The following is a 110,015-nucleotide window of genomic DNA, read 5'->3' on the forward strand; positions in this document are numbered from 1 at the left end:
ATGGCGCCAGATGCCGAGATGCTGATGGTAGAGCCGCTGGTCTTCGGCCGCATTGCGATGGGCGAGACGCTGACCGATATCCGCCTAAACGATCGGATCGAGATACGGTTCCAAGGGAAAAAAGTGTTCCTTGACGCGATCCAGTTCTCGGGTGATTGGCACAAACATCTGTCCAAACCGCATATTGCAAACGGCGCGGGCGCGATGGCGTTGATCGTTTTTGTATCGGAGTCAGCCGAAGGCCATCTGAATGCCATTCGTCAGATGCTGCCCGACACCGCAGGTGCGACTATGATCCGCAATGACCTGTTGGTTGCTCGTGTTCTTGCCGAAAACAGCTTTGCCCTCCGTGGCACATTGATGCCGATCTTGCGACGGTTGAACAAAGACACGCTACCTCGATGCTGGATGCTTTGACATGAACCTGACCCCTCGCGAAAAAGACAAACTGTTGGTCGCCATGGCCGCCGAAGTCGCCCGCAAACGCCTGGACCGCGGCGTCAAACTGAACCACCCCGAGGCGATCGCCCTGATCACCGATGCCGTGGTCGAAGGTGCACGCGATGGGCGTTCAGTTGCTGACATAATGCAAGCCGGGGCCGAGGTGATCACCCGAGAGCAATGCATGGAAGGTGTGCCCGAAATGATCCACGAAGTTCAGGTCGAAGCCACCTTTCCAGATGGCACCAAGCTGGTGACCGTCCACAACCCCATTCGCTGAAAAAGGAAACCAATATGACACGCATGCTTTTCCCCGCCCTGATCTTCGCTGGCCCGGCAGCCGCCCATAATGGAACGCATATCCACGCGCACGGCACCGATTATGCGGCGATGGGGGTTGGGCTGGCGGTTGTTGCGCTGGCTGCTGTCGCGCTGATCACAAAGCTGAACAAATGATCCCCGGGGAGCTGTTCCCGGCTGATGGTGAAATTACCCTGAACCCCGACACTGATGCGATCACTTTGATGGTCGCCAACACCGGCGACCGCCCGGTTCAAGTAGGCTCACACTACCATTTCGCCGAAACCAACCCGGCGCTCGACTTTGACCGAACTGCCGCGCGTGGCCTGCGCCTGGACATTGCGCCAGGCACCGCTGTGCGGTTCGAACCGGGGCAGGCCCGCGAAGTTTCGCTGATCCCGATCAGTGGTGCGCGCAGGGTCTACGGCTTCAATCAAAAGGTCATGGGGGCACTCTGATGCCAACAAAAATCAAGCGCTCAGACTACGCCGCGATGTTCGGTCCCACCACCGGGGATAAGCTGCGGCTGGCCGACACCGATCTTGTGATCGAGGTCGAACGTGATCTGGCCAGCTATGGCGAAGAGGTCAAGTTTGGTGGCGGAAAGGTAATCCGCGACGGGATGGGGCAATCTCAGACCACGCGCGCCGAAGGCGCTGTGGATACGGTCATCACCAATGCTCTGATCGTTGATCACTCGGGCATCTACAAGGCCGACGTTGGCCTGAAAGACGGGCGGATCGCCAAGATCGGCAAGGCGGGAAACCCCGATACACAACCCGGTGTCGACATCGTCATAGGACCCGGAACCGAGGCCATTGCTGGCGAGGGTCGTATCTTAACAGCAGGTGGGTTCGACAGTCATATTCACTTCATCTGCCCGCAACAGATCGAAGATGCGCTGCATTCCGGCCTGACCACCATGCTTGGCGGTGGCACCGGGCCGGCACATGGCACTTTGGCGACCACTTGCACCCCCGGTCCGTGGCATATCGGGCGGATGTTGCAGGCGGCGGATGCTTTCCCGATGAATCTGGCCTTTGCGGGTAAGGGCAACGCTTCGCTACCTGCCGCGCTAGAAGAACAGGTTAAGGCCGGGGCCTGTGCGCTGAAGCTGCACGAGGATTGGGGCACCACCCCCGCTGCCATCGACTGTTGCCTGTCGGTGGCCGACGCGATGGATGTTCAGGTGATGATCCACACCGATACGCTGAACGAATCCGGCTTTGTCGAAAACACTGTGGCGGCCATGAAAGGCCGTACAATCCACGCCTTCCACACCGAGGGTGCAGGTGGTGGCCACGCCCCAGATATCATCAAGATCTGTGGCGAGAACCATGTGTTGCCGTCCTCGACCAACCCGACGCGACCCTTCACGGTGAACACAGTCGAAGAGCATCTGGACATGCTGATGGTCTGTCATCACCTCGACAAGTCCATCCCCGAGGACGTGGCCTTTGCCGAGAGCCGCATCCGGCGCGAAACCATCGCGGCCGAGGACATCCTGCATGACATGGGCGCCTTCAGCATCATCGCTTCTGACAGTCAGGCCATGGGGCGCGTAGGCGAAGTTCTGATCCGCACCTGGCAAACCGCTGACAAAATGAAAAAACAGCGCGGACGTCTACCCGAAGAAACCGGTGAGAACGACAACTTTCGCGTCCGCCGCTATATTGCCAAATACACGATCAACCCTGCTATTGCCCATGGGCTCAGCCACGAGATCGGGAGCATCGAGGAAGGCAAACGCGCCGACCTCGTCCTTTGGAACCCGGCCTTTTTCGGGGTGAAGCCCGAGATGGTTCTGCTGGGCGGCACCATAGCCTGCGCGCAAATGGGCGATCCCAACGCGTCGATCCCTACACCGCAGCCGGTTTATAGTCGGCCGATGTTTGGCGCTTACGGACGGTCAGTGGAAAACTCGGCGATCACATTTGTCTCGCAGGCGGCCCATGCGGATGGGATCGGTGATACACTGGGATTGGCAAAGCAAACCGTCGCCGTCCAAAACACACGAGAAATTGGCAAGCAGGATCTTCTGCTGAACAACGCGACACCGCATGTCGAGGTCGACCCGGAAACCTACGAGGTGCGTGCGGATGGCGAATTGCTGACTTGCCAACCCGCCGAAACGCTGCCGATGGCGCAACGATATTTTTTATTCTGATCAAAAAATGTGCTGCGTTGCGGCGCGTGCAAGGCAGCAATGACCAAATACGCACTTCTAAGTGAGGCCAATATGACAGATATAAAAACCCATGGGAGGACCAACGTTTACGAGGGTCCAAATGGCACACTCAGCAACACATACAAACACGCGCTTTTCGCTGGCCGGTTTAATCGTATCCATCGGGTCGTCAATTTACTCGGCCCTGATCAGCGTAGCCGAAGCTCAATCTCGCGTCCGGCAAGTCGAATTCCTGCAATCGCTCAGCGACGAAGAGTTGAAAAACCGCGGTCTGACGCGCGAACGGATCGTGCACCGAGTGTTCTCGGACTCAATCTGGCTCTGAATATTCCCGCTGCAGAGGAGGTGATGGTATGACCGCCCTGCTCTGCACTGCGCGCCAGTATTCGGATCACACGCATGGCGATCCGGCAGACTGTCTCTCGTTGACCTACGACAACCGTTTTTTGCGGCGTAAGGTTCTTACCTGCGAAAGCGGCGAACAGATTCTCATCGATCTCGCGCAAACGACCTCACTGAACCACGGTGGCGCGTTGGTTTTGGACGACGGTCGCGAAGTGGAAATACAGGCAGCACCGGAAGTGTTGCTGGAGGTAAAAGCACCGGACCTGACACGTATCGCCTGGCATATCGGCAATCGGCACACGCCTTGTCAGATTGAAAAGACTCGCCTGTTGATCCAAGTCGATCACGTCATCCGTGATATGCTTCTTAAAATCGGAGCAAAAGTGCGAGAGGTGAATGAACCATTCACCCCCGAAGGCGGGGCCTATGGCCACGGCAGGACCCATGGCCACACCCACTGACGCCGACATCCTGACGCTGACACAATGGTTGTCCCCTGCCTATCCTGTTGGGGGGTTTGCCTACTCTCACGGGCTTGAAGCTGCGATTGACGGGGGAACTGTCGCGAATTCTCGGGATACTGAAGCCTGGATTTCAGATGTGCTGGAACATGGCTCTGGGTGGAATGATGCCGTGTTCGTTGTGGCGGCCTTCAACGCGCATGACAAAGAAGAACTGATCAACGTCGATATCGCGGCGCGCGCCTTTTGTGCGACATCCGAAAGGCTCATGGAAACCGAATTGCTGGGACAGGCCTTCGGAAATGTCACCAAAGGTGTCTGGGAATTGGACCTTGGGCAATTCACCTACCCCGTCTCAATTGGACGGGCTGCAAGACTTCAAAACCTTCCCTTGCTGCTGACGACCAAGATGTTTCTGCAAGCATTCGCAAGCAACCTTGTCGCCTGTGCGACGCGCCTTGTACCACTGGGACAGACCGATGCGCAGCGGTTGATCCGCCAGCTGACACCGTTGTGCGCCCAGATTGCTGAAAGGGCAAAAAAGGCGAGCCTGGATGAGTTAAGCTCTACCGCGTTCTTGGGGGACATTGCGGCCATGAAGCACGAAACACAATATTCGAGGATTTTCCGCACATGACCAGTATGAACGGCCCGCTTCGCGTAGGTATTGGAGGCCCAGTAGGAGCCGGAAAAACCACTTTGACCGCCGCCTTGTCTGAAGCGCTGCGCGATGTCTGTTCGGTGGGAGTTATTACTAACGACATATATACGCAGGAAGATGCCGAAGCGCTGATGCGCATGCAGGTCCTGCCGCGGGACAGGATCATCGGCGTCGAAACTGGCGGTTGCCCGCATACAGCAATTCGCGAAGACGCCTCGATCAATTTGGCCGCCGTCGCCGAGATGCAGACACGTCATCCGGATCTCGATATTGTTTTGATTGAAAGCGGAGGCGACAATCTATCAGCCACATTCAGCCCGGAACTGGCGGATCTGACCATCTACGTGATCGATGTCGCTGCAGGCGAAGAAATACCCAGGAAAGGCGGGCCGGCGATTACGAAATCAGACATCCTTGTAATCAACAAGACCGACCTTGCACCGCATGTTGGCGCTTCGCTGCAGGTTATGGAACGTGATGCGAAAATGATGCGTAAAGGAAGGCCCTTCTTGTTTTCGTCACTTCGTCACAGAAGCGGGGTCGACGCAATTGTGGATCTGCTTGTGAAAGGCGGAGGTTTAAGAATTTCGGAAGCGAATTAGTCCCAGAGACGAAGAAGCCAAGGCATCGATGCCCAAAGCCGTATGGAGAAGCCGAACACACGAACGTCATTTTCGCATTTGTCTGGATTTAATATTTTGGTTTTGATTACTGGCTGACTGAAAAAGAAATTCACCACCATATTATAGACAAAATTCATAAGCAAAACGCTTTCCTTGACCCGCTTGTTGCGTATACCAGCTATCAGTAACCAGCCCATCAAATGGCAAGTATTCGCAACCATAGTATGACTGGCAGCGCCATAGCAAACCAAACGTCGCTGAAACGGTGTTGTGCGAAGCGATCTAAGGTTGAGTGATGGCCGTTCTGTCAAACGAGAATTCTGGCATTGTCGCACCGCTGGATCACCACAATCGTCACACAAATCCTACTTTCCTAATAAAATACGCCGACGATACATGCCACCACCGCATCCCGCTTCACAGGGTTATGATTTCCGGTGCCATGAACGTATTGGGCAGGAATGTAGACAGGAACGGAATATAGGTAACGATGATCAGTACGGCGAACAGCATGGCCGGGAACGGAAGGGCTGCTTTGACTACGCTCATCATCGGCATTCCGGCAACGCCCGAGGTAAAAAAGAGATTCAACCCGATCGGAGGCGTGATTATCCCGATCTCCATTTTGACCAGCATGATGACGCCCAGATGGATTGGATCGATACCCAGCTCGATCGCAATCGGGAACACCAGTGGTGCCTCGATGACCAAGAGGCCCGAGGGTTCCATGAGCTGACCACCGTTCAACAGGATTAAGTTGACGAGACCCAAGTAGTCATCAGAGTAGCCTGAGCATCTAATATCCGCTGGGAACCAGCGCTACGTCTGCTTGAGAGCGAAAAGCTGATCGTTGATTATTCAGGCCGACCGAGAAAACTCAAAAAATCATCACAACCACCTTATGTTTTTCGTATACGCCTCAAGGGCATTCTAAAAGGGCTAGAAAACTCTTGGTTCGGCCAATGGCGGCCGTTCATCTTGCCAGATAGTGCTGCGGTGCAGCGCCACCGAAACCGCCATTCGCTGCGCGAGCGAGATCAAAGCGCTTCCCATGGTCGGTTGTGCGGATAAATCTGCCACTCACAGTAGCTTTTGTGAATTGGAAACAAACTCTAAATACATTCGTACATTCGAGTCTGACAGGTGGTAGACTTTACGACGTAGAGATCCCCCTAGCAACGAAGATGCGAGAAGGGTTGCTTCAAGTTTTTTTGCGCAACAATATAACGGCTCTGGAACATCGAGGCTTGATCGGAAGTATACAGGATATTGAAGCCTGCGCGCTCAATTTTCCTATCAAGCATCGACATAGACACGAAATTCACAAATGGGGCTTTCCCAAAAAACTGCATGATAGGTATCGCGACACGACTGATCATCGCATACTTGAACCCACCATTCTCAGGCGCGCACACCGTTTTGGATATGAAAACACCACCGGATTTTGTCAATTTGGCAATATGCTCTAGCGCTTGATCCAAATCAGGCAGGAGATGAAGCAGGTTATGCGCCAGAACCGCATCGTAACCACCTTCAACAGGATCGTGCTCGAGAACTTCGGCCACCTTGAAAGTGACATTCTCCAATCCTTCTTTAGCACGCTTCTCGTTGGCAATCTCGATCATGCCCGGAGCGAGATCCGAGGCTGTGATATGGTTGACATGCGGTGCAAGCAACAGCGCGGTTGAACCCGTCCCGCAACCGATTTCCAGTACACTGTCTTCTGCTTTTAGGTGCGACTTCGTACGTTCGAGTGTGTTCAGATACCCTTCCATGTTCCGGATTGGGTCCGCCGCATACTTTCGCGAGATTCTGCTCCAGAACGCGGCATCTTTGGACAAAGCAGCCATTTTATTACTCTCTTTCAAGTTTGTTGTCGCATCCCATACATCCATACGCACATTTATTAAATTGCCATAATTCGTAGAAGTGTTATGCATAAATGCATGAACTGGAATGCCATCAATTTCGACTGGAATCAGGTACGGACCTTTCTTGCGACAGCTGAGGAAGGCTCGTTTTCCGCAGCGGCGCGCGTTCTCGAGCAAACTCAACCTACTGTCGGTCGTCAGGTTGCGGCGCTGGAATTGGCGCTTGGGATCACCCTGTTCGAAAGAGTTGGTAAATCGCTTAGTTTAACGACCGCTGGCGCCGAGCTTTTGTTGCATGTCAGAGAAATGGCGGATGTCGCGCACAGGATCTCCCTTACTGCTACAAGCCAGTCGCAAACTGTCGAAGGGCAAGTCAGGATCACCGCGTCAGATGTGATGTCTGCCTATCAGCTGCCGCCTATACTGAAAAAGATCCGACTTGCAGCACCGCGTCTTGAGATCGACGTCGTAGCTGCCAATGACTTACGAGACATACAGAGACGTGAGGCTGATATCGCCATCCGACATGTACGCCCGACGCAACCAGATCTGACCGCAAAGCTTGTCGCCGAGGCGACGGCACATTTTTACGCAGCACCTGCGTACCTTGATCAGTTGGGAAGGCCGAAAAATGAAAACGAGCTCGCGAAGTTGGATTTCGTGGGGTTTGGTGACATTGACATGATGATCGGCTTTCTCGATCCGGCGGGCATTAAGGTCACTCGAAAGAGTTTCCGGATTGGCTCGCAAAGCGGAATTGTATCCTGGGAGCTGGTGCGCCAAGGGTTTGGCATCAGTGTAATGTCGGATGACGTGGCTGCCTTGACACCAGGTGTGGAGCGCGTGCTACCCGACCGAGAGCCGTTTAAGTTCCCGATTTGGCTGGCGACGCACTCGGAATTACATACTGCGCGAAGGATCAGGTTGGTGTTTGATCAACTTGCAGATCAACTGAGCACAGGGGCCATTAGGTAGTCCGGGAGTTCACCCTATGTCACAGGTCCAACCAACGCTTCACTTGCTTTGTGGTAAAGTCGCCTCAGGAAAATCAGGTCTGGCGGCGAGACTTGCGAATAGCGGCGGGGCGGTGCTCATTTCAGAAGATGAATGGCTTAGCGTCCTATTCGGCGACCAGATGAACTCCCTGCAGGATTATGTAAATTGCGCTTTGAAATTGCGGCCGGTCATGGAGCGGCACATCGCATCGTTGCTGATGGCCGGGGTTTCTGTCATTCTCGACTTTCCGGCGAACACAATTGAAAACAGAGCCTGGATGCGCAAGCTGCTGGAAGAAACTGCGGCGACGCACCAGCTTCACTTTTTAGACTTGCCGGATGAGGTTTGTCTGCGCCGGCTGCACAAGCGCAACAGTGAAGGTGCGCATGCCTTTGCAGCAACGGAAGCTCAATATTGGCGTTTAGCGAGGTATTTCGAGGCACCATCACCCGAAGAAGGTTTTAATGTCATAACTCACAATCGGTAGCGCCAGCCATTCAGTATTTCGCGGAGTCACTCAGATATTTTGGCCACCCACTCTGTATCGGTGAATGGCCAAATGCACTCAGGCAGCTTTCACTGTGTCTCAAATCCGAAGTTTACGCGACGACATGAGGTGCATGCCAGCTTTCGTTAGCCGCCCTTTGCTCGCGGCCCACAAACACATCAGTCCAAGTACCATCTCTATCCCAAGAGCAGAAAGGATGCTGTCCGATGGTCGTCCATCAAGCATAATGCTGACCACGCGCCCCGCGGCAAAGGCGAAGAACACGGCGGCTCCAAGCCAAGCTGATGTCTGGGCCATCTTTTGGTATAGCGCTCCCGACAGGATGATCAGGCCAAGTGCAGCCAGATTGGCAGCAGGTGCGCGCAATTCGCTCATCAAGTTCGGCTGCGGCGAAATATCAATGCCGTAGCTGGAGTAAAAGGCCAGTGGGGCCAGCGTGATGATCAGCCCCAGGGTGGCTGCAACAAGACCCGCCAACCCCAGGACAAGCCTGCGTTTTACGTCAAACGTCATGATTGTGTTCCTTTGTCGTCAGACCGACTCATGCAGCTTGTGTCCAAGCGCCAGACTTTGCGGCTTCATCAGCAAAATCAGAGAAATCGCGCGGAGCTCTCCCCAAGGCACGTTGAACACCGTCCGCAGTGTTCGCATTGCGACCATCAAGTGTTTCCCTCGCTATGTCAGTAATCACGTCAGCAATCATCTCTCCGCTCGCGTTGATGATTTCCGCATGGAAGTCTTCAAACGAAATCGGCACATATTGCACGGTTCTGCCCATTGCGCGTGAAAGTTCGGCAGCCATTTCGGCAAATGTCATGAGACGCGGCCCTGTAACTTCATACAGCTCGCCAGTGTGTCCTTCCTCGGTCAAGGCGGCGACGGCAACGTCGGCAATGTCGTCCACGTCGATAATCGGTTCACGCACGTCACCTGCGGGCATGGGCAACACACCGGCCATTACCGGCTCCAGCAATGCACCTTCAGAGTAGTTTTGCGCAAACCACGCCGCACGGACGATCGTAAAGGGCACACCGGAGTTCCGAACAACCCCTTCGGCACGTTCGGCATGAAATTCTCCGCGACCTGTTAACAGCACAAGTCGCTGCAGTCCTTTTTCTCGAGCCAATGCCGAAAAGGCCGCAACTTGCTCGACCGCGCCCGGAAAGGCGATGTCAGGAAAATAGGAAATATAGGCGGCAGAAACACCGTCCAGGATTGCGGGCCATGTCTGCGGTTTTTCCCAATCAAATGGGGTTTTGCTATTCCGCGATCCACGCCGAACTGCATGGCCCCTGTCTTCAAGGCGCGTCACGATACGTGATCCGGTTTTACCTGTTGCGCCAAGTACCAGAATGGTTTGCTGTGTCATCGGTCATCTCCGTAAAATCAGTCGATGACCCCAAAATAGGTAAGCACGAAGGACGAAGAAGTCTGCATTGTCCTGACTTTTTATCCATTCATCCAAAAATTGTGGACAATTGGGGAGATATCGAACAGTCTGGTGCAGTGAGCCAGATCAACCCCCATATTCCCGACCCCCATGCAATGGCGCAGCCAATCGGTGATCCGCTCGGGGAAATTCTTCATCTTCTGAAACTGACGGGTACATTCTATTGCCAGTCGCGCATGTCTGCGCCTTGGGGCGTTTCTATACCGGGTTTCCCCGAAATACTGAGCTTTGCGGTCATTACGCACGGGCGTTGCTTTATGAGGGTCGGAGAAGATGTGCCGTTTGAAGTCGAGAAAGGCGACTTGGTTCTGATGACAAATGGCGCGCCAGTTGGGTTCTCCAGCTCAAAAGACACCCCACTTTTGAAACTGGAAGAACTGCCCATACGCAAGGTGACCGAGCTCTACGAAACACTAGAGCACGGCGGCGGTGGAGCCGAGACCGGAATCATGTACGGGCTCGTCAGGATAGATCACGCGGCCAGCGGCATGTTGATGGCCTTGCTTCCCGACGTGCTGAAAATCGATCCGTGGGAAGAGGATGCAGGGAGCTGGCTACAAGCAACTTTGCAATTCATTGCAAGAGAGGCGCGTGAATTACGACCGGGCGGTGAAACAGTGATTACACGCTTGGCCGATGTGGTTGTCATCGAGGCTATTCGCCGATGGTTGAACAGTGCGCCCGACGCCAATCGAGGTTGGCTGAAAGCCGCCAGAGACCAACAGATTGGCCGCACCATTGTTTCCATTCATCGCGCACCCGCAGCAAACTGGACAGTCGAGTCTCTTGCACAGGTTGCAGGTATGTCCAGATCGGCATTTTCCGCACGGTTTACCGAGCTCGTCGGTGTGCCGGCAATACAATACCTCGCAACTTGGCGAATGCATCTGGCGCGGGAACGATTAATTGCTACCGATCAACCAATCTCGCAAATCGTGGCTGAGATAGGGTACCTATCTGAACCTTCTTTTAACAAAGCATTCAAACGGGTTTTTAACATGCCTCCAGGGAAAGTCCGCAGACTACAATACCAGGTGCAAGGCGGCAATTAGACGAAGACAGAAACGTGTTGTAGCAAGGTTGGTAGCTTTGTGCTTAAGGAGATCAGCTTCAGGCTCGAAGCCGACCTGCGGCAATTTATCTCGCGTACCATATAGCGATGTAACTCCTGCACTCCGCCGTCTTTTGACATTCTTCTTTCAATGGTGCGCTTTGCTTACGCAAAGGAAAAGAGATTGAGTTCACTTTTTTGCGCGCCATGAAACAAGTACATATGGAAAGGGCACCGTCAAAACAGGCAAGGCAAGCAAGCCCGGCCTATAGAATGGTTCGGTTTAAAAGCGGCAAACATCGCAATTGCGGTCTATTCCAAAGGGGTTAAACCCACCTGCGATCAGAAGTCTGTATGTCCCCTACGGCAAGCTCGTGAACTACGTCGGTGGGCGCAGCAACGGCTGCACAACCTGGTCGCAATCCGCTTCAAAAGAGATTTTGGAGCTTGTCGAAGGAAACCCGACCACGCTCTATATCTACCCGGAATCAAAAGACATTAACGCGGTTGCCAAAGCGGTGGAGCAAGGAAAATCGCTTTCGCGCGCGGGCGTCTACTGGAACGCAGCATGTCTGAAGGCGATTGACGCACCCAAGTTTTGGCCGAAAAGAACTTTGCAACCGATCATCAATCAATGGCGGGCGGCCCTGCCCAAGCAGCCGCCGCTAGAACTGCCAATTTGCCAGTAGCGGTAGGTGCACTTTTTTAGGTGCACTTTTTTTTGCATAGAAAACACCTGCGGGACCTTCTTGTTTCGTAGTTTGGCCTTTGGTGTCTGGACAAGAGTTGGGGAGGAAACATGTCTCGCAGCATTATGGAGGGCAAGGCCGAGAGATTTGACGTTGACGCCGTAGCGCTCGTGGAAAGGGATGATAGCCAACAGTTCCCTTAACCGAAAATACACTCGCCTTGCTCGTCAATCACCTGTTTCGCCTTGGTGATGCTAAAGCTCTCGGCCTGATCCCGGCTTTCGAAGACATCCGCCCGGATCAGCGCATAGGTCTTACGATCTCCGTTGATGATTTTTTCGATACGGGCCGACAGGCGATACTTTCCGCCCTCGGCAATCAAAACGGGGAAGATGTCGAACCCTTTGTACGAGACCGGTTGCAGCTCCGACTTTTCACCGCCACCAAAGAGTTTTGAGAAGATTGACATTACGCGGTTCCTTTCTACTTGGGAAATTTGACCCCTATGAATTTCGACTACATCCCAGAAAGCCCAGCATTAGTGTTCAATAGAAACTGGCGGAAAATCGGGCTGCTTGCCGCCCCAATCCCGCGGGCGTTTTCTCCGACAGCCGCAGCTTCTACAACCGGAGGAATCAAACCGCGTTTATCTTGGTTGACTAGGTAACGACGAACCCGTGAGACCAACTCCTCCCGTATTTCAGATGGGAATGCGCCGTCGATAAAAATTGCCTCAAAGTCGATGACCGCGCAAATAGACAGCGCAGCTTTGGCCAGTTCCTGCGCGGTGGTACCGATCCATGGTTCGACATAGCGAGAAATGCTGCTCCAGTCCTGCGGCTTTTTCCACAAAATTCCCGGATCAACACCCGCTTCTATCAACCTGTCCTCGAGCAGGAACAGCGATGCAGTGTCAATCAGTTGCTGGCTTTCACCCAAAGGACCCGTCGTTCGCATGGCACCCAAGGCACCGGCATTGCCTTGGTTGCCCTCAAATACGGTGCCATTCAATGCAACGCCTCCGCCAATCATTGAGCCTATGAAGAAATAAAAATAGTCTCGATACTCAGCCCCGCGGCCATAGAGGTGCTCCGCGTGACACGCGGCAGTAGCATCATTGACCACAAAGACCGGCAGTTCGCTGAACTTGGCCACCTCGGAAAAGAAGTTCACGTTTCTCCAGGACCTGAATTTCTGAGCCGCAAGCCCAGAAAGGTCGTGCCACTTCCATAGCTCGAACGGTGTTCCGATTCCAATCCCGCATACACGGTCCCGAAGTTTCTGGGGTTCATTGGCCAGAAGCTCTTCCAATCCTACCTCCAGAAACCCGAACACTGCTTCGGGTAGCGGGTAGTCATAAGTCGTCGAGAGCTGTTGGCGTGGCTTACCGGTGAAGTCGATCAAAAGAAGATCGGCGCTGCGGCGACCGATCTTCATTCCCACCGACAGAATGCCTTCGGGATTGAGCTCCATGGGGATCGAAGGTTTCCCAACTTTGCCCTTCAACGGCGTCCCACGTTTGAGAATCTCGTCCTTTTCGAGCTTACGCAGAATGATCGACACAGTCTGGGGTGACAGGCCCGTCAGCCTCGCGACGTCCGCCCCGGCAGCAGGTCCATGCCGTTGTAAAACCGTCAGAATGAGGCGTTCGTTATGATCACGAACACCGCTTTGGCTTACCCCGCCGGTTAGTATTTTCAACGCCTCTCTTTCCATAACCTTAAACATAAACACCTTGTTTTCTTATGAAAAGATACGTGGGCAAATTAATAAATAAACTTTATTTATTTATTGACACAGAGGCTAGAATCACGGTTTCTTGAACGGGACCTTCATTGGAGGATGGAGGCCCGCCTTGTCGCTATTCCGCGCGGGGCCACAACAATTTTCTGGGAGGACAACATGAGAAATCTACTCAAGCTCGCCGCATCCGCGACTGCGCTGACTTTGGCCGCTGCATCCGCGCAAGCGGCTGGTGAAACCGTCTGCCTGATTACCAAGACCGACACCAACCCCTTTTTCGTTAAGATGAAGGAAGGCGCAACCGCCAAGGCAGAAGAGCTGGGCATGACGCTCAAGGCGTTTGCCGGCAAGGTTGATGGCGACCATGAAACTCAGGTTCAGGCCATTGAAACCTGCATTCTCGATGGCGCAAAAGGCATTCTGCTGACAGCATCCGACACCAGCTCAATCGTTCCTGCGGTCAAACAGGCGCGGGATGCGGGGGTTTTGGTCATTGCGCTGGACACGCCGCTTAGCCCGATTGACTCGGCGGACGCGACATTCGCGACGGACAACTACAAGGCCGGCCTTCTGATCGGTCAATGGGCTAAGGCCAAAATGGGCGACGCCGCAGCCGATGCCAAGATCGCGACGCTGGATCTGAACGTCAGTCAGCCGACAGTGGACGTTCTGCGCAATCAGGGTTTCCTCGACGGATTCGGCGTGGACTTGGCGGACCCGAACGTCATCGGTGACGAAACCGATGCGCGTCTGGTTGGCAGTGACGTGACCGACGGTAATGAAGAAGGCGGGCGCCGCGCGATGGAAAACCTTCTGGCTAAGGATTCATCCATCAACGTTGTTCACACGATCAACGAACCGGCTGCTGCGGGCGCATATGAGGCGCTGAAATCCATCGGGCGTGAAAACGACGTACTGATCGTTTCGGTCGACGGGGGGTGCCCCGGCGTCCAAAACGTCGAAGCCGGTGTGATCGGAGCGACAAGCCAACAGTACCCGCTGTTGATGGCGTCGCTTGGCGTTGAGGCCGTGAAAAAATGGGCCGAAGAGGGCGTGAAGCCGGAAAACACACCCGGCAAAGACTTCTATGACACGGGCGTGGCGCTCATCACCGACCAGCCGGTTGATGGGGTCGAGTCGCTATCTGTCGCAGAAGGCCTGGATCTCTGCTGGGGCTAAAGCCAGCCCTACAAGGTGAGGCGCGCCGCAGCGCCTCATCAATCCTTTCACCAGCAAACCTAAACTTCCTGTAAACTGATTTCGTGGACGCGATGCCAGCCACGAAAAGGGGGAGAGATGTCTGAAGCAAACCAAAACGCCCAGGAATTCGAAACCGCCGCCAACGCGTCAGAAACCGTGGCGGAATTTGAAGATCACCGGCGTGGTGTTCTGGGGAAGTTGCAGCATCTTCTCCATGTCAACCCTTCCTTTGTGCCATTGATCGTTCTGGTCGGCGCCATCGTAATTTTCGGCCTGCTGCTGGGGTCCAAATTCTTCTCACCCTTTGCGATGACGCTGATCCTGCAGCAGGTTCAGATCGTGGGCATCGTGGCCGCAGCGCAAAGCCTTGTCATTCTGACCGCCGGCATCGACTTGAGCGTCGGTGCGATCATGGTGTTTTCATCCGTCATCATGGGTCAGTTCACCTTCCGCTACGGTATCCCCGTGCCCATTGCTGTGATGTGCGGGCTGGCAATGGGAACGCTGATCGGGGCTCTTAATGGCTGGCTGGTCAGTCGCGTAAAGCTGCCGCCCTTTATTGTCACGCTCGGCATGTGGCAGATCGTTCTGGCGACAAACTTCCTGTATTCCGCAAACGAAACAATTCGCAGCCAGGATATCGAGGCCAACGCCCCGTTCCTGCAATTCTTTGGCACCAAATTCAGCATCGGTGGCGCGACCTTTACGGTCGGCGTGATATTCATGCTCGTACTGATTTTCGTGTTGGCTTACGCGCTCAAACACACGGCCTGGGGCCGGCATGTCTATGCAGTGGGGGATGACCCTGAGGCGGCTGAACTATCCGGTGTGAACGTGCACAGAACGCTGATGTCAGTTTATATGTTATCCGGTTTGATCTGTGCCTTTGCGGGCTGGGCCTTGATCGGGCGCATCGGGTCGGTTTCACCTACATCCGGTCAATTAGCCAATATCGAAAGCATCACCGCGGTTGTGATCGGGGGCATCTCTTTGTTTGGCGGGCGGGGATCCATCCTGGGATCGCTGTTTGGCGCGCTGATTGTTGGCGTGTTCACTTTGGGGCTTAGGCTTCTGGGCGCAGACGCACAATGGACCTTCTTACTTATCGGACTTCTCATTATCGCTGCAGTTGCCGTCGACCAGTGGATTAGAAAGGTATCGGGCTAATGTCAGACTCAACTCCAGTCGTCCAAGGCCGCGGGATCGTAAAGCGCTATGGCCACGTTACCGCCATCGACCATTCCGACTTTGAACTGCGCCAGGGGGAAATCCTGGCAGTGATCGGAGATAACGGCGCGGGCAAATCATCCATCGTGAAGGCGATCTGCGGCGCCACAATCCCGGATGAAGGGGAGATTCTGATCGAGGGCAAAAAGGTTAACTTCACCTCTCCGATCGATGCGCGGAATATGGGGATTGAGATTGTCTATCAGCAGCTCGCCATGTCTCCTGCCCTTTCGATTGCGGACAACATGTTCATGGGGCGCGAAATCCGCAAGCAGGGGTTCATGGGTAAATACATGCGTAAGCTTGACCGTCCAGCGATGGAGAAGTTTGCCCGTGAAAAACTGACCGAGCTTGGGCTGATGACTGTACAGTCGATCAATCAGGCGGTTGAGACTCTCTCTGGTGGCCAACGCCAAGGTGTTGCCGTTGCTCGTGCCGCTGCCTTTGCAACCAAGTTTATCATCATGGACGAACCGACGGCTGCTTTGGGCGTCAAGGAAAGCCGCAAGGTGCTTGAACTGATCCAGGACGTGCGTGCGCGTGGCATTCCGATCATCCTGATCAGCCACAACATGCCTCATGTTTTTGAGGTTGCCGACCGCATTCATGTGCATCGGTTGGGCAAAAGGCTCTGCACAATTGATCCCAAGGATTACACGATGTCCGATGCAGTCGCCTTCATGACCGGTGCCAAGGAACCCCCAAAAGAGGACGCAGCGTGATCGAGCAGGACGTACAGCGCGTTTGCGACCTGATCTCCTCCCGGCGGCAAGTTGGAGTCCGGACGATTATCGCAATCGCCGGCCCCCCCGCATCCGGAAAGTCGACCTTAGCGGAAGCCGTTGTGCAGTCGCTGAACACTCAACAGAGCTCGGCGGTTCCGTCAGCCACACTTGTACCAATGGATGGTTACCATTTGGACAACTGCGTGCTGGAAACGCGTGGATTGCTGGCGAGAAAAGGCGCGCCAGAGACTTTCGATGGGGTCGGGTTTTGCGCTGCAATCAGAGAGCTTCAATTTACGCGCCACGAGTCCTTTCATCCCAAATTCGATCGCACAATGGACCTCGCTATTGCCAACGCCATTGCGGTTCACCCGGCAACTCCGGTCGTCGTCGTTGAGGGTAACTATCTTCTGATGGACAGCGACCCGTGGAGAAACCTAACGGATGTCTATGCTGCAACGGTTTTTGTCAGCCCAACTTTGGAAGAGCTTGAAAACAGGCTGCAAAACCGCTGGATCAGCCATGGATTTGACCCGCAAACCGCGCTGCAACGCGCAATAGCGAACGATCTGCCAAATGCAGAACTCGTCATCAGCGCTAGTCGAAATGCCGACCTAAGATTAAACCAGAACTACACCGAATTCGGGACGCACCACGCGTTCTGAACTTACGCCCTGGACCCCGCCATCCGTCGATGCAGCTCCTCTGGGTGAATTCACGTGCAACCAAAATTAGTTCACACACATGAGGAAAACTCATGAAGTTTTTTGCGGATACTGCAGAAGTAAGCGAAATCAAAGACCTGATAGACTTGGGACTTCTTGACGGCGTCACCACCGATCCAGGTCTGATTGCGAGATCCGGCCGCGATTTATGAGAAATCATTGCAAAAATTTGCACTCTGACGCATATGTCGGTCTCTGCAGAAATCGCGGCATTGGATACAGCTGGAATGATCGCCGAAGGAGAGCGTCTTGCATCGATTGCAGACAATGCCGTTGTCGCACTTCCGCTGACCCCGGATAACCTCAAAGCATGCGTCCATTTCAAAAGGAATAGCATCAGAACGAACATCACGCTCTGTTTTTCACCAAAACAGGCTCTTTTAGCAGCAAAGGCCGGCGCGACCTATGTTTCTCCGTTTTTTTGGCAAATTGGATGATACTAATTTTGGACGGAGCTGATGCGATTTGGGAAGCAGGCATAGAATCCGTGGCTGCAGAAATCGAAAAGACCCGGACCTTCTTTGATTTAGCAAAGCGCTTCGGTGGCCTCGACACCGCTCTTCGCCGAGCCACGGCCAACGGACACGGAAGTGGTGGAAACAATCCTTCAGAAATGCTCGATGATTCGCCTATTGCGAAGGAATTAGTGATTTTTTGGGGAGCCGTTGCAAGATCCCAGGAAAGAAGTTGAAAAGCACGATCCCGTCTCATCACGCTTGCAAATGATCATCGAGAGGTTGGTCATGGCTTTGAAAACGGGCTTTGCTTGGTGCCTAAAAAAGGCCAACCTAATTGTCGATACTGCGATCAAATGGGCAATCCCGGCAGGCGGTACGGGTTATCTAGCGCTACAACCTGAAAATCTCGAAGCGGTGATAGAAGTGGCGAAGCGACTCCTCGGCTTCCTTTGACAACAGCAGGCGTTGTCCTTCCATATTCTACCGTGTCTGCTCCCCGTCAGTTCACAATCTAATCGCATTCCACTAATAGCCTTCACCGATTATCACACAGCGAAATAACAAAAAAAATGAAGGGGCTATCGCCAGTAGAACGACTTTGGATGCCAAATGACAAAACCTTTGATTCTAGGTCATTCAATTTTCAGTAACCGCATAGGTTTTGCCGTTTGCGAATAAAAGCTTTTCCTCTCAGCTATCGATCCCGCTACCACACTCCTATTCAGGCTGAGAATAAAATAGTCTGGACCCCAGCGACTGGCAGCGCGGCGAGCAAAGCAGTCAATTTATGTAAGACCGGAAAAACATGGCGCTTGAAGAACCTTTCACAGACCTCAAAATAAGAACTCGGCGGACCGGCTTTTACAAAGGGTATTGCCTTCCGATTGCGCTGGTAAGCAAACTCTCGGTTTCTCTACTCGTTCTCTGGGCGCTGGTTTGGCCACTATCAGCCAATGATACACTGCGATCTTGGAAGTCAGGAATTCTGTCCGAGTTCAATACATTCTACAATCTTTCCGTTGGATTGTTTGTACTTTTCCTTTTCCTTATCGCGCTCATTCCTTCAACCGGCCGAATGAGGCTGGGTTTAGAAGATGAGAAACCGGAATTTTCTAACTTCTCTTGGTTTTCGATGATGTTTGGGGCGGGTCTGGGCGTGGGCCTAATGGTCTATGCAACCGCTGAACCACTTGGCCTTTGGGAAACCAATCCACTGACTATTTCCGGGGAAGTCACGCCCAAAAGCGAAGACGCGATTGAAGGAGCCTACCGCTATACTTTTTTGCACACCGGATTTCACGCCTGGGCAATATACGTCGTCACCGGCCTTAGCCTTGCCTACTACGCATCTACCAGAGGCATGCCGCTGACAATCCGCACCGCACTGACCCCGTTGCTTGGAGAATATTCAAATGGTGTTGCAGGCCATGTGATCGATATACTCGGAGTCGTTGCGACAATACTCGGCGTAGCGGTAACGATCGGTTATGGCGTTTCTCAATTGGTGGATGGTGCGTTTCTAATTACCGGAGCGAATTGGCTTGTGGAGAAAGAAGTAACCAATATGATCCCGTCAACCGCCGGCCTAATAACGGCGTTGATCGTTGTTATGATTATGTCGACACTCTCTGCCGTCTCTGGCGTCGGGCGTGGTGTCAAATACTTGTCAAATATTAATCTTCTCTTTTCACTGGTATTGCTGGTGGTATTCATTGCTTATGGCTCATTCGTGTTTGCGGCGACGACCTATGCTACAGCGCTGGTTGACTATATCAAAAATTTTGTCCCTCTGAGCTTCCAAGCTTTTCGACCGATTTCCGAAGTCGAGTTTGCCTCAGTATTGCCTGCAGAAGCGGCACCCTTTGTCGGCGAACTCTTTGCGGGTGCAACTGATCCATGGGGAACAAAAGCAACCTTTCTTGAGGGTTTGAGCAACGAAACAGCCGGTCTTTCTGATGCGACCAAGACTGCAGTTTATAACGCGGGTACAAGCGGAAGGTTGTTTGGATGGCAGGCCGGATGGACTACATTTTATTGGGCATGGTGGATCGCGTTTTCGCCCTTTGTCGGACTTTTCTTAGCGCGTATCTCAAGAGGGCGGACTGTGCGCGAATTTATACTTGGTGCGGTCATTACCCCGTCCCTGGTTTGTTTCGCATGGATGGCCATTCTGGGCGGGGCCGCCATCGATTTGGAACTGAATGGAGATGCCAATGGATCAATCATTGCGGCATCAACGACGGCAACACTGTTCGTCACCTTGGGGGAAATGATATCGGGTGACCTGCTCGCGGTAGTGAGTGTCATGTGTATTCTGTTAACCATGACCTTCCTTGTCACATCCGCCGACTCTGGCATCCTTGTGATGAACACGATCATGTCCGGCGGGTCTGAAGACACGGGCCTGTTTCATCGTATCCTCTGGGGTGTTCTTCTAACCCTTGTAATTGGAACTCTGCTGGTCGCGGGCGGCGGTGGATTAGAGGCATTGACCAATTCGATGATCATCGGGGCACTGCCGTTCAGTGTTGTTTTACTGCTTATGTGCGTCTCTTTGGCCAAAGCAATGATCAACGACTTGCGTCGATTTCACCATGAGACACAGACGGATTCGTGATTGACCGAAGTTAGTTCCTAGTCACTTAAGTCACCTGCACCCGCGGATCGACTATTGCTAAAGTGTTTTGGAAATATCGACTGCAGCACAAACAGGCAGATCTTCAAGGCCTCCGAGGGTTTGAAGATATCCGAATGCAAATGGTAGTCGTTCCAAAGCCCTTCCAACAAAGCAACCAACGCGTTTGTTGCAAGTTTGACGTCTATGTCCTCGTACTCGCCTTCGTCCTTTATTTGTTCCAACAGCTCCAGGATCATCGCGCGGAAACCTTTGTCTCGCGAGTCGATGAAAGGAAAAACGTTTGGGTTTGAGAGCGCTTCAGCCCGAAAGGAAAACCAGATCGAAACGTCCCGCGCATTAAGGACCAAGGGGTCGAAATCTGCCTTAATGATAGAGATTAGCTTGTCTGACGGGTCTAACTCTGGATTGATTGCAATGGCCTTCCACTGCCCCGCGTAGCGGACTGACAGTTCCTCAGCCACCGCAAGCAGCAGCTTTTCCTTGGAGCCAAAGTGTAGGTTTATCATCCCTTGCGACAATCCCGACAACTCTTGGATTCTTGCCGCGGTTGTGCCGCGAATTCCGTATTTATAGATGGCGTCTGCAGCCGATTGGATCAACTGATTTCGGTTCTGCAACCTGCTGAGTTCCCGTGCGTTTGCTGGAGTATCGGGCTCGAGAGTAATTTTACTTGTCCTTTGCTGGGGTGCGCTTTCTTGATCTTTTCGCATTTAACAGAGCGGAGGTTCAAGGATTGACATTGAATGAATGCTTGTTCATTTTGTGATATATATTACATCACGGTGGCCTATGACCCTATCGAACTCCGACTTTCAATCCATACGCAATTGGGACAACGAGAACTTTCTGCACCCGTGGGAGGGCATGGCACATCTGGGCCAAAACGAACGGACCTTTGCCGAAAGCGGTCTTGGCGTTCACGTCGTGACAGAGGACGGAAAGCGCCTGATAGACGGCCCTGCTGGTATGTGGTGCATTCAATTGGGCTATGGAAACACCGAGATTGCCGACGCGATGGCGCAGCAGGCGAAAGAGATGGCGTATTTTTCGCCGTTCAATAATGCCAACTCGGCTCCGGCCCGGTTGGCACATGAAATTGCCCAGAGAACCCCGGGTGACCTGAACCACGTGTTCTTTACAACAGGAGGTTCAACGGCCGTGGATAGCGCTCTGCGGTTTGTGCAATTTCGCAATAACCTGCTGGGAAAACCTGAAAAGAAAATCGTGATATCGCGGCAGAAAGCTTATCACGGATCGACGTATCTGGCGGCCTCGGTGTCCGGAAAAGAGCGTGACAAAGGTTGGCTGGACCAGGCAAGTCAGCTGACGCGCTTCCTGCCGAATGTTAATCCGTATACTCGTCGCTCCGATCAGACGGTTGACGACTTTCTGGACGAAAAAATAGCGGATCTGGAAAACATGATCTTACAGACCGGCGCAGACAAGGTCGCTGCTTTCATCGCTGAACCGATCTTGTGCTCTGGTGGCGTCATTGTGCCTCCACAAGGATATCATCAGCGCTGTCTGGAAATCTGCCAGAAATACGATGTCCTGTATATTTCAGACGAGGTCGTGACCGGATTTGGGAGGCTTGGACACTGGTTTGCTTCTGAAGACGTCTTTGGAATTCAACCCGACATCATCACTTGCGCCAAAGGCATGACGTCCGGGTACATACCTATGGGGGCGTGCATCATCTCTGATCGGCTGATTGCAGATGTGAGCGGAGACCACGGGCGGAACGCTACTTTTTCAAACGGCTTCACCTATTCGGGCCATCCAGTGAGCGCGGCAGCGGGATTGAAAACTATTGAAATCATGGAGCGCGACCGCATTCTGGAACATGTCCGCGCAATCACTCCGCTTTTTGAAGAGCGCCTACAGGCTCTGGCCGACTTGCCACTGGTCGGCGATGCCCGCGGTGTGGGGCTGGTTGGATGCGTTGAATGCGTTGCGGACGCCGAAGCTAACAATTTATTGGATCTAGATAAGTCGGTTGGCGCTATGATTGATCACCATTGCCAGGAAAACGGGCTGATCCTGCGGCCCATCATCAACATGTGTGTGTTCTCCCCTCCGCTGATCATCACGGAGGGCGAGTTGAACGAGATGTTTGACATCCTTGAAAAAGGAATCCGGCTGGCAACCGACGACCTGACGCGCCAAGGCGTATTCAGAACATAGGAGCAACCGCGAAGCCTGCCCTACCTGCAGCAGCGCTTATCCAGCGCGCATTGCATCACGGGGCAATTTGATCGGGAACTTGGACCGAACCTCTTCGTCCGCCTTGCTACCAAAGTAATTCGGGTAGTGATTGGACAGAATGTCATCCACTACGGATCGGCTACGCTCGAACATGTCCTGACGACCCGCTTTCTCCCAAGTATCAGTCAGCTCGCGGTCCATCAGTGTCGGGTAGACATACTCGGTTTCCATGTACTGCAATGTCTGAGTATTACCGAGGAAATGTCCGGGATTGATCGCGCATTCATGGATGACGTCGACTGAAAGCGTTTCATCACTCACCTCAATCCCGCGAAGCGTCCGTGAGATCATGCCCGCAGCTTCGTTGTCGATGACCATCGACTCAAAGCTACAGCCCATCAGGCTGCCGAGCATTCCGCCAAACTCGCAGAGCCGGTTGGCACCGGCATGAGCCGCCAAAGCGAATGTCAGAGCTTTTTCTAGACCATATTGCGCATCGGGGATTTTGGAATCCGTCATACCACATCCGACGCTGGTCGGCAGGTTGTAGAAATTGCCCATTTGGATAGCTGCCGCGGATATCAACGCCTGCTCACCACTGCCGCCTGTAAACGATCCAGTGCGCAGATCGGTAATAAACGGCCAAGCTGCAAAGACAACGGGGGTGCCCGGGTTAATCAGGTTGGCAATGGCGACGCAAGATAGAGTCTCGGCGACGGCTTGCGCCAAAGTCCCGGCCAGAGGCGCAGGCGACGTCGCCCCAGCTTGCGGTGGAACAGCCAAATCGCAGACAAGCCCCATCTTCGCTGTATCAATCAGGATCTCCAAATTTTCCCGCCCGAACCGGAGCGGGGACACTATGGGACAACCGCCAAAAATGACCGAGGGTTTCTCGAAGAATTTGCCCTCCCCGCCTGATGCCAGATCGAACAGATGAATCGCGTCCTGAATGTGCTCTCGAGTACGGAACGTCAGGCAAGATGGTTTTTCGCTACCCGCCAGAATGGCGTAGAGCATGCTCATGTCATGCTCGTAGTCCTGCGGCACATCCGTTGCCAGAACCGTATCACCGGTCATGTGGATGTTGTCGAGCCGGTCAACCAATCGGGTAAAGTCGTAAATGTCCTTGAGTGTTGATGGCCGGAAACTGCGAGTCTCCGCGTCGAAAGTTGTCACAGCAGTACCGGAGTTTGCGTAATACACCTTGTCCTTGGTGCAGTGCATGTCGTCCTTACCGGCTCGCGAGCCGCGTGCGTGGACATAGAACTCGCTGGCAGCCTTCGCCAAAAGGTCTTCCATCAACGCGCGAGGGAAGCACAACCTACCATGCTCGTTCACCATCGCCCCTTTGGGCAGCACGAGATCAAGAACTTCCTGCGTTGGATCACCGACACCCGTACGCTCCAGAATGCCAAGAGCGGCTTCATGAATGCGCGACATGTCAGCGTCTGAAAGGGGCTTGTACCGCCCACCCGAAATGCCCGGCCAGATTGCTTGCGAGGCGACGTTGCTGGTTCGCACAGCTGCACGTGCTTCACGCCCACCCCCGCGCCGTCTTGATCTGCGCTTCGTCAACTCTGTCATAGTATTTCTCCGAATTCTGAGCGTGTCAGATCATGCTGAAGTAATTGCGATAAAACCCGGGGATGCTCCACTCCATCTCGGACAACGGCCCTGGGACGAAATGGTGCGAGTTCACGCCTTCCTGATTGTGTCGTATGATCCGCTCGTCATCGAGCGACGTGACATGCCAAAGCCACGTCAGAGTATCCTTGTCATAGTCGCGACCCTCTTCAGCGCCTCCGCGTACGTACCAAACGATCTGAATATCCGTTTCCTGCAGCGCGCGAGGGACGAAGCGATACCCGACCATGTGATCTGCATAGACGAGGAAGTAGTTCAGTGTGCCGATCCCCAGATCAGTTGCTCCGCCATCGTGGGATTTCAGTTCGCCCAAAGGCGGCGCCAGAGGCGCTCCATCCTTGCTGCCGGTCACATAGCCGGGGAACAAAGGGTAGCGCCGCCAATAAACATCTGCGCCCGGCGCGTCCGCATTTTCTCCTGTCAGATCAAGTTCCTCGGTGGGCACTCCGGCTTCTTTCATCCGTTCATTCAATGCCCCGCTAAACTCCAGAACCTGGGCTGGATCTTTCAGGGAATGGCTACGCGAATAGTCCTGATGGGACGGCGCGCAGTGATAGCATTCCAAGTAGTTCTCAAGGGCCAGTTTCCAGTTCGCCGGAACCGGGTATGATGCCTCGTGCGCGACTTTCAGGTTTTCAAAATCGAACGGCTTCGAAAGCGGGGCCAGCCTTTCCAGGGCAGCATCCAGCGGCGGAGCATCTTCTGTGGCGCAGACAAAGATCAGGCTCTGAAAAATCTTCACCTGAACAGGGAACAACCCGTACTGGCTAGGGTCAAAGTCCTGTCCCATCGATCGCCCGTTTCGTAGCTTGCCGTTCAGGTCAAAAGTCCATGCATGATAAGGGCATATGAAGTTGCGCACCTTGCCTTGCTGTTCAATGCAAACCCGCGATCCTCGGTGGCGACATACGTTCAAATGCGCTCGCACCTCGCCCTCACGATCCCGAACGACAATGATGGACTCGGGCCCATAGTCGAACAGGAAATAGTCGCCCGGTTCAACGACCTGACTAACGTGGCCGACCCAGATCCAGTTACGGTTCCAGAACGCGTCGATATCGTTCTCGTATACTGCTTGAGACGTATAGAAGTGTCGAGGCAAGGCGAACCCCTCCCGTTGCGCGTCCATCAAGTCGCGCATTACTTGCAAGTCATCTTTTGGCATTGCGCACCTCATGCAGATTCAAGGGAAACGATTTCCCGGCGGAAGAATTCACGGTCGATGTCGTCCGCGTTACGTTCGAAATTTCGAGCAGCCATGTGACCCGAGTATACAGCGTCCGCGATCAAGCCCGGGTTCGCGGCATCTCCGATTAATTCCAACGTACGCAGCGGACTTTCATTCAACCCGCAAAGCTTGTCGTAAAGGGCGGTTTCTCGCATTCGTTGCGTCACCAGAACGACGGAGCCGCATTCAATGAAATTCTCTCGCCCCGTGTAGACGCACTGCAATGTCGCCTGACCTGGCGCGACATCGACCAAAGTCTGGGACAGATTTAGGTGAACGCCTTTTTCCAACAGACTGCGTTGCACTTTAGTCTGCTCCAACGTCAATTCGGTAAACGGCGAAACTATTGAGGCCGGCGTCACAAAGAAAACCTCTCGCCCGGCCTGAGCCAAATGATCCGCCAAGACTCCACCGAGATAGGCTTGATCATCATCGTAGACCAAAATGGGGCCGTCCTGCAGCATGACCCCGGCCATAACATCATCCGGAGTGAAAACCTGAGAACCTGAATCGATTGACACACCGTGGAATGCAGATTTTCCGCGCCCGTCTCGTCGCCATTTTGCGCCCGTTGCAACAAAGACGTTCGTAATACCCAGTTCGACGACCTCACTGGCTGACAGTCGGCTGTCGGTGAACAGATGAACGTTCCCGCGTTGTTGCAGGTCGTAAATTCTGTGATCTGTCACGCGCTTCCAGGCGGATAGCCCGATCAGGCTAGCTTCCTGCAACACGCGGCCGCCAAGCTCTTGCTTTGCTTCCGCCAGAGTTACCTCGTAGCCCCGACGCGCCAATTGCATGGCGCATTCAAGCCCGGCTGGTCCACTGCCGACAACGAGCGCAGCTTCCTCTTCTACCCGACGCTCAATGATCTCAGGATGCCATTTCCTCCGCCACTCTTCGCCCATAGTCGGGTTTTGTGTGCAGCGTATGGGGACGCCGAGAGAATCGGATGAAACACAGATGTTACAACCAATGCATTCGCGGATTTCTTCGATGCGACCTTCCTTGATCTTGTTGGGCAGAAACGGATCAGCGATGGATGGTCGCGCCGCGCCGATAAAATCAAGGATACCCTTCCTGACCAGTGACGCCATCAAGTCCGGAGACGTTAGACGCCCGACGCCGACAACAGGCTTAGAGGTCACTTGTTTCACAAATTCGATATATGAGGTTTGAAAGCCGTCGCGGGGCTCGAACCGGGTCGTCGCAGAATCGTTGCTCCAATCCGCTACGTTAACATCCCAAAGGTCTGGAAGCTCGGCCAGCAATTCGACTACAGCACGGCCTTCTTCCTGCGCTTGCATGCCGTCTGACCCAAGCATTTCATCAACCGCAAACCGCAAGGCAATGGCGCAATTGTCTCCAACCTCCTCCTTGGTTTCTTCCAGAAGCTCGTAGGTCAGTCGCACCCGGTTCTCCAACGAACCTCCATATTCATCCGTCCGATCATTGAACTGTGGCAGCAGAAAATGATGAGGCAATGTCATGTGATGCCCGGCATAGACATACACAATGTCGAACCCGGCTTCGCGCGAGCGACGAGCCGCAGCGCGATGCCACTTGCGGAACTCACGAATATCCGACTTGTCCATGGCTCTGGCCTGTTTCGGGTATGGGGTCTGCAGGACAAGTTCTGATGGGGCCAGCAAGGGCGCACGGGTCAGGTGGTTTTGGGCATGGTGACCGTTATGCGCCAATTGGATTGCCGCAAGCGAGCCCTTCTCATGAATTGAGTCGGTTATTAGACGCAGTGCTGGAATATCCTGATCGTCCCAAATTCGGTTTTCAGAATAAGGAGACAAATCCGAAGTCGGATGAATCTCAGCCTCCTGAGTGGATACAACCGCCCAACCGCCCTCGGCTTTCATCGCCCGCATGGCAGCTTCGGCCTGAGGTCGCAAATGACCCAAACCATTGCAGTGGGGCACTTGGTAGAACCGGTTACGAGCCGTTACTGGCCCGATCTGAACCGGTTCGAAGAGAACAGAATATCCGTCAGCGCCTGACATTACCGCGCTTCCTCCAAGAAAATCGGAATTAGTTTCGTGGGAATGGAAGGTTTCCTACGTCCCCACCATTCCCGGCTGTGTTGTAAGAGTGCCTTTAGAAGCCAGCTTTGATGCGCTCGAATTCCTTCAACATCTTGGCCTCCAACTCGGGGTTAACAGCGTCAAAGAACAGGCTGCCTTCAAAGAAGCTGTCCACATCCGAGAACCCGTAGGTTTCGATCAGTTCCGGGTCAGCTTGGGCAAACGCGTCCTCGTTGGCGTGTGCGTATCCCCAGCTTTCGATGATGTATTTACCGCTTGCGGCAGAGCTGAGCGCGTTCAGCATGTCATAGACTTGCTCATCCGACTGTTTTGCAGATTTCAGATGCACATAACCGCAGACCCAAGTTGCGATACCTTTGTCCACATCACGCATCATGGCCGCTGGCGTTTCGTTCCAGATCAGGTTCAGTTCCGATTGGTTCCATCCCCAACCCAACGTGACCTCACCGCTGGCAATTGCCTGATCCAGTTGGCCGGCGTCAGACCAATAAAAGCGTACGTTCGGATGAATCGCGCGCAGATAATCTGCAGCTTTCTGGAATTCCTCGTCGCTCATGTCGGTATAGCTGGAGGCGCCGGTTGCCAGTGCCGCCATTGCAAAGGCACTGGAGGCGGCGTCTGGAATGGCAACTTTACCCTGATAGGCGGGATCGGCAAGTAATTGCAGTGAAACATCGTCCGCCGAAATCATATCGGTGCGATAGATCAGGCCGGTGTTGCCCCATTCGAAAGGCACCATGTAGGTCTGCCCGTCAATCGTGATGCCGTCGACCTCTTTGATCTTGGGCATCAACTTGTCCCAGTTCTCTAGCTTGTTGGTGTCGATCGGCTTGAGCATATCCGCCGCCACCCATTTTCTCAGAGCGTCCGTGCAGGGATGAGCCAAATCGGCTTCAAACCCGGACTGAAGCTTGGTAAACGCCTCTTCCACGCTGCCGAAATAAGTATAGCTGGGCGCGCCGCCGTACTTTTCGACATAGTCGCCGTAGAAGCCCTGATCCTCGTATCCGGACCAGTCAAAAACGGTCAGATCAGCGGCATTTGCTAGCGCTTGGCTGGCGGTAAAGATGCCAACTACTGCTGCCGTAAGTGATGCTGTTTTACTCATTTGTCTCCTCCCAAAGACTAGCGTTTGCCCAAGTCGATCACCGAGGCGCTTTGAACGCCAAGCCAGACGGTGTCGCCGCGGTTGTGATCGACTGTGTGAAAATAGTTTGGCACTGCGACGGCGATGCTTTCTTTCAGACGATCGACGCGCACATAGTAGTGGACGCTCTCACCATAGAAGGCGACGTCCGAGACCTCGCCTTGAACAAGAGCATCGTACCCATCCGGTTTTTCCGCACTGATTTCCAATTGCTCAGGCCGAACGCCGACAAGAAGTTCTTTGTCATGCAACTGAACATTTGGGTTCACTCCGATCGTCATCTGCCCAAAGCCCTGAACGTTGACTTCCAGCGCTTCAGGGTTCTCTGCCGTTACCTCGGCATCGAGAAAGTTCATTCCGCCGATGAAAGAGGCCACTTCCCGGTTACAAGGTTGGGAATACAGAACCTCAGGCTTATCCACTTGCTTGAGCTGTCCAGCGAACATGACGCCGATCCGATCGGACATGGTCATCGCCTCGTATTGATCATGCGTGACCATCACGAAGGTAATTCCAAGCTTCTGCTGCAGACGGCGCATTTCCAACTGCATCGCTTCGCGCAGATTTTTGTCCAGCGCTGATAAAGGCTCATCCAGCAGCAAAACCTTCGGTCGCATGACAAGCGCACGAGCGAGCGCCACACGTTGCCGCTGACCACCGGATAACTCATTGGCCTTGCGGTCCTGCAATCCGCCAAGCTCAACCATCTCAAGCGCCTCGGCCACGCGTTCTTTGATTTCCTTCCGCGCGAGCTTTGTCTTGCGTAATCCAAAACCAACATTGTCGCCGACATTCAGGTGCGGAAAGATCGCGTAGCTTTGGAACACCATATTGGTGGGGCGCTTGTTGGCAGGCACCTCTCCCATCGTTCGACCATCGATTCGGATCTCGCCTTCTTCGTGATCTTGAAAACCTGCAATAATGCGCAACGCTGTTGTCTTACCGCAGCCCGAAGGCCCAAGCAGCGAAAAGAACTCACCCTCTTTCAAGGTCAGGTTCAGATCAGACACAGCCACAAAGGAACCAAAGCGTTTTTCGACGCCCTGAATTTCGATGATGTTCTGTTCGCTCATCTTACTCGTTTCCTTTGGCTTCAATCAGAGGATTGGATGGAACGGCGGCGGAAGTATTCGGCAATCAACAGCAGCAGGACTGAAGACAGTAAAAGCAGCGACCCCAGCGCCAACGTGTTGGGCAATTTTGCCGGAAAGCGGATCTGGCTCCAGATATAGACCGGCAATGTCGGGCTGTTCCCGGATAGGAAAAAGGCCAGGACAAATTCATCAAACGACACGGTGAACGTCACCAGCAGGCTGGCGATGATGCCGGGCGCGACGATTGGCAAGGTAACACGCCGAAACGTACCCACGACGCTTTCACCAAGGTCGAACGCGGCCTCCTCCAAAGACTGGTCGAAATCGTCAAATGCAGATTTCATGATCGACACGGAGAAGGGCAGTGCCACGAACACATGCCCAAGGATCACCGTTGTCAGCGATGGCTTCAAACCGATACTGATGAACAGAACCAGCATCGAGCTGGCGACAATGATACCGGGCACGACCAGCGGGAGCATGACCAGACCTTCGGAGAACTCCCGTCCTTTGAAACGGTACCGGACATAGGCGCGCGCGGCGAACAGGCCCAGAGACGTCGCCATCAAGGCAGTCACACTGCCGACGATCAGCGAATTGACCATCGCCTGCAGCAACGTGTCTTGCTGACCCAACTGCGCGTACCACTTCAACGTGAACCCCTTTAGCGGGAAAGCCACGATGGTTCCGTCATTAAATGAAAACAGCGGCAAGAGCAGAACTGGCAGGTACAGAAACACCAGATAGGCGATCGCGTAAACAAGCAACCATGGGATACGAATAGCCTTGGTCATCTGATCCTCCGCCCCAGTGCGGTGACGACCACCACAAACAGGATTGCGACGCAACCGACCGAAAGCATTGCAAGCAGGGACAGGGTTGCACCCAATGGCCAATTATTGGCCGCGCCAAACTGAACCTGGATCAAATTGGCCACCATTTTTCCCTGCGAACCGCCGACCAGGGCTGGCGTGACATAGTCGCCAACCGTGGGGATGAATATGATCAAGCAAGCGGCGATGATCCCTGGCGCCGTCAGGGGCAAAGTTACGCGCACAAACCGTTCCAACTTGCTGCACCCTAAATCGGTTGCGGCCTCCAAGAGGCTGCGGTCGATCTTTTGCAGCGACACATAAATCGGCAGGATCGCAAACGGCGCCCAGGCATGTGCAAGTGTAAGGACAACGGCGAATTCATTGTAGAGCAGGAATGTAAGCGGCTCCTCTATCAGCCCCAGCGAAATCAATGCTGAGTTCATCACCCCATTGAAGCCAAGGATCAATTTCCAGCTGAACACCCGCAGCAGGTAGCTGCTCCAAAACGGGATGGTAATCAGCAATAGCCAGAGGGTTTTTTTCTGCGTCCGAAATGCGATGAAGTAGGCAATCGGATAGGCCAGACCGACCGTCGCCAATGTCACTGCCCCCGCAATCGCGACCGACCGGACCATCAGATGTCGAACCAGCGGGTCGGTAAACGCCTCTTGGTAATTCGCCCAGGTCAGTGTGCGGTCAATCTCGACATAGGTCTGGGTCCAAAAGCTGTAGGCGACAAGAATGCAAAGTGGAACAGCCACGAGCAGGCCGACATAGAGCGTCGCAGGCGCGCTCAGTGCCAGGCCCTTGCCCGTTTCACTTCGTAGTACTCCGGCCATGCTTCCCTGCTGAGCTTCGTTTTCGGTGGCACGACAATGTCGATCACAAAATGGACAATTGTCCATTTAAATCTGGAATTTTTGGACTAGCTGTGTCAACTGATAATTTCGCAACTGGGGATGGCCAATTTCACACTGGCCATTAGAAGACACCGCAAGAGACTGAAAACAAACAGAGCCGCCTGATCCAATGACTGGAAGACGACAAGAAATACGCGAGCGAAACCGCCTTTCCCTGATCGAGGCAGTACTCGACTCGGTTGCAGAAAAAGGGATTTCCGAGACTTCCGTCAGCGAAATCATTCAACGCGCCGAACTGTCCCGCGGCATGATTCACCTTCATTTTGGCGGTAAAGACAATTTGGTTGACGAAGCGGCCCGCTATTCATCCGAACAATACTACAATGGAATTTATGACCTGTTGGAAACGACTGGGCAAACCGGACAAGAACATATTGAGATGATTGTTCGGGGCGACTTGAGTGAAGCCATTCTCAATAAGAAAAATGTTTCCATTTGGTACGCGTTTCGAGGCGAGGCCCGAAACAGAGCGGCAATCGCTGCGTTTTCAGATACCCGCGACGCTAAGCTTCGTAATCTGGTTTTCAACGCTTTCGCTCGAATTGCGAAAGAAGCTGGAACCGAACACCCTAATCAAGTTGCTAGGGATGCTACGCACGGCACACTCGCAATGCTGGAAGGCATGTGGACAGATTACCTACTCCACCCGGATTCATTCGATCGCGACGAAGCAATGAGAATTGTTTTTCGATTTCTGCACGCAATGTTCCCGAAACACTTTGACCTACAAGGGGCCCTTTTGTTTGAGTAAAACTTGCGACAAGCTTTCTTTCTGGCCACTTTAGAAGTGGATAGTATAAGTCTTTCAACCAGCGAGATGGATACATGGAAGTGACACATAATGTTCATTCGAACAGGCTGTAACATTCAGCAAAAAAGCCGCGTACGATCTTCCGGCCGTGGCCTTGACGTTGACCTAACTGCCATCACCAACAGCGGTCTCAGGAACACGGTCGTCTCGAACCAACTAACGTGGCGGTTAGCCAAATTGAGTTTCTGAGAAGGTTCATGGCACAAAACGACGAAATTCTTGCTGCGTCTGAAGAAATTTGTTCGGCGCTGAATAGCGTGTTCAACAAGAATCCGAGACCAATGAGCAGCGTATGGTTACTTAGCCATGGCGTTACAGCGATGCGCCCCAATGGTAGGAGCGAAGTGGGCTTGGATGCTATTTGGATTGCATAGAAGAATGCCGCAGAATTTTTTGAATGTGGGATGGTTGAAATGAAGGAACGCATCATCTTCACATTTGGTCACTTTGTTTATGAAGTTGGGTTAGAAAAAGGGACTTTCCTCCCTTGAAGCAAACGGGTCGAAGTCGCACACAGAGCCACAAACGTATTTCGCCGTATTGGGGGCAGTTGGACGATTGCCCATCACCACACAGACAAATCAGATGGCGCCATCAAAGTTTTTGAGAGCTTGTAAACTTGACTCTAATAGACTTTCGGTGATTGGAAGAGCCAAGACAACTCACCGCCTTTTGTCAAATGACTGGTCAGGTTGTCCGACCAAACAGTTCAGCACCCATGGATAGCTTGTAGTGACATAGTATCCATACTCACCATCCACAATCATGCCATTGCACTCATCCAGGTCGCCAGCCCCGGTGAACTCGTAGTCGTCGATGTATGTCCCGTCCGGAGTGCCACCCGGCCCTTTAGGCGGAGCGGGTCTCGGCGTGGTTTTAAGTTCATAGCCAGAGATCGCCGGTCTAATTTTGCCATCGCTGTCTTTGAATATCGTCCCGTAGATCGGAAAGCCGTCAGCTGCGAAGCCAATAACTGGTGACGGCTTATCAAGGTCGTGATCCAAAAACAGAGCATTTGGATTGGAATGGTAATGATACCTTCCGTCGGGCTGGGCGTGGGCATTGTGAAGATCCACACCAAAATACTGATCGTAGGACGGGGGATCGAGCAGCCAAGGATCCGTGTCTCGACACCCCGCCAAAACGTTGCCATTCTTGTCTGCTCGCGGCCCGCTTGGGCGATAACACCCGGCCGAGAGCAAATCGACCGGCACGCCATTCAACAAAATGGCATCATAACTCCGTTGCGACAGTGCAGTTTGTTTGGGGGCTTTTTCTGGATTTCTGGGAACCCGAAAAGTGCCTGACAATTCCTTTACATCGTTGGCGAAGTTGGCTGTAGGCCCGTTGAAATCATGGTTAGGAATGCCATTGGTCTTAAGAGTACACTGCTGACTATCTGCCGAGATTTCGAGTTCGGAGTTAAAATGTTGCTGGCGGGTGACGTCTTCCACTGAAGCGGAATACACGCCAGCATAGTCCGCGCAATCTGCTGATCGGTTGCTGAGCAAGAGATTGGTAATGTCCCGAGCTGCGTTTTGCGCATGAGCCTGAACCGCCGTAAATCCTGTCAGAAGCGCACTGAATGTCAGAACTTTCAATCGCATGGCTCAAACTCCTTGGGCTTTCGTAAACTCCAAAAAAATGTTGGTCGAAGAAAGTAGTCATTGGTCATCCTACCTTCAGAAAGCGACGCGGTCTCCGCCTTTCAAGTCCAGAATTTCCCTTGCTTCATCAGGGGTCGCGACCTGACTGCCCAAATCTTCTACAATACGTCGGATTTTAACGACTTGCTGAGCGTTGCATTCGGCCAGTTTTCCACGAGAGATAAATAGACTGTCTTCAAGACCGACCCGAAGGTTACCACCCATCTGGCTTGCCGTCGTGGCAAGGGACATCTGTGCTCCACCTGCTCCCAAGACCGACCACCGATAGTCGTCACCGAACAGCCGGTCGGCAGTACGTTTCATGAAGATCAGATTGTCGACTTCGGGTCCAATGCCCCCGAGAATGCCAAAGATGAACTGAATGAAAATGGGTGCCTTAAACAGCCCGATATCCATGCAGAATTTCAGGTTATACAAGTGGCCCACATCGTAGCATTCATGTTCGAACTTGATGTCGTGCGGCGCAAGCGTTTCCGCCGCCTCGCGAATGTCCCGGAACGTATTGCGAAAGATGTTCTGATCGGAGTTCGCGACATAGTCCTTCTCCCAATCAAACTTCCAATCGTCATCGCCATATCGGTGAGCCAGCGGATGAAACGAGAAGTTCATCGAACCCATATTCATCGAGCACATCTCGGGGCTGAAAGTCTTGGCCGGGTTGATCCGGTCTTGAATGGATAATGTCAGCGATCCACCGGTCGATAGGTTCACAACCGCGTCGGAGGCCTGTTTTATGCGCGGCAGGAATGGCGCAAAGTCATTAGGTTCAACCGATGGCGACCCGTCCTCAGGGTTTCGGGCATGCAGGTGTAGGATCGACGCACCGGCCACGGCGGCTTCGATCGCCTGCCTCGCGATGTCATCATAAGTGTATGGCAGCGCCTCTGACATGGTGGGCGTGTGGATTGCTCCTGTTACAGCGCATGTGATGATCGTTTTTTTCTGACGAGCCATGGATTCAGTTTTCCTTGGATTGCCCGATGCGCTTTACGCGATAGCCCAGCGGGAAAAGTTGCAGATCATAGCGGCTACGGATCGCGCCCCAGATGCCTTTTGGTGCCTTGAGCATGACGACAATTGCGACCACGCCGAGAACGATCAGGTAAGTTATTCCTAGGTCGGCCAGCGTTTCGCGCAGCGCAAAGAAGACGAGTGTGCCGATGATCGGTCCTTCGATGGTACCGATGCCGCCGATCACTACGATGAAGATGACGAAGGCAGTCCAATCATTGACGCTGAACGCCGCATCCGGCGATATGCGCAGCTTTTGCAAGAAGATCAGCGCGCCGATCATCGCCGTGAATGCCGACGTGACGACGTACACTATGAACTTCGTTCGCCAGATATCGATGCCAAGGCTACCGGCGGCCAGTTCGTTGTCCCGAATTGCCGTCAACGCCAAACCTTGGCGCGAACGCAGGAAGAGATACACGGCGGTTACAACCAGCACGGCGGCCCCGAGTGCCAGCCAATAGCTCAGCGCCTCACGCATCGCGCGCCCGGACGCCAGTGATTTCACGATGGCAACGGGCAGCGAAGATCCTGACCCTCCACCAAGCGCTGAGATTTGCGCGAAGCTCAGCCGGAAGACTTCAGCGATGACCCAGGTGCCTATTGCAAAATATGCCCCCCGAAGCCTGAAGATCAGGACGGCGACCGGGATCGAGATCAACGCTCCCAGGACCCCTGCGGCTGCGATAGCAACCAATGGATGCAAACCGCCCAGCATCGTCAGTGCAAACAGCATATAGCCGCCGATGCCGACATAGGCCTGCTGACCGACCGACACGAGACCAGCGTAACCCGCCATGAGGTTCCAAAGGGTGGCGAGGGATAGGTAGAGGAAAAGTTCACCCATCAGGCGCATGTCCGCGCGACCTGCCCACCAAGGGGCTGCAATTAAAACAAGCAAGCTGATCGCGGCCAGGATCGCAGCAACGCGGGCTGGTTTCGAAGAACGGGAAACCGAATATTCTTGCAGATTCATCCGGAAACCCTCGGGAACAGGCCGTTCGGACGAACGGCAAGAATGACAAGGAAAGCAATATGGCCGGCCAGCACTTGCCAGCCCGGATCAATCTTGGCTCCGATGGTTTGCGCGACACCAAGAATGACGCCACCAATGAGCGTGCCCCAAAGGTTGCCAAGCCCACCGATAATGACAGCCTCAAAGCCAAAAATCAGGCGACCGCCTCCGATGGACGGGTCAAAGCTTGTCCGAATGCCAAGCAGAATACCGGCGATTGCTGTCACGCCGAGGGCCAGCGCCATGGCCAGTCCAAAGATGTGCCGACGATTGAGGCCCATAAGCTGTGCGATGTCTTGGTTATCGGACACAGCTCGAAATGCACGACCAAGTGCGGTGTGATAGAAAGTCCATTGCAGCCCCCAGATCACCGCAACAGCGATCCCGAAGGTCAAGAGCGGCAGGATGCCAAGCGTCAACCCTCCAACTGCGACGCTGGCAGTTTCGAGTGCACCAGCATCAAGGTCTTGCGGATCAGCGGTGTAGACCTCCAGCAACCCGTTCTGGATAATTACACTAAGCCCAAAGGTCACAAGCAGCGGTGGAAGAATATCGTCGCCCAGAGTTTGGTTCAGCAGGCCGCGTTGAAGGGCATAACCGATTGCCGCCATAGCGGGAACAACGATCACCAATGCGGCCATCGGATGCATCCCCGTCGCGGTCGTCACGGTCAGCCCTAGGTACGCGGCCAGCACAATCAAATCGCCATGAGCAATATTGACGAGCCGCATGACTCCAAAAATCAACGACAGACCTGCGGCAAACAGCGCGTATAGCCCACCCAGCAAAGTTCCCTGCACGATAGCGTTCAGCCATTCCATATTATTCGATCCCGAAATACGCGCGCGAAATGTCTTCGCGCGAAACGGTGTCGGACGCACTTTCTAGCGAAACGCGCCCCTCTTGCAGACAGTAGACCCGGCTTGAAACCGACAGTGCCTTGGTTATGTCCTGTTCGACGATGATTGCGCTCATGCCCTCGCCGATGATGCCGGGCAGCGCTTCGTAGATGTCTTTGATGATGATCGGGGCCAGCCCGAGGCTGATTTCGTCGAAGAGGAGCAGATCGGGATTGGCCATCAACGCGCGCCCGATGGCGACCATCTGCTGCTGACCTCCGGAAAGCGATGTTGAGGCCTGATCTTTGCGCTCATCCAGGATTGGAAACAGGTCGTAGACAGCTTGCAGATCCCAGGGCCCTTTGCGCCCAACCTGAGCACCGATCATTAGGTTTTCTTTGACCGATAAAGACGGAAACAGCTGACGACCTTCGGGCACCATCGCCAGACCTAATTCGGCGACTTCATCTGCGCGAAGGCAGCTGATGTCCCTGCCCCTGTATTGGATCTGCTCCGGTTGGTTCGCAAGCAACCCGGTGATGGAACGCATCAGGGTTGTCTTGCCTGCACCGTTCGCACCGATGATGGCCAGAACCTCGCCCTCGCCGACGTCCAGATCGACCTCATAAAGCGCTTGGAAATCACCATAGTAAGAATTCAAACCGCGTGTCTGGAGGATCGGATCAGGCATCAGCTTCGATCCCCAGATAGATTTCTTTGACTTCGGCGCTTTCCATGATTGCCTGCGGCTCTCCCTCGGCGATCTTCTTGCCAAAGTCGATAACGATCAGGCGGTCAACAACGGCCAGCAGCGCATGAACGACATGTTCGATCCAAATGATGGTAACGCCAGAGGCATGGATATCTTTGATGGTCTGAACCAGTGACTTGCACTCGGCTTCGGTCAAACCACCTGCAATCTCATCGAGCAACAGCAGTTTGGGCTTGGCACACAAAGCACGTGTCAGTTCCAGGCGTTTCCGTTCCAGCAATGTCAAGCTTCCGGCAAGAACGTTTGCCTTGGGCAGCAGCTCTGTCTGGTCCAGAACTTCCAGACAAAACCGTTCTGCCTGATGCCCACGCATGCCAGCTGATTGCGTGGCGGCGATCATCGCGTTCTCAAAAACGGTCATTCCCGAAAATGGCTGCGGGACCTGAAAAGAACGTGCAATACCAGCATGGCTGCGCTTTGCCGCGCTCCATTTCGTAACGTTCTGCCCACTGAATTCTATCACCCCGGAATTTGATTTGAGCGTCCCAGTGATCAGATTGAACATCGAGGTTTTGCCGGCACCATTGGGGCCGATTACCCCAAGCGCTTCGCCTTGTTGGACTTCATAGCTCATAGCATCGGCGACAGTGACTGCGCCAAATGCCTTGCTCAGGTCCTGGAGTTTCAAGATCGTCGTCATGCGTCTCTCGGATAGAGGGTTCGGCATCAAGTTTGGTGCCGAATTCCTGGTCAACCCAGCAGTTTCATGTCTGCTGTCACCGGCACTTCGGGCGCGGTGCTGTTTGCTACGATTTGCAGCTCATAGGCGTCTCCGGACTTCTGCCACTGGCCACCGACCAACGGAGTTTTGGTGACGTTGTTCATCGGCCCATCACCCCAGTTCACCGGCCCCACAATTGTGTTCAGGTTGGTGGATGTGATTGCCGAAATGATCGAAGACGGGTCTTCCAGATCATCAGCCCGTTTGATGACGTCCGCGACGACCTCGAACAGAGCGTGTTTAAAGCCAAGGGGTTGAGTCCAAGGACGGCCCGACTTTGCCGTATAACCTTCGGCAAGGTCCTTCGCAGAAATACCTGTGAGTGAGGACGAGAACGGATGATGCGGTGACCACCAGACCTCGGTCGATAGCCCGTCACCACGGTCACCCAGCGACTCAATGACGGATGGGAACAGAAGTGCCTTGCCAATGGTCACGACCTTGGGGTTGAAGCCTTGCTGGGCGGCCTGGCTCCAGAACGTTGCGAAATCGGGGGGGATCATGTTGCCAGTGACGATTTCGCAGCCAGCAGCCTTGAACGCTGCGATCTGGTTTGAGAAGTCATCGGACAGAGGCTGATAGCGACCGGGATCGGTGAGCGAGTATCCGGCGGCGGCGAGCGGTTTAGGCAGGCCCAGTTCCGCATCGCCCCAAGCATTACCGTCGGCATCGTTGGGGAAAAGACCACCAACTGTCTTGTTCACGCCAGTTTTGTCCCACATATCAAGGAATGCGGCGATCACATCCTCAAGGCCCCAGAAGAAGTGATAGGTGGTTTCAAAACCCTCACCGGGAACGCCGTTGCGACCAAAGAAATACGGCTGCCACGGACAGTCGGTAGTGATGCAGGGAACTTCGTTGATCTCTGCCTGGTCGGCGACAGGGTTCACTGTGTCCGGAGTTGACGCCGCCACGATGATATCAACTTCATCACCTAGGATCAGGTCTGCGGCGACTTCTGCTGCTCGGTTCGGGTTGGACTGGCTGTCTTTCGAGATGATCTCGACATTCCAAGTTTTTCCGTTGTTGTCCAACCCGGCTGAGAACACTTGTTGGATGGCCTGAAGCACGTATTCATCAGCCTCGGCAAAACCAGCCAGCGGTCCGGTGCGCGGGCTGACATTGCCGACACGCAAGGTCGGGTTCGCAGCATAAGCACGCGTCGCCCTCAGGATTGCCGGTGCCGCAATTGCTGCCGTTGCCCCGGCGATGAAACTACGCCTGGTGGCCGTTTTGAATGTCCTTGTCATTGCGTCCTCCCTTCACCGGCCTCCCGCCAGTGTTTGATTGATCTAACAAAGTCTTTTCGAGATTTTTCAGATGTTTCGCGACACGTTGGCGAACCTGATCTGCCTCGCCCTCGGCCCATGTCCTGAACCCTTCGCCGGATTTCATGCCCAGCTTGCCCGCTTCGACAAGCGACTTAAGATAGGATGAAGGGCCCCTTTGTGCCTCAAGATCGTGCAGCACGTTTTCGTGGATATCGAGCGTCAGGTCAGTGCCGACCAGATCCGCGTTCTCCAGCGGACCAAGAACAGCAAGCCTGCGCCCGAAGCTGGACTTGATCACGGTATCGACGGCTTCGGCGTCACAAATACCGTTTTCCACCAGACTGACCGCTTCGCGCCACAACGCATGTTGAAGGCGATTGCCGATAAAGCCGGGCACATCTTTTTCGACCATAACCGGCGTTTTCCCGGCATCTTTCAGCAGATCGAACATCGTCTGTGCGATCTCAGGGTCTGTCCACTGGGTCTTGATGACCTCGACCAAAGGGATCATGTGCGGCGGGTTCCACCAATGGGTTCCCAATGCTCGGTTTTTCAGCCGCAAACCGGACATGATCTGGGTGATTGGCATGACCGAGGTATTCGACGCGAGTATGCAAGTTTCTGGTGCATGCGCCTCGATCTCTGCAAAGATCGCTTGCTTGAGCTCGAGCTTTTCGGGTGCGGCTTCGAACACAGCGTCAGCGTTTCGAACCGCACCTTCCGTAGTCGCAAAGATCTCAATCATCTTGAGGGTTTTTGTGATAGTGACCTCGTCATCCCCCATCGCGGCCATGCTGGCGCGAATGCGATCTGGCACGGTGGCCCGCGCCTCCTCAACGGGATCCGTGATGGCGACGTACTGGCCCGCTTTCGCCAAAGTCAGGGCAATGCCGTGCCCCATAAGGCCCGCGCCAATCACCGCTATTTGCTGCTTCTTGCGCACCATCCGTTAACCCGCCGTATATCCGCCGTCGGCATGAAGGATATGCCCGGTGTAAAAATCAGATGCACGCGACGCGAGAAACAGCAGAGGCCCCGCAAGGTCTTCCGGCTCACCTAGCCGCCCCTTGGGAACACGGGTCAGGAAGCCATCGCGCACTGCCTTCGCTTCGTCGGTGTCTTCGAACATCCAAGCCGTCAAAGGCGAACGGAATACCGTCGGCGCGATCGCGTTGACGGTAATCCCTGTTGGACCCAGCTCACATCCCAAGGCTTTGGTTATCCCGTTCACGGCGGCCTTTGACGCGCAATACGCCGTGTATCCGGCAGGGTGTCCAAGGGTGCTGCGCGCGGAACTGACGAATATGATCTTGCCATATTCGCTTTGCTTCATGTGCGCTGCCGCTGCGCGCGCCAACAGCCAGCTTTGGTTCACGTTGGCGTCCATCACTGCACCAAAGGTTTCCGGCGCCATGTCATTGATCAGAGCAACTTTGTTCATACCGGACGCGACAACGAGAATGTCGAGCTTGCCAAAGGTGTTGACGGCCTCATCAACCAATGCGTCACACGATGCTTCATCGGTCGGTCGGGTATTGATGGTCACGACCGTTGCACCAAGTGCCTCGCACTCTTTGGCAATGCTATCGAGCGCCTCATGGTTTCCCGCCGCCAAAAGAAGGTTGCAACCAGCCCCGGCCAAGACGCGTGCCGCAACCATTCCAAATGCGCCCGAAGCTCCGGTGATCAATGCGACGTTGTCTCTGACGTCAAACATCTTGAGTGGATCAGACATTTTTTTCGTCCTTAGCTTTCTGGCGGATACGGAATGACAACCAGCATTTTGCAGGTGTGGTTGGCACGGTTTTCAATTTTACGCACTTCGCCCGGTGCGATCGTGCAGCTGTCCATGGGTCCAAGACTGGTTTCTGTGCCGTCAACGATAACGGTCATTTCACCCTCCAGAACGATGTAGACTTTCTCAAAAGGCGTAGAGTCCGGCCCTGCGCCACCGCCCGGAAGGAACTGACTGAAGCCGACCCACTGATTTGTCGGCCCGCCTTCTTCAAACCCCTGCAAGCGAAGCCCGTGACATCCGAAGTGGCTCGGTGCTTCGTAAGGTTGGGCGTCCTGAAACCGCTTCAGATGCATGTCCGTCTCCGCTCAGTTGCAATGGCGGCCGCCGGCGAACCGGCGACCGGTCCGTGAGTGTTCAGAAATCTTCGCCAGCCTCGATGCGGTAGGATTGGTTCTTATCGATCATCGCCACCAGTCGGATAATGCAGCCATCGCCGCGGTCCCAATTCCACGGAAAGAACGCGAAGGTACACCGCTTGCCGGTCACCGCATCCAGATCCCCACCGACATTTTCGATGCCGAGAATGCCTTTGGAAAACAGCATATTGTGAACCGGTTCCCACTCAGGGAAATCAACCTCCCATGGCGTGCCGCCTGACCACTCAAGATACTCTTTTTCGAGGTGTGGCATGATCGGACCGTTTCGCTGCGGACCGATGGCAGTTGCCAGCGGGTGATCGTTCGCCTGGGTATCGTGGCCAACGACTTTCACACCTTTCTCGATCATCCACTCGGCAGCAGAAGGAACGAGACCCGGGCAATAAGCAAAATAGTCACCGTCTTCGTACTGCTTATGCCAACCGGTGTTGATGATCAGAACGTCGCCCTTGCGGATTGAGTGCCCGCAAGCCTTCTCCAGATCATCTCCCGTGATTTGCTCCCACTTCTTCTTGGGAACCGAGACTACCAATCCCGAACCGAAGAAATGCGGCAGCGGCACCTCGTCGATGAACGGCGTTCCCTGAACAACATGGGCCGGTGCATCAATATGAGTGGTAACGTGCATCGTCGTCGTAATCGTCTGAGACAACACGCCTGACTTGGCCATGTAGTGCTTTCGGTCGATCTGGACGTCCTTGAAATACGGCCAGTTGGGGCACTGAAACCCGTATCTGTGGCTCAGGTTATAAAACTCAAGCCCCATGTCGTTGTCGGTGTTTGCCTGAAACTCAATGCCACGGATTTCGACCATTGGGCACATCTCCTTTGTTCGCCGACAACGCGGCGGTGTTCGCTTTTCAATTGTCTGGGTGGCCTCCCCACCTGTCCCGTATGATGATGCATACGCACCGCATTATGGTCAACATAAAAACTCACTATACGGTTGACTTGCACCGCATTGTGATACAACACTAAAAAATCGCTAGGTATCCAGAGCTACGATACCAAGGCAGGATGAGGTAGGTTAAATGTCTGAAAAAGCGGATAAAGGTGGCATTCAGGTTATTTCCAGAGCGGCCTCGATTTTGCGTGTTCTGAAAGAAAACCAATCCGGAATGAGCTTGGGAAAAATCGCCGAGCGTGTTGACCTGCCCCGCTCTACGGTACAGAGAATCACAAGCGCTCTTGCCGAGGAAAACCTTGTCATAGCGGATGCAAATGGGGGTGGTTTGAGGCTCGGTCCCGAACTAAGCGCTCTCGCGGGCGCGGCGCAGTACAGCATCGTCGAACACTGCCGTCTGCTTTTGACGGAACTGACCCAAAAGACCGGGGAAACCACAGACCTAGCCGTCATGCGCGGTATCGGCATGGTTTTCTTAGATCAGGTCCCAGGCGTCTATCGATTGACGACCGTTTCGCAAGTAGGCGAGGTTTTTCCGCTGACCACCACTGCAAATGGGAAAGCTTGTCTCGCTCAACTCGATGAAGGAGATGCGACAAAGCTTATTCAGAACGAATGGGAACGGAACGGTATCCAAAGGAATTTGGATGAGTTCCTTTCCGAACTGAATACAGTCCGCGAACAGGGCCTTGCCTATGATTTGGACGAGCATTCTGCTGGTGTATCGGCTATCGGGTTTTCTTTTGTCGACTGGGTGGGAGACCTGCACGCGATCTCAATTCCAGTACCAACGACGCGATTTGCACGGCAAAGAGCAACCATCGAACAAGCGCTAATTGAGACGTCCACAAACATTCATCAAACCTTCCAATAAGCTTGTGAAGCTGACTTGAGGCAGGTTGGGTCTCACGACCGATCTTGTCTGGCAGCCCGCGCTTCCAACGGAAAAAGTTCATACGTTGCAACCAACGGATTGCGGCTAGTTCCGCATGGTCGCGTAGGTTGAAATTCGTCTTGAATCGCAAGTATTGCAACCATTGGATATTTTGTGCCACCATAACGAACCATGAACATAGCAGAGCGGGTGTTATGTGAAGCGATCTCTGGTTGAGTGGTCCGTCCACAGCCTACCGGCCCAATCACCTAACACCACATTGAGCGGCTTTTTCCCGCCCCATTGATCTTGTTCGCTCAGTCCGATATTCAGACCGGCTGCGTTTTCGGCCGTCTATCCGAGCCCAGCCCAAAACCAACGAGCCAACCGATGGAGGGTGCCATGTAGTTCAGAAACTGCATGAAAGGCCAATGACATGGCCCATTACAAACGCAAACGTCCCCGTACCGTACTTGGGAACGGGGACTCACGCCTAGGTCTGAGCCATCGTCTCGGAAAAGACCCGGATGATGTCCGATGGCTTGGCAATTGGCCACGCTTTCACGACATCACCTGTCAAACGCGTCCGACGAGACACAAATCCAAGGCTCTTGCGTTCGGCATCCTGAAAGGCGCTGATCCTGACGACCTAGTCTGGCCCGATGGGCGCAAAGACGCTGCCTTCCCCATCGGGCAACCCTATTAGACAACACCGCGTCCCCGGCTACGCCTGCGGGCCGCACCACTATTGTCGAATAGCATTGCCTCGCCCCCATCCGCGTTCGCCACGTGGCAGATCAGCAGGAACAGGCGCCTTCGGCGTCTGATCTGCAAATCAACCCCAATTTTCCCAAAAGGAAGTCAGGATCAATGAAATCTGTCTAAGTGCTGGATGAAGGAAGTGAGGCGAAAATGGCAAGGTTCTCTCGCTGGTGGCAGAACTATGTGTCGCCTTACAAAAAGTGTCGGGCGACACATAGTTTTGCCATTCAGAGAGGCCTAAGCCATTGATTTTGGGTCATTCGATTTTCGATGGGCGCACAGGTTTTACCATTTGCGACTCAAAGGCTTTCCATCACGTTGGAGCAGTCGAGCAAAAGCTAGACTGAATCTTTATCGCCTTCTTCGGCGCAGATCGTAGGTAAATCTATCAAAATCTCGGCAAGTTCTTGTCTGTTAAGCCTCAGCCGTCCTGCCGATATCGCTTCGATACATCCCGCCAATTCGAGTGCAACTGTGAGAATTGTGGGCCGTAGCCAGCGAATTGAACTTCAACGACAACGTTTGGCTTCGTACTGCAAATCCCTCAAGAAAGTAGCCTTCTCGTCGTCCCATTCCTGCGAAGTGCAGTTTTGAAGGTCATTCAACTTGGACCAAAGGTCGGTTTGCCCGAGTATCGCAGCAGAGCCACATAGTTTATGCGCCGCTTGCCTGTGTGTGTCATTTAACTCATTGGAATTATTGAGACTGTCAATAAGACCAACAACTTCGTTGTTCAATTCCCTGCAGGCTTCACGGAATTTGTCCTCTCCAAATCGAATCCTGAAGTCATTGTCTGGCTCCATAACCTCAACCCTTTGCACCTTCAGAACTTTAGACAGTTCTGACTGTAAAGCCGCCAATGGAACGGGTTTCACCAGCAACCCCTGAAATTCTGCTGCTCGTATGACTTCGTGATCTTTTGGGGCTGCGTGAGCCGTAACTGCTATCGCTGGCAAATTGCCCCACTCGATATTCAGTTCGCGAACTTTTCCGAGTGTTTCGATACCATCGATACCCGGCATGCTGATATCCAACAAAAGTACATCAAATCGCGCGGACCCAAGACGTTCTAAGGCGGCGTAACCACTTTCAGCCTCAGCAACCGAAAAGCCAAGATCTTCAAGCATATCGGTCAAGATCATTCGATTGATTTCATTGTCGTCTACCACCAGCGCTTTCAAACCCTGATAAAGCTCTGCCTGTAGCGCGTCTGTGGAATCCGGTTCGCTCATGACATCAGATCTTGAGGTTGGCAGAGGCAGTCGCATTGTAAACAGACTGCCTTCTCCAAGCACACTATCCGCCGTGATGTCGCCACCCATCGCCTCGACCAATCTTTTGGTAATAGCCAGCCCTAATCCCGTTCCGCTCGTCTCACGTGCAAAGGCGGTATCGATCGTGACAAATTCGTCGAAGATAACGTCCAGATATTCAGATGATATCCCGACCCCGGTATCTGCAATCCGAAACTCAATCAGATCATCATGATGAAGTCGTTCGACTTCGATCGTGACTGATCCATCCCGCGTAAATTCGATTGCGTTACCTAACAGGTTCACCAAGCATTGCTGCAGCGCAGTCCTGTATCCAAGAACGTCGATAAGCTCTTCAGAGAGAACATCGACCTTCAAGTCGTTGCCACGCGCATCTGCATTCGCCGACAGACTGTCGGCAACTTCGTGGACAACCTCCATAACGTCAAAACTTGATCTGTCACGCAAGGCATTGCCTGAACCCAGTCTGGAAAAATCCAAAACATCAGTCACATGAGACAGCAGCAACTTACCCGACACCTCAATAGAACGAAGATACCGCTTTTGTCTGTCCGTCAGATTGCTCTGATCAATCAATGCCGCAGAGCCGAGTATTCCGTTCAACGGAGTACGCATTTCATGGCTCATCACTGTCAACAGATCGGATTTGGCCTGTTCACTTTCCCGCGCCTTGTCTCTTGCAGTGCGCAAGTCTTCCTCGGCTTTGAGTTCCTCAGTTATATCCCGAAGGAATGAGACAAAGACTTGCTCTCCATCCGTTTCAGCTAGCGATATGGACAGCTCCACGGGAAAAGTTTCCTGCGATTTGCGCAAACCCTCTAACCTGACGCGCCCAGCGCCGATTACCTTTTGCTCGCCGGTCTCGAGAAATCGTGTCATGCCTTTTCGGTGCAGGGCGCGCAGGTGTTCTGGAACGATAAGTTCAGCCATATCAGCACCGATTGCCTCGGCCTGACGGTACCCAAAGACATCTTCGGCGGCACCGTTGAATTCAAGAATTCTTCCAGAAGTATCGACCACCAACACCGCATCCAGTGACGAGGTAATGGCCGCTTCAAATCGGTTGCGAGCCGACTGGCTTTGCCGGGCAAACAACTGCCCTTGCCGGAATAATTTGATGAGAACTGCAAAAGCTAAAAGTAGTGCAACGAAAAGTACAACAAGTAATGATGCCATTCGGGTTAGTGTGCTGGCCAACTCAGCACGTCGGGTTGCGTTTTCCTGGGCAAATCCCTGAATACCGCCCAGCGCAATCTCGCGCACTTCAGGTCGCAGTGTTTGAATCTGCGCCCGCAGATCAGGAAGTGCTGCGCGCAGCTGGTCATCCGGACCATCGATCAATGGTGTCAGCCGGGATAGAAAATCTTCAGTGGCTTGCAGGGCTGGTTGCGCGGCGGCACCCCCTCGCAGAAATGAAAACAGCTCGCTACTAAACAGCGTATCCGCTCGGCTAAAAAAGATATCGAAACGGTTGCGTACAGCGGACAAGTCACCATTGGAACGTGATGAAGCGTCAATGACCGAGACTTCGAACCTAAGCAGCTCGACTTCGAGCTGAGACATCAGCCAGCTGACGTTGTCTGTTTTTGCGGTCGAGAGTGCGTCGAGATCTGATTTCACCTCGCGCCCAAGGGAAAGCACGATAGCCAGACTCACAACCAGCAATCCTACAAAGGCAAAAATGGGCCATCTCTTCATGCTCATTAAAGGCGCTTTAGTGTCGATGGCCTTCTCCTCGGTACTTACTGTGCTACGACTTCCAATCGATTGAGTTGCCAAATGCTGCGGGCATAAATTTCTTCGGACTGATAGGCCTCGTTAGCATCGTAAGGGTAAATTATCCACAAAGGTCCTTTGTCGCGTACTGACATCGCCTTGCCATCGCGCAAGTAGGCAACGATCGGGCCACCATCTGTTGCATCACTGGTGGGAATGGTGACGGCGTAGTCATTCAAAGCCACCGCTCGTATGATCCCCTGCTCTGCCTGGACATGGTCCAGAAGCACATCAAGGGAAACTCCTTCAAAGCTCTGCGTACCCTCTGTCCAGATCGTTGTTGTATCGATTGACTTACTGGGCAATGCCTCAAGGGCTTTCCTGTCGAACGTCCAAGTGTTCTTGTTTCCATTGAGACCGACATCGCCCGAGACCGTAAGAAGTACTTCATTCGCATATGCCGCACTCGCAAATGAAATGGCGAGTGCGGCGCAAAGTGATTTTAGAGTTTTGAGCATGCGAGATTGTGTCCGTGAGTAGGTGAACCTTTGTCAAAACGCTTTTGACACAGCCCCGCGAAACGTTCTTAGACGCAATAGAATAGCTCGCTATACTTTAGGATAGTTCAGCGCACCAAAGGTCACACCATCAGCCTAATTTGCGAACTTTCGACGTCCCAAACCATGCAATCAAAGTTGTCGCTGAGTGCGATAATGAGGCTTTGGCAGCCAGCGTCAAAGAGTAATAGATTAGGAAAACAACATGAATTTGCAAAGTTCGTCAAATAGTAACCCTTTTGGTGGTTCAACTATTCCGGGTGCGATAAAATCGGATCAAAGCATTTGTTCAAGGTCACCGATATCGATGCGAATTCTATTGGCTGATGATCACGGTTTGGTCCGTGACACGATCTCATCCTACCTCGAAACCGAGGGGCGCGCGGCAGTTGTTGCCGTACCCGATTACATGGCTGCGATGAAATTGCTGTCATCCGAAGATCCATTCGACCTTGTCCTGTTAGACTTTGATATGCCGGGTATGAACGGGATCGAAGGGCTTTCAGACGCAATTCGTCAATTCCCTGAACAGGCTTTTGCGATATTGAGCGGGACCGCACCAAACAAGATCGCACAGGAAGCGGTCGAAATGGGCGCCGTTGGTTTCTTGCCCAAAACCATGGGCGCCAAATCTCTGGTCAACGCGGTGCGATTTATGATCGCCGGCGAAACCTTCGTCCCGGCCAGCGTTCTAAGTTTGGATGGCGATGTTAAAGAAAGCGACTTTTCCCGTCAGCTCAGCCAGCGGGAAAAACAGGTTCTACGCGGATTGTGCCGTGGGCAGTCCAACAAGGAAATCGCGCGAGAGCTGGATCTTCAGGAGGTGACGATCAAGCTGCATGTTCGGACCCTTTGCAAGAAACTGAATGCAAAAAACCGGACCCAGGCCGCTCTGATCGCTCGGGATGCAGGGTTCGAGTGACCCGGGTCCGCAGGGGGGGGGGGGACTTCAGAATAGAAAGTGATCGTAGAGTTGGTCGAAATCCGACGCTACGCCTTCAAGGATTAATGTCGTATCCGGTGACAAAGTTACGTAGACATCGGTCCCGCCCACGATTTCCGCGTTGGCATCAAACCAGTCAGACGTATCAGCTCCGCCACTATCGATGTTGAGCGCGCGCAGATCGAGTAAATCGCCATCACTGAGCGAAAAGTCAGTGATCGTATCGGTCGACCCATCCAGATCCTCATCGCGGAAAATGAACCTGTCTGCATCAGCGCCACCGGTGGCTTGATCATCTCCTGCACCAAGGTAAAGCCGATCTTTCCCTGAACCTCCGTCCAGAACGTCGTCACCGCTGGAGCCATTCAGATAATCGTTGCCAGCGCCCCCAATCAACTCGTCATCGTCAGAACCACCCTTCAGCGTGTCGGAGCCCTCACCGCCAGCTAATGTGTCGTTTCCGGATCCGCCATCCAGAGTATCCGCGCCGAGACCGCCTATCGCGGTATCATCACCTGAGCCCCCAGAGAGGCTGTCGTCGCCCGCACCGCCATCTAGGTCATCGTTGCCAGATCCTCCGGACAGCGTGTCTTTTCCGTCGTCCCCGGAAAGAAAATCATCACCGGATCCACCTGACAAATTATCATTGCCATCGCCACCGTTCAGGACATCCGCGCCAGACCCGCCATCGAGTTGGTCATCGCCTGTGCCACCGAACATCTCATCATTGCCCGAGCCACCGTCCATAACGTCTTGGCCGTCTTCACCTCGCAAACTGTCAGCTTCGGATCCACCGCGGAGTGTGTCATCGCCCTGACCACCGATGAGAATGTCAAAGCCTGAACCTCCATCCAAAATGTCGTTGCCGATCCCACCATCCAGCATGTCGTGCCCAGCCGAGCCCATCAGGTGATCGTCGCCCTGCCCGCCGAACAACGAGTCATCGTCTTCTGTAAGAACATTGCCAAACTGGTCGTACCGCACACCGTCTTCGTCATATTGCGAGACAATGCCGCTGGCGGCACCGACGCCCGCTCCACCGTGCAGCAGATCGTTGCCGTCATCCCCTTCGAGCACGTCCCCTGAACTACCACCCGTCAGGGTGTCAGTGCCAATCCCACCGTATAGGGCATCGCTACCTGCATTGCCCGAAAGGTCATCATCGTAGCTCAACGCGCCTTCGGTGGTCGCAACAAGTGTCAGATCCTTAACCAAAACGCTTGCATCCAAATCGACGGGCGCAAACGGACTGGTTGCTGTCGGGTCGGCGGCACCATCATTCGAATACGATTTCGGCGCCTCTTCGATAAGGTGCAAACTAGCCTCGCCGGTCACATCATCCACGATGACCTGGAAAATCGCGCCTGTTGCAGGTGTCGAGTCATCCATGTCGTGGTCGTCTGAGTTGCCACCGACAAACAGGTTTCCGTCTACGTCAATGATTGCAGCTCCAAACGTCATTTGCGGGACCCCATTCAGGACTTCGCCGTTAATCACTGTCGATGTGACTGAAACCGTTCGAAACTCTGGTTCGCCCGAAGAGATATCAACGATCAGCATAACCGTAGCTGCACCTTCGGAACTTGGGCGAGAGACACCGTAGAACGACTGTGAGGCCGCGTCGAACGCAACATCGTAGACTTTGAAATCCACAAGATCGGATGGCAACTTGTATACTGTGGTTACCGGATTTCCATCCGTATCAAACTGATCAACATCGATGACTGCGATACGATCCATACTGGATTGAAACGACCAAAGGTTGCCCTGATCATCAAAATCCCCGGTCCAAGACCGATATGGTGTGCTGCCAACACGGTAACTGTTTCCTTCGGCGTCCAGCATCACCAAATCAGAGCGGCTAACCACCTGCCCCAATGAATCCACTCCGTCACCTACTGCGATGGCATACAGAAGGTCGTCTTCCGTATTGTAACCCATCGAGTTCACATTGACCGTGCCCTCGACGCCCGCCATTTCATAGGCTTGGGTTTCGATATCAAACACATGCAGTGTTCCATTTAGAACCTGATAGAGATTTGATTGCCCATCGGCGAATGCGGAAACCGTCACGGTTTGTCCACCAATCTCGACATCCTTATCATAGTGAAACGCAGGACCGGACGTATCAATTGTTGGACCGTTGCCTGACACATCAATCGATCTGATCGTAATGGTCGAGCTGTCATCGTCAGCTGTGAATTGAACGGAATGAGATCCGAAGGCACCGCTTTGAGAAGAAAACTCTGCGACCACCTCACCATCGACCAGAACTTCGACGGCAGCCCCGGAACGACCTGCAGCAAAATTTGTCGCGAGATCCAGGTTCAGTTCATAGACCCCGCCCGCTTCGGTCGTAATCTGCTGCTCCATCTGTTGGTGGCCGTTTGCAAGATCAATCAATCCCCATTCGCCGTTCTCGGCGTAGTCGGAAAAACTGACAGCACCTTCTGTGCCGTCCAGCAAGTTTGCCTCGGCATAGTCACCGTGCAACACATCATCGCCAGCTTGCCCTTGGATCTCATCGTTTCCGGCAAGCCCTATCAGGGTCTCCTGCTCACTTCCGCCAACAAGTTGATCGGACAAACCCGTTCCTGAAATTACATTTGAAGATACCGCAGGCATCATTTCACCTCTTACTTTCAGCTATTTGGAGTAAAAATTTACCAACCGATGCCGTCGATCCGACGGTTCACCGGGTTCTCGGGAAACAAGCGCACCACATCCACGACCGGCATCTCCGGTTTACTGGAAACGGCGTTCTGATAAGCGGGGTTGCGATGGCAGACGATGACGGCCTCGGCCTGTTCCATTACGTCTTCTATGCTGTCGCATAGCATCGATTTGATGGATTCCGCGAGACTTCGAATGCCAGAGCCCGCGTGATGCATGTAGGCTTGCAACCCACTCAGAGGGGTTTCTTTTGTCACCGCCGGATCATGCAGGACCAACTCCACCCCCTCGGCATGGAGCTCGGCCATGACTTCCAGAATAGGGCTTTCGCGCAGATCGTCGGTGCCGGGTTTGAAAGCCAGCCCCAGTACCCCAACGCGCTTGGCCCCCGTTTTGCGAAGCATCTCGGTCGCTTGATCGATCTGCTCTCGGTTTGAGCGGTCAAGGTTGCCGATCATGGGCAGTTCGACACCCAGTTCTTCGGCTATATGTGTAACCGCCCGCACTTCTTTCGGCAGGCATGAGCCGCCATAGGCAAAGCCCGGCTTCAGATAGTAAGGTGAGAGGTTCAGCTTTGTATCTTGGGTAAAGACATCCATGACCGCGTGGCTGTCCACGCCCAGCGGCTTGCACAAGCGGCCGACTTCGTTGGCAAAGCAAACCTTGGTCGCGTGCCATACATTGTCGACATATTTGATAGTCTCAGCCACTTCGACTGTTGTCAAAATGGGATTTGGATCAACCGGTGCGAAGATGCGCTTCATGACTTCCGCCGTGCGAAAATCGTTGGTGCCAAGCACTGTTTTCGGAGGGTTATGGAAGTCATCTATGGCGACGCCTTCCCGTAGAAACTCAGGATTGAAGCACACCCCAAAGTCCTGGCCCATCTTCTTTTCTGAAAGCCTTTCGAGGATCGGAACCATCACATTCATCGTGGTTCCGGGCGGGATCGAGCACCGCATGGCAAAGATGTGGAAACCATCTTTTTGGCGAAGGCCGACCGCCATCGAGCGCGCAGCCTGTTCGATATAACTATAGTCGCAGCCCCCATCCGGGGCGGTTGGAGTTCCGACCGATACAAAGGTAACGTCGGTTTCGCGTACAGCTGCGCTCAGATCGTCGGTTGCAGAGATCAGCCCTTTTTGAACGCCTTGCTTGAGAGTTGAACCAAGATTTTCTTCGTGGATCGGGCTCACTCCGCGCGCGATCTGGCTCACTTTGTCAGGGTCGATGTCAACACCTACGACCCGATGCCCAAGTGAGGCCAAACAGGCGGTTGAGACAGCGCCGACATAGCCCAGCCCGACAACACTGATCCGGGGTTTTTGCGAAGACGTCGGTATGACAATTTCGGCGTCTTTCTGAGTAATTTTTCTGAGTTCCATAGATTTACCTCCGATTTAAATCCAAGGTAACGCGCTGATAATTTTGAGAAATGTATCGGCAGACTATCTGGAATGCGCAAATGACGCCGGATATATACGAATGGTCATCAAACCCATACGACAGAATAAACCCGCGTGAAAATCCACGCGGGCCAGTCTTCAGGAGGGTGGTGCAAGTGAATCTAAGCTACAGCGACACGGTCATAGATATCCTCGTATCTCACAATGTCGTCTTCGCCTAAGTAACAACCGGATTGAACTTCGATCAGATGCAAAGGCAGTTTCCCCGGGTTCTCCAACCGATGGACAGCACCCAGCGGGATGTAGGTCGATTCATTCTCGGAAAGCAGGCTGACTCTGTCACCAACCGTCACGGTTGCCGAACCACTGACGACAACCCAGTGTTCGGCTCGGTGCATATGGCTTTGCAGGGACAGCTTGGCACCAGGCAGAACCATGATCCGTTTGACCTGAAACCGAGGACCCAGCGACAGGGTTTCGTAGTAACCCCAGGGACGATGGCACCGACGGAACATCTCGGCCTGGTCGGAGCCTTCGTTGCGCAACGCTTCCACTACCTTGCCGACTTCAGCACTGTGCGACATGTCCGCGACCAGAATTCCATCGTCGGTCGCGACTGCAACGATGTCCTTCAAGCCTAGTCCGACCAACTTGATATCCGGGTTTTCCGACCTCAGCAGGCTGTCGCGGCAATCAATGGCTGTCGAATTTCCAGAAGTGACATTCGCCCCCTCATCTCCCTGACCCTGATCCTTCACCGATTTCCAGCTGCCCAGATCGGACCACCCGCAGTCCAATTCAAACGCCACGACACCGTTTTCGATATGCTCCATTACCGCATGATCAAACGAGAGGCTCGGGCAGCGGGAAAAGGCGTTTTGATCCATTCGGTAGAAACCCAGATCCTTTAGACCAAGAGCCAACGCAGCCTCGACCGGTGCAGACATGTCAGGGGCAAAAGCTTCAAATGCCTTTAGAACGGTATCAACTCGGAACATGAACATCCCGGCATTCCACAGCCAGTCACCGCTGTCCAACATGCCCTTGGCGGTTTCGGCATCGGGCTTTTCCGCAAACGCAGAAATCAGCAGAGATCCTTGGTAACCGCCTGCAACCCGTAGGTACCCGAAACCCGTCGCGGCATGATCGGGTTTGATCCCAAAGGTGACGATCTTACCGCGTTTGGCTGTTTTTTCAGCGCGCACCATAGTCCGGCGAAATGCCGGCACGTCATCGATTGCGTGATCGCTGGGCAGGACAAGCAGGATCGTTTCCGGCTCTTCTTTGTACCGCAAAGCAGCTGCCAGAACTGCAGCGGCGGTATTGCGGCCAACAGGTTCCACGATCAGTTCAGACTTTTCGGCATCAACATCTGCCAATTGTTGTTGAGCAATGAACCTGTAGTCTTCGCCCGTCACGATCAGTGGTGCCGAAAATCCAGGCTCGGCCACACGTTCAACTGTTTTCTGAAACAGGCTGTTGTCGCCATCCAGTTCGACGAACTGCTTTGGGTAACTCTTACGAGAGACGGGCCAGAGACGGGTGCCGGAACCACCAGCAAGGATAATTGGCTGAATCATGTGAAACCTCATCATTACAAGTCTGATTCCAGATTATCGGCCCCCGCTCTTATTGCTGTGTGTCATAGGCTTAAGCTCACTATCGAAAGGATAGGTCTATTAGCCGAACTGCATCTCGATCAGACCGACATAGGTCAGGATGGCGGTTAAAAACGTCAGGATAGCGGTGACCATCTGGAACTTGGCAAATCCGCTTTTTAGTGTCTCGGCAAAGCCCGATCCACCGCCAGAGCTTTGGTTGCCTCTGTTCGACCATTTCTGTTTGGATAGGTGAAAGATCATGTAGATCTTGACCGTCGCGTTGATCACTTGATTGAGATACAGGATGAACGGCCAACTCATATCCGCGCGCCTGCTGTATCCGAACAGGAACAGACACAGCACGATCCGAGAAAACAACACCCAGATGATGCAGTTCCAGAAGTAACCCGGCGCAATCAGGCTGCCGACAACGGCCATGACCGGACTGACCATCATAGTCCACATGGCGATCCGTTGATCAACGACACACCACCAGATGAAAAACGGCATTGCAGTCGGCCCAAGTGCGATTGCGCGACTTCCGTTCCGCAGCATGTTGCCCGACCAACGGCGGAAATTCTGGACCATCCGCATGAGGCCATTTTCCTTGATGACCTCAATTGTGTAGACCGTCGCATCCGGCACATAGGTCATTTTCGCACCCACGCTCAGCAGGCGATACCAGGTTGATTTGTCATCCCCGGACAGAAACCGGAAATTACCCCAAAGCCAGTGATGCAGGTGATCCGCCTCGATCGTGCGAATGAATTTTTCGTCCAGAATATGGCGCGCGCGAAACACGCTCATTCTCCCCGTCAACGTCAACACACGACCCGACAAAGCATGGCTTTGCATCGCAAGGCGACGCTGGGCGAACCGCATGTCCAGCCATTTTGCGATCCAGGCCGGGCCATAGCATATGACCTCTTCATCTGTGGTCAGCGCCTGTAATTCTGGATCGCTTGCAAACATTGGCAGGGTTTTACGTAGAACATCCCCGCCAAACAGGGCGTCGCCGTCCATAAAGATCACCAAATCATCAGGCGAAGCACCGGATCGACAGATCGCCCGCAGGATCAGACCAATCGCCATTCGCTTGCCCGGCTGGTTCTGACGGATGAATACAAGCGTCGCCAGATCATCCGGGATATCCTGCGCATAGGTTTCGACAAAGTCGCGAATGACCTGCTCATCATATGCACTGCCTGTACCGATATAGATCGTCGTCGGAATCCGTTCGCGGCGGATTTGTCCGAGGATGGACCCCACAACACGTTTGGTGATGGAGGGTTCCTCAAAATAGGTCGTCATCTGAATATGAAGGCGTTTGGGGCGCCAGCCCGCATCCCAAATTGCATCCGCCCGGCGCCGCATGCCCGGCCATTTGCCTTTCGCATAAATCTGAGCCCTTAACGCATGGGTAAACCACCAACCAAATCGCCAGAACCCAAGTGTTCCAAGGACCATCGTGACGTGCAAAACACTCGGGTTGAAGAACCGGTTCGGTACATTCGCCAACAGCCAGAGCAGCCCCATAAACAAGAGCAAAAACAAGGTGAACTGCGGTAGTGACCACTTGCAAAAATAGTTGGGAACATTTGTTTGCAGCTCCCTTAACCGCCAAGCCAGATCCTTGTCGAACTCATATTCAGTCATCGGATCGGCCCACACGTGGGTCCATGGACTTTATCCAGGTACGGAAGTGTGTCCCCAACTGTCGCTTTGCTTCCAGATTTACCGGGGCTCCCAACCGTAATTGGCTCTTTGTTTGTTTCGAGGACAGGCCAATTGCGCGAACCGTAACAATGATTCCGAATTCTCCGGGTCGTTCAGGATTGTCCCCTGCGCGCACGTCCCAGACCTCACCGGGAATGGTGATCTTCTTTCCCTTCTCATTGAAGCCGATCGTTGCGGGCATGCCGATGTAAATCGTTTCAGCAAACCGTTCCGACACCCACCCGATCGTCATACGAGGCTCAGCCGTTTCAAAGACCAACTCGTTTGCCGTACCACCGAACGGCTGCCCCTTCCGAACGATGAAGTCCTGAACAATCCCGTCTGTTGCTGCGCGAACGTGATTGTTTTCAATTTTCTGTTGCTGAGCTTCTTTTGTTGCTTCCAACGCCTTTACCGCGGAGGCGCGATTGCGTTCTTCGGCTTCCAGCAAGTTTGTTACGATCAATACTGGATCGACCGACTGCGCCAGCTCAGGGTTGCGTTCACGAAGGCTAAGCCATTGGCGCCGTAGATCGTCAAACCCGCCGTCCTGCACAAACTCTACATAGAAGCGCATGGCTGCCGCGACGCGTTCGGATAATACCTCCGAGTTTGATAGGGACCGAAGTTCTTTCAAAGCCTCGGAGATTTTGACATCCTCGGTGCGGGCAAGCGCCAGTTCCGCCTCGGTGCGTTTGAGCGCCGCCACAGCTTCCGCATCGTCCATCAAGAATAGAAGATCACCCTCGCGCACCTCCTGCCCAGCCGTGACTTCAATGTGTTCGATATAGCCGTTGGCTGAAGGGAAAGAAGAGATCATTGGGGCCAACACGCGCCCGTGTTGGATGTCAATTCGGTCCAAATTGGTGAAAATGTTGTTTCCAATAACGCCAATCACCGCTGCTGCGATCAGCAGATAGGTCGTCACATTGAGTACAACACGCAAAGATCGTGGAAGAAATCTCGCAGGTTTCCGGGATTGTTCGCCTTCCGTTTCCTCCATCGGCACCAAGTCAACCGGAGTGTCGAGACTGGTTATCACATCTGCGCTGCTTGCCATTCGCCCAGACAACAGAGAGCGATAAAACAGAGCCAACGTCTCGCGTTGCCGACCGCTTAGACCTTCCAGCTGCACTGTGGAATTGGGACCTGGCTTCGACAAACGTACCGGGAAGCGGATATCTACGCCTTGAAACGGAACGCTAAGTGTCGCGGTTTTGGGGCATTCAGGCGCGTCGTCCGGCCATTCCAGCCCCGCAAGCGACCAGCGTTCAATCGCGACCACCGCGCCAGAGGGGGTTTCCACGACCAGCGGTGCTTTGACCTTCCAATCCAGGTCCGACCCCGGTGTTTCGTGCAATATACGCAATGTCGCCTCAGAAACTGTTGACAGGACTGAGGTAGCAACAAATCACAGCTTCTGACGGACACGCGGACGCATATTTGTACGCAAATAAGATCGCTTCCGATACGAAAGTATATCAGGAAAATCTTCCTGGACCGCGCCAGAGCCTCTTATTGTGTTCTCGAACTTCTGCATTTGCGCTTTAGTTCAGAGGCGCGAGAATACAGCCTTGAGTTGAAACGCTTCACAGCAACAAACCGCAATCACCCTTGAGGCGGTTTTATGTGAAGCGATCTCTGGTTGAGTAACGGCCGTTCAGTGGAACAAGTACGAAAGGCTGCCTCGCGGACTTTGCGGCCATCCGCATTTTCACTCCAAACGACCATAGCCAGCCCGAAAGCGGCCCGAGACCGCGACCAATACACGATCCGGCCTGAAGCGATTGTGTCTTTGATTGTGGCTGCGTTCATCCAGGCAAGCATTAGTATTTCGCCAGTTTCCCCATCCTAAGCGATAGCTGAGATTAAGCCACGCTCGTCGAAGGTCAGGCTGTCAACGTCAAATTCGATCGCTTTCATTCTCTTTCAGAGATGCACAGCGGGCGCGCTTCGTCTCTCTAAGCGTCGTCCATGTCGAAGACGGGGTCCAGAACGAGAACCAAACGCGTTTCTCCTGAGCCTTCGATGGGTGGTGAGCGGTGCAGTAAACTAGAAGCAGGGTTTTCCGGCCAACGTGTTCCACGCATGACCATCGGAGCCCCAGTAGCAACCGTGAATACCTTTTGCGGCTCCTTGCCATCGGTCGATACACCGTATTGCGTGCCAGTGCCCCGATAGGTGCAGATCAAACGCGCCATGATCGCATCAATGTGGAACTTTCGGCATGCGTTCGTGTTGACGACACCAAGGCGCAAACGCAGGTAAGGCGACTGCATGATTTCCGCGAACCGTATCGACAGGTCAGCGATGTCTTCTACTAGCCACGTGCGTTCAGCGCATTTATCCATTCCTGCGATATCGCAAATATGTTGAACGGCCTCTCCTACCGCCTCTCCGCGCAGAACCGTCCGGGTTGCTGGTAACTGATCCGGGCGCAGCTCATCAATCCAGTCCTGAAACCCTTGGGGCGGTTGTCGGCGCCAGATCGAGGCGGCGCATCCCGGTTTGCGGATCGCCGCCAAATCGTCAGGCTTATCCGCAATGCCAACACCAATTGCGGCATCCCTGATTTCCGTTTGTGTGAAGGTCACGCCGCTTCTCCTTCACGCCGCCAGCCGGGGAACGGGTCGGGAAGGTCCAATGGCAATGCACCGGGGCCGGCAGCTACGCCTTCAGGGACCAGGCATGCGTCAAGCCGTTCTTTCAAACCGGGCCAGTCGATGCCAGAGCCAATGAATACGATCTCTTGCCGACGGTCGCCCCACGGCTCGGACCAATGCGCCTGCATGTATTCCCGTGCGCTTTTGTGGTCCGGCCAGCGTTCCTTGGGTACCGAAGCCCACCATGTGCCCAATGGCTTGACGGAAGACAATGCGCCCGCCATCGAGAATTCGGCAACCCAATTGGGGCGCGTCGCCAGCCAGAAATGTCCTTTCGCGCGGATGACGCCGGGCAAATCCCCATTCAGTACTTTCAGAATCTTCTCAGGCTCAAACGGTTGCCGTGCGCGGTAGACATAGCTGGCAACACCGTATTCCTCGGCTTCGGGCACGTGGTCGGCAAAGCCATAAAGCTCCTTCGCCCACATCGGGTGCTCATGTGCTTTTTCGAAGTCAAACATGCCCGTATCGAGGATCGCCTCGGTAGCCACGTCAGAGTGATTGGTTTCAATGATACGGGCATCCGCGTTCAGGCTGCGAATGATCTTGCGCGCCGCGTCTGTACGTTCCGGGCCTGCATCGGCCACTTTGTTGAGGATTACGACATCAGCAAACTCAATCTGCTCTACCAGCAGGTTGACCAGGGACCGGTCATCTTCCTCACCCAGGGTTTCCCCCCGATCCTTAAGGAAATCGTGGCTGGAATAGTCTTGCAGCAGATTTACGGCATCGACGACTGTCACCATCGTGTCCAATCGAGACACATCAGACAGGCTCTCGCCTAGCTCATCCCGAAAATCGAAGGTTGCAGCAACAGGTAGAGGTTCTGAGATACCGGTGGACTCAATCAATAGGTAGTCAAAGCGGCCACCTTCTGCCAGACGGCGCACCTCTTGCAAAAGGTCATCGCGAAGTGTGCAGCAGATACAACCGTTTGACATTTCGACCAAAGTCTCATCGGTACGCGACAGTTCTGTGTCCGCGCGCACAAGATCGGCGTCGATGTTGACCTCGGACATGTCGTTGACAATGACGGCCACACGACGACCTTCACGATTGTTCAAAACACGATTGAGCAATGTGGTTTTGCCGGCACCAAGAAATCCGGACAGGACGGTTACGGGTAGTCGAGTATCAGTCATTGCCTTGCAACTCCGTCGAGTGTTGGGTTTGTGTAGGTTGAGTTTTGCGCAACAGATCAAGGCTGCGCTGGATCTCTGACCGCTCCAAATTGCGGCCGATCAATACGATGCGGGTGCGCCGGTCTTCGCCTGTCCAGTTCTTCAACGGGACTGGCGGGTCGAAAATGTGCTGGACACCATGGAACGCAAACGGCGTGTCGATACCATCAAGAAACAAGATGCCTTTTACGCGTAGGATGTCCTGGCCCTTGTAGGCGATCAGGGTGTCGAACCACCTGTCGAACACGTCATCGTCCAGCGCCTCGTCCAAAACAATCGAAATAGATGCTATGTCAGTGTCATGACGACGAAACTCGGACGTCGTCACCGGACTCATCGCCGAACTTGGTTTTAGACCGGAGAGATTTCCCAAGGGATCGTCAGCGACCTTGGGCGTCGTCCACGAAAGGGCATCCTGTTGCCGTGCGTCTTCCCGCAAGCTCGTCAGGTTCCAAAGACTCTTCGGTGCGAACTCACGATCTGAAGGGCGAATGATGTCGGCCGTCGGGTTCAGAGCGCGCAGTCTCTCGGTAACGGCTGCCGTAGAGGCTTCTGAAACGAGGTCTGTTTTGCTCAAGACAATCAGATCGGCCATCGCAACCTGAGACACGGCCTCGAATTGGGCATCCAAAGTCGCAGGCCCATTTACCGCATCCACAACTGTGACAACACCGTCCATTCGAGTACTTCGACCGAGGTATGAATCTACCAGCAGCGTTTGAAGAATCGGACCCGGATCAGCCAGCCCTGTCGTTTCAATCACCACGCGATCAAAATTGAGGATGCCTTCGTCTTTCCGCGCAAGTAGCTTGACGAACGTGTCTGAAAGATCACCGCGGATGGAACAGCACAAGCAGCCTGAAGACATCAACATGACATCGCCGTCCACTGTTTCAATCAGGTCATGGTCCAGACCTGCCTCACCAAATTCATTTACAATGACGGCAATGGGTCCTGAAGATGAGTCCGAAAGCACCTGATTGAGCAAAGTTGTTTTACCCGCACCCAAAAATCCAGTGAGCAAAGTCACCGGGACGCGCAGTTCGTCAGTGGAGTCAGGCTGGGATTTTGAGGCGTGGGTCATAAACATCGCATGCTCATTTATGTAATAACATAACATCACTAAGGAAAAACAATCGAACTGTCCAGATAGGTCAAAGCCAAACTTGAACTAGCCAGCGTGATAAGAGCACCACCGGCAATGTGAACACCCGCCGAGAACCGCCGCATCGCACGACTGTCGAGGGAAAGCGCTGCAAGTCGACGGGCAGTCACACCCGAAGCGGAGACCATAAGATTAAACGCCGCAGTGCCGAGGCCCATTGTGATTACTGCAAGGCAGCCGACGACAAAAATGTCGATCCGCGACGCGATCACGAATAAGAAAAGGACACCGGGTCGCGGCCGTATCGCAATACTGGCGACACACTAAATTGGGTACACTTCGAGAAGCAGGGGTCGGATCACAACCACCGGTCGCATACCGTGCCCTCGATTTCTTAACAGAGAACGGTTTTGTGCATAGGATCGAACGTTTGAACGCGTTTGTCGCCTGCGCGCATCCAGGTGAAAACCATTCAACCGCCTTTATGATATGCCGTATCTGTGAAGCTGTGGTGCAGACAAACTCCACACCCGCAAAAGGTGCTACAGGAGAAGCCGCACGCTGTCGGGTTTCGCATCGAAAAAACCGTCGTGGAAGCCGAAGGCATCTGCCCTGACTGCGTTCAAAAAAATAGATTTGTGAGACTGGTTGAAACATCGTGCTCAACCGCGTAGTCGAGCGCAACTTCAATTTGAATCAAGGTCTTGGTAGGGCCGAACACCGAAATTTGTAAAGTCCGCTTTCTGCGCCTATTGCAGTCATTCGTGCATCGCGCAGCATCGGTAAGTAATGGCTCGCCGCAGTCATTCTCAGCGGTGGGCATCCATTGGAAGTAAAGAGCGAATGGTAGTCATTGCTGTTTCAAGTTGCACGTTCGGGTAAGACCCAAGCGACGGTGGTATGAATGCCGGCAATTCACTCCACCGCTATTTCAGCACCCAGTGCGATATTGAGAATATATTGCGTTGGGAGGTCTGTTTCTTCCAATGCAACTAGGGTTTCAAATTGTTGGTGAAGGACGCTTGGCTCCCAATTTCGTGTTGCCGCCGCAATTTGGAGAGCGAACTCGCGATCGCGTTCTAAAACCGAAGATAATATCTGGGCGATTTCAGGTCTTAAGTTTTCAAGAAATGAGCCAGCGCCGGTCAAAGCTCGGATCAGCGAGCTTTTTTCTTCTGCTGACTTGCGTGGATCTTGAAGTGCGAGATCAATCGCGTTGATCGCTTGCATTTCTTCCGCTTCAACTCCAGCAAGTGCCCAGTCGTACAAATTCAAACCTCCGGATTTCAGGGATTTGATGTAGCGCGACCGCACAACAGAACGTGCATGTGAGTCAGTTTGTAATCCAAGCAATCGAATTGTCACAGGCCTGTAAGCAAAGCGATTTAAGTCGTTCAGCTCACTCAAAATCCGGCTTGTTGAAAAACTGCCTCCGATTGCACGAACGAGCTTATATGGCGCACGGTCTACTTCGACTAATGCTACGTTATGCAGAGCCGTATCAGCATGCCATAAATACTCGGCAAAGAACAAAACCCGCTCAGGGTTGTCGGTTTCTCCGTGAGCCCAAAACCGACCGATTGTTTGAAGCCTCTCGAGAAAAGTATTTCTATCTCGATTCATAGTGAAAATGCGTCGCCACCCCCATGAAATGCCACGCCCAGCTTTATCGTTGTATTTGGGTCCGTAGGTCAGCAGAACAGTTGTTGTCGGATCAGAACGAAACTCTCGCCGCGTGACGCTATCAACCAAGAAGGGTATCTCCGGTAAGGATTCGAACTCTTTACTACTCCCCTTAACGAAGCGATGAGCTGAGAACTTGAACGGGTTTTCTGGTGACGGCCGTGCAAACACAATCACTTTTGCAGACAGTATATGATCAGCAATAGAGGTTTCAGGCAACTCAATACAAACCGTGCAGGCCTGCATGGCACGAGGCACCGTGAGAGCGATGATGCATACTATTATTACAAGCAATCTCTGCAAAGTCGGGCTCATATATATTTTTTTGGCACCAGAAAAGTAGTTGCCAATTCCAAAGTAACAAAAAGACCACCAGTTGCCTACAACCACACAGGTCGCGCAGGGCTGAAGTGGTAGCTGACCGAAATCAATGCTGCGGTAGTAATATTCGCACATCAAATTGGATGTCGGCTCCTTACCCAAAGCCAAAACTTTGCAAAGTCAGCTTTCTGCGCATTGCTGTGATTGGAGCGTCGCGCAGCATCGATCAATTTGGGCTCGGTGCAGACATCCGACTAGTTTTGTCGAATGACTACTTTGTGTCGGTTACCAGCCCCTGCCCAATCAATGGATCTGCTTCTGCAGCGTCTTGTCTGTTCGGATCAATTCATTGATGGTCTTGCGCAGTTCCTCAGCTTCTCTGGACCTTTGTCCATGTCTCCAGGACGGATGGTCAGGTCCTGATGCATGCCCGCCGCCTGCACCATGAACTCGGCAAACACGCCAGCCTCGAACCGCTGGAGCTTTGCATCGCTTGCCGGTGGACTTTGCCGTTGCTGTGCACCTGGGCGCATCATTGAGTCTTTTCGTAGGGTCCATGAGGTTGCCGTCACTTTTTGTCATCCGACCGCCCCCCGTTTTGGACGTTGCCGACAATGGCCTGCCCACCTTCTTTGACCTCGACGCGCTCGACACGGACGGTCTGATCCGCCTTGGATCGATACCTCTTCAGGGTTTCGACCTGGCTTGTGAAAGTTCGCGCCAGCTTATTGAGCGCTCGTTCCGCCGAATCTTGCTGCGGGAGAGTTTTTACGTGGTTCAGTCGGCGCGCCATCATCATCGTGGCCTGATGGATCGCGCCCATCTGGATCGCCAGCATGGCTTCAATCTCGTCTTGCGGTCTGACCCCGGCAACAACGGACATCACAAAGTTCGATGCGGTCTCAGAAACCGAGCTGTCCTGTTGTCCGAGAATTGCGACTTGGTCCATTACGCCTTCGAAGAACCGGTAATCAACCGTACCCAGCTCATGCATCGCCAAGGCACAGGCTGCCGTTGGATCTTTTCCTTTGTGCCCAACCGTGAGCCGTCGTGTGTCTTCATCAAAATCCAACTTGATGTCCGGGGATTGAACGCGTGATCTCTTCCGTTCCTTCAAATCCGCAATCGCATTGGTTTCTGCTTCGGTAAGCTCGGAGTTCTTTGTCAGCAGATCTTTGCCATTGTCTTTCGGTGTCTTGCTCATGTCCGCCTCGCGTAACAGGGAGTGGTTAGTATTAGTGTTCCGTTTCAGAACCGAAGGACCGACGAGAAACCGGCCTGACGGGTTCTGATTTGGAACCATGAGAGATCTTTGGGTTCTCAAACGGAACCACAGAGGATGCTGACGGGTCCGTCTCAGAACCGCGTTTTGTTTTTTGGGGCTGCCAGAACCGCCAATCGTTGGTGGCTGATTTCTTGCCGGAACGGGTCTGCGTCGTCTTGGTAGTCAGCCGCCATTCATGCGCGCGCCGGTGGTACCAGTTGCCTTCACGCTCAAGCACAAGGAAGCCTTTGTCCTGAAGTTCTTCGAAAGCCCGCTGAACAGTGGCCTTACCTAGGCCAAGAATGTCTGCCGCTTCGTTCATCGACAGAAACAGCTTGCCGTTGTTACCACCGTTGAAGCGGGTGTGAAGCTCCAGCCAGAGCTTCACGGCAGGTCCGGACAGAGCCCGCCACGCCGGAGATTTGATCATGGCATAGGGCAGAGGAACGTATTGGCCCTCATCCGACCGCTTGCCATTGGGAGACCGGCGCCTACTCATCGCGACACCTCCGCTGGAAATGCTCGGGCAAACCATCCAGTTCGAGTATGTCACAGCCGATATGCGCCCGGACGAGCCGGGTTAGGCCGGATTTGAAAGCACAGTACCCGAGCGTGTCCCAGGCCGCTCCCCCGGTCGGAAATTGGGGTCTCTGGCGCTGAAACAACCATTGGATACCGTCCCGACAAACTGCGACGCGGTAAACAGCATGGCGAAAGAGCTCGCCATGGTAGGTCTCAGCGGTTTCTCGATGATCAGTCTTGGAAAGGGGGGCGTCTTCCAGCCCACTTTCATAGCTTTGATCGCGCGATTTGGAAAAGGACATATCAGCCATGCTCGATCCGTCCTTTCCGTACGATCACCCGTTCGACCGAGTGGCTCAGTGGCGACCAGTAGTACCGGCGCTCGTTTTGGCTTGCCGGCGCGGGGCATCCTGTGGCATCAACTTGACTTGCTAGGGTGGCAGCCGATGTCACTGGAAAAGCCCCATCTCCGCGCTTGGAGTTGGGGTTTTTCATTATGCAGCCTCGTTGTTGGGATCGGTGCGCCGGGCCGCCAGCCAGGAGTTCAGATCGGTGCCGTGATAGGCGATCCGCCGACCGATGCGGATAAAGGCCGGACCACACATGCGGTGGCGCCATTGAGCCAGCTTCTCGCGGTTTCCCAGCAATTGCATTTCTGGGTCTTCTGGGAAATAGACCCGGTTGTCATTGAAGACGTTTGCCATCGTTGAAATCCTCTTGGATCTGTTGCGATGGTCTTTCGATAACACTAGGCCTTTAGTACTTTAAAACGATCTAATTTCCCAAAAATACTCAACAATTTTGATCACCATTTTGGTAGTAACAACCTCAGTTTTGATCTGAATTTTGACGCATGGCGCGACGAAGGGTCGATTCCGAATATCGGTTTCCGGTTTTTTCTTCTACCCCTCGAACAATCTGCTTTATCGTCAAACCTTCAATGCTTTCTCCAAAAACTATCCGCAAGTCACTCAGAGCTTTTTCTATTAAACGTGGACGGCCAGGCCCAACAGATTTTGAAGGGGCGTTACCCTTTAATAAATCTTGGCGCCAATATTCATCCCACGATGACTCTATAAAGCTATCCGGCACGCATAACGCCCAACCTGAAAAGGGTCTAAGAATCTGAGCAACAGTCTTCAGGTCAATAACTTCCATGTAGTTGAGCTCGTCTAAGAGATCGAAGACATGCAAGGATATTGTGTAGGTATTCCGTGTATGAAAAAGCGGCACCGAGATAAACTCGTGCTGTAGACCAAGGTCAAGCGACGCACTCCAATAGGAGTCGGAGCATCGTAACGCGTCGGCAATAAAATCCTCTTTAGGCAACGAAAATAGTCTTCTAGCTTTACCCAATCCTTCGATATCCGGGCTTAATAACTTCGCTCCCTCTTCATGTAGCGCTAAGTCGTGTATTGTTAGACCATCATGACGCAAACATCTAAAATCTATCTTTAAGCAAGTTCCGTCCGGTCCACAGATGTGCATATTGTCAGAAATACAGCTAAAGAACTTCACCTCAAGCCAGTCACTGGCCGTAACACTGAGCGCGTAGTCTGGGTCACTGGCAGGGAATTGAAGACCGATTTCATAGCATTTGTTGAAACTCGCAGCCGGGATTTTGTCCCACAACCTGCATATTGGTGTAAAGCTAGGAATACTAAACATCACCACCTCTAATATGTAGAGACTTCGTAACGGTTACACGTGACCAAAGCTCCATTAGTTCACGCCTCTTTTCCAGCAAATCCGACCGCGCATAGGCCCGCTCCACATCCGATCCAACCTGATGGGCCAAAGCCGCCTCCGCCAGTTCGCGCGGCGCGTTTGAAGCTTCCGCCGCCCAATCCCGAAACGAACTGCGGAAGCCATGCACGGTGACGCCATTCTGCCGCATCCGGCGCAGCAGCATCAGCATGGACATATTAGACAAGGGCTGATGCCGCTTTTGCCCCTCGAACACATAGTCAGAGGCCAGCGCGCGCAGCGGCTCCAGAATGGCCAGCATTTCTTCGGTGAGAGGCACGCGATGGACCTGCCCGCCTTTCATGCGTTCCGCTGGAATGGTCCACAGGTGCGCATCGACATCAACCTCGGGCCATTTCATCTCCAGCACCTCTGAGGTTCGGCAGGCGGTCAGAATGGTGAACTGTAACGCCTTGGCTGCCATGGCTGAACGGATCTGCAACTCGGCATAGAACGCTGGCACCTCCTGCCACGGCATTGCGTCATGGTGCTGGACCTTGGCTTTGACGGTGGGCAGCACTTTACCTTCGCGGATAGCGGTCACCGGGTTCTCGCCTGAGCGGAAACCCTTGGATTTTGCCACGTCGAGCACCGTCTTGATCCGCTGAGACAGTCGCTTTGCGGTTTCGTGTTTCTCGGTCCAGATGGGGGCCAGGCACATCAGCACTTCGGGCTGATCAATGCTGTCGACTGGCATGCGCCCGATCTTTGGGAACGCATAGTCGCGCAAAGTGTTGAGCCATTGCTGGCCGTGCTTGGCATTTTTCCATGTCGGCAAACGGTCGATATGAACCTGACGGCTGAGTTCTTCGAAGGTCGGGATTTCGCGTTGGGCATTGAAGCGCGGGTTCAAACCGGCCTTCGCCATTCGCCTGTATTCGAGCGCTCTTTCTCGGGCATGGTTCAAAGTGACGACATCCGCGCCACCCAACCCGAAATCCGTGCGCAGTGGTGCCCCCTTTCGGTTCTTCTGCCCTTTGACCGTTACGCGCACGATCCAGCGGCGTGCACCCGATGGATCAACAACAAGGTACAAGCCAGAACCGTCGCCATGCCGACCCGGACCAAGATTCTCTACCAGCTTCTTTGTCAGCTTCCCGCTGAGCGCAGCCATGAAAATACCACAAAATATACCACTCAATGAAAGTATAGTGGTGAAATCGGGTAAAATCCAATGGAACGCACTAGTGAGACTACAGCCATAAAACACAAAGGTTTTAGCAGCCTAGCGTGGTCCATCAAAATTCAGGTAAATTACCAAGTGGCGGACCGAGGAGGATTCGAACCCCCGACCCCTTGATTCGTAGTCAAGTACTCTATCCAGCTGAGCTATCGGTCCGCGTTGGTGAGGCGGTATTTAGACCTGAGGCCGAGGGCGCGCAAGTCGATTCTTCAAAAAAACTTCAAAAAGTCATATCACCGCGTGGAAGCCTTATTTCAAAGGTGGTTCCATCTGGCCCTGTGTCTTTCAGAAACAGATCTCCGCCGTGGCCCCGCACCAGTTCTTGCGAAATCGCCAACCCAAGTCCCGAGCCCCCTTTGCGAACACCACCCTGAAATGGTGTAAACAGATTCTCTCGTGCCTTTGGGGGCAGGCCTGGACCTGTGTCGCTGATTTCGATGCACCAGTCGGTATCAAGTTCGGATGCCGACACGGTTACACGACCCGCCTTGCCCGACGTCAGAAGCGCCTGGCGGGCATTGCGCACGAGGTTCATGATAACCCTGAAAATCTGTTCTGGGTCGGCACGGATAACAAGATCTTCGGGTACGTCGTTCACAATCTCAACGCAGGCATCGGCAATGGCGAGTTGCTCGCTGGCGACAACATCTGCGGTAACGTCCCGCAAGCGCACCATGGTCAGGGTTGGGGCTGGTTCTTCGGCGCGTCCGAACGCCAAGGTGCTTTCGCACAAAGAAACCGCCCGCGTGATCGAATTGACAAGTTTGGGTGCCATTCGCGCCACCAGGGGGTCATTGCTGGCCTCAATTCGATCGGTAAACAGCTGAGCAGACGTCAGAATGTTGCGCAGATCGTGGCTGACCTTAGCCACCGCCCCGCCCAACTGGGCCAGACGTTCACGTTGTTTCAGGGCCTGGGTCAGATCGGTTTGAAGCATCTGCAGGGCCTCTTCGGCCTCGCGCAGTTCGGTCACCTTGGAATTGGGGGAGATGATGCCGCGCGCATCCTCAGGTGCGCTGGCATAGCGCTGCATGTAGCCCACAACGCTTTTGATCGGACGCACCAGTACCACGCGCACAGCCAGAAACAGGAACGAGGCCGTTATGATTGAGATCACAAAGGACAGCCCAAGGATGCGGAGACCATAATCCGTCATGGCCATACGCAAAGGCTCACTGTCCATTGTCACCTCGATCAACAGTCCTGCGTCTTTGACCGGCGCGCCGATCACACGAATGACCTCGTTTTCGGGGGTAAACAGCCTCGAGACCGCATCACGGATCAGCACCCAAGCGCTGGCATTACGCAAATCAAAGGTCTTGGTGATCTGGGTCGGGATCGGTGAAGACAGCATGAGCTGACGCACCTCGTCGCGGCGCAATACGACGTTATAGACCCCCGCATTTGACAGCAATTCCGCTTCAAGCTCATCAGCCAGCATATCGTCGGCCAACAAAGCAAGCGAGGCGATCTGGGCGCGTTCCAGCCGGTTCAGCAGAAAATCTTCACGGAAGCGCGCGATCGAGGGCACAAAGATCAGTACTTCGGCCAACATGACGAAGACCGTCGTCAGGATCAGAAATCGGCCCGACAGCGAGTTCACTTTGCGCACCTCCTTGGGTCAGGGAATCCAGCGCTGGACGAACCTGACCACTCTTTTAACCATTTGATTCTCAAACAGCCTTGGAGAGAAATAGGCCCCTGCCACACGTTTGTTAAGCTCTCCGACCGTTGGGTAAGGCGAAACCATCGCTGCGATCTGACCCATCTTGAGATTATTGGCCAGCGCCAGCGACCACAAGTTGATCAATTCTCCGGCCTGATATCCGACGATTGTCGCGCCCACTGGTCGGCCCTTTACGACCATCACCTTGATGAACCCCTTGGTCTTGCGCTCGGAAACTGCGCGGTCATTGTGGTGATAGTCGAACCGGGCAACCTCCACCGCGTCGCCATGCTGTTCACGGACTTGTGCCTCGGTCAGGCCGACCTGTGCCAGTTCGGGATCTGTATAGGTGGCCCATGGGATATGAGCGGTCTTCGCTTTCGACGGAAGCCCCAATAAGGCAGAGCGGATGATGATCCCCGCATGATATCCGGCGACATGGGTAAATTGCAGCCCACCTGCAACATCACCAATGGCATAGACCTTGCGATTGCTCGTGCGTAAAGAGTCGTCCACCTTGATGCCTGCCCGCGTGCTGTCGATCCCGGCAGCGCCGAGGTTCAGACGGTCGATATTGGCCTTGCGTCCGACGGCCAGCAACAGATGAGAGCCCGCGTAGACCTCATCATTCTCAGTGACCACCTCAATGGTGCCTGCATTTTCTCGGATCTGGGACACCATGGCGTTTTCATGGATTTCGACACCTTCAGTCCGAAGACTATTCAGCACGACGGCTGCAGCTTCAGGGTCGTCTTTGCCCAGCGCACTAAGGCCCTCGATCACGGTCACTTTGCAGCCCAGCCGGATATGCGCCTGCGCCATTTCCATGCCGATGGGACCTCCGCCGATGATCAGCAGGTGCTCGGGCTTATCGCGCAGGTCGAATATGGTCTCGTTGGTGTAATACGGTACTTGATCCAGCCCGGGCAGCGGCGGCACCAAGGGCGATGAACCTGTGGCCACCACGACGCGACGGGCGGTGATCAGGTGATCTCCGGCCTGTACCTGCGTGGGTGAGATGAAGCGACCGTACTCCCGGATTACCTTGACGCCAAAGCCTTCAAAACGCTCCTGACTATCCATGGGTTCGATCTGGGCGATAACACTCTGCACATGATCCTTGGCAGCTGCGTAATCCACTTGTGGCATCGCATCCGCGACGCCAAAAGCCGACGCGTGGGCCTGAGCATATGCAGCCTTGCCGCTGGCGATCAGAGCTTTGGATGGGACACAGCCGAAGTTCAGGCAATCCCCACCCATCTTGTGGCCTTCCAGCAGGATGACATCCGCACCCATCTGGCTGGCCCCGGCGGCTACAGACAACCCGCCTGACCCGGCCCCGATCACCAGGATATCGGTTTTCAACTCTTGCATGGATCAGGAACCCTTTCGACCACGGAGGGATTTGATGACAATCGGCAGCGCTGCCAGCGCGCACAAGCCAATAATTGGCCCGATCACGAAGGGTTCCCATAACAGCGAGACATCAGGGGTTTCGCCGCGATCAAAGACACCACCCAGCCCAACACCAATCCAGGTATAGACAATCCCACCAGGGATGATGCCCAGCGCCGTCGTGATCAGGAAGTTTCGGAACTTTACCCCAACCAATGCGGGCACCAGATTGGCAACGAAGAAGGGCACCACAGGTACAAGACGCAGCAGGAACAAAACCGAGATTTCATTCTCACGCAGCCCGTCCTTCAGTTTCTTGACCGTCCCTTCCGAGGCTTCAAGCTTGGCGGTCAGAGATTCACCCAAACCCCAGCGTGCGGCTAGAAAGATCGTCGAAGCGCCTATGGTTGCGGCAAAAACATTAAAAGCCGTTCCTGCAAGCAACCCGAACAGGAACCCACCGGTCATCGAAGCAACCGCAGCGCCAGGCAGCGAGAAGGCAACAATAATGATGTAAATCCCCACGAAAGCCGCAGCCATCGCCCAGTAGTTTGAATCGCGCCAGGCCAGCAAAGCCTCGCGATTGTCGCGCAGGGTTTCAAAGGTCAGATAGTCGCCCAGCGCAAAGAACCCCACGGCGGCAACGGCGAGAATCACCGCCAAAGGGATATGACGTGCCAGCCCGTTGCGCGGGATCTTGGTGGTTTCGTTCATCTGGGTAGCAGGTTCTTGTTCATTCATCTTGCCCACAACATGCGCCGCCCGCGCGCGCTGCAACAGAGGCCTCACGGGGCCTTGATGTTTATGGCACTTAATGTGAGGGATACGCGCTCTGAACCCGGTTTTTGAAATCTTTTGCCCGGGCAGATTACAGATTTGTTGCAAAACGCACCAAAACCCCCACCTAGGGGTTTGACTTACCCCCCGCTACCCAGTAGAGGACGGGCTTCGAACACTAGGGCTAGGCGAATCCGCGCCGCACCCACCGCTATAGATTGGAGACGGAGCGATGAAACGCACCTATCAGCCTTCGAACCTGGTTCGCAAACGCCGCCACGGTTTCCGCGCGCGCATGGCTACCAAAGCCGGCCGCAAAATCCTGAACGCACGTCGCGCACGCGGCCGCAAGTCGCTGAGCGCATAAGCCGCTCGACCTTTCAGGTTATGAACATGACGCCGCCGGAGGCCCCTGAGGATGGTAACAACCAGCCGAGGGTGATGCCCCCGGCGGCGTCCGTTTGCGCATCTGAATCATTGACCGTACTGCAGAATCGCTCGGACTTTCTGAAAGCCGCGCGGGCCAAACGGCAAGGCACTGCATCGATGATGGTGCAGGCGCGTAAACGTGGCGCTGATGAGGCTGCGGGCATTCGCATCGGGTTCACCTGCTCAAAGAAGGTCGGCAATGCCGTCGCCCGCAACCGCGCCAAACGCCGCCTGCGTGAAGCCGCGCGAGCCGTATTACCTATTCATGGGCATGCGGGCTGGGACTACGTGTTGATCGGCCGCGCCGAGGTTACCGCTGCACGGCCCTTTGATGCGCTTAAAGACGATTTGCGCTATGCGCTGCGCAAAATACACGGGGGTGGCAAATGACCCTCTTTGCCCATCTCCTCGCCCTGCCCGTCCGGGCCTACCGGTTGATCTTCAGCCCCTGGGTTGGATTTAACTGCCGCTATCAGCCGACTTGTTCCGCCTATGCACTGGAAGCGCTTGATAAACACGGCGCCATCAAGGGCGCATGGCTGTCGGCGCGCCGGATCGGGCGCTGCCATCCGTGGGGTGGCGATGGCTATGACCCTGTGCCCGACGACGAACGACCCTGACCCTTGCCCGGTTCACCCAACTGCGATAGGCCCAGCCCATGTTTGATGAAGCCGACGATATCCATCCGCTTTTTGCCGGTGCGCCTTCAACCACCGAGTTCAAGAAGCTGCGCAAGCGCATCGTGCGCCAGACGCGCGAGGCCATTGAGCAGTACGGCATGGTGGACCGCACCGCCGAAGGTAAAACACCCCGCTGGTTGGTCTGCCTGTCGGGCGGCAAGGACAGCTATACCCTTCTGGCGGTGCTCTACGAACTGAAATGGCGCGGTCTGCTGCCCGTGGATCTTCTGGCCTGCAATCTGGATCAGGGGCAACCGGGGTTCCCGGCAACAGTCCTGCCAGAATTCCTAGACCGTATGGGGGTGCCACATCGGATTGAGTATCAGGACACCTATTCCGTTGTGATGGACAAAGTTCCGCAGGGCCGCACCTATTGTGCGCTGTGTTCACGCCTGCGTCGGGGCAACCTCTATCGTATCGCGCGCGAGGAAGGTTGTTCCGCAGTTGTGCTTGGCCATCACCGCGATGACATCCTTGAAACCTTTTTCATGAACCTGTTCCATGGCGGTCGTCTTGCAACCATGCCACCAAAACTGGTGAATGAAGAAGGTGATCTGTTCGTCTATCGCCCGCTGGCCCATGTGGCCGAGGCGGATTGCGAGAAATTCGCCAAGGCGATGAACTATCCCATCATACCCTGCGATCTGTGCGGCAGTCAGGACGGGCTGCAGCGCCAACAGGTCAAGCAGATCCTCGATCAGTGGGAAAAGAACAGCCCCGGCCGGCGACAAGTGATGTTTCGGGCATTGACCAATGCGCGGCCTTCGCATCTTCTGGACCCAAAACTGTTTGATTTCGCAAATCTTTCGATCGATCCGATTCAAAAAGACGAAAATTCAGACGATATTCCCCAGTTACGTTAACGCCTGACTCAGATTGATTTCCTACGGTTGGCTTGCGCGATCCTAGCCCAAGCTGAAGGCCGTAAAACCTATGCGGAAATTCCTGTTTGTCGACCGTTGTTCCGAAACGCTGCGGATATTTCTCACCGGACCGCAGGTTCTGGCATTTATTCCCGCGGCGTGTTTAGCCGCCTTCTGGTTGGTCGGTGAACGTGCACTTGTTACCACGGCTTTGGGTTTGCCCCTTGCTTTTGCCGTCATCGGAAATTGGGGAAGCCGTTCTTATACAGCCCACAGTTCAGGTATGCGCCCCAGCGGCCTGGTTCCATATGACGTATTCCAATCAGAGTTGGAGGCGTTGAGTGAATCGGTCAGCAAATCAGGTGAGAATGCCGCCTGTATCGCAATTGCTTTGGACGGCTATGCCGAGCTTCAGGATCTGCACGGTCAGGCTGCCGCCACTCATGTAAAGCAGCAATTCAGTGATCGTATCCTGTCGATCATCCGAAATCAGGACATCTTTTCGCAGATCGATCAGAACCGGTTTCTCATTGGCCTGCATCCCTCCCCACATCTTGATCTGGAAGCCTGCATTCAAATGTCTGGCCGCATCCAAAGCGCAGTCGAAGAGCCGCTTTTGTTGAATGGCACAGGAGTTTACCAATCCTGCTCAATCGGATTCTGCCTGCATTCAGACCTGCGACAGGTCGAGGCTGATGAGTGGATTGGCGCCGCCACCGCTGCACTGTCCGAAGCGCAAAGAAGCGGTCCCTCGACCATACGCGCTTATTCAACCGGGACCCGTCGGCGATCCCTGGTCCGAGCCAATTTGAGAAAAGAGTTCGAGGCGGCATTGGACAATGGAGAGATTCGGCCCTGGTTTCAGCCTCAGGTTTCAACGGATAATGGGAACATCACAGGGTTCGAGGCTTTGGCAAGGTGGGAGCATCCAATAAAAGGTGTTCTCAGCCCGCAGGTATTCCTGCCCTTCGCCAAGCAAGCCGAACTGATGGAGCGGCTAGGCCAAATCATGCGTCACCATGCTTTTAAAGCGATGCAAGCTTGGGATCGTGCAGCATGCGTTGTGCCCCGGATCGGTATCAATTTCTCATCCGATGAGTTGCGCAATCCCGGCTTGATCGACCGCCTGAAATGGGAGTTGGATCAGTTTGATTTGACACCGGATCGGCTGGCGGTTGAGATTCTGGAAACCGTGTTCTCGCGCAGGCCGGATGACGTGATCACGCGGAATGTAACCGGCATGGCTGCGCTTGGATGCTGTATCGACCTGGATGACTTTGGAACCGGCCATGCCTCGATCGCCTCGATCAAGCGGTTTGACGTCTCGAGGATCAAGATTGATCGGACATTTGTCACCAAATCGGATCAAGATCCCAGCCAGCAGCAACTGGTCAGCGCCATTCTGACCATGGCTGAACGTCTGAACCTCGAGACGCTCGCCGAAGGCGTGGAAACGCCCGGCGAGCACGCGCTGATGGCGCAATTGGGCAGTAACCACGTTCAGGGGTTCGGAATTGGAGAGCCAATGCCATTTGAGCAGACCCTGGATTGGATCGCGGCGCATCGTGCCAAGATCAGGGGTGCATCCAAGATCGGTCGCAAAATGGGATGAAATCTGCAATTACGGTGCGCCAAATCCAGCGTCTGGGCGATTCAACGGGCGATTCCGCTTGACCTTTGGGGCTGCACTCTGTTGAACCCACCGGGTGTGTTTCACTGCTCAAGGTGGCTGTCCCCGATGGACGATCAGAACAAAAATCTCATCCTTGCAACCGCGCTCAGCTTTCTGGTGATCCTTGTCTGGTTCGTGCTGTTCCCACCGCCGGAATCAACCACGACGCAGGACGCTGCAGAAATTGCAGCTCTGGAAGGCGACGAGGTGCAAACACCCAGCGCGACCAGCACCGTGGGTGAAGCCACAGCGACCGCCGAGGAAACACTGCCAGAGGAACAAGCCCCTCGCGTCAACATTGACACCCCCCGTCTGAAAGGCAGCCTGTCCCTGTCCGGCGGGCGGATCGATGAGCTGCTTCTGAAAGATTACAAAGTCTCGATCGAAGAAGGCGCGCCTATTGTTGAGCTGCTGTCTCCGGTTGGTTCGGAATCGGCTTACTATGCCCTTTACGGCTGGGCACCGGGTACAGGAGTTGCAGGTGCGGATGTCCCGGGCCCCAACACGCTCTGGACATTGGAAGAGGGTGAGACGCTTGGCGTAGACAACCCCATCACGCTGGCCTGGGACAATGGCAATGGCCTGACTTTCCGCCGCACCATCGCGGTCGACCAGGACTACATGTTCACAGTTACCCAATCGGTTGAAAACGCGACCCAATCCGAGGTGGGCATGGCCCCCTATGGCATTCTTGCACGCCACGGTATTGGTGAAGACGGCGACCTTCCGGGCCTGAAAAACTTCTTCATCCTGCATGAGGGTGTGATCGGCATGGCGGACGGCACGCTGTCAGAAGTTGACTATGGTGATGTCCGCGATTTTGACATCGACCCGAACGAACGGGCGCAGGCCGAGGTCTATCAGGTCAAGGAAGATGGCTGGATCGGCTTCACGGATCACTACTGGATGACCACGCTGATCCCAGAGCCGGGCTCGACCTTCAAAGCAGCCGCAAAATATGACTCGCGCCGCAAAATCTATCAAACCGAAACGGTGCTGCCGACGCTGACTGTAGCGCCGGGTGAGACTGCCGAAGTGACCACACGCCTGTTCGCTGGTGCCAAGGAATGGGAAGCCATTCGGGAATACCAGGCGGAAGGCGTCCAGAAATTCATCGACAGCATCGACTGGGGCTGGTTCTTCTTCCTGACCAAGCCGATCTTCTGGCTGCTGCACAACATCAATCTGCTGATCGGCAATATGGGCTGGTCGATCATCGGCCTGACCCTGATCATCAAGGCGATTCTGTTCCCGCTGGCTTTCAAATCCTACGTCTCGATGGCCAAGATGAAGGAACTGCAGCCCCAGATGGAAGCCTTGAAAGAGGCCGCAGGGGATGACCGCCAGAAGATGCAGCAAGGCATGATGGAGCTGTACAAGAAGGAAAAGGTTAACCCGGCCGCAGGCTGTTTGCCGATCCTGATGCAGATCCCCATCTTCTTCTCGCTGTACAAGGTGATTTTTGTCACCATCGAACTGCGTCAAGCCCCATGGTTTGGCCCGTTCCAGGACCTCAGCGCTCCGGATCCTACCTCAATCTTCAACTTCTTTGGTTGGCTGCCTTGGGCGGCACCGCAGCCTGAAAGCTTCATGGCGCTGATCTTTATCGGTATCCTGCCACTGCTGCTGGGTATCTCGATGTGGCTGCAGCAGAAACTGAACCCGGCACCGACCGATGCAACACAGGCGATGATCTTTGCCTGGATGCCATGGGTGTTCATGTTCATGCTGGGCGGATTTGCCAGCGGTTTGGTGGTCTACTGGATCGCGAACAACACGATCACATTTACCCAGCAATACCTGATCATGCGGAGCCAGGGCTATACGCCCGATGTATTCGGCAACATCAAATCAGGCTTCAAACGCACGCCAAAGACGGACGACAAATGAGCGGTTCGGTCACCAGCATTTGGCGGCACCCGATCAAAAGTCACGGGCGTGAACGCCTTGATCGCATTACCATGATCCCCGGGCATACCATGCCCGGGGATCGTGTTTGGGCGGTTGCACATGAGGCGTCGAAAGCGGATGGGTCGGAATGGGCACCCTGCGCCAATTTCAGCCGAGGCGCGAAGGCCCCTCAGTTGATGGCAATCTCGGCGCAGCTGCAAGGCGACTCGGTCACGCTGAGCCATCCCAATCGCCCCGATCTAAGCTTTGAGCCCGACGCGCATCAGGACACCTTTCTGGACTGGGTCAAACCGCTGATGCCTGCAGATCGCGCTGCGTCTGCCCGCATTGTCCGCGCCGCTAATCGCGGCATGACGGACAGCGATTTTCCTTCGATCAGTTTGTGCAACATGTCGTCGCATCGGGCGGTCGAGCAGAAGCTAGGCAGGGATCTTTCTATCGCTCGCTGGCGCGGAAATATCTGGTTCGATGGCCTGCCGCTGTGGAATGAGCTCGACTGGATTGGCCGCGACATCCGGATCGGCGAGGCCGTTTTTCATGTGCGCGAACGCATCACGCGGTGTTTGGCGACAGCCGCCAACCCTGATACGGGTGAGCGGGATGCCGACACACTGGGTGCGCTGAGCAGCTGGGATCATCAGGATTTTGGCGTTTATGCCGAAGTTCTGGAAGGCGGCACCATTCACACCGGTGACGAGGTTCAGGTTCTATGACCCCACTTCCCTTTCCACTAGCTGAAACGCCAGATGAATTCGCAACGGAAACCGGTCGAAAGCTGTTTGCCGGGCCATCCGAATTCGTCAAAGGCGTCGTTGCCATGGATGGCCTGCCTGCCCCCGATCGGCTGGAGGTATGTTTCGCCGGGCGTTCGAATGTCGGTAAATCCAGCTTGATCAACGCGCTAACGGGCACCAAGGGGTTAGCACGTGCCTCGAACACGCCGGGGCGTACTCAAGAAATCAACTTTTTCACGCAAGGGCCTGAACTCTATTTGGTCGACCTGCCTGGGTACGGGTATGCGAACGCGCCGGTGAAGGTCGTGGAAAAATGGCAACGTCTGCTGAAACAGTATCTGAGTGGACGTCAGACCCTGCGCCGTGCCTTCGTCCTGATCGACTCGCGCCACGGGGTGAAACCTGTGGACGCCGAGATCATGAAGCTGCTGGATACCAGCGCAGTGACCTTTCAGTGCGTTCTGACAAAGGCCGACAAGGTCAAAGCAAAAGACCGGGAAAAAGTGCTGGACCAGGTGCGCGCCGCGCTTTCGAAACATCCTGCGGCCTTCCCCGAGATCGTGTTGACCTCATCCGAGAAGGGCGACGGCATTCCGACCCTGCGTTCGATCATTGCGCATCTGGAGTGACGTTGTTCAGCAATATCCAAGTCATGAGCTAAGGAAGCCGGGCTGCGCCCATCGGGTACGGCCCGTTCAGATTGGCTGTTTCCGCGATCCGGTCTTGGCACCATCCTCCAAACGCCCTAACACAGGGTCCCAGAGGGACACTCAGCCATGAAGACACGAGATATGAACCGGGATTGGATCGCCACCGCCGCCACATTGAACAGCGCCCTGCCCTATCTGCAGCGATACGACGGTGCGATTGTCGTCATCAAGCTAGGTGGCCACGCCATGGGCAGCGACGAAGCCATGGAAAGCTTTGCGCGCGATGTGGTGCTTATGCGTCAGGTTGGCGTAAACCCGGTCGTCGTGCACGGCGGTGGCCCAATGATCAATGCGATGCTCGACAAACTGGATATCCAGTCCGAGTTTGTGGGTGGTAAACGCGTGACGGACAAAGCCACAGTCGAAGTGGTCGAAATGGTCCTGTCGGGCCTTGTGAACAAGCGGATCGTGCAGGCGATCAATGCGCAGGGTGGCATGGCTGTGGGTCTGTCGGGCAAGGATGCCCATTTGATGATGTGCGAACAGACCGACGCCTCGCTCGGGTTTGTCGGCACACCGTCCGAGATGAACCCCAAAATCCTGCATGACCTGTTTGCGCATGATGTTATCCCTGTGATCGCGCCGCTGGGCGCAGGTCGGAATGGCGAAACCTTCAATGTGAATGGCGACACTGCAGCCGGGGCGATCGCCTCAGCTCTTAAGGCAGACCGCCTGCTACTGCTGACCGATGTAGCGGGCGTCAAGAACGCAGCAGGCGATGTCGTGACCGAGCTCAAAGCTGGCCAGATTCGTGAGATGACGCGTGAAGGCACTATTGCGGGTGGTATGATCCCAAAAACCGAAACTGCGCTGGACGCGCTGCATAATGGCGTTCGGGCGGTCGTTATTCTGGACGGGCGCGCGCCTAATGCGGTGCTGCTAGAGCTGTTCACCGAACACGGTGCCGGTTCTCTGATCCGACCTGACTGAGACGTCGGAGGTGGTATGGCGCGGCAGAGCGGGCATAATGCGGTAACAATGATGCCAATCACCGAACCCTATCGAATTGTTGAACAAGCTGCTCAGGATGTGGGTCTTATGGTCATGGGTGCACTTCATCCAAGGCCCAGTGAAGCAAAGCAACTTGATGACGGAACCCTAATCCTTCTGGGGGCTGCGGGGGCATTCTGGCCCGCTCTGAAGGCCTCGGCTGAGTGGCAGGATGGCCAACCCGACCCGGTTGATCGCTGGTCCAGACGGGTGATCGGCCAGCTTGCGCGGGACATGAGGGGCACCGCCTACTATCCGTTCGGCGACCCACCATACGCACCCTTCATTGACTGGGCACTTAAGTCCGGTCGCACCTTCAGCAGTCCGGTCGGGGCCCTGGTGCACGATACGGTAGGGATGATGATGTCATTCCGTGGTGCGTTGCATTTTGCGGATGAGTTCTCAATTCCATCCGTTTCTCAATCGTCACCTTGCACAGAATGCCCCGCGCCTTGTGCAACAACCTGTCCGGTTGGGGCATTGAACACCCACAGCTTCTATGACGTGGCAGCCTGTCATGATCATCTCGATACCAAAGCAGGACACAGCTGCATGAATAAAGGCTGCCTTGCCCGGCTCGCCTGCCCTCTCAGCGCCGGCGCAGAGCGCCAGCCAGAGCAATCTGCGCATCACATGAAAGCATTTCACCGATCATGACCCGCACACTGATCCTAATGCGCCATGCCAAGTCCAGTTGGGGCGATCCCTTTGCCGAAGATCACGACCGCCCGTTGAACAATCGAGGACGCAAATCGGCCCCCGCGATTGGGGCGTGGCTGCAAAGCAATGGCTGGCTGCCGGATGACGTTATCTGCTCAAGCGCCAAGCGCACCCGGGAAACGTGGGACAGGCTGGGGCTGAGCACCCCGGAAATCCGCTTTACCCCCGCCTTGTATCTGACAGGCCCCGATGAGATGTTCGCCGAATTGGCCACAGCCACCGGCAATACCGTACTAATGCTGGGGCATAATCCCGGCATCGCTGCTTTTGCAAATCGGCTGGTACGCAACCAGCCCGATCATTCGAGATTCTACGACTATCCGACTTGTGCAACGACTGTAGTCCGGTTCGATATCCCCGACTGGAATGCGCTCGAATGGCATCAGGGTGAGGTTCTGGGCTTCACGATCCCACGCGAGCTGCTGCAATAGAAAAAGGCGAGGTCGACACCCCGCCTTCTTGGTTTTCTGATCCGAATTTAGTGTCCCAGAATCTGGCTGAGGAACAACTTGGTCCGTTCGCTCTGCGGGTTGTTGAAGAACTCTTCCGGTTCGTTCTGCTCCACAATCTGACCGGCATCCATAAAGATCACGCGGTTGGCGACCTGGCGGGCAAAGCCCATCTCGTGGGTCACACACAGCATCGTCATGCCTTCCTCGGCCAGTTCAATCATGGTGTCGAGCACCTCTTTGATCATCTCGGGGTCCAGCGCCGATGTCGGTTCATCGAACAGCATGATCCGTGGCATCATGCACAGCGAGCGGGCAATCGCCACACGCTGCTGCTGACCACCCGATAGCTGACCGGGATACTTGTCGGCCTGCTCAGGGATCTTCACCTTTTCCAGGAAATGCATCGCGCGCTCTTCGGCCTCTTTCTTGGGCGTCTTGCGCACCCAGATCGGGGCCAGCGTGCAGTTTTCCAGAATGGTCAGGTGCGGGAACAGGTTGAAGTGCTGGAACACCATGCCAACCTCGGACCGGATTTTGTCGATGTTTTTCAGGTCATTCGACAGCTCGGTCCCATCCACAATGATCGTGCCCTGCTGGTGTTCCTCCAGCGCGTTCAGGCAGCGGATCAGGGTAGACTTGCCCGACCCCGACGGCCCCGCGATCACGATCCGCTCGCCCTGATTGACGGTCAGATTGATATCGCGCAGCACGTGGAAGGCCCCGTACCACTTGTTCATGTTGGTGATTTCGATGGCGATTTCGTCGCTCACCTGCATTTTGGAGCGGTCGATTTCGCGTTCAATTGCAAGTTCAGACATGTGTTGAACTCCTTAACGGTGGCCAGTCTGAAGCTTGCGCTCCAGGTACATGGAATAACGGGACATGGAGAAGCAAACCACGAAGAACAGAACGCCGATAAAGGCAAACAGTTCCCAGTAGACGCCGTTCCAGGCGGTATCGGCGCGGATGCCGTTGGTCAGGCCAATCACGTCGAACAGACCGATGATCGAGACCAAAGTCGTATCCTTGAAGATACCGATGAACGTGCTCACGATGCCCGGGATCGAGATTTTCAGCGCCTGTGGCATGATGATCAGCCGCTGCGCCTGCCAGTAGTTCAGGCCCAGACTGTCTGCGCCTTCGTACTGACCACGCGGCAGGGCGGCCAGACCACCCCGGATCACCTCGGCCATATAGGCGGCCGAGAACAGGGTCATCATGATCATCACCCGCAGGATGATGTCAAAATTAGTGCCCGGCGGCAGGAACAGGTTCAGCAACAGCGATGCCACAAACAGCAGGGTAATCAGCGGCACGCCCCGAATGAACTCGATAAAGCCCACGCACAGGTATTTGACGATCATCAGATCGGACTGACGACCCAGCGCCAGCACGATACCGATAGGCAGCGAAACACCAATGGCCACGACACCCAACAGGATCGCTAGCATAAAGCCACCAAAGTCGCGGCTTTCCACCGGCGCGATACCGATCGGAATGATTGCATTGATTGCGTCAGCCACGGAACCGGCAGCAAACAGCCACCATAGTATGGGCAGCGCAATCGCAAGGATAATCGCGGCAAGAGACCCGGCAACCGGAAGCGCAAACTTGTACGCGAAATACCCGATGGCAAATCCGGCGGCGACCATGAGCGGCCCCCAGATCGAGCCACCCCACATCAGCCAAGGCAGCAGGAACGGATAAGCCGCCGTTACAATCAACAGCTTACGCGGCACCTTAGTGAACAACACTGGCGCAATAGCAACCAACAACAGGATGAAGGTTAGGTTCGGACGGAAATAGGCCGGCCATGCCCCTGTTTCAGGCGGGTTCGACCATGTGGCATCCGGATGCGCCGGATACGGCGGATAGAACCCATATAGCAGCTGTAGCCAACGATCCTTGATCACACCCCAGCAGGCATGACCATGCGTATCGCCCCAGGTGGCCATCATGATCTCACGACATTCCGACAGGGAATTGGCGTTCCAAACGGATTCGAACGTCCAGGACAGGATGTTGGAGAGCACATAGTAGATGAAGATCAGCGATACGATCGTCAGGATGGCGTTCAGCCAGCTTGAAAACAGGTTATGCTTGATCCAGCCCAGTACACCGACCTCGGAGGCGGGTGGTGCCTGTTCCGGCAACATTTCCGTGCGGACAAATGAAACATCACTCATATTACCGCTCCACCAGTTTGACACGGTTGTTGTACCAGTTCATCACCGCCGAAATGCTCAGCGAGATGGACAGGTAGACCAGCATCAGCAGCAGAACGCATTCCAGCTCGCGACCGGTCTGGTTCATTGTGATGCCACCCAGCGTACCCGTGATGTCCATATATCCGACCGCGATCGCCAGCGACGAGTTCTTGGTCAGGTTCAGATAGTTCGAGATCATTGGCGGGATGATCACCCGCAACGCCTGCGGCAAGATCACCAGACGCATGGTCCGGCCCGGGCGCAGGCCCAGTGCGGATGCAGCCTCGGTCTGACCCTTGGAAATAGCCAGAATACCAGCGCGCACGATCTCGGCGATGAATGCCGCAGTGTACAGCGACAGGGCCAGCCACAAGGCAATCAGCGAGTTACGAAGGTGGGTACCGCCGCTGAAGTTGAAGCCTTTCAGCTCAGGGTAGCCCAGGTGAAAACCCAGAACGCCCAGCAGGATAGCTGACGGCACGAACAAAAGGCCCAGTTGGATGTGCCAGATGGTCGGGCGATCGCCGGTCTTTTCTTGCGTTGAATTGGCCCAGGCCGAAACCTTACGCATCGCAAAGATGCTGCCGCCAAACACGATCAGGAAGGCGATCAGGTCAAGCGAAACATCAAAGCGCAGGCTTGATGTACCGAAAAGGTGGATATCGCCCAATCCGCGCGAGAACAGAAACTCGGGGATATAGACCCCGCGATTTGTGACCGCGACCGTGCCAAAAAGATCCATCGTGGCTTCTGGGTTTTCACCTCGGAAGGCGCGCGGTGCTGGCAGGCTTTCAATCAGGATCGCCATGGCGAACACGATCCAAAGCAGCACTGGAACGTTACGGAACATCTCGACATAGACTGTCATGATCCGCGCGATCAGCCAGTTATTCGACAGGCGCAAAACACCGACCATGACACCGATGATCGTTGCTGTGATACAGCCCAGAACTGCAACAACCAGAGTGTTTAGCAGGCCTATAAACGCTGCGCGCAGATGGGTATCGCGCGAGTCGTATTCCAGCAGGCGTTGGTTGATGTCATAGCTGGCCGGTTCGGCAAAAAAGTCGAACCCGACTGTTCTGCCCAGCGTTTCAAGGTTCTGAATGGTGTTGTTGATAATCCAGGCTGCCAGAAGCATGAAACCGATCATCGCTATGACCTGAATGGTCGCAGATCGGTACCGCGTATCATAAAGGAGCATGGACAGCCGGAAGTGCTCCTTCGGCGGGTCAGTGAGTGTCGTCATGACCTATGTATATCCCCGTGCATCCCGGATGTTGGCAGAGTTTGCCTCTGCTCAGATCGTTCCGGGCGTGTTTCTTATGGAAGGAAAAAGGGCGCGGGTTCCCCCGCGCCCTTTTCCGTGGATCTTAGCGGAAAGGCGGTGCGTACAGCAGGCCACCATCGGTCCACTGTGCGTTCAGGCCGCGTGCCAGACCGATCGGGGTTTCCTCACCGATGTTCTTGGCAAACACTTCGCCGTAGTTACCGCCGACTTTGATCGCGCGCTGTGCCCAGTTCGCGTCCAGACCCAGCATCTCACCCAGCGTACCTTCGGTACCCAACAGGCGGTTTACCTCTGGGTTGTCGGTGGCACCGCTGGACATCTCGTCGATGTTCGCCGAGGTTACACCCAGCTCTTCCGCTGCGATCAGTGCGTTCAGGGTCCAGCGGACCACATCGCCCCACTCGTGATCGCCGTGACGGACCAGCGGGCCCAGCGGCTCTTTCGAGATGATTTCGGGCAGGATCACGTGGTCGCCTGCGTTTTCAAAGGTGGCGCGCGTAGCAGCCAGACCCGATGCGTCGGTGGTGTAAACGTCACAGGCACCAGCCAGATACTGCTGCTGCGCTTCGGCGTTGGTTTCGATCGGAACCGGCTCGTAGCTCATGTTGTTGATACGGAAGAAATCCGCCAGGTTAAGCTCGGTGGTGGTGCCGGTCTGGATACAAACGGTTGCACCGTCCAGTTCCTTGGCCGAGCTGACGCCCAGTGCCTTGGGAACCATGAAACCCTGACCATCGTAGTAGTTGATGCCGACGAATTCGAACTTCAGGTCGACGTCGCGGCTGAAGGTCCACGTGGTGTTACGGGCCAGCATGTCAATCTCGCCCGAAGCCAGCGCGGTGAAACGTGTTTTACCGGTGGTCGGGATGAACTCTACGGCGCTTGGGTCGTCCAGAACGGCAGCGGCTACCGCGCGGCATACGGCCACGTCAAAACCCTGCCACTCACCATTGGCATCGGGGCTGGCAAAGCCGGGTACGCCGGTTGCAACGCCGCAGTTCAGCTTGCCGCGGGCTTTCACGTCGTCAACGGTACCCGCTGCAGCCGCGCCAGCAGCCAGGCCGGCAATGGTTGCCACGCCCAAAATTACGGATTTTTTCATTTTTACCTCTTCCTGATTTTCCATCCCTGAATGGAACGGTTCGATCCGGCGCATAGGCGCCAGAAAGGTTACCCAAAAGGTGTCTCCCCTTTAGTGGCCCGAGTTTGGGCGTATTCATCAACAAACGTCAAGGGCTGGATCAGGGAAAACGATAGGTCTTTTCTGCCAGAATCGGACACAAATTCACGATTTGACGAGAATCCGTCTCAGAACGAGAGGTCAAAGAACTGCTTTGCGTGCAGAAAGGCGGCCCGTTTCACTTCGGCGGCAGCATGTGCCTCATCGTCGTGGCCCCATTGTTCGATCTGCCAAAGCTCGTCCAGCCGAGAAATGCGCCATATCTCGTCCGGTTTGCGCCAATTCTGGGCTGCCGCAAAACCAAGAATCAATGACCCCGACAGGCTGACGAGGTCATGAAACGCCGCCAGCTGGAACGCATTCAGTCCATGCACCCGGTCACGCAGGCCTTGCAGCACCTCGGCAGCTTGCGGTTGATGCACCACCCCTGCACGCGGGATCAACCGCGCGCCCAGGGCGTCCGCAGCCCAATCCAATGCAGGATCCCAGGCCTCGGACTGCCGCTGCTGCAACGTTTCGGGATGGGTCGCCCGATAACACAGCAGATCCGAGTCGCCGTAATCGGCCAGCATATCGGCAACCTCACCATGCTGGTGCCGCACCTTGTCGATCGCCGCATTGGCCGAACGGGTGAATGGCATCGTGGTCGGATCGATTTCCTTTTCCTGTGCATCCCATTCCCGTGCAACGGCCTCGGCCATGGCACGCGTGGGCAGGTCTAGCGCAGCCTTGGCGGGCGTTTTGACCCGCCGACCATCCAGTTCAACCGTATAGCCCACGTCGGTCTCAACGACCGTGCTTGTCGTCCAGAAGCGTTTGGGTTTCCAGTCGCTCATCTCTTTAGCCCCAGATCTTGGCCAGTGCGCCTGGCAATTCTTCGAATGTTTCGATCACATGTGTCGCAGCCGTCAGTACCCGACGATCGTGATAACCCCAGCTGACACCGATCCCGGCAACCTGCGCGGCTGCGGCCATATCCATGTCAAAGCTGGTGTCGCCCACCATGACGGCTTGCGCAGCCGGCACGCCCGTTTCAGCCAAAGCTGTTTCTATCATCGACGGGTGCGGCTTGGACGGGTGGTGATCTGCAACCTGACGAGTAATAAAATGCTGCTGCAACCCATGCCCTTCAAGCAGCGCATCAAGCCCGCGCTGAGACTTGCCTGTGGCCACTCCCAAAAGTACCTCGGGCTGAGCGTGAAGAGCGTCAATCACATGGCGCGCACCGGGATAAAGCGGCGAGCTTGCGGCGCCCTGCTCCAACCTTTGCGCGTGATAGGCCTGCTTATAACCGTCAACCAATGCGTCTTGTATCCGTTCGGACTGATCTGCTGCCAGACGCGCCATTGCATGGGGCAGAGATAAACCGACGATGGACAGGATCGCGTCACGATCCGGGACCGGCAGTGACTGCGCCTGAAAACAGGCGGTCATTGCCGAAACAATGGCACCCTGACTATCGACCAGAGTGCCATCCACATCAAACAGGACCAGCCGCAATGGAGCGTTCATCGCAACTCCTCAAACGGATCATCTGCAGCGAGGTCTTCGGTCCAGCCCAGCGTATCCCAGCTGTGTTTCATATGATCCGGTAAAGGCGCCGTAAGCGAGATGGGTTTGCGGGTCATCGGGTGTTCAAAGGACAGGCTGCGGGCGTGGAGGTGCAGCTTTTTGCTGATGATACCTCCCAACTGCGCGCCCCAGCCATCGCCGAGGTTTTCCTGCCCCGAGCCGCCATATTTCCCATCGCCAATGATCGGGTGGCCGATCGCCGCCATATGTGCGCGCAGCTGATGGGTCCGCCCCGTCACCGGCTCCATCGCGACCCAGGCTGCCCGCCCTGCAACGCGATAGAGCGTTGCATAGAGCGTATGCGCGCGTTTCGCGCCGGGCGTATCGTTCACCTCGCTCGGATGAACAGCGATCATCTTCTCGCCTTCGCCATGCTTACCATGCCCCGGTGCCTTGACCAGCCCGGTCTTGATTTCGCCCAGGTACGGAGTTGGAACACCAGCTACCAGCGCCCAATAGATCTTTTGGGTGTTTCGGTGCCGGAAGGCTGCTGTCAGCCCTTTGGCGGCCTCGCGCGTACGGGCCATCAGCAGAACGCCAGATGTGTCCTTATCCAAACGATGCACAAGGCGCGGGTTCTCGTCATACCCAAAGCGCAACGCTTCGGACAGGCTGTCCACATGGCGGGTTTGACCGCTGCCACCCTGAACTGGCAAGCCATGCGGCTTGTTCAGCGCCAGCACGTGATCGTCTTTATAAATCACGCAAGACTGGATCATCTTTGCGTCAGCGTCTGAGACACGATGCTTCACGACTGCGGGCTTGTGATCCGCGTGCGGCAGCGGAGGCACACGCACGGACTGCCCCACCTCTAACCGGGTCGAGGCCTTGACCCGACCGCCGTCGATACGCAGTTCACCCTTGCGGCACATCTTCTCGATCCTGCCCTGGCTGACATGAGGAAACAGGCGGCGCAGCCAACGATCCAGCCTCTGGTCGCCATCGCCCTCTGCTACGGTGATCACCTGTACGCCGCTCATGCCATTGCCCCTTGTTCCGCACGGCTGATCCGCCCGGATTGTGCTTGTTTCAGTGCCTTAGAAATCATGCGCGTCTGTCGCGCGCATCGGGTGCAGAGTCAAGTCTAGCCCTGATTGCGTTGCGTTCTCAGCTTGGCGAAGTATTCCAGCCGTTTTTTCAGCTCGCGCTCAAAACCACGCTCTACCGGCTGATAGAGAACCGGGCGCTTTATATCATCCGGGAAATAGTTCTGACCCGAGAACCCATCTTCGGCATCGTGGTCATAGGCATACCCTGCACCATATCCCTGATCCTTCATCAGCGATGTCGGAGCGTTCAGGATATGTTTGGGTGGCGGTTCACTGCCCGATTGCTTGGCCAGCCGCATCGCCGCCTTATACCCCACATAGGCCCCGTTAGATTTCGGAGCGAGCGCCAGATACACCAACGCCTGCGCCAGTGCCAACTCGCCCTCGGGCGAGCCCAGCCGTTCGTAGGTTTCCCAACTGTGCAGGCAGATCGATTGCGCCTGAGGATCGGCCAAACCGATATCTTCAACCGCCATCCGCGTGATCCTCCGCGCCAGATAGCGCGGGTCTTCGCCGCCAGTCAGCATCCGCGCAAACCAATACAGCGCCGCGTCAGGGTCCGATCCACGCACCGATTTGTGCAGGGCTGAGATCAGATTATAATGCTCATCCCCCGATTTGTCGTATTTTGCGGCCCGCCGCATCAGGCGCGTCGACAATGCATCCGGGTCCAGATCGGCGTCCACTTTCCAAGCAGCAACCTGTTCAATCAGGTTCAGTAGTGCGCGACCGTCGCCATCCGCCATCTCCTGCAGCGCCTCGCGGGCGGCAGACGTTAGCGGCAAGGCGCGGTCAAGCTCTTTCTCGGCGCGTTGTGTCAAACGCTCAAGATCAGCAAGGCTAAGGCGTTCCAGAACCAGCACCTGAGACCGGCTGAGTACCGCCGCGTTCAACTCGAAGGAAGGGTTTTCGGTCGTCGCGCCAACCAAGAGGATCGTGCCGTCCTCCATATGCGGCAGAAACCCGTCCTGTTGCGCTTTATTGAAACGATGGATTTCGTCAACAAATAACAAGGTGCCCTGCCCGTTTTGACGACGGATTTTAGCAGCCTCAAATACCTTCTTCAGATCCGGCACACCGGTAAAAATCGCGCTGATCTGCACGAAATGCAGATCGGCCTCCTGCGCCAGCAACCGGGCGATGGTTGTCTTTCCCACACCCGGCGGGCCCCAGAAGATCAGGCTGGACAGGCTACCTGACGCGAGCATCACCCCCAATGGCGCATCTGGTCCCAAAACCTGCTCTTGCCCGATCACCTCAGACAGGGATTGTGGGCGCAAGCGATCCGCAAGCGGCCGGTGCGGCGACGCGGTTGGTTCCGCAGAACCGGTATCGAACAAATCACTCACGGATCACAACCGAAACCGCAATGAGATTAACCGGCTTCCCCGCTCAATCTCCATCTGTACCCGGCGAACTGGATCGGTCAGTGCCTGAACGATATCCTCCGGTGTCTCGGTTCTGGTTCCGTTGATACCTTTTACGACATCGCCCACACGCAATCCTGCGCGGCCGCCATAGCGGTTCGGATCAACCACTACGACGCCGGTCTGAGACAGCGACAAGCCAAGCTTTACGATCACCGCCGGATTTACACCCGAAACGATCAGACCTGGCATGACCGTATCCTCGTCCAGCGTAGTCTCATCCGCCGCAGGCGTTTCAGGCGGTTTGATCAGCGCCACTTCAATATCCGAGCGGTCTTCGCCCCGCAGCCGAGTCAGGACCGACTTTCCACCTACCCCGGCAACAGCCATGCGAAATTTCATCTCGGCCGGAGAATTCACCTCGTCTCCGTCGACATGAGTGACAACGTCACCGACCCGCAGACCCGCTTCTGCCAGCGGACTCAGTTCATGCAAGTCAGAAATCACCACACCTAGAGGGATGGCCATACCCAGAGACTCGGCTATGTCCGCGCTCATGTGTTGACCGGCCATTCCTGCCCAAGGACTTACGAAGCTTTCGTTTCCAGACTGCGCCTGCCGCAGGAATTCGGCTACCAAATTGGCCGGAATGGCAAAGCCGATACCGTTCGACCCGCCCGAGCGGGTCAGGATTGAAGTATTGATACCAATCAGATCACCATTCACATCGATCAGCGCGCCACCGGAATTGCCCGGGTTTATCGCCGCATCGGTTTGAATGAAGTACCCTCTTGCGTTTCCGGTTGCGGTTCCTGTGCGCGCCAGCCCTGAAATAATACCTGACGAAACAGTTTGGCCAACGCCGAAGGGGTTGCCAATCGCCAGCGTCAGCTCTCCTACTTCAACCTGATCGGAATCGCGCATCTGCAGGAACGGCAGATCGCTTGCCTCATTCAGCCGCAAGATTGCAATGTCGCTTTCTTTGTCACCCAGAACGACTTCGGCAGTGAATTCGCGACGGTCGGTAGTCACGACCTGAATTTCCGATGCCATCCCTACAACGTGGTAGTTTGACACCACATACCCATCACCAGTGAGGATCACGCCAGAGCCGAGCGAATTCTGCACACGGGGGCGTGGCGTCCCAAATCCACGGCCAAAGAAGTCCTGAAAGAACGGGTCAGAAAACAGTGGATTTGCCCGCCCTTCGCGCACAATCTTGGCGTAGATGTTCACAACCGCCGGGGCAGCCTGCTTTACGACAGGGGCGAACCCGAGGCTGATTTCGGTCTGGCTTTTTGGTACGTGCGTCTCCGCGGCTGCCGGTATTGCGCCCATCAGCAATACTAGGGAACACAATAGTCTTAGCATCATCGGCCCTCCGGCAATATCGCCAACCGGATATGCGGGGCCGATGCAAAGATTGCAAGCGACATAACCCGCTGCCTTCGACAATGCTGAGGACCTACCGCTTTCTTTTGAGCTATTCGCACAAATATCCTGCTTGAGCATTATGGCTTCGCAAAGCGTTGCAAAAGTTTCACAAGGAATTGTGCTATGTGTTGGACTTGGCGCTGAATCCAATCAGAGGGAACGACCATGCACCAAGACCGGGAATTGACCTTTGCAACGGCCCTTGCCTCTCATCATCGAAATAAGAGCTTTGTGCGGGAAGAGCACGCCCACGAGTATTACCAGGCCTCACTACTGAGTGCCGTCATGCAGGGGGTCTATGATGGGACTGTTTCCATCGGTCAGCTGCTGGAACATGGAGATTTCGGTCTCGGTACCTTCAACGCCCTGGACGGAGAAATGGTGGTGCTGGATGGTGTCGCTTATCGCCTGGATGGGGAAGGCAAAGCGACAATTGCGGATAACGGCGCGCTGACACCATACGCAGCCGTCATTGACTTCAAACCAACGATTTCGCTTGCGTTGGATTCTCCGGTTAACAAATCCGATTTCGAGGAGGGTTTGGATGACATGGCCGATGCAAAGAACCTGTTTTATGCGGTTCGTTTCACCGGATTGATCAAACACATTAGGTATCGAAACGTTTTGAAACAGGAACGGCCATACAGACCTTTGCTGGAAGTGGTCAAAACGCAGGCCGAGTTTGAATTGGAAAACGTGGAGGGAACTATTCTCGGGTTCCGCTGCCCTGACTACGCAGTCGGGATCGGCGTACCGGGTTACCACTTGCATTTCATCTCTGACGACCGGACCACCGGTGGGCACGTACTTGATTACACATTGACCCGGGGAAAGATCAAAATCGATCACACGTCGTCTCTTCATCTGGAACTGCCAGAGACAGAGGATTTCTCTGACGCCAATTTGTCCGCGGGAGCGTCGGCGGATGGTATTCTGAAAGCCGAAAGCAATTAAATTTAGGCCGACTTGAATTTTCACACAGAGCAAAAGAAAACCCCCGCGTCTGCGACGCGGGGGCTGAAACTCAGATATAGCCAAGGCTTATTCTTCGTCTGCGGCCTCTTCGGCGGCAACACGAGCTTTGTCGGCCGCGCCCTTGGCGTCGATGTCGCGGTCAACGAATTCGATGATCGCCATCGGAGCCATGTCGCCATAGCGGAAGCCTGCTTTTAGGATACGGACATAACCGCCCTGACGCTCGGCGTAACGAGGGCCCAGAACTTCGAACAGCTTGGCGACGTCTTTGTCTTCTTTCAGCTGTGCTGCGGCCTGACGGCGGGCGTGCAGGTCGCCGCGCTTGCCCAGAGTGATCAGTTTTTCAACGATCGGGCGCAGTTCTTTTGCCTTGGGCAGAGTTGTTTTGATTTGCTCATGCTCGATGAGCGAGCCAGCCATGTTTGCAAACAGAGCTTTGCGGTGCTCATGAGTACGGTTCAGGCGGCGATAACCACGTGCGTGACGCATTTTCTAGTTCCTTCTTTCGCGTTTTGCTTTGTCTGGCCGGCGATGCGTGTCACCGGCTCTCCTTGGGGCGGAAGTGCCCATATGGTCCCCGGCAGCCCGGGCATTTGTGAAGACGCGCTTAGAACGCGTCTTCGAATTTCTTGGCCAGATCTTCGATGTTGTCGGGCGGCCAGTCCTCGACATCCATGCCGAGGTGCAGACCCATGCCGGATAGCACTTCCTTGATCTCGTTCAGCGACTTGCGGCCGAAGTTCGGAGTGCGCAGCATCTCGGCTTCGGTCTTCTGGATCAGATCGCCGATGTAAACGATGTTGTCGTTCTTCAGGCAGTTTGCCGAACGGACCGACAGTTCCAGCTCGTCCACTTTCTTCAGCAGCAGCGGGTTGAACTCCAGACCATCGTCTTCGTCCTGGCGGCCAGCCGATTCCGGCTCGTCGAAATTGACGAAGATTGACAGCTGATCCTGCAGGATGCGTGCGGCAAATGCCAGCGCATCCTCGGGCGTGATCGAACCGTCGGTGTCGATTTTCAGGGTCAGCTTGTCATAGTCCAGAACCTGACCTTCACGGGTCGGCTGAACGTCATAGGCAACCTTTTTGACCGGCGAGTAGATCGCGTCGATCGGGATCAGGCCGATGGGTGCGTCTTCGGGCTTGTTCTTCTCAGCCGAGACATAGCCCTTGCCGGTGTTGACGGTCAGTTCCATGAACAGGTCTGCGCCATCATCCAGGTGGCAAATGACGTGATCACGGTTCAGAACCTCGATGCCAGCGCTTTCGCTGATGTCGCCAGCGGTAACTACTGCGGGGCCTTTGGCATTGATCGACAGGCGCTTGGGGCCTTCGACTTCCATGCGCAGCGACACGCCTTTGAGGTTCAGGATGATGTCGGTGACGTCCTCACGTACACCGGCAACCGAGCTGAACTCGTGCAGGACGTTGTCGATCTGAACGCTGGTGATGGCCGCGCCTTGCAGCGAGCTCATCAGAACACGGCGCAGCGCGTTGCCCAGGGTCAGACCAAAGCCACGTTCCAGCGGTTCTGCAACCAGGGTTGCCTGACGTGCGGGATCGTTGCCCGGCTTGCCGTCAAGCTGGGTCGGCTTGATCAATTCTGCCCAATTCTTATGGATCATGTAATCCCTCCATTCCTGTCCGCGCCCCATGACCAACAAGGTGCAGACGCCCGAGGTTCAAAATGACGTGCTGGGGCCGTGCAAAAACACAGCCCCAGCCTAATTCAAAATCGCTTAGACGCGACGACGCTTCGGCGGACGGCAGCCGTTGTGAGCGATCGGGGTCACGTCGCGGATCGACGTGATGTTGAAGCCCACTGCAGCCAGCGCACGCAGAGCCGATTCACGACCCGAACCGGGGCCCTGAACTTCGACTTCCAGCGTCTTGACGCCATGTTCCTGCGCCTTTTTGCCTGCATCTTCTGCAGCCATCTGAGCGGCGTAGGGGGTCGATTTCCGCGATCCCTTGAAGCCCATGGTACCGGCAGACGACCACGAGATGGCGTTGCCCTGTACGTCCGAGATCAGGATCTTGGTGTTGTTGAAGGTCGAGTTCACATGGGCAACGCCCGATGCGATGTTCTTACGCTCTTTGCGCTTAACGCGAGTCTTATCACGTGCCATCGGTCAGACCCTCCCTTATTTCTTCTTACCGGCAATGGCCTTTGCGGGGCCTTTGCGGGTACGAGCATTGGTGTGGGTACGCTGACCGCGAACCGGCAGGTTGCGGCGGTGACGCAGACCGCGATAGCAGCCCAGGTCCATCAGGCGCTTGACGTTCATCTGAACTTCACGACGCAGGTCACCTTCGACGGTGAAGTTTGCATCGATGTGCTCGCGGATGGCCAGAACTTCGGCGTCGGACAGTTCATTGACGCGACGGTGCGCTTCAATGCCTACGGCTTCGCAGATCGCTTTGGCCGAGGTGTTTCCGATACCGGTGATATATGTGAGGGCGATTGGTACCCGCTTTGCAGTCGGGATGTTTACGCCGGCAATACGTGCCACGTGTCACTTTCCTTTTTGTTGCGGTTCCGTAACTCCGGAACCTTTTTTCACAACACTTGACCGTGGCAGTGACGCCAGAGGGTCCAGTATTATTCGAGGTGGTCGGGGCAATTGGGACGAATCCCGCATGCGGTTTTGATTCCCTTTAGGGATGGGGGTCGATATGGGCTTTTGGCGGTGCCGTCAAGCCCATATTGATATCAGCCAAGAACCGCCTCAATCGACGCGGTGACTTCCTTGATATCCGCCAGCCCGTTCACCGGACGCAGATCGCCTTTGGCGTAGTAGTAACCAATCAGCGGAGAGGTCTTCTTGTAGTATTCCATCAAGCGCGTACGCAGGCTGTCTTCGTTGTCGTCGGCACGACGGACGAAGTCATTTTCCTTACCGCAATTGGTGCATTTGCGATCCGCAGGAATCGGTTTGGTGTTGTCGTTATAGACCTCCCCACATCCGCCGCAGGTTGACCGCGCCGTAATCCGGTCCACCAGCGCGTCATCATCCACACGCATCTCGATCACCGTATGCAGCGACTGGCCCAGCTTGGTCAGCAGAGCCGACAGCGCGTCGGCCTGTGCCAACGTCCGGGGGAAGCCGTCAAAGATGAAACCGGCGCCTTTTTCGGTGGTCAGTTTCTCTTCGATTAGGCCGATCACGATCTCATCGGTGACCAGCTTACCCGCGTCCATTATCGCAGCAACCTTCTGGCCCATCTCCGTGCCCGAGGTTTTGGCCTCGCGCAGCATGTCTCCGGTGCTGAGTTGCACCATACCGCGGGTTTCAACCAGGTGACGCGCCTGCGTTCCTTTGCCTGCCCCCGGGGGGCCGAGAAGAATGATGTTCATCGACGAGCAGCTCCCTTTCTGCCGCGTTTCTTGCCTTTGCCGCGCAGCTGGGACTTTTCAATCAGCCCTTCGTATTGATGCGCCAGCAGGTGGCTCTGGACTTGTTGGATCGTGTCCATGGTCACAGAGACGATAATCAGAACCGAGGTGCCGCCGAAATAGAACGGGATAGCAAACTGGCCCCGCAGGATTTCAGGCAGCAGACAAACGGCCGCCAGATAGGCCGAACCCAGAACCAGCACGCGGTTGACGACGTATTCCAGATACTCGGCGGTCTTCTTGCCGGGACGGATACCCGGCACAAAACCGTTCTGCTTTTTCAGGTTGTCCGCCACATCGTCCGGCTTGAACGAAACGTTGAACGTGTAGAAATAGGCGAAGAACACGATCATCGAAGCGAAGAACAGCAGATAAAGCGGCTGTCCGGGGCCGAAGTTGGCCAGCAGCCACGACATCACCGGGCCATTTGTGGCGCCCGACGAAAAGGTCGAGATCGTTACCGGCAGCAACAGCAGCGAGCTTGCAAAGATCGCAGGGATCACACCCGCCGGGTTCACTTTGACCGGCAGGTGGCTGGAGCCGCCTTCGTAGACTTTCATACCAGCCTGACGGCGCGGGTATTGGATATGGATCTTGCGCAGGGCCCGCTCCATGAACACCACAAAGGTGATCACGGCGATGACCATGATGATCACACCCACGATCACGGCGGGGCTGATCGCACCGCTGCGGCCCGAAGCGAAGAACTGCGCCAGAGCGGCGGGAACCTCGGCAATAATGCCAACGAAGATGATCAGAGAGATACCGTTACCGATGCCGCGTGCGGTGATCTGCTCGCCCAGCCACATCAGAAACATGGTGCCGCCGACCAAAGTGATCATGGTCGACATACGGAAGAACATGCCCGGATCGGTCGCAAGATCGCCCGATTCCAACGAAACCGCCAGACCATAAGCCTGAACGGTGGCCAGAGCCACGGTACCGAAACGGGTGTATTGGTTGATCTTCTTGCGCCCTTGCTCGCCCTCTTTCTTGAGCTGTTCGAGCGCGGGAACCATCGATGTCAGCAGCTGCACGATGATCGAGGCCGAGATATAGGGCATGATGCCGAGGGCAAAGATACCCATCCGCCCCAGCGCCCCGCCGGTGAACATCGAAACCATGCCGCCGATGCCCTGCCCCGCTTGCTCCATGAACTCACGCAGGGCTTGCCCGTCGATACCTGGGACCGGAATGAAGGTGCCCAGACGATAGACGATCAACAAACCCAGCGTGAACAGGATGCGGTTGCGCAGATCGGTGGCTTTGCCCAAAGCAGCCCAGCTTGTGTTGGCTGCCATTTGTTCTGCTGCTGATACCATAAATCGGTCTCTCTTATGAAAACACCGCCCGGAACCGTTTTCCGGCTCGGGCGGCGTCTTGGAAAACTCTGAGGTCTATGTAAGCGGGTCTTGGCCCGCTCACAAGCGCTTACTCTGCCGCAGCAGCTTTTGTGACCGTCAGTGAACCGCCCGCTTTCTCAACTGCCTCAACAGCAGATTTCGAAGCACCTGTGACTTCCAGGTTCACTTTGGCGGTGATTTCACCTTTGGCCAGAACGCGGACACCGTCCAGCTTGCGACGAACCAGACCGGAGGCAACCAGTGCATCTTCGGTGATCGCAGCTTTGGCGTCCAGCTTGCCGGCGTCGACGAATTTCTGGATCAGGCCCAGGTTGATAACAGCGAATTCCTTGCGGTTCGGCTTGTTGAAGCCACGCTTGGGCAGACGCTGATAGAGCGGCATCTGGCCGCCTTCGTAGCCATTGATGGCCACACCCGAACGGGATTTCTGGCCTTTGATACCACGGCCACCCATTTTACCTTTGCCAGAACCGGGACCACGGCCAACGCGGGTGCGTTTAGGTGCGGCGCCAGGATTGTCGCGCAATTCGTTCAGTTTCATTTCGCTTCTCCTAAGCCGGATGTGACCCCCGAAGCGTGATGGGCCAAACACGGCATTTCTTGATTTTGATTCTCGTGGATGGAAATCCACCGGAGCGCTCTACAGCGTTGTGCCCTGCGTTGCAAGGTTTGATCCATCACAATTGCCAAAACCAAAAAAGGCGCCAGATTGGCGCCTCTTCAACGGTGAGTGGTTCAGGTGTTACGCGCAATATGCGTGGTCGCGTGCAATATCTGCGATATCACAACGGCGAACGCCGATATCGTCCAGCTCGCGATTGCTCAGGCTTTGCAGTTCGCGATAGGTGCGGCTGTATTCTGCAGCCCGAGCGCGGTTTTCTTTTACGCGCTCAACAAAGCTCGCAATACGAGCACTCAGGTTGAAACCGCCATGTGTCAGTGTTGCTGTATGTGCCATATCTAATTTCCTTTCTGTTCCGAGGCGTATTCCCCGGGCGTTTCCATTTGTTCCTTTGTGGACAAGGCTCAGATAGGAGTGTTCGATATCGCTAACAACGCGCGTTTTGGTCTAGCCGATATGCGGTGGGGGAATGGCAAGCGGGAGTACGCAGGCTACTCTGAATGCAACGTATGTCCACTTTGCGGACTAAGCGGGCATTGCGCAAGGCGACTAGTGCCACGCATCAGTCAATTGTCGCTTGCAGCTAGTGATCTGAACGTTATGACCCTTTTCCGATAACGCGTTCGAGGAACTCGGCAATCCGACCTTCCACAGACATACTCACTGCATCGCTACCCAAACTGGCTGCGCCAGCGGGATAGAAATGGCCGAAGCCCGGCACCCATGCGAACTCGTGATCCACGCCAACTTTTTGGTAGTGATCGATGAGCATTGGAACGGAAGACAACGCGCCTGCCAAATCATACTGCCCCATAAACATTAGTATCGGTGGTCTGTTTGAAGAGGCCGTGACAGCCTTGTTCACGTCAAACCCGGCATCGGTTCCAGACAGGAGAAAAACGCCGGAGACGGAAACTCCCATACCATGCGCGACGTTCCAAGATGTTACTGCACCCGCGGAAAAGCCACCAAGCGCGATACGGTTCGGATCGATCTCGTATGTGTCCGCGAACTCGCGGATATGAAGCACCGCTTTGCGCAAGTCTTCGGCAGCCGAGATCACGCCATCAACCATTGTCTTCTCTTGTTCGGGGATGCTGAAATCAAGCGGCGGCAGGTCCATAGTCCCCCGAATATGGTTGGCTTGGGGCAACAGAGGCAACAGACTGTCGGGCGCGATCCAATCTGCTTGATACCCTTCCCCTGACGGCACAGGCCCTTCGGGTGTCAGCCGATAGTCGATTGCAAAGCACGTATAGCCCCTCGCGGCAAACCGACGGCAATAGTTGCCCATCGAGGTATCCTGAGCGCCACCCGATTGAAACGTAAGCCGCGGACTGCCGCGATGGAATGCGCCGCCAAAGGTGAGGACTACAGCGGGTCGCGGCGTGGTTGTGGCTTCGGTCGGATGATAGATGTCCATCCACAAGTCGCGCGAAACCTCCTCACCCTCTTTCGTCACGAACCCCTGTCCATAAACCACGCCTGCTTCAAGCGAATAGGTCACCGGAACGGCCTGCTGAGCTTCAAGAGGGGCAGCCATTAGTGTATTTGAAAGAACCAACGCTGTTACAGCACCAAAGTTTGTTTTTCTAGGCTTGTGCAATTTGGTACCTCGCGGAAGTGTTGACGTGCTTATCGAATACGATCGTGCGATTGATTTGTAACCGATTTAGAGCGTAACCCTTTGGCTGTAGAAAGCTCAACACTCACGCGATGTGTGAAGTAATCGTCTGCCGCAAGCTGGCGAAGAGTAAGATTAGCAACTCTACTTTGAACTTGAAGCAGTTGTGCCGATCATTCCGTTCGACCGACCGCATTTCAGACAATGCCGACGACCGAAACCTATCCTTGGCTTGGCTCCAATCTAAACTCTGGAGGCCCATTCGGACACGACGGCCCACCCCAAAGCATTGGTCCCGCAACAGCTAACAGCAGAGATTTTTCCCGCTGCAGATGTCGTGCACGACTGAGATACGGGTGAAGCGCAACACGAGCATCCGGCAAGCATGCCTTTCTGGGCGATGCCCGATAAATCGGCAAGCGCATACAGCGGCTTTGTTGGTGGATTTATTGTATCCCGGTTTGGCGATAATGACGCGCGGTCGAGATCGAAGTCGTCTGACACTGGAAAAATGTCACCCTCAAGTACGGTCCCCCAGATACCGATGTCTTTAATCTTATCGGCTTCCACCTCGAATGGGTCCTCTTCAAGGATGGTGAAGTTCGCCAACTTGCCGGGAGCGATAGAGCCAACCTCATCCTCCAATCGCAAGGATTGGGCCGCATCGATAGTCACAGCCCGCAAAGCGTCTTCGACCGACAGGCGGTGTTCTGGGCCTGCGACACGGCCTGAGAAGGTCGTTCGGTTTACGCCAGCCCATACTAGGAACAGCGGTTCACCGGGAGCCATTGGTACGTCGGAATGGAATGAGATCGGAATGCCGTTGGCCTTAATTGGCCCAAGGGGAACGATGTCATCCGCACGTTCCGGGCCCAGTCCAAGCTCGCTATATCGATCTGACAGCGCAGTTACGTAGTATGGATTGCCGCTGACGATGCAGCCCAGCTCAGCGATCCGCTTTGCTTGATCTTCTCTCGCATAACCGAAGTGAACCAATGTTGTACGGTGACCTGCCCGCGGCTTCCGGCGCATGTTTCGCTCAACAGCGTCCAAGATCAAGTCCACGGCAAGGTCGCCGGTCTGATGAACATGTATTTGGTAACCTGCATCCCAATATGCATCGAATACGGGATTGAACTCGTCCGGCTGCATGATCCACTCGCCGTGGAAATCGCCGCCCACATAAGGCTTCGATACCTGCATGGCCAAACTGTAAACAGCGCCATCGGCGAAGAGTTTCACCTGCTTCGGCATGAACGCCGTCTTACCTTCACCCCAGTCCAGCAGTTTTTCGGTCTCCTCAATCATCGAACCATTTTGAAAGTGCAAGGCAGCCAGGGATTTCCCGTCAGGTATGAAATAGGTCCTGAGTTGGGTATCGGATCCTGAAAAGACCGCGTTGGTTGCTTCTTGAAGAGGCCGGGACAGCACGCCACCCGGTTCCGCAGCAACTGTGACGCCTGCACGGTGCATATACTCGCGCGCCAGCCTCAAACCCGCGCCCAGGCGCTCTGGTGTAGCAAGCACCGGAGCGACTGCGGGAAGAACGGCGAACATGCCTGCCTCGAAGAAATACCCGTCCTCGAAACTCGATTGCTCAAGAGCGAGCCCCTCAAAGCCATTAACAAAATCCTCGGTGATACCCAGAAATTTCAATGCTGGAGTGTTAAGGACAAACTCGTGCGCAGATCGGTGGATTATGATGATTGGACGCGTGCTACTGATCTCGTCGAGTTGCGCACGCCTGATCTCGCCATGAAAGAAGTGATGGTACCCCCACGTCAGCAGCAAAGCGTCGGGATCATCCATAGCCGCTTCGGCGGCTTGCAAACGAGACTTATAATCTGCTTCATCGACGGCGGCCTTCGAAAGGCCAGTCGGAATGTTCCAATCCTCGATCGATATTATCTCGGAGGTCAGGGTCAATCCCGCGAGGAAAGGATGCACATGCTGGTCGATCAAACCCGTGATAATAACTTTTTCGGAGAACTGATCGTCCAGCCGAAACGGCTGCGAACCGATCCGGTCAACGAGTTTGTCGCGCGGGCCAGCGGCCAGAATACGGTCTCCGACCACGGCAACCGCGTTAATAGCCGGGTCGTTGTCTTCCATGGTGATGACACGCCGCGCTGTGTAGACAGTGATCTCAGGCAGTGTTTGGAGCTGGCCTCCAAGATCCTGCAATGTCGAGGCCGCATAAGAGGATGTGGCATTGGCAATCGCGATCATCGATGCGCAACCAAGACCGGTTATTGCTGTACGACGGGAGACATTCAGTTTGGTCATAGTTTTTCCATACTCAGCAAGGCGAATTATCCCGAGCCTAGCATCGAGGTGATCTAAGGCAGAAAGGAAAATCTCTGCCGGCTTTAAATTGCGCGCCAAGTTTCCCAATCAAAATGATGCTCTGAAATGGCAGCCACACTAGACCGCTTTGGGCTCAAAGCGGACAAACACAATCGCAAACACGAAAAAAGCCCCCGAAACTTCGGGGGCCTTTCAATTCGCGAAAGAGACTGCGCTTAGCCGCGCTCTTCGATGATCTCAACCAGATGCGGGATCTTGTTGACCATACCGCGGACCGAAGGTGTGTCTTCCAGTTCACGGGTTTTGTTCATCTTGTTCAGGCCCAGGCCGATCAGGGTTGCGCGCTGTTCGGCGGGGCGGCGGATCGGGGAGCCGATCTGCTTGACGACGATGGTTTTTGCCATGGGTCGCTCTCCTTATGCTTCTGCTTCAGCAGCAGCGGGTGCTTCGTCCCGCTTGGGCAGGATGTCCGCAACCTTTTTGCCACGACGTGCGGCAACCGAACGCGGGCTCTGCTCTTTCTGCAGGCCGTTGATGGTGGCGCGGATCATGTTGTACGGGTTCTGCGAGCCCAGCGACTTGGACACAACGTCCTTAACGCCCAGCATTTCGAACACAGCACGCATCGGACCACCGGCGATGATACCGGTACCTTCAGGTGCGGTGCGCATAACCACTTTACCAGCGCCGTGACGCCCCTCGATATCGTGGTGCAGAGTACGACCTTCGCGCAGTTGCACGCGGATCATCTGACGCTTGGCTTGTTCAGTCGCCTTACGGATGGCTTCAGGTACTTCTTTCGCTTTACCTTTGCCAAAGCCGACGCGGCCTTTCTGATCGCCGACAACCACCAGAGCGGCGAAGCCAAAGCGCTTACCACCTTTTACGGTTTTCGACACGCGGTTGATTGCGACCAGACGATCTGCAAACTCCGGCGCTTCTTCACGATCGCGGCCACGGCCCCGACGGTTTTCACGTTCTGCCATTTGGCATCCCTTTTCTCATGTGGCGCATGCGGCGCCGTTTAGTTCAATCCAAGTGAGCCCCGACTGTCGCCGAGGCCCCCGGATCATCGGGGCAGCCGCAAAGCTGCCCGCAAGTCTTAGATCTTCAGACCACCTTCACGCGCGGCGTCGGCCAGAGCCTTCACCTTGCCGTGGAACAGGAAGCCGCCACGATCGAAATAGGCCTCTTCGACGCCTGCCTTTTTGGCGCGCTCGGCGATGGCCGCGCCCACTTTGGTGGCCGCTTCGACGTTGTTCTTGCCCACAACGCCCAGATCCTTTTCCAGGGTCGAGGCTGCGGCCAGGGTCACGCCACGTACGTCGTCGATCAGCTGAACAGAGATGTTCTTGTTCGAACGGTGTACGGACAGACGGGGACGACCCGCGTTGACCTTGCGAAGTTTGTTCCGAACGCGCAGGCGGCGCTTCAGAAACAGGGTTCTTTTGCTGTTTGCCATTGTCTGCGTCCTTACTTCTTCTTGCCTTCCTTGCGGAAGATGAACTCGCCCTTATAGCGGATGCCCTTGCCTTTGTACGGCTCGGGACGGCGCCATTCGCGGATTTTGGCCGCGACTTCGCCCACCTGCTGCTGGTCGATACCTTCCACAACGATCTCGGTCTGCTTCGGCGCGGTGATGGTGACACCTTCCGGAGCAGTGAAATCAACATCGTGGCTGTAGCCTAGGTTCAGCTTCAGGGTATTACCCTGCATCTGAGCCCGGTAACCAACACCCTGGATCTCCAGCTCTTTTTTGAAGCCGTTTGTTACGCCTTCAACAAGATTAGCGACCATGGTGCGGCTCATGCCCCACTGCTGTCGCGCACGCTTGGACATGCCACGGGGATCGATCTTGACCACGTTGTCTTCAACCGACAACGTAACGTCGTCGGTGGCGGTGAAGCTACGAGTGCCTTTCGGACCTTTCACTTCGATGGTCTGACCCGACACAGAGGCGGTAACGCCGCTGGGCAGCTCGACCGGTTTTTTACCAATACGAGACATTGCAGACCTCCTTAGAAGACGGTGCAGAGCACTTCGCCGCCAACATTGTTGGAGCGAGCGTTTGCGTCCGACATCACACCTTTCGGAGTGCTGACAATCGACACGCCCAGACCCTGACGGACCTGCGGGATGTCATTGACGCCCATGTAGACGCGACGGCCAGGCTTGGAAACCCGCTTGAGTTCGCGAATAACAGGGGTGCCTTCGTAGTATTTCAGGCTGATTTCGATGGCCGGATGACCGTTTTCACCGGTCGTCGCTTCGTAGCCACGGATGTAACCTTCGTCCGCCAGCACGTCCAGAACCCAGCCGCGCAGCTTGGAAGCCGGGGTGGAAACGGTGGACTTGCCGCGCATTTGCGCGTTGCGGATACGGGTGAGCATATCGCCGATAGGATCATTCATATCTATGTCTCCCTTACCAGCTCGATTTCACCATGCCGGGGATCTGACCAGCAGAACCCAGCTCGCGCAGCGCGATACGGCTGACCTTCAGCTTACGGTAGTAAGCGTGGGGACGACCGGTCAGCTGACAACGGTTGTGCAGACGGGTAGCCGAGCTGTTGCGCGGCAGTTTCGCCAGTTTCAGACGCGCTTTGAAACGCTCTTCCATCGGCTTGCTCTCGTCATTCGCGATTTCTTTCAGCTCGGCACGCTTTGCGGCATATTTGGCCACCAGGCGTTCGCGCTTCTTCTCGCGTTCGATCATTGCTTTTTTAGCCATGTCTCAATCCTCCCGGCGCTTACGCGTTGAACGGCATGTTGAATGCTTTCAACAATGCCTTTGCTTCAGCGTCGGTTTTCGCTGTGGTGGCAATTACGATATCCAGGCCCCAGACTTCATCGACCTTGTCGAAATCAATCTCAGGGAACACGATGTGCTCTTTCATGCCCATGGCAAAGTTGCCACGACCATCGAAAGACGGCTTCACACCGCGGAAGTCACGAACGCGAGGCATCGCGATGGTGATCAGACGATCCAGGAATTCGTACATCCGGTCGCCGCGCAGGGTCACTTTCGCACCCAGCGGCATGTCTTCACGGACGCGGAAACCCGCGATCGACTTCTTCGCCTTGGTTGCAACGGCCTTCTGGCCAGCAATCGCAGTCAGATCCTCGACAGCAGCTTTCGCTTTTTTCGAGTCTTTGACGGCCTCAGCACCACAACCGATGTTCAGAACGATTTTTTCCAGCTTGGGCAGCTGCATGTCGTTCTTGTAGCCGAACTCTTCTTTCAGAGCGGCACGGATGGTTTCGGCGTACTGAGCTTTCAGACGCGGGGTGTAGGTTGCGTTATCAAGCATCGATCACGTCCCCTGTGGTCTTGGCGAAGCGCACCTTCTTGTCGCCTTCCATGCGGAAGCCAACGCGGGTTGCTTTGCCGTTTTTGTCCAGCAGTGCCAGGTTCGACAACTCGATCGGGTTTGCCTGAGGCAGGCGACCACCTTGCGAGGTTTGCGACTGACGGGTGTGGCGAATGGCGATGTTGATGCCATCGACAACAGCTTTACCGGCTTTCGGGTCAACCGAGGTGATAGTTCCCTCTTTGCCCTTGTCCTTGCCGGCCAGCACGACGACCTTGTCGCCTTTGCGGAGTTTAGCAGCCATGATTACAGCACCTCCGGAGCCAGCGAGATGATTTTCATGAAGTTCTTGCCGCGCAGTTCACGAACAACGGGGCCAAAGATACGGGTACCTACGGGCTCGTTGTTGTTGTTCAGGATGACGGCGGCGTTGCGATCGAAACGGATCGCGGTGCCGTCTTCACGACGGACTTCCTTGGCGGTGCGTACGACGACGGCCTTGCGGACGTCCCCTTTCTTCACGCGGCCGCGCGGGATGGCTTCCTTCACCGAGACGACAATGATGTCGCCTACGGAGGCGTATTTACGCTTGGAACCACCCAGGACCTTGATGCACTGAACTCGGCGTGCGCCGGAGTTGTCAGCGACATCCAGATTGGTCTGCATCTGGATCATGTGGTTTCTCCCGACCTGTGGGGGCTGGTCTCGTTAAATCCCCCAGGGTTTCGACAAATGAAAAGTCCTGGGGGCTTACGCCTCCAGAACCTCCCAACGTTTCGTCTTCGATTTCGGCGCGCATTCGATGATGCGTACGGTGTCGCCGACCTTGAAGGCGTTCTTTTCATCGTGAGCCCGGTATTTCTTGGACTTACGGATGGTTTTCTTCAGAACCGGATGCGTAAAGCGGCGCTCGACGGATACGGTTATGGTCTGTTCGTTGGCGTCGCTGGTCACGGTGCCTTGCAGGATACGCTTGGGCATCTGATTACTCCTCGGATGCCGCAGCAGCGGCCTTTTCGTTCAGAATGGTTTTGACACGGGCAGCATTGCGGCGGGCCGCTTTGATGCCGGCTGTGTTTTCCAGCTGACCGGTTGCCTGTTGAAAGCGCAGGTTAAAGCTTTCTTTCTTCAGGTTGGCCAGTTCCTCGCGGAGCTGGTCCGGGGTCTTGTCACGCAGTTCTTGGGCGTTCATCGCCTTTTTCCTTTGCTCAAAACACCAGAAGGCCCCCTTACAGGGTCACCTTTGACCTGGTGGATGAATGATAGACATACGAATCGCCCGACAACGCCGGGAGATCGCAGGATGCCGCCGTATAAGGGTTTGGGGGGTGGGTGGCAAGGGAAAGTTTCAAACCGTATTCGGGCAGATGAAACTACCTGTTTCCAAATTACCGCCGCCCTCTGAAACCGGGCAGCAGATCACTACTGCGACCTTTCTGGATCCCGACAAACGCGGCCAAGTGCTCAGGCACCTTTCTCCTGCATTTTCCGAACCATTTTCAGGCGCGCGCGTCGCGGCAGCAACGGCATGACCCAACCCAGCACAAACGCGAGCGACTTATCGTTGATCATCGTGAGCTTCCCATCGATCATGGCGTCGTAGCCCACTTTGGCCACGGCCTCAGCGGTCGCCCCTTTTTGGGCAACAAGCTTCGTGCCCTCAAGATTTGCAGCAGCAGCAAATTCGGTCACGACATAGCCTGGCTCCAGCGCCGTCACAGTGACGCCCTTACCTTTCAGCTCCTCCGCGAGCGCCTGACTGAAACTCGAAACATAGGCCTTGGTGGCAAAATAGGTCGCCTGCAATGGACCCGGCATATGTGCCGCAGTCGAACTGACATTCAGTATCTTTCCGCCACCGCCACTGATCATATCCCTGCCGAACAGATGACACAGAGAGACAAGGGCTTCGACGTTCAGCCGGATCATATCCAGATCGTCCGAAAGGCGGCGATCCAAAAAAGCCCCATGCCCTCCGAATCCAGCATTGTTGATCAGGTAGTCGACCGTCAGGTCTTTGCTCTTGACGGCCTCATAAAGTTTTTCCGCGCCTCCAACAGCACCCAGATCAAGCGGAATGGCAGTGACAGTAACATCGTGGGCTGCCTCAAGCTCTGATCTGAGGGCATCTAACGCATCTCCGCGTCGCGCACTGATGATCAGATTGCCGCCTCGCGACGCATGATAACGTGCCAATTCCCTACCAATTCCGGATGATGCGCCTGTGACGAGAGCTGTTTTGGTCATAGTATCCTCCGACGAAGTAACTGGAGCGCTTTCACCTTGACGCTTTAAGACGCTTCATTCCCATTTATAGTTGAAGCTAACAGAAATCCGCTCGTCCTCGGCCATATTAATCGGCACCTCGTGGCGCAGCCAGCTTTCCCACAGCAGGACGTCGCCCACCTGTGGCTTCATGTAGATGAAAGGCTGTAATTCCCGACGCCCGCCTTTCAGCCTCGTCGGGGCGGCCATCATAAGGCCCGAACGTGGGTCTTCCAGTTTCAGTGCACTGGCCCCTTCCGGCATGGACACATAGGTTGTGCCCGAAATGACACTGTGAGGGTGCAGGTGACTGGCATGCATTCCGCCCTCGGGCAGGATATTGATCCACAGATCCTCAAGCTTCAACGCGCGGTCGTCCAGATCAAACTCCAAATCCTTGGCGAAAGCCGCGACGTGCTGATCCAGCACTTTGACAAGATCGGCAAATATCGGAAATCGCCAAGGCAAATCGGTCAGCGAAGCATAACTGGTGTAGCCGGGGTATGCGTTCGCTTCACACCAGTCCTGCCCGGCCTCATCATCTTCAGCAATGACGAAGCATGAACTTTCCAATTCCTCCGCGTCGATCCTGGGATCGAACTCGGACAGGGCTGCGCGATAGAGTCGTGTGACGAAGAGTGATTCAATTTGTGCCATGGGCCGGGCATACCCCAGCCCTCTCAGCAAGACCAGCCGCTTAGGTCTTGATGGGCCCTTTGCCACAGCGCGGTATCGGGCGACCTCCGTCGGCATAGGCGAGGCAAAGCACGATCTCATCCGGTTTCGGCGCATCTGGGATGTTCAGCGTCATAGTGTCGAAATGATCGAACGACCACGGATTGTCCTTGTGCCCCAGCGGAAGATCAATCGCGCAACCTGGCGCGCCCAGCTTGGCGTTGGACGGTATCACCGCCTCACCTCCGCCCACCGCAGCGCGCATGGGCGCACCGAGTTTGGGGTGGATCACCGCCCCGCCCTGCTCAAGATCGCCGTTCATGCCGACAATCGCGGCTTTGCCGTACGAAACCGGCGGCCCATCAAGTTGAGAAACTGCCTCAGCGGCGAGTTCCGAACCCAGAATGGCGCCGATCTCGAACAACTCTGAAAGATCGTCCGAAAATTGCCCGGCCAGAGGGTTCTGCATCACCGCCATCGCTGCGACTCGACTGATCGGATCACAAGGTTGGCCCAACTGGTCGGTGGTTATGACTTCCTTAATGAGCATCTTTTTGCGTAGCTGAACCATAGGACCCTCCCATTCCTGCAAGCTAGCCTAGGGGTGCGGCGGAGGGAGGTCGACGTTTTTCACGATCCACGAAGCACGGGTTACCGAACCAAAAGAAAACCCCCGCCGGTTTCCCGACGAGGGTCATTCTTGTAACGAGTGGGGTCAAAGCCCCAATCGCTTACCAGTCTTCGCGGACCACAACGCGGGTCTTGATCGGCAGCTTCATCGCGGCCAGGCGCAGGGCCTCGCGGGCGATGTCGTCATTGACGCCGTCAATTTCGAACATCACACGACCGGGCTTTACTTTCGCTGCCCAGAAGTCAACGGAGCCTTTACCTTTACCCATACGGACTTCGGTTGGCTTCGAGGTCACGGGAGTATCCGGGAAGATCCGGATCCAGACGCGGCCTTGACGTTTCATGTGACGGGTCATGGCACGACGTGCAGCTTCGATCTGACGCGCGGTGACGCGCTCGGGCTGCAGTGCTTTCAGACCGTAGGTGCCAAAGTTCAGATCGGAACCGCCTTTGGCGAGCCCCTTGATCCGGCCTTTGTGCATCTTGCGGAATTTAGTACGCTTTGGTTGAAGCATATCTTTCCCTCCTTAGCGACGACCGCCACCAGCACCACGAGGTGCAGGGCCGTCCTGGAGTTCCTGTGCTTTACGGTCACGTGCCTGCGGATCGTGCTCCATGATCTCACCTTTGAAGATCCAGACCTTGATCCCGATGATCCCGTAGGGAGTCATCGCTTCGGCATGTGCGTAATCGATGTCGGCACGCAGGGTGTGCAGAGGCACGCGGCCTTCGCGGTACCACTCGGTCCGAGCGATTTCGGCGCCGCCCAGACGACCAGCGACGTTCACCCGGATACCCAGGGCGCCCATGCGCATGGCGTTTTGAACCGACCGCTTCATCGCGCGGCGGAACGAGACGCGGCGCTCCAGCTGCTGAGCGATGGACTCAGCAACCAGCTGCGCGTCAAGCTCGGGCTTGCGCACTTCGACGATGTTCAGGTGCAATTCGCTGTCGGTCATGCGAGCAAGCTTTTTGCGCAGAACTTCAATGTCTGCACCTTTCTTGCCGATAATGACACCGGGACGTGCAGTGTGGATCGTAACGCGGCACTTCTTGTGCGGACGTTCGATGATCACACGGGCAACACCGGCCTGCTTGCACTCTTTGTTGATGAACTCACGGATTTTGAGGTCTTCCAGCAGAAGATCACCGTAGTCCTTGGTGTCGGCGTACCAGCGGCTGTCCCAGGTACGGTTGACCTGAAGGCGCATGCCGATCGGATTGACTTTATGTCCCATTAGGCTTGCTCCTCAACTTGACGCACCTTGATGGTGATCTCCGAGAACGGCTTCATGATCTTGCCGAAACGGCCACGGGCACGCGGACGACCGCGCTTCATGACCAGGTTCTTGCCAACCCAGGCTTCGGCGACGATCAGTTCGTCGACATCCAGGTTGTGGTTGTTCTCGGCGTTGGCGATTGCAGACTGCAGGCACTTCTTGACGTCCTGCGCGACACGCTTGTTCGAGAAAGTCAGGTCGGTCAGAGCCTTCTCAACTTTCTTGCCGCGGATCATCTGCGCAACCAGGTTCAGTTTCTGCGGGCTAGTACGGAGCATGCGCGTTTTCGCCATTGCTTCGTTTTCAGCCACGCGGCGGGGGTTCTTTTCCTTGCCCATGACTTACTTCCGCTTCGCTTTTTTGTCAGCGGCGTGACCGTAATAGGTACGAGTCGGCGAGTATTCACCGAACTTCTGACCGATCATGTCTTCCGAGACGTTGACGGGGATATGCTTATGGCCGTTGTACACACCAAAGGTCAGACCCACGAACTGGGGCAGAATGGTGGAACGACGCGACCAAATCTTGATGACTTCGTTGCGGCCCGACTCGCGCGCTGCTTCGGCTTTTTTCAGCACGTAAGCATCGACGAAAGGACCCTTCCAAACAGAGCGAGACATAGATTAACGTCCCTTCTTCTTGGCGTGCCGCGAGCGGATGATCAGCTTCTGGGACGCTTTGTTCT

At 54.9% G+C, this 110,015-nt stretch carries 123 protein-coding genes, 1 tRNA gene and 3 pseudogenes (2 of these 127 cut by a window edge); 41 read left to right on the top strand and 86 right to left on the bottom strand.

The genetic code is table 11. The features are described 5' to 3' along the window. The 9 genes from ACRZ9U_RS06085 to ureG all read left to right on the top strand — a co-directional run. A protein-coding gene (locus ACRZ9U_RS06085; protein WP_480901424.1) for an urease accessory protein UreD crosses the window boundary here: on the top strand, positions 1-417 show its 3' portion. It extends 399 nt beyond the left edge of the window; the window shows 417 of its 816 coding nt (coding positions 400-816); its start codon lies off the left edge, out of view; its stop codon occupies positions 415-417. A 1-nt stretch (position 418) separates the two neighbouring features. Next, the gene (locus ACRZ9U_RS06090) at positions 419-721 is read left to right on the top strand and encodes an urease subunit gamma (RefSeq protein ID WP_170402575.1); all 303 of its coding nucleotides are present in this window, start codon (positions 419-421) and stop codon (positions 719-721) included. Positions 722-735: 14 nt separating this feature from the next. Continuing rightward, a complete protein-coding gene (locus ACRZ9U_RS06095; RefSeq protein WP_170392785.1) occupies positions 736-897 on the top strand; it encodes a peptidase M23 in 162 nt (53 codons plus the stop codon). Next, positions 894-1,199: an urease subunit beta gene (locus ACRZ9U_RS06100; protein ID WP_170402578.1), complete on the top strand. Its 306-nt coding sequence runs from the start codon at positions 894-896 to the stop codon at positions 1,197-1,199. The genes ACRZ9U_RS06095 and ACRZ9U_RS06100 overlap by 4 nt, the downstream gene beginning before the upstream one ends. Further along, the gene (gene ureC / locus ACRZ9U_RS06105; protein ID WP_170402581.1) at positions 1,199-2,908 is read left to right on the top strand and encodes an urease subunit alpha; all 1,710 of its coding nucleotides are present in this window, start codon (positions 1,199-1,201) and stop codon (positions 2,906-2,908) included. Before ACRZ9U_RS06100 ends, ureC begins: the two co-directional genes overlap by 1 nt. A gap of 121 nt (positions 2,909-3,029) precedes the next feature. After that, complete coding sequence (locus ACRZ9U_RS06110) at positions 3,030-3,254, top strand: DUF1127 domain-containing protein (protein ID WP_170392788.1); 225 nt, start codon at positions 3,030-3,032, stop codon at positions 3,252-3,254. Positions 3,255-3,282: 28 nt separating this feature from the next. Continuing rightward, complete coding sequence (gene ureE, locus ACRZ9U_RS06115; protein WP_170402584.1) at positions 3,283-3,735, top strand: urease accessory protein UreE; 453 nt, start codon at positions 3,283-3,285, stop codon at positions 3,733-3,735. Next, positions 3,719-4,372 carry an urease accessory UreF family protein gene (locus tag ACRZ9U_RS06120; RefSeq protein WP_170402587.1) on the top strand — a complete coding sequence of 218 codons (654 nt, stop codon included), beginning with the start codon at positions 3,719-3,721 and terminating at the stop codon, positions 4,370-4,372. The genes ureE and ACRZ9U_RS06120 overlap by 17 nt, the downstream gene beginning before the upstream one ends. Then, positions 4,369-4,998, top strand: a complete 630-nt coding sequence (gene ureG, locus ACRZ9U_RS06125; RefSeq protein WP_170392791.1) for an urease accessory protein UreG — start codon at positions 4,369-4,371, stop codon at positions 4,996-4,998. Before ACRZ9U_RS06120 ends, ureG begins: the two co-directional genes overlap by 4 nt. Before the next feature lie 438 nt (positions 4,999-5,436). Here ureG and ACRZ9U_RS06130 read toward each other — a convergent pair. Together ACRZ9U_RS06130 and ACRZ9U_RS06135 are read right to left on the bottom strand one after the other, a co-directional pair. After that, positions 5,437-5,793, bottom strand: a pseudogene (locus ACRZ9U_RS06130) (TRAP transporter large permease subunit); the annotation flags it as partial. A 398-nt stretch (positions 5,794-6,191) separates the two neighbouring features. Beyond that, the gene (locus ACRZ9U_RS06135) at positions 6,192-6,959 is read right to left on the bottom strand and encodes a class I SAM-dependent methyltransferase (RefSeq protein WP_480901428.1); all 768 of its coding nucleotides are present in this window, start codon (positions 6,957-6,959) and stop codon (positions 6,192-6,194) included. A 6-nt stretch (positions 6,960-6,965) separates the two neighbouring features. On the opposite strand from ACRZ9U_RS06135, the gene ACRZ9U_RS06140 reads away from it, so the two are divergent. Beyond that, the gene (locus tag ACRZ9U_RS06140; protein WP_170736906.1) at positions 6,966-7,865 is read left to right on the top strand and encodes a LysR family transcriptional regulator; all 900 of its coding nucleotides are present in this window, start codon (positions 6,966-6,968) and stop codon (positions 7,863-7,865) included. 16 nt (positions 7,866-7,881) lie between these two features. After that, on the top strand, positions 7,882-8,373 hold the full coding sequence (locus ACRZ9U_RS06145; protein ID WP_170402597.1) for an ATP-binding protein: 492 nt from the start codon (positions 7,882-7,884) through the stop codon (positions 8,371-8,373). A gap of 99 nt (positions 8,374-8,472) precedes the next feature. On the opposite strand, the gene ACRZ9U_RS06150 is transcribed toward ACRZ9U_RS06145, so the two are convergent. Together ACRZ9U_RS06150 and ACRZ9U_RS06155 are read right to left on the bottom strand one after the other, a co-directional pair. Continuing rightward, positions 8,473-8,907, bottom strand: coding sequence for a DUF4345 domain-containing protein (locus tag ACRZ9U_RS06150; RefSeq protein WP_170402600.1), 435 nt, complete (start codon positions 8,905-8,907; stop codon positions 8,473-8,475). A gap of 28 nt (positions 8,908-8,935) precedes the next feature. Next, positions 8,936-9,763, bottom strand: coding sequence for an NmrA family NAD(P)-binding protein (locus ACRZ9U_RS06155; protein WP_170402603.1), 828 nt, complete (start codon positions 9,761-9,763; stop codon positions 8,936-8,938). Between ACRZ9U_RS06155 and ACRZ9U_RS06160 the strand changes: the two genes are divergently transcribed. Continuing rightward, complete coding sequence (locus tag ACRZ9U_RS06160) at positions 9,757-10,896, top strand: AraC family transcriptional regulator (RefSeq protein WP_480901431.1); 1,140 nt, start codon at positions 9,757-9,759, stop codon at positions 10,894-10,896. The genes ACRZ9U_RS06155 and ACRZ9U_RS06160 overlap by 7 nt on opposite strands. Positions 10,897-11,335: 439 nt before the next feature. After that, positions 11,336-11,584 (top strand): hypothetical protein, encoded by a 249-nt coding sequence (locus tag ACRZ9U_RS06165; RefSeq protein ID WP_480886777.1) that lies wholly within the window; start codon positions 11,336-11,338, stop codon positions 11,582-11,584. A 199-nt stretch (positions 11,585-11,783) separates the two neighbouring features. On the opposite strand, the gene ACRZ9U_RS06170 is transcribed toward ACRZ9U_RS06165, so the two are convergent. Then, positions 11,784-12,053 (bottom strand): HlyU family transcriptional regulator, encoded by a 270-nt coding sequence (locus ACRZ9U_RS06170; RefSeq protein WP_170402606.1) that lies wholly within the window; start codon positions 12,051-12,053, stop codon positions 11,784-11,786. A gap of 47 nt (positions 12,054-12,100) precedes the next feature. Further along, complete coding sequence (locus tag ACRZ9U_RS06175) at positions 12,101-13,300, bottom strand: ROK family transcriptional regulator (protein WP_170402926.1); 1,200 nt, start codon at positions 13,298-13,300, stop codon at positions 12,101-12,103. 186 nt (positions 13,301-13,486) lie between these two features. Here ACRZ9U_RS06175 and ACRZ9U_RS06180 point away from each other — a divergent pair, with 186 nt between their 5' ends. From ACRZ9U_RS06180 to ACRZ9U_RS06215, 8 genes are all read left to right on the top strand, one after another. Then, positions 13,487-14,506: a sugar ABC transporter substrate-binding protein gene (locus ACRZ9U_RS06180; RefSeq protein WP_170392952.1), complete on the top strand. Its 1,020-nt coding sequence runs from the start codon at positions 13,487-13,489 to the stop codon at positions 14,504-14,506. A 117-nt stretch (positions 14,507-14,623) separates the two neighbouring features. Further along, positions 14,624-15,694 (top strand): ABC transporter permease, encoded by a 1,071-nt coding sequence (locus ACRZ9U_RS06185; protein WP_170392953.1) that lies wholly within the window; start codon positions 14,624-14,626, stop codon positions 15,692-15,694. Continuing rightward, the gene (locus tag ACRZ9U_RS06190) at positions 15,694-16,476 is read left to right on the top strand and encodes an ATP-binding cassette domain-containing protein (protein WP_170402609.1); all 783 of its coding nucleotides are present in this window, start codon (positions 15,694-15,696) and stop codon (positions 16,474-16,476) included. The genes ACRZ9U_RS06185 and ACRZ9U_RS06190 overlap by 1 nt, the downstream gene beginning before the upstream one ends. A gap of 122 nt (positions 16,477-16,598) precedes the next feature. Then, positions 16,599-17,144: a nucleoside/nucleotide kinase family protein gene (locus tag ACRZ9U_RS06195; RefSeq protein ID WP_480901434.1), complete on the top strand. Its 546-nt coding sequence runs from the start codon at positions 16,599-16,601 to the stop codon at positions 17,142-17,144. A gap of 245 nt (positions 17,145-17,389) precedes the next feature. Further along, a complete protein-coding gene (locus ACRZ9U_RS06200) occupies positions 17,390-17,641 on the top strand; it encodes a transaldolase family protein (RefSeq protein WP_480761543.1) in 252 nt (83 codons plus the stop codon). Between the two features lie 8 nt (positions 17,642-17,649). Then, entirely contained in the window at positions 17,650-17,895 is a 246-nt protein-coding gene (locus ACRZ9U_RS06205) for a hypothetical protein (RefSeq protein ID WP_170402612.1), read from the top strand. Between the two features lie 31 nt (positions 17,896-17,926). Continuing rightward, a complete protein-coding gene (locus ACRZ9U_RS06210; RefSeq protein WP_480901437.1) occupies positions 17,927-18,115 on the top strand; it encodes a hypothetical protein in 189 nt (62 codons plus the stop codon). A 352-nt stretch (positions 18,116-18,467) separates the two neighbouring features. Further along, positions 18,468-20,279 (top strand): BCCT family transporter, encoded by a 1,812-nt coding sequence (locus ACRZ9U_RS06215; protein WP_170402619.1) that lies wholly within the window; start codon positions 18,468-18,470, stop codon positions 20,277-20,279. A 17-nt stretch (positions 20,280-20,296) separates the two neighbouring features. On the opposite strand, the gene ACRZ9U_RS06220 is transcribed toward ACRZ9U_RS06215, so the two are convergent. Further along, positions 20,297-21,010 (bottom strand): TetR/AcrR family transcriptional regulator, encoded by a 714-nt coding sequence (locus tag ACRZ9U_RS06220; RefSeq protein WP_480901439.1) that lies wholly within the window; start codon positions 21,008-21,010, stop codon positions 20,297-20,299. Between the two features lie 79 nt (positions 21,011-21,089). On the opposite strand from ACRZ9U_RS06220, the gene ACRZ9U_RS06225 reads away from it, so the two are divergent. Continuing rightward, positions 21,090-22,484, top strand: a complete 1,395-nt coding sequence (locus ACRZ9U_RS06225; RefSeq protein ID WP_170402622.1) for an aminotransferase — start codon at positions 21,090-21,092, stop codon at positions 22,482-22,484. 36 nt (positions 22,485-22,520) lie between these two features. Here ACRZ9U_RS06225 and ACRZ9U_RS06230 read toward each other — a convergent pair whose 3' ends face one another. From ACRZ9U_RS06230 to ACRZ9U_RS06260, 7 genes are all read right to left on the bottom strand, one after another. Beyond that, a complete protein-coding gene (locus tag ACRZ9U_RS06230; protein ID WP_170402627.1) occupies positions 22,521-24,089 on the bottom strand; it encodes a trimethylamine methyltransferase family protein in 1,569 nt (522 codons plus the stop codon). A 25-nt stretch (positions 24,090-24,114) separates the two neighbouring features. After that, a complete protein-coding gene (locus ACRZ9U_RS06235) occupies positions 24,115-25,314 on the bottom strand; it encodes an aromatic ring-hydroxylating dioxygenase subunit alpha (protein WP_170402631.1) in 1,200 nt (399 codons plus the stop codon). Between the two features lie 8 nt (positions 25,315-25,322). Beyond that, positions 25,323-27,389 carry an oxidoreductase gene (locus ACRZ9U_RS06240; protein ID WP_170402635.1) on the bottom strand — a complete coding sequence of 689 codons (2,067 nt, stop codon included), beginning with the start codon at positions 27,387-27,389 and terminating at the stop codon, positions 25,323-25,325. A 94-nt stretch (positions 27,390-27,483) separates the two neighbouring features. Further along, positions 27,484-28,539, bottom strand: a complete 1,056-nt coding sequence (locus ACRZ9U_RS06245) for an extracellular solute-binding protein (RefSeq protein WP_170402638.1) — start codon at positions 28,537-28,539, stop codon at positions 27,484-27,486. A gap of 17 nt (positions 28,540-28,556) precedes the next feature. Further along, positions 28,557-29,651 carry an ABC transporter ATP-binding protein gene (locus tag ACRZ9U_RS06250; protein WP_170402641.1) on the bottom strand — a complete coding sequence of 365 codons (1,095 nt, stop codon included), beginning with the start codon at positions 29,649-29,651 and terminating at the stop codon, positions 28,557-28,559. Between the two features lie 20 nt (positions 29,652-29,671). Next, the gene (locus ACRZ9U_RS06255) at positions 29,672-30,466 is read right to left on the bottom strand and encodes an ABC transporter permease (protein ID WP_170402644.1); all 795 of its coding nucleotides are present in this window, start codon (positions 30,464-30,466) and stop codon (positions 29,672-29,674) included. Next, complete coding sequence (locus tag ACRZ9U_RS06260; RefSeq protein ID WP_170402647.1) at positions 30,463-31,326, bottom strand: ABC transporter permease; 864 nt, start codon at positions 31,324-31,326, stop codon at positions 30,463-30,465. Before ACRZ9U_RS06260 ends, ACRZ9U_RS06255 begins: the two co-directional genes overlap by 4 nt. Positions 31,327-31,516: 190 nt before the next feature. Here ACRZ9U_RS06260 and ACRZ9U_RS06265 point away from each other — a divergent pair, with 190 nt between their 5' ends. The 3 genes and pseudogenes from ACRZ9U_RS06265 to ACRZ9U_RS06275 form a co-directional block, all read left to right on the top strand. Further along, on the top strand, positions 31,517-32,158 hold the full coding sequence (locus ACRZ9U_RS06265) for a TetR family transcriptional regulator C-terminal domain-containing protein (RefSeq protein ID WP_170402650.1): 642 nt from the start codon (positions 31,517-31,519) through the stop codon (positions 32,156-32,158). A gap of 257 nt (positions 32,159-32,415) precedes the next feature. Next, entirely contained in the window at positions 32,416-32,592 is a 177-nt protein-coding gene (locus ACRZ9U_RS06270; RefSeq protein WP_170402653.1) for a hypothetical protein, read from the top strand. A 138-nt stretch (positions 32,593-32,730) separates the two neighbouring features. Beyond that, positions 32,731-32,835 (top strand): annotated as a pseudogene (locus tag ACRZ9U_RS06275) (nuclear transport factor 2 family protein); the annotation flags it as partial. Between the two features lie 45 nt (positions 32,836-32,880). Here ACRZ9U_RS06275 and ACRZ9U_RS06280 read toward each other — a convergent pair. The 11 genes from ACRZ9U_RS06280 to ACRZ9U_RS06330 form a co-directional block, all read right to left on the bottom strand. Continuing rightward, positions 32,881-33,825, bottom strand: a complete 945-nt coding sequence (locus ACRZ9U_RS06280; RefSeq protein WP_170402656.1) for a YHYH protein — start codon at positions 33,823-33,825, stop codon at positions 32,881-32,883. A gap of 75 nt (positions 33,826-33,900) precedes the next feature. Then, positions 33,901-34,839 carry a 3,5-dioxohexanoate:acetyl-CoA acetone transferase gene (kce, locus tag ACRZ9U_RS06285; RefSeq protein WP_170402660.1) on the bottom strand — a complete coding sequence of 313 codons (939 nt, stop codon included), beginning with the start codon at positions 34,837-34,839 and terminating at the stop codon, positions 33,901-33,903. A 4-nt stretch (positions 34,840-34,843) separates the two neighbouring features. Next, complete coding sequence (locus ACRZ9U_RS06290) at positions 34,844-35,872, bottom strand: branched-chain amino acid ABC transporter permease (RefSeq protein WP_170402663.1); 1,029 nt, start codon at positions 35,870-35,872, stop codon at positions 34,844-34,846. Further along, positions 35,869-36,732, bottom strand: a complete 864-nt coding sequence (locus ACRZ9U_RS06295; protein ID WP_170402666.1) for a branched-chain amino acid ABC transporter permease — start codon at positions 36,730-36,732, stop codon at positions 35,869-35,871. The genes ACRZ9U_RS06290 and ACRZ9U_RS06295 overlap by 4 nt, the downstream gene beginning before the upstream one ends. 1 nt (position 36,733) lies before the next feature. Continuing rightward, on the bottom strand, positions 36,734-37,441 hold the full coding sequence (locus ACRZ9U_RS06300; RefSeq protein ID WP_170402669.1) for a branched-chain amino acid ABC transporter ATP-binding protein: 708 nt from the start codon (positions 37,439-37,441) through the stop codon (positions 36,734-36,736). After that, complete coding sequence (locus ACRZ9U_RS06305) at positions 37,434-38,162, bottom strand: ABC transporter ATP-binding protein (RefSeq protein ID WP_170402672.1); 729 nt, start codon at positions 38,160-38,162, stop codon at positions 37,434-37,436. Before ACRZ9U_RS06305 ends, ACRZ9U_RS06300 begins: the two co-directional genes overlap by 8 nt. Before the next feature lie 50 nt (positions 38,163-38,212). Further along, positions 38,213-39,493: an ABC transporter substrate-binding protein gene (locus ACRZ9U_RS06310; RefSeq protein ID WP_170402675.1), complete on the bottom strand. Its 1,281-nt coding sequence runs from the start codon at positions 39,491-39,493 to the stop codon at positions 38,213-38,215. Continuing rightward, a complete protein-coding gene (locus ACRZ9U_RS06315; RefSeq protein ID WP_480901446.1) occupies positions 39,459-40,457 on the bottom strand; it encodes a 3-hydroxyacyl-CoA dehydrogenase family protein in 999 nt (332 codons plus the stop codon). The genes ACRZ9U_RS06310 and ACRZ9U_RS06315 overlap by 35 nt, the downstream gene beginning before the upstream one ends. Positions 40,458-40,463: 6 nt before the next feature. Next, positions 40,464-41,249: an SDR family oxidoreductase gene (locus tag ACRZ9U_RS06320; protein WP_170402682.1), complete on the bottom strand. Its 786-nt coding sequence runs from the start codon at positions 41,247-41,249 to the stop codon at positions 40,464-40,466. Positions 41,250-41,260: 11 nt separating this feature from the next. Then, on the bottom strand, positions 41,261-41,605 hold the full coding sequence (locus ACRZ9U_RS06325) for a cupin domain-containing protein (protein ID WP_170402686.1): 345 nt from the start codon (positions 41,603-41,605) through the stop codon (positions 41,261-41,263). Positions 41,606-41,666: 61 nt separating this feature from the next. Then, positions 41,667-42,503 carry a cyclase family protein gene (locus tag ACRZ9U_RS06330; RefSeq protein WP_480707254.1) on the bottom strand — a complete coding sequence of 279 codons (837 nt, stop codon included), beginning with the start codon at positions 42,501-42,503 and terminating at the stop codon, positions 41,667-41,669. A gap of 217 nt (positions 42,504-42,720) precedes the next feature. Here ACRZ9U_RS06330 and ACRZ9U_RS06335 point away from each other — a divergent pair, with 217 nt between their 5' ends. Both ACRZ9U_RS06335 and ACRZ9U_RS06340 read left to right on the top strand, forming a co-directional pair. Next, on the top strand, positions 42,721-43,467 hold the full coding sequence (locus ACRZ9U_RS06335) for an IclR family transcriptional regulator (protein ID WP_170402689.1): 747 nt from the start codon (positions 42,721-42,723) through the stop codon (positions 43,465-43,467). Between the two features lie 436 nt (positions 43,468-43,903). Next, positions 43,904-44,173: a hypothetical protein gene (locus tag ACRZ9U_RS06340; protein ID WP_170402692.1), complete on the top strand. Its 270-nt coding sequence runs from the start codon at positions 43,904-43,906 to the stop codon at positions 44,171-44,173. Between the two features lie 565 nt (positions 44,174-44,738). Here ACRZ9U_RS06340 and ACRZ9U_RS06345 read toward each other — a convergent pair. Both ACRZ9U_RS06345 and ACRZ9U_RS06350 read right to left on the bottom strand, forming a co-directional pair. Next, positions 44,739-47,282 carry a hybrid sensor histidine kinase/response regulator gene (locus ACRZ9U_RS06345; protein ID WP_480901449.1) on the bottom strand — a complete coding sequence of 848 codons (2,544 nt, stop codon included), beginning with the start codon at positions 47,280-47,282 and terminating at the stop codon, positions 44,739-44,741. Beyond that, complete coding sequence (locus ACRZ9U_RS06350) at positions 47,246-47,737, bottom strand: putative pterin-binding protein (RefSeq protein WP_170402696.1); 492 nt, start codon at positions 47,735-47,737, stop codon at positions 47,246-47,248. The genes ACRZ9U_RS06345 and ACRZ9U_RS06350 overlap by 37 nt, the downstream gene beginning before the upstream one ends. Before the next feature lie 346 nt (positions 47,738-48,083). Here ACRZ9U_RS06350 and ACRZ9U_RS06355 point away from each other — a divergent pair, with 346 nt between their 5' ends. Beyond that, positions 48,084-48,698, top strand: a complete 615-nt coding sequence (locus ACRZ9U_RS06355) for a response regulator transcription factor (RefSeq protein ID WP_170402699.1) — start codon at positions 48,084-48,086, stop codon at positions 48,696-48,698. A 27-nt stretch (positions 48,699-48,725) separates the two neighbouring features. Here ACRZ9U_RS06355 and ACRZ9U_RS06360 read toward each other — a convergent pair whose 3' ends face one another. The 10 genes from ACRZ9U_RS06360 to ACRZ9U_RS06405 form a co-directional block, all read right to left on the bottom strand. Further along, positions 48,726-51,344: a calcium-binding protein gene (locus ACRZ9U_RS06360; protein ID WP_480901451.1), complete on the bottom strand. Its 2,619-nt coding sequence runs from the start codon at positions 51,342-51,344 to the stop codon at positions 48,726-48,728. A 38-nt stretch (positions 51,345-51,382) separates the two neighbouring features. Continuing rightward, positions 51,383-52,777: a nucleotide sugar dehydrogenase gene (locus ACRZ9U_RS06365; protein ID WP_480567612.1), complete on the bottom strand. Its 1,395-nt coding sequence runs from the start codon at positions 52,775-52,777 to the stop codon at positions 51,383-51,385. A 182-nt stretch (positions 52,778-52,959) separates the two neighbouring features. After that, positions 52,960-54,378: a mannose-1-phosphate guanylyltransferase/mannose-6-phosphate isomerase gene (locus tag ACRZ9U_RS06370; RefSeq protein WP_170402708.1), complete on the bottom strand. Its 1,419-nt coding sequence runs from the start codon at positions 54,376-54,378 to the stop codon at positions 52,960-52,962. A 99-nt stretch (positions 54,379-54,477) separates the two neighbouring features. Then, positions 54,478-56,055 (bottom strand): glycosyltransferase, encoded by a 1,578-nt coding sequence (locus ACRZ9U_RS06375; protein WP_170402711.1) that lies wholly within the window; start codon positions 56,053-56,055, stop codon positions 54,478-54,480. After that, complete coding sequence (locus tag ACRZ9U_RS06380) at positions 56,048-57,484, bottom strand: HlyD family secretion protein (protein ID WP_170402714.1); 1,437 nt, start codon at positions 57,482-57,484, stop codon at positions 56,048-56,050. The genes ACRZ9U_RS06375 and ACRZ9U_RS06380 overlap by 8 nt, the downstream gene beginning before the upstream one ends. Before the next feature lie 239 nt (positions 57,485-57,723). Beyond that, positions 57,724-57,942 carry a phosphoribosyl-AMP cyclohydrolase gene (locus tag ACRZ9U_RS06385; protein WP_480901454.1) on the bottom strand — a complete coding sequence of 73 codons (219 nt, stop codon included), beginning with the start codon at positions 57,940-57,942 and terminating at the stop codon, positions 57,724-57,726. 134 nt (positions 57,943-58,076) lie between these two features. Next, the gene (locus tag ACRZ9U_RS06390) at positions 58,077-58,709 is read right to left on the bottom strand and encodes a DUF1826 domain-containing protein (protein ID WP_480901455.1); all 633 of its coding nucleotides are present in this window, start codon (positions 58,707-58,709) and stop codon (positions 58,077-58,079) included. Then, entirely contained in the window at positions 58,706-59,920 is a 1,215-nt protein-coding gene (locus tag ACRZ9U_RS06395) for a CobW family GTP-binding protein (protein ID WP_170402717.1), read from the bottom strand. Before ACRZ9U_RS06395 ends, ACRZ9U_RS06390 begins: the two co-directional genes overlap by 4 nt. Continuing rightward, positions 59,913-61,043 (bottom strand): CobW family GTP-binding protein, encoded by a 1,131-nt coding sequence (locus ACRZ9U_RS06400; protein ID WP_170402946.1) that lies wholly within the window; start codon positions 61,041-61,043, stop codon positions 59,913-59,915. Before ACRZ9U_RS06400 ends, ACRZ9U_RS06395 begins: the two co-directional genes overlap by 8 nt. A 38-nt stretch (positions 61,044-61,081) precedes the next feature. Then, the gene (locus tag ACRZ9U_RS06405) at positions 61,082-61,282 is read right to left on the bottom strand and encodes a hypothetical protein (protein ID WP_480901458.1); all 201 of its coding nucleotides are present in this window, start codon (positions 61,280-61,282) and stop codon (positions 61,082-61,084) included. A 110-nt stretch (positions 61,283-61,392) separates the two neighbouring features. On the opposite strand from ACRZ9U_RS06405, the pseudogene ACRZ9U_RS06410 reads away from it, so the two are divergent. Next, positions 61,393-61,738, top strand: a pseudogene (locus ACRZ9U_RS06410) (hypothetical protein); the annotation flags it as partial. A gap of 241 nt (positions 61,739-61,979) precedes the next feature. Here the strand turns inward: ACRZ9U_RS06410 and ACRZ9U_RS06415 are convergent. The 11 genes from ACRZ9U_RS06415 to ACRZ9U_RS06465 all read right to left on the bottom strand — a co-directional run bounded on the left by ACRZ9U_RS06415 (position 61,980) and on the right by ACRZ9U_RS06465 (position 71,585). Further along, positions 61,980-63,203, bottom strand: a complete 1,224-nt coding sequence (locus ACRZ9U_RS06415; RefSeq protein WP_170402720.1) for a hypothetical protein — start codon at positions 63,201-63,203, stop codon at positions 61,980-61,982. A gap of 433 nt (positions 63,204-63,636) precedes the next feature. After that, positions 63,637-64,272, bottom strand: coding sequence for a hypothetical protein (locus tag ACRZ9U_RS06420; RefSeq protein ID WP_170402725.1), 636 nt, complete (start codon positions 64,270-64,272; stop codon positions 63,637-63,639). A gap of 31 nt (positions 64,273-64,303) precedes the next feature. Continuing rightward, on the bottom strand, positions 64,304-64,831 hold the full coding sequence (locus tag ACRZ9U_RS06425) for a helix-turn-helix domain-containing protein (RefSeq protein WP_170402728.1): 528 nt from the start codon (positions 64,829-64,831) through the stop codon (positions 64,304-64,306). Next, positions 64,824-65,165: a hypothetical protein gene (locus ACRZ9U_RS06430; RefSeq protein WP_170402731.1), complete on the bottom strand. Its 342-nt coding sequence runs from the start codon at positions 65,163-65,165 to the stop codon at positions 64,824-64,826. Before ACRZ9U_RS06430 ends, ACRZ9U_RS06425 begins: the two co-directional genes overlap by 8 nt. 183 nt (positions 65,166-65,348) lie before the next feature. Next, on the bottom strand, positions 65,349-65,558 hold the full coding sequence (locus ACRZ9U_RS06435; protein WP_480901461.1) for a MerR family transcriptional regulator: 210 nt from the start codon (positions 65,556-65,558) through the stop codon (positions 65,349-65,351). 124 nt (positions 65,559-65,682) lie between these two features. Continuing rightward, positions 65,683-66,522 carry a hypothetical protein gene (locus ACRZ9U_RS06440; RefSeq protein WP_170402737.1) on the bottom strand — a complete coding sequence of 280 codons (840 nt, stop codon included), beginning with the start codon at positions 66,520-66,522 and terminating at the stop codon, positions 65,683-65,685. Further along, positions 66,515-67,714, bottom strand: a complete 1,200-nt coding sequence (locus tag ACRZ9U_RS06445) for a site-specific integrase (RefSeq protein ID WP_170402739.1) — start codon at positions 67,712-67,714, stop codon at positions 66,515-66,517. Before ACRZ9U_RS06445 ends, ACRZ9U_RS06440 begins: the two co-directional genes overlap by 8 nt. A gap of 148 nt (positions 67,715-67,862) precedes the next feature. Then, positions 67,863-67,939 (bottom strand) — tRNA-Arg (locus ACRZ9U_RS06450). Positions 67,940-68,003: 64 nt separating this feature from the next. Then, positions 68,004-69,386, bottom strand: coding sequence for a sensor histidine kinase (locus ACRZ9U_RS06455; RefSeq protein ID WP_480886695.1), 1,383 nt, complete (start codon positions 69,384-69,386; stop codon positions 68,004-68,006). An 18-nt stretch (positions 69,387-69,404) separates the two neighbouring features. Next, positions 69,405-70,823, bottom strand: coding sequence for an FAD-dependent oxidoreductase (locus ACRZ9U_RS06460; RefSeq protein WP_170737487.1), 1,419 nt, complete (start codon positions 70,821-70,823; stop codon positions 69,405-69,407). 3 nt (positions 70,824-70,826) lie between these two features. Next, complete coding sequence (locus tag ACRZ9U_RS06465) at positions 70,827-71,585, bottom strand: TVP38/TMEM64 family protein (RefSeq protein WP_480503723.1); 759 nt, start codon at positions 71,583-71,585, stop codon at positions 70,827-70,829. 268 nt (positions 71,586-71,853) lie between these two features. Here ACRZ9U_RS06465 and rpmH point away from each other — a divergent pair, with 268 nt between their 5' ends. From rpmH to ACRZ9U_RS06520, 11 genes are all read left to right on the top strand, one after another. Then, entirely contained in the window at positions 71,854-71,988 is a 135-nt protein-coding gene (gene rpmH / locus ACRZ9U_RS06470) for a 50S ribosomal protein L34 (protein ID WP_005980833.1), read from the top strand. 26 nt (positions 71,989-72,014) lie between these two features. After that, entirely contained in the window at positions 72,015-72,440 is a 426-nt protein-coding gene (gene rnpA, locus ACRZ9U_RS06475) for a ribonuclease P protein component (RefSeq protein ID WP_170392869.1), read from the top strand. Beyond that, on the top strand, positions 72,437-72,670 hold the full coding sequence (gene yidD, locus ACRZ9U_RS06480) for a membrane protein insertion efficiency factor YidD (protein ID WP_170402746.1): 234 nt from the start codon (positions 72,437-72,439) through the stop codon (positions 72,668-72,670). Before rnpA ends, yidD begins: the two co-directional genes overlap by 4 nt. Positions 72,671-72,708: 38 nt before the next feature. Then, entirely contained in the window at positions 72,709-73,593 is an 885-nt protein-coding gene (gene ttcA / locus ACRZ9U_RS06485) for a tRNA 2-thiocytidine(32) synthetase TtcA (protein ID WP_170402750.1), read from the top strand. A gap of 70 nt (positions 73,594-73,663) precedes the next feature. After that, positions 73,664-75,205 carry a GGDEF domain-containing phosphodiesterase gene (locus ACRZ9U_RS06490; RefSeq protein WP_170402753.1) on the top strand — a complete coding sequence of 514 codons (1,542 nt, stop codon included), beginning with the start codon at positions 73,664-73,666 and terminating at the stop codon, positions 75,203-75,205. 126 nt (positions 75,206-75,331) lie between these two features. Then, complete coding sequence (yidC, locus tag ACRZ9U_RS06495) at positions 75,332-77,155, top strand: membrane protein insertase YidC (RefSeq protein WP_170402756.1); 1,824 nt, start codon at positions 75,332-75,334, stop codon at positions 77,153-77,155. Next, the gene (locus ACRZ9U_RS06500; RefSeq protein WP_170402759.1) at positions 77,152-77,889 is read left to right on the top strand and encodes an MOSC domain-containing protein; all 738 of its coding nucleotides are present in this window, start codon (positions 77,152-77,154) and stop codon (positions 77,887-77,889) included. Before yidC ends, ACRZ9U_RS06500 begins: the two co-directional genes overlap by 4 nt. Then, positions 77,886-78,539 (top strand): ribosome biogenesis GTP-binding protein YihA/YsxC, encoded by a 654-nt coding sequence (gene yihA / locus ACRZ9U_RS06505; RefSeq protein WP_170402761.1) that lies wholly within the window; start codon positions 77,886-77,888, stop codon positions 78,537-78,539. The genes ACRZ9U_RS06500 and yihA overlap by 4 nt, the downstream gene beginning before the upstream one ends. A 147-nt stretch (positions 78,540-78,686) precedes the next feature. Further along, entirely contained in the window at positions 78,687-79,550 is an 864-nt protein-coding gene (argB, locus tag ACRZ9U_RS06510) for an acetylglutamate kinase (protein ID WP_170392876.1), read from the top strand. 51 nt (positions 79,551-79,601) lie between these two features. Next, the gene (locus ACRZ9U_RS06515; protein ID WP_480901467.1) at positions 79,602-80,267 is read left to right on the top strand and encodes a ferredoxin; all 666 of its coding nucleotides are present in this window, start codon (positions 79,602-79,604) and stop codon (positions 80,265-80,267) included. Further along, positions 80,264-80,761: a SixA phosphatase family protein gene (locus ACRZ9U_RS06520; RefSeq protein ID WP_170402764.1), complete on the top strand. Its 498-nt coding sequence runs from the start codon at positions 80,264-80,266 to the stop codon at positions 80,759-80,761. Before ACRZ9U_RS06515 ends, ACRZ9U_RS06520 begins: the two co-directional genes overlap by 4 nt. 47 nt (positions 80,762-80,808) lie before the next feature. Here the strand turns inward: ACRZ9U_RS06520 and ACRZ9U_RS06525 are convergent, their stop codons facing one another. The 9 genes from ACRZ9U_RS06525 to ACRZ9U_RS06565 all read right to left on the bottom strand — a co-directional run bounded on the left by ACRZ9U_RS06525 (position 80,809) and on the right by ACRZ9U_RS06565 (position 90,819). Then, positions 80,809-81,600 (bottom strand): amino acid ABC transporter ATP-binding protein, encoded by a 792-nt coding sequence (locus ACRZ9U_RS06525; protein ID WP_304621965.1) that lies wholly within the window; start codon positions 81,598-81,600, stop codon positions 80,809-80,811. A 12-nt stretch (positions 81,601-81,612) separates the two neighbouring features. Beyond that, complete coding sequence (locus tag ACRZ9U_RS06530) at positions 81,613-82,968, bottom strand: amino acid ABC transporter permease (protein WP_170402767.1); 1,356 nt, start codon at positions 82,966-82,968, stop codon at positions 81,613-81,615. 1 nt (position 82,969) lies between these two features. Then, on the bottom strand, positions 82,970-84,238 hold the full coding sequence (locus ACRZ9U_RS06535; RefSeq protein ID WP_170392881.1) for an ABC transporter permease subunit: 1,269 nt from the start codon (positions 84,236-84,238) through the stop codon (positions 82,970-82,972). A 124-nt stretch (positions 84,239-84,362) separates the two neighbouring features. Then, positions 84,363-85,382 (bottom strand): amino acid ABC transporter substrate-binding protein, encoded by a 1,020-nt coding sequence (locus ACRZ9U_RS06540; protein ID WP_170392882.1) that lies wholly within the window; start codon positions 85,380-85,382, stop codon positions 84,363-84,365. Positions 85,383-85,588: 206 nt separating this feature from the next. Beyond that, complete coding sequence (locus ACRZ9U_RS06545) at positions 85,589-86,296, bottom strand: ATP12 family protein (protein ID WP_170392883.1); 708 nt, start codon at positions 86,294-86,296, stop codon at positions 85,589-85,591. 4 nt (positions 86,297-86,300) lie between these two features. Next, a complete protein-coding gene (locus ACRZ9U_RS06550) occupies positions 86,301-86,972 on the bottom strand; it encodes an HAD-IA family hydrolase (protein WP_170402774.1) in 672 nt (223 codons plus the stop codon). Beyond that, entirely contained in the window at positions 86,969-88,012 is a 1,044-nt protein-coding gene (locus ACRZ9U_RS06555) for an RluA family pseudouridine synthase (RefSeq protein WP_170402777.1), read from the bottom strand. The genes ACRZ9U_RS06550 and ACRZ9U_RS06555 overlap by 4 nt, the downstream gene beginning before the upstream one ends. A gap of 104 nt (positions 88,013-88,116) precedes the next feature. After that, complete coding sequence (locus ACRZ9U_RS06560; protein WP_170402780.1) at positions 88,117-89,430, bottom strand: replication-associated recombination protein A; 1,314 nt, start codon at positions 89,428-89,430, stop codon at positions 88,117-88,119. A gap of 3 nt (positions 89,431-89,433) precedes the next feature. Continuing rightward, positions 89,434-90,819, bottom strand: a complete 1,386-nt coding sequence (locus ACRZ9U_RS06565; RefSeq protein WP_170402956.1) for a trypsin-like peptidase domain-containing protein — start codon at positions 90,817-90,819, stop codon at positions 89,434-89,436. Positions 90,820-91,047: 228 nt separating this feature from the next. Here ACRZ9U_RS06565 and budA point away from each other — a divergent pair, with 228 nt between their 5' ends. Next, positions 91,048-91,836, top strand: a complete 789-nt coding sequence (gene budA, locus ACRZ9U_RS06570; protein ID WP_170402783.1) for an acetolactate decarboxylase — start codon at positions 91,048-91,050, stop codon at positions 91,834-91,836. 87 nt (positions 91,837-91,923) lie between these two features. Here budA and rplQ read toward each other — a convergent pair whose 3' ends face one another. The 29 genes from rplQ to rplB form a co-directional block, all read right to left on the bottom strand. After that, on the bottom strand, positions 91,924-92,346 hold the full coding sequence (rplQ, locus tag ACRZ9U_RS06575; protein WP_170392888.1) for a 50S ribosomal protein L17: 423 nt from the start codon (positions 92,344-92,346) through the stop codon (positions 91,924-91,926). 118 nt (positions 92,347-92,464) lie between these two features. Next, positions 92,465-93,481, bottom strand: coding sequence for a DNA-directed RNA polymerase subunit alpha (locus tag ACRZ9U_RS06580; protein WP_010437127.1), 1,017 nt, complete (start codon positions 93,479-93,481; stop codon positions 92,465-92,467). A gap of 114 nt (positions 93,482-93,595) precedes the next feature. Continuing rightward, positions 93,596-93,985: a 30S ribosomal protein S11 gene (gene rpsK / locus ACRZ9U_RS06585; RefSeq protein ID WP_008757289.1), complete on the bottom strand. Its 390-nt coding sequence runs from the start codon at positions 93,983-93,985 to the stop codon at positions 93,596-93,598. A 15-nt stretch (positions 93,986-94,000) separates the two neighbouring features. Further along, on the bottom strand, positions 94,001-94,369 hold the full coding sequence (rpsM, locus tag ACRZ9U_RS06590; RefSeq protein ID WP_008757392.1) for a 30S ribosomal protein S13: 369 nt from the start codon (positions 94,367-94,369) through the stop codon (positions 94,001-94,003). Positions 94,370-94,569: 200 nt separating this feature from the next. Then, positions 94,570-95,214 (bottom strand): adenylate kinase, encoded by a 645-nt coding sequence (locus tag ACRZ9U_RS06595; protein ID WP_170392889.1) that lies wholly within the window; start codon positions 95,212-95,214, stop codon positions 94,570-94,572. Next, a complete protein-coding gene (gene secY, locus ACRZ9U_RS06600) occupies positions 95,211-96,575 on the bottom strand; it encodes a preprotein translocase subunit SecY (protein WP_170392890.1) in 1,365 nt (454 codons plus the stop codon). Before secY ends, ACRZ9U_RS06595 begins: the two co-directional genes overlap by 4 nt. Before the next feature lie 109 nt (positions 96,576-96,684). Beyond that, positions 96,685-97,158: a 50S ribosomal protein L15 gene (gene rplO / locus ACRZ9U_RS06605; protein WP_170402786.1), complete on the bottom strand. Its 474-nt coding sequence runs from the start codon at positions 97,156-97,158 to the stop codon at positions 96,685-96,687. A gap of 201 nt (positions 97,159-97,359) precedes the next feature. Next, positions 97,360-97,575 (bottom strand): DUF1127 domain-containing protein, encoded by a 216-nt coding sequence (locus ACRZ9U_RS06610; RefSeq protein WP_170402789.1) that lies wholly within the window; start codon positions 97,573-97,575, stop codon positions 97,360-97,362. Between the two features lie 262 nt (positions 97,576-97,837). Next, on the bottom strand, positions 97,838-98,782 hold the full coding sequence (locus ACRZ9U_RS06615; RefSeq protein ID WP_170403767.1) for an alpha/beta hydrolase: 945 nt from the start codon (positions 98,780-98,782) through the stop codon (positions 97,838-97,840). A gap of 324 nt (positions 98,783-99,106) precedes the next feature. Continuing rightward, complete coding sequence (locus tag ACRZ9U_RS06620; RefSeq protein WP_480761338.1) at positions 99,107-101,149, bottom strand: amidohydrolase; 2,043 nt, start codon at positions 101,147-101,149, stop codon at positions 99,107-99,109. A gap of 236 nt (positions 101,150-101,385) precedes the next feature. Next, positions 101,386-101,574, bottom strand: coding sequence for a 50S ribosomal protein L30 (gene rpmD, locus ACRZ9U_RS06625; protein WP_170402795.1), 189 nt, complete (start codon positions 101,572-101,574; stop codon positions 101,386-101,388). A gap of 12 nt (positions 101,575-101,586) precedes the next feature. Continuing rightward, entirely contained in the window at positions 101,587-102,156 is a 570-nt protein-coding gene (rpsE, locus tag ACRZ9U_RS06630; RefSeq protein WP_155148691.1) for a 30S ribosomal protein S5, read from the bottom strand. Positions 102,157-102,272: 116 nt separating this feature from the next. Beyond that, on the bottom strand, positions 102,273-102,632 hold the full coding sequence (rplR, locus tag ACRZ9U_RS06635; RefSeq protein ID WP_170392895.1) for a 50S ribosomal protein L18: 360 nt from the start codon (positions 102,630-102,632) through the stop codon (positions 102,273-102,275). Positions 102,633-102,643: 11 nt separating this feature from the next. After that, entirely contained in the window at positions 102,644-103,177 is a 534-nt protein-coding gene (gene rplF, locus ACRZ9U_RS06640; protein ID WP_170392896.1) for a 50S ribosomal protein L6, read from the bottom strand. An 11-nt stretch (positions 103,178-103,188) separates the two neighbouring features. After that, positions 103,189-103,581, bottom strand: coding sequence for a 30S ribosomal protein S8 (gene rpsH, locus ACRZ9U_RS06645; protein ID WP_010437099.1), 393 nt, complete (start codon positions 103,579-103,581; stop codon positions 103,189-103,191). A 13-nt stretch (positions 103,582-103,594) separates the two neighbouring features. Beyond that, positions 103,595-103,900: a 30S ribosomal protein S14 gene (gene rpsN / locus ACRZ9U_RS06650; protein ID WP_010437098.1), complete on the bottom strand. Its 306-nt coding sequence runs from the start codon at positions 103,898-103,900 to the stop codon at positions 103,595-103,597. Between the two features lie 19 nt (positions 103,901-103,919). Continuing rightward, complete coding sequence (gene rplE, locus ACRZ9U_RS06655) at positions 103,920-104,480, bottom strand: 50S ribosomal protein L5 (RefSeq protein WP_170392897.1); 561 nt, start codon at positions 104,478-104,480, stop codon at positions 103,920-103,922. Continuing rightward, positions 104,473-104,784 carry a 50S ribosomal protein L24 gene (rplX, locus tag ACRZ9U_RS06660; RefSeq protein WP_010437096.1) on the bottom strand — a complete coding sequence of 104 codons (312 nt, stop codon included), beginning with the start codon at positions 104,782-104,784 and terminating at the stop codon, positions 104,473-104,475. Before rplX ends, rplE begins: the two co-directional genes overlap by 8 nt. Before the next feature lie 2 nt (positions 104,785-104,786). Beyond that, positions 104,787-105,155 carry a 50S ribosomal protein L14 gene (gene rplN / locus ACRZ9U_RS06665; RefSeq protein ID WP_008757934.1) on the bottom strand — a complete coding sequence of 123 codons (369 nt, stop codon included), beginning with the start codon at positions 105,153-105,155 and terminating at the stop codon, positions 104,787-104,789. Between the two features lie 75 nt (positions 105,156-105,230). Then, positions 105,231-105,461, bottom strand: a complete 231-nt coding sequence (gene rpsQ, locus ACRZ9U_RS06670; RefSeq protein ID WP_170402798.1) for a 30S ribosomal protein S17 — start codon at positions 105,459-105,461, stop codon at positions 105,231-105,233. Positions 105,462-105,465: 4 nt separating this feature from the next. Further along, on the bottom strand, positions 105,466-105,672 hold the full coding sequence (rpmC, locus tag ACRZ9U_RS06675; RefSeq protein ID WP_010437082.1) for a 50S ribosomal protein L29: 207 nt from the start codon (positions 105,670-105,672) through the stop codon (positions 105,466-105,468). Positions 105,673-105,944: 272 nt separating this feature from the next. Then, positions 105,945-106,727, bottom strand: coding sequence for an SDR family NAD(P)-dependent oxidoreductase (locus ACRZ9U_RS06680; RefSeq protein WP_170402801.1), 783 nt, complete (start codon positions 106,725-106,727; stop codon positions 105,945-105,947). A 54-nt stretch (positions 106,728-106,781) separates the two neighbouring features. Then, positions 106,782-107,402 carry a 2OG-Fe(II) oxygenase family protein gene (locus ACRZ9U_RS06685; protein WP_170402804.1) on the bottom strand — a complete coding sequence of 207 codons (621 nt, stop codon included), beginning with the start codon at positions 107,400-107,402 and terminating at the stop codon, positions 106,782-106,784. A gap of 40 nt (positions 107,403-107,442) precedes the next feature. Further along, on the bottom strand, positions 107,443-107,991 hold the full coding sequence (locus ACRZ9U_RS06690; RefSeq protein WP_170402807.1) for an amino acid synthesis family protein: 549 nt from the start codon (positions 107,989-107,991) through the stop codon (positions 107,443-107,445). A gap of 160 nt (positions 107,992-108,151) precedes the next feature. Then, a complete protein-coding gene (gene rplP, locus ACRZ9U_RS06695; protein ID WP_039538270.1) occupies positions 108,152-108,565 on the bottom strand; it encodes a 50S ribosomal protein L16 in 414 nt (137 codons plus the stop codon). 12 nt (positions 108,566-108,577) lie between these two features. Continuing rightward, positions 108,578-109,288: a 30S ribosomal protein S3 gene (gene rpsC, locus ACRZ9U_RS06700; protein WP_008758042.1), complete on the bottom strand. Its 711-nt coding sequence runs from the start codon at positions 109,286-109,288 to the stop codon at positions 108,578-108,580. Continuing rightward, positions 109,288-109,668: a 50S ribosomal protein L22 gene (gene rplV, locus ACRZ9U_RS06705; protein WP_039538267.1), complete on the bottom strand. Its 381-nt coding sequence runs from the start codon at positions 109,666-109,668 to the stop codon at positions 109,288-109,290. Before rplV ends, rpsC begins: the two co-directional genes overlap by 1 nt. 3 nt (positions 109,669-109,671) lie before the next feature. Beyond that, positions 109,672-109,950 (bottom strand): 30S ribosomal protein S19, encoded by a 279-nt coding sequence (gene rpsS / locus ACRZ9U_RS06710; protein WP_010437056.1) that lies wholly within the window; start codon positions 109,948-109,950, stop codon positions 109,672-109,674. A gap of 3 nt (positions 109,951-109,953) precedes the next feature. Further along, positions 109,954-110,015 carry the final stretch of a 50S ribosomal protein L2 gene (rplB, locus tag ACRZ9U_RS06715; protein WP_008757664.1) on the bottom strand. Its footprint extends 781 nt past the window's final position, so 62 of the gene's 843 nt are visible here — the last part of the coding sequence; the start codon falls outside the window, past its right edge; the stop codon is at positions 109,954-109,956.

The sequence above is a fragment of the Ruegeria sp. D7 genome, from assembly GCF_056534355.1.

What these genes read in the sequence shown, in the direction of transcription:
- ACRZ9U_RS06090 (WP_170402575.1), top strand. Translation starts at nt 419, where the DNA reads ATGAACCTGACCCCTCGCGAAAAAGACAAACTGTTGGTCGCCATGGCC.
- ACRZ9U_RS06095 (WP_170392785.1), top strand. Translation starts at nt 736, where the DNA reads ATGACACGCATGCTTTTCCCCGCCCTGATCTTCGCTGGCCCGGCAGCC.
- ACRZ9U_RS06100 (WP_170402578.1), top strand. Translation starts at nt 894, where the DNA reads ATGATCCCCGGGGAGCTGTTCCCGGCTGATGGTGAAATTACCCTGAAC.
- ureC (WP_170402581.1), top strand. Translation starts at nt 1,199, where the DNA reads ATGCCAACAAAAATCAAGCGCTCAGACTACGCCGCGATGTTCGGTCCC.
- ACRZ9U_RS06110 (WP_170392788.1), top strand. Translation starts at nt 3,030, where the DNA reads ATGGCACACTCAGCAACACATACAAACACGCGCTTTTCGCTGGCCGGT.
- ureE (WP_170402584.1), top strand. Translation starts at nt 3,283, where the DNA reads ATGACCGCCCTGCTCTGCACTGCGCGCCAGTATTCGGATCACACGCAT.
- ACRZ9U_RS06120 (WP_170402587.1), top strand. Translation starts at nt 3,719, where the DNA reads ATGGCCACACCCACTGACGCCGACATCCTGACGCTGACACAATGGTTG.
- ureG (WP_170392791.1), top strand. Translation starts at nt 4,369, where the DNA reads ATGACCAGTATGAACGGCCCGCTTCGCGTAGGTATTGGAGGCCCAGTA.
- ACRZ9U_RS06135 (WP_480901428.1), bottom strand. Translation starts at nt 6,959, where the DNA reads ATGCATAACACTTCTACGAATTATGGCAATTTAATAAATGTGCGTATG.
- ACRZ9U_RS06140 (WP_170736906.1), top strand. Translation starts at nt 6,966, where the DNA reads ATGAACTGGAATGCCATCAATTTCGACTGGAATCAGGTACGGACCTTT.
- ACRZ9U_RS06145 (WP_170402597.1), top strand. Translation starts at nt 7,882, where the DNA reads ATGTCACAGGTCCAACCAACGCTTCACTTGCTTTGTGGTAAAGTCGCC.
- ACRZ9U_RS06150 (WP_170402600.1), bottom strand. Translation starts at nt 8,907, where the DNA reads ATGACGTTTGACGTAAAACGCAGGCTTGTCCTGGGGTTGGCGGGTCTT.
- ACRZ9U_RS06155 (WP_170402603.1), bottom strand. Translation starts at nt 9,763, where the DNA reads ATGACACAGCAAACCATTCTGGTACTTGGCGCAACAGGTAAAACCGGA.
- ACRZ9U_RS06170 (WP_170402606.1), bottom strand. Translation starts at nt 12,053, where the DNA reads ATGTCAATCTTCTCAAAACTCTTTGGTGGCGGTGAAAAGTCGGAGCTG.
- ACRZ9U_RS06175 (WP_170402926.1), bottom strand. Translation starts at nt 13,300, where the DNA reads ATGGAAAGAGAGGCGTTGAAAATACTAACCGGCGGGGTAAGCCAAAGC.
- ACRZ9U_RS06180 (WP_170392952.1), top strand. Translation starts at nt 13,487, where the DNA reads ATGAGAAATCTACTCAAGCTCGCCGCATCCGCGACTGCGCTGACTTTG.
- ACRZ9U_RS06185 (WP_170392953.1), top strand. Translation starts at nt 14,624, where the DNA reads ATGTCTGAAGCAAACCAAAACGCCCAGGAATTCGAAACCGCCGCCAAC.
- ACRZ9U_RS06190 (WP_170402609.1), top strand. Translation starts at nt 15,694, where the DNA reads ATGTCAGACTCAACTCCAGTCGTCCAAGGCCGCGGGATCGTAAAGCGC.
- ACRZ9U_RS06200 (WP_480761543.1), top strand. Translation starts at nt 17,390, where the DNA reads ATGTCGGTCTCTGCAGAAATCGCGGCATTGGATACAGCTGGAATGATC.
- ACRZ9U_RS06210 (WP_480901437.1), top strand. Translation starts at nt 17,927, where the DNA reads ATGATCATCGAGAGGTTGGTCATGGCTTTGAAAACGGGCTTTGCTTGG.
- ACRZ9U_RS06215 (WP_170402619.1), top strand. Translation starts at nt 18,468, where the DNA reads ATGGCGCTTGAAGAACCTTTCACAGACCTCAAAATAAGAACTCGGCGG.
- ACRZ9U_RS06220 (WP_480901439.1), bottom strand. Translation starts at nt 21,010, where the DNA reads ATGCGAAAAGATCAAGAAAGCGCACCCCAGCAAAGGACAAGTAAAATT.
- ACRZ9U_RS06225 (WP_170402622.1), top strand. Translation starts at nt 21,090, where the DNA reads ATGACCCTATCGAACTCCGACTTTCAATCCATACGCAATTGGGACAAC.
- ACRZ9U_RS06230 (WP_170402627.1), bottom strand. Translation starts at nt 24,089, where the DNA reads ATGACAGAGTTGACGAAGCGCAGATCAAGACGGCGCGGGGGTGGGCGT.
- ACRZ9U_RS06235 (WP_170402631.1), bottom strand. Translation starts at nt 25,314, where the DNA reads ATGCCAAAAGATGACTTGCAAGTAATGCGCGACTTGATGGACGCGCAA.
- ACRZ9U_RS06240 (WP_170402635.1), bottom strand. Translation starts at nt 27,389, where the DNA reads ATGTCAGGCGCTGACGGATATTCTGTTCTCTTCGAACCGGTTCAGATC.
- ACRZ9U_RS06245 (WP_170402638.1), bottom strand. Translation starts at nt 28,539, where the DNA reads ATGAGTAAAACAGCATCACTTACGGCAGCAGTAGTTGGCATCTTTACC.
- ACRZ9U_RS06250 (WP_170402641.1), bottom strand. Translation starts at nt 29,651, where the DNA reads ATGAGCGAACAGAACATCATCGAAATTCAGGGCGTCGAAAAACGCTTT.
- ACRZ9U_RS06255 (WP_170402644.1), bottom strand. Translation starts at nt 30,466, where the DNA reads ATGACCAAGGCTATTCGTATCCCATGGTTGCTTGTTTACGCGATCGCC.
- ACRZ9U_RS06260 (WP_170402647.1), bottom strand. Translation starts at nt 31,326, where the DNA reads ATGGCCGGAGTACTACGAAGTGAAACGGGCAAGGGCCTGGCACTGAGC.
- ACRZ9U_RS06265 (WP_170402650.1), top strand. Translation starts at nt 31,517, where the DNA reads ATGACTGGAAGACGACAAGAAATACGCGAGCGAAACCGCCTTTCCCTG.
- ACRZ9U_RS06270 (WP_170402653.1), top strand. Translation starts at nt 32,416, where the DNA reads ATGGCACAAAACGACGAAATTCTTGCTGCGTCTGAAGAAATTTGTTCG.
- ACRZ9U_RS06280 (WP_170402656.1), bottom strand. Translation starts at nt 33,825, where the DNA reads ATGCGATTGAAAGTTCTGACATTCAGTGCGCTTCTGACAGGATTTACG.
- kce (WP_170402660.1), bottom strand. Translation starts at nt 34,839, where the DNA reads ATGGCTCGTCAGAAAAAAACGATCATCACATGCGCTGTAACAGGAGCA.
- ACRZ9U_RS06290 (WP_170402663.1), bottom strand. Translation starts at nt 35,872, where the DNA reads ATGAATCTGCAAGAATATTCGGTTTCCCGTTCTTCGAAACCAGCCCGC.
- ACRZ9U_RS06295 (WP_170402666.1), bottom strand. Translation starts at nt 36,732, where the DNA reads ATGGAATGGCTGAACGCTATCGTGCAGGGAACTTTGCTGGGTGGGCTA.
- ACRZ9U_RS06300 (WP_170402669.1), bottom strand. Translation starts at nt 37,441, where the DNA reads ATGCCTGATCCGATCCTCCAGACACGCGGTTTGAATTCTTACTATGGT.
- ACRZ9U_RS06305 (WP_170402672.1), bottom strand. Translation starts at nt 38,162, where the DNA reads ATGACGACGATCTTGAAACTCCAGGACCTGAGCAAGGCATTTGGCGCA.
- ACRZ9U_RS06310 (WP_170402675.1), bottom strand. Translation starts at nt 39,493, where the DNA reads ATGACAAGGACATTCAAAACGGCCACCAGGCGTAGTTTCATCGCCGGG.
- ACRZ9U_RS06320 (WP_170402682.1), bottom strand. Translation starts at nt 41,249, where the DNA reads ATGTCTGATCCACTCAAGATGTTTGACGTCAGAGACAACGTCGCATTG.
- ACRZ9U_RS06325 (WP_170402686.1), bottom strand. Translation starts at nt 41,605, where the DNA reads ATGCATCTGAAGCGGTTTCAGGACGCCCAACCTTACGAAGCACCGAGC.
- ACRZ9U_RS06330 (WP_480707254.1), bottom strand. Translation starts at nt 42,503, where the DNA reads ATGGTCGAAATCCGTGGCATTGAGTTTCAGGCAAACACCGACAACGAC.
- ACRZ9U_RS06335 (WP_170402689.1), top strand. Translation starts at nt 42,721, where the DNA reads ATGTCTGAAAAAGCGGATAAAGGTGGCATTCAGGTTATTTCCAGAGCG.
- ACRZ9U_RS06340 (WP_170402692.1), top strand. Translation starts at nt 43,904, where the DNA reads ATGGCCCATTACAAACGCAAACGTCCCCGTACCGTACTTGGGAACGGG.
- ACRZ9U_RS06350 (WP_170402696.1), bottom strand. Translation starts at nt 47,737, where the DNA reads ATGCTCAAAACTCTAAAATCACTTTGCGCCGCACTCGCCATTTCATTT.
- ACRZ9U_RS06355 (WP_170402699.1), top strand. Translation starts at nt 48,084, where the DNA reads ATGCGAATTCTATTGGCTGATGATCACGGTTTGGTCCGTGACACGATC.
- ACRZ9U_RS06360 (WP_480901451.1), bottom strand. Translation starts at nt 51,344, where the DNA reads ATGCCTGCGGTATCTTCAAATGTAATTTCAGGAACGGGTTTGTCCGAT.
- ACRZ9U_RS06365 (WP_480567612.1), bottom strand. Translation starts at nt 52,777, where the DNA reads ATGGAACTCAGAAAAATTACTCAGAAAGACGCCGAAATTGTCATACCG.
- ACRZ9U_RS06370 (WP_170402708.1), bottom strand. Translation starts at nt 54,378, where the DNA reads ATGATTCAGCCAATTATCCTTGCTGGTGGTTCCGGCACCCGTCTCTGG.
- ACRZ9U_RS06375 (WP_170402711.1), bottom strand. Translation starts at nt 56,055, where the DNA reads ATGACTGAATATGAGTTCGACAAGGATCTGGCTTGGCGGTTAAGGGAG.
- ACRZ9U_RS06385 (WP_480901454.1), bottom strand. Translation starts at nt 57,942, where the DNA reads ATGCTTGCCTGGATGAACGCAGCCACAATCAAAGACACAATCGCTTCA.
- ACRZ9U_RS06395 (WP_170402717.1), bottom strand. Translation starts at nt 59,920, where the DNA reads ATGACTGATACTCGACTACCCGTAACCGTCCTGTCCGGATTTCTTGGT.
- ACRZ9U_RS06400 (WP_170402946.1), bottom strand. Translation starts at nt 61,043, where the DNA reads ATGACCCACGCCTCAAAATCCCAGCCTGACTCCACTGACGAACTGCGC.
- ACRZ9U_RS06405 (WP_480901458.1), bottom strand. Translation starts at nt 61,282, where the DNA reads ATGGGCCTCGGCACTGCGGCGTTTAATCTTATGGTCTCCGCTTCGGGT.
- ACRZ9U_RS06415 (WP_170402720.1), bottom strand. Translation starts at nt 63,203, where the DNA reads ATGTGCGAATATTACTACCGCAGCATTGATTTCGGTCAGCTACCACTT.
- ACRZ9U_RS06420 (WP_170402725.1), bottom strand. Translation starts at nt 64,272, where the DNA reads ATGAGCAAGACACCGAAAGACAATGGCAAAGATCTGCTGACAAAGAAC.
- ACRZ9U_RS06425 (WP_170402728.1), bottom strand. Translation starts at nt 64,831, where the DNA reads ATGAGTAGGCGCCGGTCTCCCAATGGCAAGCGGTCGGATGAGGGCCAA.
- ACRZ9U_RS06430 (WP_170402731.1), bottom strand. Translation starts at nt 65,165, where the DNA reads ATGGCTGATATGTCCTTTTCCAAATCGCGCGATCAAAGCTATGAAAGT.
- ACRZ9U_RS06435 (WP_480901461.1), bottom strand. Translation starts at nt 65,558, where the DNA reads ATGGCAAACGTCTTCAATGACAACCGGGTCTATTTCCCAGAAGACCCA.
- ACRZ9U_RS06440 (WP_170402737.1), bottom strand. Translation starts at nt 66,522, where the DNA reads ATGTTTAGTATTCCTAGCTTTACACCAATATGCAGGTTGTGGGACAAA.
- ACRZ9U_RS06445 (WP_170402739.1), bottom strand. Translation starts at nt 67,714, where the DNA reads ATGGCTGCGCTCAGCGGGAAGCTGACAAAGAAGCTGGTAGAGAATCTT.
- ACRZ9U_RS06460 (WP_170737487.1), bottom strand. Translation starts at nt 70,823, where the DNA reads ATGCAAGAGTTGAAAACCGATATCCTGGTGATCGGGGCCGGGTCAGGC.
- ACRZ9U_RS06465 (WP_480503723.1), bottom strand. Translation starts at nt 71,585, where the DNA reads ATGAATGAACAAGAACCTGCTACCCAGATGAACGAAACCACCAAGATC.
- rpmH (WP_005980833.1), top strand. Translation starts at nt 71,854, where the DNA reads ATGAAACGCACCTATCAGCCTTCGAACCTGGTTCGCAAACGCCGCCAC.
- rnpA (WP_170392869.1), top strand. Translation starts at nt 72,015, where the DNA reads ATGACGCCGCCGGAGGCCCCTGAGGATGGTAACAACCAGCCGAGGGTG.
- yidD (WP_170402746.1), top strand. Translation starts at nt 72,437, where the DNA reads ATGACCCTCTTTGCCCATCTCCTCGCCCTGCCCGTCCGGGCCTACCGG.
- ttcA (WP_170402750.1), top strand. Translation starts at nt 72,709, where the DNA reads ATGTTTGATGAAGCCGACGATATCCATCCGCTTTTTGCCGGTGCGCCT.
- ACRZ9U_RS06490 (WP_170402753.1), top strand. Translation starts at nt 73,664, where the DNA reads ATGCGGAAATTCCTGTTTGTCGACCGTTGTTCCGAAACGCTGCGGATA.
- yidC (WP_170402756.1), top strand. Translation starts at nt 75,332, where the DNA reads ATGGACGATCAGAACAAAAATCTCATCCTTGCAACCGCGCTCAGCTTT.
- ACRZ9U_RS06500 (WP_170402759.1), top strand. Translation starts at nt 77,152, where the DNA reads ATGAGCGGTTCGGTCACCAGCATTTGGCGGCACCCGATCAAAAGTCAC.
- yihA (WP_170402761.1), top strand. Translation starts at nt 77,886, where the DNA reads ATGACCCCACTTCCCTTTCCACTAGCTGAAACGCCAGATGAATTCGCA.
- argB (WP_170392876.1), top strand. Translation starts at nt 78,687, where the DNA reads ATGAAGACACGAGATATGAACCGGGATTGGATCGCCACCGCCGCCACA.
- ACRZ9U_RS06515 (WP_480901467.1), top strand. Translation starts at nt 79,602, where the DNA reads ATGCCAATCACCGAACCCTATCGAATTGTTGAACAAGCTGCTCAGGAT.
- ACRZ9U_RS06520 (WP_170402764.1), top strand. Translation starts at nt 80,264, where the DNA reads ATGACCCGCACACTGATCCTAATGCGCCATGCCAAGTCCAGTTGGGGC.
- ACRZ9U_RS06525 (WP_304621965.1), bottom strand. Translation starts at nt 81,600, where the DNA reads ATGTCTGAACTTGCAATTGAACGCGAAATCGACCGCTCCAAAATGCAG.
- ACRZ9U_RS06530 (WP_170402767.1), bottom strand. Translation starts at nt 82,968, where the DNA reads ATGAGTGATGTTTCATTTGTCCGCACGGAAATGTTGCCGGAACAGGCA.
- ACRZ9U_RS06535 (WP_170392881.1), bottom strand. Translation starts at nt 84,238, where the DNA reads ATGACGACACTCACTGACCCGCCGAAGGAGCACTTCCGGCTGTCCATG.
- ACRZ9U_RS06540 (WP_170392882.1), bottom strand. Translation starts at nt 85,382, where the DNA reads ATGAAAAAATCCGTAATTTTGGGCGTGGCAACCATTGCCGGCCTGGCT.
- ACRZ9U_RS06545 (WP_170392883.1), bottom strand. Translation starts at nt 86,296, where the DNA reads ATGAGCGACTGGAAACCCAAACGCTTCTGGACGACAAGCACGGTCGTT.
- ACRZ9U_RS06550 (WP_170402774.1), bottom strand. Translation starts at nt 86,972, where the DNA reads ATGAACGCTCCATTGCGGCTGGTCCTGTTTGATGTGGATGGCACTCTG.
- ACRZ9U_RS06555 (WP_170402777.1), bottom strand. Translation starts at nt 88,012, where the DNA reads ATGAGCGGCGTACAGGTGATCACCGTAGCAGAGGGCGATGGCGACCAG.
- ACRZ9U_RS06565 (WP_170402956.1), bottom strand. Translation starts at nt 90,819, where the DNA reads ATGCTAAGACTATTGTGTTCCCTAGTATTGCTGATGGGCGCAATACCG.
- budA (WP_170402783.1), top strand. Translation starts at nt 91,048, where the DNA reads ATGCACCAAGACCGGGAATTGACCTTTGCAACGGCCCTTGCCTCTCAT.
- rplQ (WP_170392888.1), bottom strand. Translation starts at nt 92,346, where the DNA reads ATGCGTCACGCACGTGGTTATCGCCGCCTGAACCGTACTCATGAGCAC.
- ACRZ9U_RS06580 (WP_010437127.1), bottom strand. Translation starts at nt 93,481, where the DNA reads ATGATCCATAAGAATTGGGCAGAATTGATCAAGCCGACCCAGCTTGAC.
- rpsK (WP_008757289.1), bottom strand. Translation starts at nt 93,985, where the DNA reads ATGGCACGTGATAAGACTCGCGTTAAGCGCAAAGAGCGTAAGAACATC.
- ACRZ9U_RS06595 (WP_170392889.1), bottom strand. Translation starts at nt 95,214, where the DNA reads ATGAACATCATTCTTCTCGGCCCCCCGGGGGCAGGCAAAGGAACGCAG.
- secY (WP_170392890.1), bottom strand. Translation starts at nt 96,575, where the DNA reads ATGGTATCAGCAGCAGAACAAATGGCAGCCAACACAAGCTGGGCTGCT.
- rplO (WP_170402786.1), bottom strand. Translation starts at nt 97,158, where the DNA reads ATGAAACTGAACGAATTGCGCGACAATCCTGGCGCCGCACCTAAACGC.
- ACRZ9U_RS06610 (WP_170402789.1), bottom strand. Translation starts at nt 97,575, where the DNA reads ATGGCACATACAGCAACACTGACACATGGCGGTTTCAACCTGAGTGCT.
- ACRZ9U_RS06615 (WP_170403767.1), bottom strand. Translation starts at nt 98,782, where the DNA reads ATGGCTGCCCCTCTTGAAGCTCAGCAGGCCGTTCCGGTGACCTATTCG.
- ACRZ9U_RS06620 (WP_480761338.1), bottom strand. Translation starts at nt 101,149, where the DNA reads ATGACCAAACTGAATGTCTCCCGTCGTACAGCAATAACCGGTCTTGGT.
- rpmD (WP_170402795.1), bottom strand. Translation starts at nt 101,574, where the DNA reads ATGGCAAAAACCATCGTCGTCAAGCAGATCGGCTCCCCGATCCGCCGC.
- rpsE (WP_155148691.1), bottom strand. Translation starts at nt 102,156, where the DNA reads ATGGCAGAACGTGAAAACCGTCGGGGCCGTGGCCGCGATCGTGAAGAA.
- rplR (WP_170392895.1), bottom strand. Translation starts at nt 102,632, where the DNA reads ATGGCAAACAGCAAAAGAACCCTGTTTCTGAAGCGCCGCCTGCGCGTT.
- rplF (WP_170392896.1), bottom strand. Translation starts at nt 103,177, where the DNA reads ATGTCTCGTATTGGTAAAAAACCGGTCGAGCTGCCCAGCGGCGTTACC.
- rpsH (WP_010437099.1), bottom strand. Translation starts at nt 103,581, where the DNA reads ATGAATGATCCTATCGGCGATATGCTCACCCGTATCCGCAACGCGCAA.
- rpsN (WP_010437098.1), bottom strand. Translation starts at nt 103,900, where the DNA reads ATGGCTAAAAAAGCAATGATCGAACGCGAGAAGAAGCGCGAACGCCTG.
- rplE (WP_170392897.1), bottom strand. Translation starts at nt 104,480, where the DNA reads ATGCTTGATAACGCAACCTACACCCCGCGTCTGAAAGCTCAGTACGCC.
- rplX (WP_010437096.1), bottom strand. Translation starts at nt 104,784, where the DNA reads ATGGCTGCTAAACTCCGCAAAGGCGACAAGGTCGTCGTGCTGGCCGGC.
- rplN (WP_008757934.1), bottom strand. Translation starts at nt 105,155, where the DNA reads ATGATCCAGATGCAGACCAATCTGGATGTCGCTGACAACTCCGGCGCA.
- rpsQ (WP_170402798.1), bottom strand. Translation starts at nt 105,461, where the DNA reads ATGCCCAAGCGTATCCTGCAAGGCACCGTGACCAGCGACGCCAACGAA.
- rpmC (WP_010437082.1), bottom strand. Translation starts at nt 105,672, where the DNA reads ATGAACGCCCAAGAACTGCGTGACAAGACCCCGGACCAGCTCCGCGAG.
- ACRZ9U_RS06680 (WP_170402801.1), bottom strand. Translation starts at nt 106,727, where the DNA reads ATGACCAAAACAGCTCTCGTCACAGGCGCATCATCCGGAATTGGTAGG.
- ACRZ9U_RS06685 (WP_170402804.1), bottom strand. Translation starts at nt 107,402, where the DNA reads ATGGCACAAATTGAATCACTCTTCGTCACACGACTCTATCGCGCAGCC.
- ACRZ9U_RS06690 (WP_170402807.1), bottom strand. Translation starts at nt 107,991, where the DNA reads ATGGTTCAGCTACGCAAAAAGATGCTCATTAAGGAAGTCATAACCACC.
- rplP (WP_039538270.1), bottom strand. Translation starts at nt 108,565, where the DNA reads ATGCTTCAACCAAAGCGTACTAAATTCCGCAAGATGCACAAAGGCCGG.
- rpsC (WP_008758042.1), bottom strand. Translation starts at nt 109,288, where the DNA reads ATGGGACATAAAGTCAATCCGATCGGCATGCGCCTTCAGGTCAACCGT.
- rplV (WP_039538267.1), bottom strand. Translation starts at nt 109,668, where the DNA reads ATGGGCAAGGAAAAGAACCCCCGCCGCGTGGCTGAAAACGAAGCAATG.
- rpsS (WP_010437056.1), bottom strand. Translation starts at nt 109,950, where the DNA reads ATGTCTCGCTCTGTTTGGAAGGGTCCTTTCGTCGATGCTTACGTGCTG.